Annotated in this window: 94 protein-coding genes and 1 tRNA gene (1 of these 95 cut by a window edge); 60 read left to right on the top strand and 35 right to left on the bottom strand. The window is 56.3% G+C overall.

Annotated elements, in window-relative coordinates:
• Positions 1-2: 2 nt before the first annotated feature.
• Positions 3-79: transfer RNA gene (locus JTA15_RS13120), tRNA-Met, on the bottom strand.
• A gap of 209 nt (positions 80-288) precedes the next feature.
• Between JTA15_RS13120 and mltA the strand changes: the two genes are divergently transcribed.
• Both mltA and tcdA read left to right on the top strand, forming a co-directional pair.
• Positions 289-1,386: a murein transglycosylase A gene (gene mltA, locus JTA15_RS13115; RefSeq protein ID WP_025203349.1), complete on the top strand. Its 1,098-nt coding sequence runs from the start codon at positions 289-291 to the stop codon at positions 1,384-1,386.
• 76 nt (positions 1,387-1,462) lie between these two features.
• Positions 1,463-2,269, top strand: coding sequence for a tRNA cyclic N6-threonylcarbamoyladenosine(37) synthase TcdA (gene tcdA / locus JTA15_RS13110; RefSeq protein ID WP_182268836.1), 807 nt, complete (start codon positions 1,463-1,465; stop codon positions 2,267-2,269).
• Here tcdA and csdE read toward each other — a convergent pair.
• Complete coding sequence (gene csdE / locus JTA15_RS13105) at positions 2,260-2,706, bottom strand: cysteine desulfurase sulfur acceptor subunit CsdE (RefSeq protein WP_014171435.1); 447 nt, start codon at positions 2,704-2,706, stop codon at positions 2,260-2,262. The two genes, tcdA and csdE, sit on opposite strands and share 10 nt — an antisense overlap.
• Positions 2,706-3,911 (bottom strand): cysteine desulfurase CsdA, encoded by a 1,206-nt coding sequence (gene csdA / locus JTA15_RS13100; protein ID WP_219372382.1) that lies wholly within the window; start codon positions 3,909-3,911, stop codon positions 2,706-2,708. Before csdA ends, csdE begins: the two co-directional genes overlap by 1 nt.
• Before the next feature lie 202 nt (positions 3,912-4,113).
• Here csdA and JTA15_RS13095 point away from each other — a divergent pair, with 202 nt between their 5' ends.
• The 4 genes from JTA15_RS13095 (at position 4,114) to rlmM (ending at position 7,136) form a co-directional block, all read left to right on the top strand.
• A complete protein-coding gene (locus tag JTA15_RS13095) occupies positions 4,114-4,341 on the top strand; it encodes a YgdI/YgdR family lipoprotein (protein ID WP_003862759.1) in 228 nt (75 codons plus the stop codon).
• A 349-nt stretch (positions 4,342-4,690) separates the two neighbouring features.
• Positions 4,691-5,608: a glycine cleavage system transcriptional regulator GcvA gene (gene gcvA / locus JTA15_RS13090; protein WP_014171433.1), complete on the top strand. Its 918-nt coding sequence runs from the start codon at positions 4,691-4,693 to the stop codon at positions 5,606-5,608.
• Between the two features lie 39 nt (positions 5,609-5,647).
• Positions 5,648-6,043, top strand: a complete 396-nt coding sequence (locus JTA15_RS13085) for a DUF423 domain-containing protein (protein ID WP_008499646.1) — start codon at positions 5,648-5,650, stop codon at positions 6,041-6,043.
• Positions 6,036-7,136, top strand: a complete 1,101-nt coding sequence (gene rlmM, locus JTA15_RS13080) for a 23S rRNA (cytidine(2498)-2'-O)-methyltransferase RlmM (protein ID WP_219372381.1) — start codon at positions 6,036-6,038, stop codon at positions 7,134-7,136. The genes JTA15_RS13085 and rlmM overlap by 8 nt, the downstream gene beginning before the upstream one ends.
• Before the next feature lie 57 nt (positions 7,137-7,193).
• On the opposite strand, the gene xni is transcribed toward rlmM, so the two are convergent.
• From xni to queF, 5 genes are all read right to left on the bottom strand, one after another.
• Positions 7,194-7,949 carry a flap endonuclease Xni gene (gene xni, locus JTA15_RS13075; RefSeq protein ID WP_219372380.1) on the bottom strand — a complete coding sequence of 252 codons (756 nt, stop codon included), beginning with the start codon at positions 7,947-7,949 and terminating at the stop codon, positions 7,194-7,196.
• A 112-nt stretch (positions 7,950-8,061) separates the two neighbouring features.
• Entirely contained in the window at positions 8,062-9,429 is a 1,368-nt protein-coding gene (locus JTA15_RS13070; protein ID WP_020883793.1) for an L-serine ammonia-lyase, read from the bottom strand.
• Positions 9,430-9,494: 65 nt separating this feature from the next.
• Entirely contained in the window at positions 9,495-10,790 is a 1,296-nt protein-coding gene (locus JTA15_RS13065; protein ID WP_025203352.1) for an HAAAP family serine/threonine permease, read from the bottom strand.
• Between the two features lie 514 nt (positions 10,791-11,304).
• Positions 11,305-12,669: a nucleotide 5'-monophosphate nucleosidase PpnN gene (gene ppnN / locus JTA15_RS13060; protein WP_014171428.1), complete on the bottom strand. Its 1,365-nt coding sequence runs from the start codon at positions 12,667-12,669 to the stop codon at positions 11,305-11,307.
• 116 nt (positions 12,670-12,785) lie between these two features.
• Positions 12,786-13,628, bottom strand: coding sequence for an NADPH-dependent 7-cyano-7-deazaguanine reductase QueF (gene queF, locus JTA15_RS13055; RefSeq protein WP_020883795.1), 843 nt, complete (start codon positions 13,626-13,628; stop codon positions 12,786-12,788).
• Positions 13,629-13,697: 69 nt separating this feature from the next.
• Here queF and syd point away from each other — a divergent pair, with 69 nt between their 5' ends.
• From syd to JTA15_RS13015, 8 genes are all read left to right on the top strand, one after another.
• Entirely contained in the window at positions 13,698-14,243 is a 546-nt protein-coding gene (gene syd / locus JTA15_RS13050) for a SecY-interacting protein (protein ID WP_032678878.1), read from the top strand.
• 630 nt (positions 14,244-14,873) lie between these two features.
• Complete coding sequence (locus tag JTA15_RS13045; protein WP_032678877.1) at positions 14,874-15,203, top strand: YqcC family protein; 330 nt, start codon at positions 14,874-14,876, stop codon at positions 15,201-15,203.
• Positions 15,200-15,985: a tRNA pseudouridine(65) synthase TruC gene (truC, locus tag JTA15_RS13040; protein ID WP_014171422.1), complete on the top strand. Its 786-nt coding sequence runs from the start codon at positions 15,200-15,202 to the stop codon at positions 15,983-15,985. Before JTA15_RS13045 ends, truC begins: the two co-directional genes overlap by 4 nt.
• Before the next feature lie 15 nt (positions 15,986-16,000).
• Positions 16,001-16,450: a flavodoxin gene (locus JTA15_RS13035; RefSeq protein WP_014171421.1), complete on the top strand. Its 450-nt coding sequence runs from the start codon at positions 16,001-16,003 to the stop codon at positions 16,448-16,450.
• 372 nt (positions 16,451-16,822) lie between these two features.
• On the top strand, positions 16,823-18,178 hold the full coding sequence (locus JTA15_RS13030; RefSeq protein WP_020883799.1) for an MFS transporter: 1,356 nt from the start codon (positions 16,823-16,825) through the stop codon (positions 18,176-18,178).
• Entirely contained in the window at positions 18,178-19,518 is a 1,341-nt protein-coding gene (locus tag JTA15_RS13025) for an enolase C-terminal domain-like protein (protein WP_025203355.1), read from the top strand. Before JTA15_RS13030 ends, JTA15_RS13025 begins: the two co-directional genes overlap by 1 nt.
• Before the next feature lie 15 nt (positions 19,519-19,533).
• Entirely contained in the window at positions 19,534-20,871 is a 1,338-nt protein-coding gene (gene gudD, locus JTA15_RS13020) for a glucarate dehydratase (RefSeq protein WP_020883801.1), read from the top strand.
• Positions 20,872-20,948: 77 nt separating this feature from the next.
• The gene (locus tag JTA15_RS13015; protein ID WP_219372379.1) at positions 20,949-22,094 is read left to right on the top strand and encodes a glycerate kinase; all 1,146 of its coding nucleotides are present in this window, start codon (positions 20,949-20,951) and stop codon (positions 22,092-22,094) included.
• 46 nt (positions 22,095-22,140) lie between these two features.
• Here the strand turns inward: JTA15_RS13015 and barA are convergent, their stop codons facing one another.
• Positions 22,141-24,900 (bottom strand): two-component sensor histidine kinase BarA, encoded by a 2,760-nt coding sequence (gene barA, locus JTA15_RS13010; RefSeq protein ID WP_032678874.1) that lies wholly within the window; start codon positions 24,898-24,900, stop codon positions 22,141-22,143.
• Between the two features lie 57 nt (positions 24,901-24,957).
• On the opposite strand from barA, the gene rlmD reads away from it, so the two are divergent.
• The 5 genes from rlmD (at position 24,958) to eno (ending at position 32,642) form a co-directional block, all read left to right on the top strand.
• The gene (gene rlmD, locus JTA15_RS13005) at positions 24,958-26,256 is read left to right on the top strand and encodes a 23S rRNA (uracil(1939)-C(5))-methyltransferase RlmD (RefSeq protein ID WP_134179504.1); all 1,299 of its coding nucleotides are present in this window, start codon (positions 24,958-24,960) and stop codon (positions 26,254-26,256) included.
• 51 nt (positions 26,257-26,307) lie between these two features.
• On the top strand, positions 26,308-28,539 hold the full coding sequence (gene relA, locus JTA15_RS13000; RefSeq protein WP_219372378.1) for a GTP diphosphokinase: 2,232 nt from the start codon (positions 26,308-26,310) through the stop codon (positions 28,537-28,539).
• Positions 28,540-28,608: 69 nt separating this feature from the next.
• Positions 28,609-29,400 carry a nucleoside triphosphate pyrophosphohydrolase gene (gene mazG / locus JTA15_RS12995; protein WP_078774219.1) on the top strand — a complete coding sequence of 264 codons (792 nt, stop codon included), beginning with the start codon at positions 28,609-28,611 and terminating at the stop codon, positions 29,398-29,400.
• A 223-nt stretch (positions 29,401-29,623) separates the two neighbouring features.
• On the top strand, positions 29,624-31,261 hold the full coding sequence (pyrG, locus tag JTA15_RS12990; protein ID WP_014171412.1) for a glutamine hydrolyzing CTP synthase: 1,638 nt from the start codon (positions 29,624-29,626) through the stop codon (positions 31,259-31,261).
• Between the two features lie 82 nt (positions 31,262-31,343).
• Positions 31,344-32,642 carry a phosphopyruvate hydratase gene (gene eno, locus JTA15_RS12985; RefSeq protein ID WP_014885045.1) on the top strand — a complete coding sequence of 433 codons (1,299 nt, stop codon included), beginning with the start codon at positions 31,344-31,346 and terminating at the stop codon, positions 32,640-32,642.
• Positions 32,643-32,694: 52 nt separating this feature from the next.
• Here the strand turns inward: eno and JTA15_RS12980 are convergent, their stop codons facing one another.
• Both JTA15_RS12980 and JTA15_RS12975 read right to left on the bottom strand, forming a co-directional pair.
• The gene (locus tag JTA15_RS12980; protein WP_219372377.1) at positions 32,695-33,804 is read right to left on the bottom strand and encodes an SDR family oxidoreductase; all 1,110 of its coding nucleotides are present in this window, start codon (positions 33,802-33,804) and stop codon (positions 32,695-32,697) included.
• A 359-nt stretch (positions 33,805-34,163) separates the two neighbouring features.
• The gene (locus JTA15_RS12975; protein ID WP_020883807.1) at positions 34,164-34,988 is read right to left on the bottom strand and encodes a MurR/RpiR family transcriptional regulator; all 825 of its coding nucleotides are present in this window, start codon (positions 34,986-34,988) and stop codon (positions 34,164-34,166) included.
• Between the two features lie 166 nt (positions 34,989-35,154).
• On the opposite strand from JTA15_RS12975, the gene JTA15_RS12970 reads away from it, so the two are divergent.
• From JTA15_RS12970 to queE, 3 genes are read left to right on the top strand one after another with little or no spacing between them, the layout of a single operon-like run.
• The gene (locus JTA15_RS12970; RefSeq protein ID WP_219372376.1) at positions 35,155-36,714 is read left to right on the top strand and encodes a maltose/glucose-specific PTS transporter subunit IIC; all 1,560 of its coding nucleotides are present in this window, start codon (positions 35,155-35,157) and stop codon (positions 36,712-36,714) included.
• Positions 36,714-37,421 carry an N-acetylmannosamine-6-phosphate 2-epimerase gene (locus JTA15_RS12965; RefSeq protein ID WP_073396485.1) on the top strand — a complete coding sequence of 236 codons (708 nt, stop codon included), beginning with the start codon at positions 36,714-36,716 and terminating at the stop codon, positions 37,419-37,421. Before JTA15_RS12970 ends, JTA15_RS12965 begins: the two co-directional genes overlap by 1 nt.
• 54 nt (positions 37,422-37,475) lie before the next feature.
• Positions 37,476-38,147, top strand: a complete 672-nt coding sequence (gene queE / locus JTA15_RS12960) for a 7-carboxy-7-deazaguanine synthase QueE (protein ID WP_020883810.1) — start codon at positions 37,476-37,478, stop codon at positions 38,145-38,147.
• 28 nt (positions 38,148-38,175) lie between these two features.
• Here the strand turns inward: queE and queD are convergent, their stop codons facing one another.
• Positions 38,176-38,538, bottom strand: a complete 363-nt coding sequence (gene queD / locus JTA15_RS12955; protein ID WP_014171404.1) for a 6-carboxytetrahydropterin synthase QueD — start codon at positions 38,536-38,538, stop codon at positions 38,176-38,178.
• A 306-nt stretch (positions 38,539-38,844) separates the two neighbouring features.
• On the opposite strand from queD, the gene cysJ reads away from it, so the two are divergent.
• Genes cysJ through cysH form a run of 3 tightly spaced genes read left to right on the top strand, consistent with a single transcriptional unit; the run spans position 38,845 to position 43,112 of the window.
• The gene (gene cysJ / locus JTA15_RS12950; RefSeq protein ID WP_219372375.1) at positions 38,845-40,650 is read left to right on the top strand and encodes an NADPH-dependent assimilatory sulfite reductase flavoprotein subunit; all 1,806 of its coding nucleotides are present in this window, start codon (positions 38,845-38,847) and stop codon (positions 40,648-40,650) included.
• Complete coding sequence (gene cysI, locus JTA15_RS12945; protein WP_014171402.1) at positions 40,650-42,362, top strand: assimilatory sulfite reductase (NADPH) hemoprotein subunit; 1,713 nt, start codon at positions 40,650-40,652, stop codon at positions 42,360-42,362. Before cysJ ends, cysI begins: the two co-directional genes overlap by 1 nt.
• Before the next feature lie 15 nt (positions 42,363-42,377).
• A complete protein-coding gene (cysH, locus tag JTA15_RS12940) occupies positions 42,378-43,112 on the top strand; it encodes a phosphoadenosine phosphosulfate reductase (RefSeq protein ID WP_014171401.1) in 735 nt (244 codons plus the stop codon).
• Positions 43,113-43,166: 54 nt separating this feature from the next.
• Here cysH and JTA15_RS12935 read toward each other — a convergent pair whose 3' ends face one another.
• Entirely contained in the window at positions 43,167-44,210 is a 1,044-nt protein-coding gene (locus JTA15_RS12935; RefSeq protein WP_020883813.1) for an aminopeptidase, read from the bottom strand.
• A gap of 246 nt (positions 44,211-44,456) precedes the next feature.
• Between JTA15_RS12935 and cysG the strand changes: the two genes are divergently transcribed.
• From cysG to rpoS, 13 genes are all read left to right on the top strand, one after another.
• Positions 44,457-45,806 (top strand): siroheme synthase CysG, encoded by a 1,350-nt coding sequence (gene cysG, locus JTA15_RS12930; protein ID WP_219373257.1) that lies wholly within the window; start codon positions 44,457-44,459, stop codon positions 45,804-45,806.
• 9 nt (positions 45,807-45,815) lie between these two features.
• Entirely contained in the window at positions 45,816-46,724 is a 909-nt protein-coding gene (gene cysD, locus JTA15_RS12925) for a sulfate adenylyltransferase subunit CysD (RefSeq protein WP_022649190.1), read from the top strand.
• A 9-nt stretch (positions 46,725-46,733) separates the two neighbouring features.
• On the top strand, positions 46,734-48,158 hold the full coding sequence (gene cysN / locus JTA15_RS12920; RefSeq protein WP_020883815.1) for a sulfate adenylyltransferase subunit CysN: 1,425 nt from the start codon (positions 46,734-46,736) through the stop codon (positions 48,156-48,158).
• Positions 48,158-48,763, top strand: coding sequence for an adenylyl-sulfate kinase (cysC, locus tag JTA15_RS12915; RefSeq protein WP_014171397.1), 606 nt, complete (start codon positions 48,158-48,160; stop codon positions 48,761-48,763). The genes cysN and cysC overlap by 1 nt, the downstream gene beginning before the upstream one ends.
• A 58-nt stretch (positions 48,764-48,821) precedes the next feature.
• The gene (locus JTA15_RS12910) at positions 48,822-49,148 is read left to right on the top strand and encodes a DUF3561 family protein (protein WP_014171396.1); all 327 of its coding nucleotides are present in this window, start codon (positions 48,822-48,824) and stop codon (positions 49,146-49,148) included.
• Between the two features lie 166 nt (positions 49,149-49,314).
• Positions 49,315-49,626 carry a cell division protein FtsB gene (ftsB, locus tag JTA15_RS12905; protein WP_008499609.1) on the top strand — a complete coding sequence of 104 codons (312 nt, stop codon included), beginning with the start codon at positions 49,315-49,317 and terminating at the stop codon, positions 49,624-49,626.
• A gap of 19 nt (positions 49,627-49,645) precedes the next feature.
• The gene (ispD, locus tag JTA15_RS12900; protein WP_219372374.1) at positions 49,646-50,356 is read left to right on the top strand and encodes a 2-C-methyl-D-erythritol 4-phosphate cytidylyltransferase; all 711 of its coding nucleotides are present in this window, start codon (positions 49,646-49,648) and stop codon (positions 50,354-50,356) included.
• Entirely contained in the window at positions 50,356-50,835 is a 480-nt protein-coding gene (gene ispF / locus JTA15_RS12895; protein ID WP_014171394.1) for a 2-C-methyl-D-erythritol 2,4-cyclodiphosphate synthase, read from the top strand. Before ispD ends, ispF begins: the two co-directional genes overlap by 1 nt.
• Positions 50,832-51,881 (top strand): tRNA pseudouridine(13) synthase TruD, encoded by a 1,050-nt coding sequence (truD, locus tag JTA15_RS12890; protein WP_014171393.1) that lies wholly within the window; start codon positions 50,832-50,834, stop codon positions 51,879-51,881. Before ispF ends, truD begins: the two co-directional genes overlap by 4 nt.
• Positions 51,862-52,623 (top strand): 5'/3'-nucleotidase SurE, encoded by a 762-nt coding sequence (gene surE, locus JTA15_RS12885; protein WP_020883819.1) that lies wholly within the window; start codon positions 51,862-51,864, stop codon positions 52,621-52,623. Before truD ends, surE begins: the two co-directional genes overlap by 20 nt.
• Positions 52,617-53,243, top strand: coding sequence for a protein-L-isoaspartate(D-aspartate) O-methyltransferase (locus JTA15_RS12880; RefSeq protein WP_020883820.1), 627 nt, complete (start codon positions 52,617-52,619; stop codon positions 53,241-53,243). The genes surE and JTA15_RS12880 overlap by 7 nt, the downstream gene beginning before the upstream one ends.
• Before the next feature lie 116 nt (positions 53,244-53,359).
• Positions 53,360-54,484, top strand: a complete 1,125-nt coding sequence (gene nlpD, locus JTA15_RS12875; protein WP_020883821.1) for a murein hydrolase activator NlpD — start codon at positions 53,360-53,362, stop codon at positions 54,482-54,484.
• 59 nt (positions 54,485-54,543) lie between these two features.
• Entirely contained in the window at positions 54,544-55,536 is a 993-nt protein-coding gene (rpoS, locus tag JTA15_RS12870) for an RNA polymerase sigma factor RpoS (protein WP_013098493.1), read from the top strand.
• A gap of 52 nt (positions 55,537-55,588) precedes the next feature.
• On the opposite strand, the gene JTA15_RS12865 is transcribed toward rpoS, so the two are convergent.
• Both JTA15_RS12865 and JTA15_RS12860 read right to left on the bottom strand, forming a co-directional pair.
• A complete protein-coding gene (locus JTA15_RS12865; RefSeq protein ID WP_047743518.1) occupies positions 55,589-55,966 on the bottom strand; it encodes a DUF4440 domain-containing protein in 378 nt (125 codons plus the stop codon).
• Positions 55,963-57,171 carry an MFS transporter gene (locus JTA15_RS12860; protein ID WP_219372373.1) on the bottom strand — a complete coding sequence of 403 codons (1,209 nt, stop codon included), beginning with the start codon at positions 57,169-57,171 and terminating at the stop codon, positions 55,963-55,965. Before JTA15_RS12860 ends, JTA15_RS12865 begins: the two co-directional genes overlap by 4 nt.
• 107 nt (positions 57,172-57,278) lie before the next feature.
• Here JTA15_RS12860 and JTA15_RS12855 point away from each other — a divergent pair, with 107 nt between their 5' ends.
• Positions 57,279-58,166, top strand: coding sequence for a LysR family transcriptional regulator (locus tag JTA15_RS12855; protein ID WP_219372372.1), 888 nt, complete (start codon positions 57,279-57,281; stop codon positions 58,164-58,166).
• Here the strand turns inward: JTA15_RS12855 and JTA15_RS12850 are convergent.
• Complete coding sequence (locus tag JTA15_RS12850) at positions 58,163-58,570, bottom strand: MarR family winged helix-turn-helix transcriptional regulator (protein WP_025203368.1); 408 nt, start codon at positions 58,568-58,570, stop codon at positions 58,163-58,165. The two genes, JTA15_RS12855 and JTA15_RS12850, sit on opposite strands and share 4 nt — an antisense overlap.
• Before the next feature lie 171 nt (positions 58,571-58,741).
• Between JTA15_RS12850 and JTA15_RS12845 the strand changes: the two genes are divergently transcribed.
• Genes JTA15_RS12845 through JTA15_RS12835 form a run of 3 tightly spaced genes read left to right on the top strand, consistent with a single transcriptional unit; the run spans position 58,742 to position 61,009 of the window.
• Complete coding sequence (locus JTA15_RS12845) at positions 58,742-59,344, top strand: non-oxidative hydroxyarylic acid decarboxylases subunit B (RefSeq protein ID WP_014171383.1); 603 nt, start codon at positions 58,742-58,744, stop codon at positions 59,342-59,344.
• Entirely contained in the window at positions 59,334-60,761 is a 1,428-nt protein-coding gene (locus tag JTA15_RS12840) for a non-oxidative hydroxyarylic acid decarboxylases subunit C (RefSeq protein WP_025203369.1), read from the top strand. Before JTA15_RS12845 ends, JTA15_RS12840 begins: the two co-directional genes overlap by 11 nt.
• 11 nt (positions 60,762-60,772) lie before the next feature.
• Positions 60,773-61,009, top strand: a complete 237-nt coding sequence (locus tag JTA15_RS12835; protein ID WP_014171381.1) for a non-oxidative hydroxyarylic acid decarboxylases subunit D — start codon at positions 60,773-60,775, stop codon at positions 61,007-61,009.
• Between the two features lie 98 nt (positions 61,010-61,107).
• Here JTA15_RS12835 and mutS read toward each other — a convergent pair whose 3' ends face one another.
• Together mutS and JTA15_RS12825 are read right to left on the bottom strand one after the other, a co-directional pair.
• Positions 61,108-63,669, bottom strand: a complete 2,562-nt coding sequence (gene mutS, locus JTA15_RS12830) for a DNA mismatch repair protein MutS (RefSeq protein ID WP_014171380.1) — start codon at positions 63,667-63,669, stop codon at positions 61,108-61,110.
• A gap of 113 nt (positions 63,670-63,782) precedes the next feature.
• Complete coding sequence (locus tag JTA15_RS12825; protein ID WP_032678858.1) at positions 63,783-64,013, bottom strand: SymE family type I addiction module toxin; 231 nt, start codon at positions 64,011-64,013, stop codon at positions 63,783-63,785.
• Positions 64,014-64,187: 174 nt separating this feature from the next.
• On the opposite strand from JTA15_RS12825, the gene JTA15_RS12820 reads away from it, so the two are divergent.
• The gene (locus JTA15_RS12820; protein ID WP_040018915.1) at positions 64,188-64,532 is read left to right on the top strand and encodes a nitrous oxide-stimulated promoter family protein; all 345 of its coding nucleotides are present in this window, start codon (positions 64,188-64,190) and stop codon (positions 64,530-64,532) included.
• A 66-nt stretch (positions 64,533-64,598) separates the two neighbouring features.
• Here JTA15_RS12820 and flhA read toward each other — a convergent pair whose 3' ends face one another.
• From flhA to hypA, 6 genes are all read right to left on the bottom strand, one after another.
• The gene (gene flhA / locus JTA15_RS12815) at positions 64,599-66,671 is read right to left on the bottom strand and encodes a formate hydrogenlyase transcriptional activator FlhA (RefSeq protein ID WP_020883827.1); all 2,073 of its coding nucleotides are present in this window, start codon (positions 66,669-66,671) and stop codon (positions 64,599-64,601) included.
• A gap of 63 nt (positions 66,672-66,734) precedes the next feature.
• Positions 66,735-67,745 carry a hydrogenase expression/formation protein HypE gene (gene hypE, locus JTA15_RS12810; RefSeq protein WP_219372371.1) on the bottom strand — a complete coding sequence of 337 codons (1,011 nt, stop codon included), beginning with the start codon at positions 67,743-67,745 and terminating at the stop codon, positions 66,735-66,737.
• Positions 67,742-68,863, bottom strand: coding sequence for a hydrogenase formation protein HypD (gene hypD / locus JTA15_RS12805; RefSeq protein ID WP_219372370.1), 1,122 nt, complete (start codon positions 68,861-68,863; stop codon positions 67,742-67,744). Before hypD ends, hypE begins: the two co-directional genes overlap by 4 nt.
• A 3-nt stretch (positions 68,864-68,866) precedes the next feature.
• Positions 68,867-69,139 (bottom strand): HypC/HybG/HupF family hydrogenase formation chaperone, encoded by a 273-nt coding sequence (locus JTA15_RS12800; RefSeq protein ID WP_014171373.1) that lies wholly within the window; start codon positions 69,137-69,139, stop codon positions 68,867-68,869.
• Positions 69,130-69,993, bottom strand: coding sequence for a hydrogenase nickel incorporation protein HypB (hypB, locus tag JTA15_RS12795; protein WP_032680402.1), 864 nt, complete (start codon positions 69,991-69,993; stop codon positions 69,130-69,132). Before hypB ends, JTA15_RS12800 begins: the two co-directional genes overlap by 10 nt.
• A 3-nt stretch (positions 69,994-69,996) precedes the next feature.
• Positions 69,997-70,347: a hydrogenase maturation nickel metallochaperone HypA gene (gene hypA, locus JTA15_RS12790; RefSeq protein WP_014171370.1), complete on the bottom strand. Its 351-nt coding sequence runs from the start codon at positions 70,345-70,347 to the stop codon at positions 69,997-69,999.
• A gap of 210 nt (positions 70,348-70,557) precedes the next feature.
• Between hypA and hycA the strand changes: the two genes are divergently transcribed.
• The 9 genes from hycA to hycI all read left to right on the top strand — a co-directional run bounded on the left by hycA (position 70,558) and on the right by hycI (position 78,421).
• Complete coding sequence (gene hycA, locus JTA15_RS12785; protein ID WP_020883831.1) at positions 70,558-71,022, top strand: formate hydrogenlyase regulator HycA; 465 nt, start codon at positions 70,558-70,560, stop codon at positions 71,020-71,022.
• Between the two features lie 70 nt (positions 71,023-71,092).
• Positions 71,093-71,701: a 4Fe-4S dicluster domain-containing protein gene (locus tag JTA15_RS12780; protein ID WP_014171368.1), complete on the top strand. Its 609-nt coding sequence runs from the start codon at positions 71,093-71,095 to the stop codon at positions 71,699-71,701.
• The gene (gene hycC / locus JTA15_RS12775; protein ID WP_032680404.1) at positions 71,698-73,512 is read left to right on the top strand and encodes a formate hydrogenlyase subunit 3; all 1,815 of its coding nucleotides are present in this window, start codon (positions 71,698-71,700) and stop codon (positions 73,510-73,512) included. The genes JTA15_RS12780 and hycC overlap by 4 nt, the downstream gene beginning before the upstream one ends.
• A gap of 1 nt (position 73,513) precedes the next feature.
• The gene (locus JTA15_RS12770) at positions 73,514-74,437 is read left to right on the top strand and encodes a respiratory chain complex I subunit 1 family protein (RefSeq protein ID WP_219372369.1); all 924 of its coding nucleotides are present in this window, start codon (positions 73,514-73,516) and stop codon (positions 74,435-74,437) included.
• Positions 74,438-74,452: 15 nt separating this feature from the next.
• A complete protein-coding gene (gene hycE / locus JTA15_RS12765; RefSeq protein ID WP_020883834.1) occupies positions 74,453-76,162 on the top strand; it encodes a formate hydrogenlyase subunit HycE in 1,710 nt (569 codons plus the stop codon).
• A gap of 94 nt (positions 76,163-76,256) precedes the next feature.
• Positions 76,257-76,799, top strand: coding sequence for a formate hydrogenlyase complex iron-sulfur subunit (locus JTA15_RS12760; RefSeq protein WP_014171363.1), 543 nt, complete (start codon positions 76,257-76,259; stop codon positions 76,797-76,799).
• On the top strand, positions 76,799-77,566 hold the full coding sequence (locus JTA15_RS12755) for an NADH-quinone oxidoreductase subunit B family protein (RefSeq protein ID WP_014171362.1): 768 nt from the start codon (positions 76,799-76,801) through the stop codon (positions 77,564-77,566). The genes JTA15_RS12760 and JTA15_RS12755 overlap by 1 nt, the downstream gene beginning before the upstream one ends.
• On the top strand, positions 77,563-77,973 hold the full coding sequence (locus JTA15_RS12750) for a formate hydrogenlyase maturation HycH family protein (RefSeq protein ID WP_063213982.1): 411 nt from the start codon (positions 77,563-77,565) through the stop codon (positions 77,971-77,973). The genes JTA15_RS12755 and JTA15_RS12750 overlap by 4 nt, the downstream gene beginning before the upstream one ends.
• Positions 77,966-78,421 (top strand): hydrogenase maturation peptidase HycI, encoded by a 456-nt coding sequence (gene hycI, locus JTA15_RS12745; RefSeq protein ID WP_014171360.1) that lies wholly within the window; start codon positions 77,966-77,968, stop codon positions 78,419-78,421. Before JTA15_RS12750 ends, hycI begins: the two co-directional genes overlap by 8 nt.
• Before the next feature lie 87 nt (positions 78,422-78,508).
• On the opposite strand, the gene JTA15_RS12740 is transcribed toward hycI, so the two are convergent.
• Positions 78,509-79,933, bottom strand: coding sequence for a 6-phospho-beta-glucosidase (locus tag JTA15_RS12740; protein ID WP_020883838.1), 1,425 nt, complete (start codon positions 79,931-79,933; stop codon positions 78,509-78,511).
• An 18-nt stretch (positions 79,934-79,951) separates the two neighbouring features.
• Complete coding sequence (gene ascF, locus JTA15_RS12735; protein ID WP_219372368.1) at positions 79,952-81,403, bottom strand: PTS cellobiose/arbutin/salicin transporter subunit IIBC; 1,452 nt, start codon at positions 81,401-81,403, stop codon at positions 79,952-79,954.
• A 214-nt stretch (positions 81,404-81,617) separates the two neighbouring features.
• Between ascF and JTA15_RS12730 the strand changes: the two genes are divergently transcribed.
• From JTA15_RS12730 to JTA15_RS12715, 4 genes are all read left to right on the top strand, one after another.
• Positions 81,618-82,631, top strand: coding sequence for a LacI family DNA-binding transcriptional regulator (locus tag JTA15_RS12730; RefSeq protein WP_020883840.1), 1,014 nt, complete (start codon positions 81,618-81,620; stop codon positions 82,629-82,631).
• 134 nt (positions 82,632-82,765) lie between these two features.
• Positions 82,766-83,311 (top strand): electron transport protein HydN, encoded by a 546-nt coding sequence (gene hydN / locus JTA15_RS12725; protein WP_047743814.1) that lies wholly within the window; start codon positions 82,766-82,768, stop codon positions 83,309-83,311.
• Positions 83,312-83,317: 6 nt separating this feature from the next.
• Positions 83,318-85,543 (top strand): carbamoyltransferase HypF, encoded by a 2,226-nt coding sequence (hypF, locus tag JTA15_RS12720; RefSeq protein ID WP_219372367.1) that lies wholly within the window; start codon positions 83,318-83,320, stop codon positions 85,541-85,543.
• A 1-nt stretch (position 85,544) separates the two neighbouring features.
• On the top strand, positions 85,545-86,567 hold the full coding sequence (locus tag JTA15_RS12715) for a HoxN/HupN/NixA family nickel/cobalt transporter (RefSeq protein ID WP_050737214.1): 1,023 nt from the start codon (positions 85,545-85,547) through the stop codon (positions 86,565-86,567).
• Positions 86,568-86,688: 121 nt separating this feature from the next.
• Here the strand turns inward: JTA15_RS12715 and norW are convergent, their stop codons facing one another.
• Together norW and norV are read right to left on the bottom strand one after the other, a co-directional pair.
• Entirely contained in the window at positions 86,689-87,822 is a 1,134-nt protein-coding gene (norW, locus tag JTA15_RS12710; protein WP_219372366.1) for an NADH:flavorubredoxin reductase NorW, read from the bottom strand.
• Positions 87,819-89,258 (bottom strand): anaerobic nitric oxide reductase flavorubredoxin, encoded by a 1,440-nt coding sequence (gene norV, locus JTA15_RS12705; protein WP_025203384.1) that lies wholly within the window; start codon positions 89,256-89,258, stop codon positions 87,819-87,821. Before norV ends, norW begins: the two co-directional genes overlap by 4 nt.
• Before the next feature lie 187 nt (positions 89,259-89,445).
• On the opposite strand from norV, the gene norR reads away from it, so the two are divergent.
• On the top strand, positions 89,446-90,960 hold the full coding sequence (norR, locus tag JTA15_RS12700) for a nitric oxide reductase transcriptional regulator NorR (RefSeq protein WP_219373256.1): 1,515 nt from the start codon (positions 89,446-89,448) through the stop codon (positions 90,958-90,960).
• On the opposite strand, the gene gutQ is transcribed toward norR, so the two are convergent.
• The 7 genes from gutQ to srlA form a co-directional block, all read right to left on the bottom strand.
• Positions 90,957-91,922, bottom strand: coding sequence for an arabinose-5-phosphate isomerase GutQ (gene gutQ / locus JTA15_RS12695; protein WP_014171349.1), 966 nt, complete (start codon positions 91,920-91,922; stop codon positions 90,957-90,959). The genes norR and gutQ overlap by 4 nt on opposite strands.
• Entirely contained in the window at positions 91,915-92,688 is a 774-nt protein-coding gene (locus JTA15_RS12690) for a DNA-binding transcriptional repressor (RefSeq protein ID WP_014171348.1), read from the bottom strand. Before JTA15_RS12690 ends, gutQ begins: the two co-directional genes overlap by 8 nt.
• A 63-nt stretch (positions 92,689-92,751) precedes the next feature.
• Positions 92,752-93,111: a transcriptional regulator GutM gene (gutM, locus tag JTA15_RS12685; RefSeq protein ID WP_014171347.1), complete on the bottom strand. Its 360-nt coding sequence runs from the start codon at positions 93,109-93,111 to the stop codon at positions 92,752-92,754.
• Positions 93,112-93,172: 61 nt separating this feature from the next.
• Positions 93,173-93,952 (bottom strand): sorbitol-6-phosphate dehydrogenase, encoded by a 780-nt coding sequence (gene srlD, locus JTA15_RS12680; RefSeq protein ID WP_014171346.1) that lies wholly within the window; start codon positions 93,950-93,952, stop codon positions 93,173-93,175.
• A 15-nt stretch (positions 93,953-93,967) separates the two neighbouring features.
• Positions 93,968-94,330 (bottom strand): PTS glucitol/sorbitol transporter subunit IIA, encoded by a 363-nt coding sequence (gene srlB, locus JTA15_RS12675; protein ID WP_032678837.1) that lies wholly within the window; start codon positions 94,328-94,330, stop codon positions 93,968-93,970.
• Between the two features lie 12 nt (positions 94,331-94,342).
• Positions 94,343-95,302 (bottom strand): PTS glucitol/sorbitol transporter subunit IIB, encoded by a 960-nt coding sequence (locus tag JTA15_RS12670; protein ID WP_014171344.1) that lies wholly within the window; start codon positions 95,300-95,302, stop codon positions 94,343-94,345.
• Positions 95,299-95,862, bottom strand: coding sequence for a PTS glucitol/sorbitol transporter subunit IIC (gene srlA, locus JTA15_RS12665; RefSeq protein WP_014171343.1), 564 nt, complete (start codon positions 95,860-95,862; stop codon positions 95,299-95,301). Before srlA ends, JTA15_RS12670 begins: the two co-directional genes overlap by 4 nt.
• 274 nt (positions 95,863-96,136) lie before the next feature.
• Here srlA and mltB point away from each other — a divergent pair, with 274 nt between their 5' ends.
• The 3 genes from mltB to JTA15_RS12650 form a co-directional block, all read left to right on the top strand.
• Complete coding sequence (gene mltB / locus JTA15_RS12660) at positions 96,137-97,237, top strand: lytic murein transglycosylase B (RefSeq protein WP_025203388.1); 1,101 nt, start codon at positions 96,137-96,139, stop codon at positions 97,235-97,237.
• 248 nt (positions 97,238-97,485) lie between these two features.
• Positions 97,486-98,139, top strand: a complete 654-nt coding sequence (locus tag JTA15_RS12655; RefSeq protein WP_032678836.1) for a metal ABC transporter ATP-binding protein — start codon at positions 97,486-97,488, stop codon at positions 98,137-98,139.
• Positions 98,136-98,866, top strand: partial view of a metal ABC transporter permease gene (locus JTA15_RS12650; protein WP_025203390.1) — the 5' portion only. 130 nt of this gene lie beyond the right edge of the window; only the first 731 of its 861 coding nucleotides appear in the window; the start codon lies at positions 98,136-98,138; the stop codon falls past the right edge of the window. The genes JTA15_RS12655 and JTA15_RS12650 overlap by 4 nt, the downstream gene beginning before the upstream one ends.

The raw sequence follows: 98,866 nt of genomic DNA, 5'->3' as shown, positions 1-98,866 counted from the left end.
ATTGGTTGCGGGGGCCGGATTTGAACCGACGACCTTCGGGTTATGAGCCCGACGAGCTACCAGGCTGCTCCACCCCGCGTCCGTGGAAGCGCACTATACTCGGTTAGGTTTGTGATGCAACCCCTTTTTCACATAAATCATTAACTTTGTATGTAAATTGAACGGCGTTGCGATATTTGGACTATTTTTTGCTCAGAATTTGCCAAAGGGCATGTGATTCCGTTTCTTTAGAACAGTGGGTTTGTTATCTTCATCACGCGGTAATGGGCAACTTAAAGACGAGATATAATGAAAGGACGTTGGGCGAAGTATCTAATGACAGGGGCAATGGTAGCCATTCTTGCGGCCTGCTCTTCTAAACCGACCGATCGCGGTCAACAGTATAAAGACGGGAAGCTATCCCAGCCTTTCTCTTTAGTTAATCAACCTGATGCCGTTGGCGCACCGATCAACGCCGGAGACTTTTCCGAGCAGGTTTACCAGATCCGCAACGCGTCGCCACGTCTGTATGGCTCACAGAGCAGCGTTTATAACGCGGTACAGGACTGGCTGCGCGCGGGCGGTGATACGCGCAATATGCGCCAGTTTGGTATCGACGCCTGGCAGATGGAAGGGGCGGACAACTATGGCAACGTCCAGTTTACCGGCTACTACACCCCGGTTATCCAGGCGCGACACACGCGTCAGGGCGAGTTCCAGTATCCCATTTACCGAATGCCGCCTAAACGCGGTCGTCTGCCGTCCCGCGCTGAGATCTACTCCGGTGCGCTGAGCGAAAACTACGTTCTGGCCTACAGCAACTCGCTGATGGACAACTTCATCATGGATGTTCAGGGCAGCGGCTATATCGACTTTGGCGATGGCTCCCCCCTGAACTTCTTCAGTTATTCCGGTAAAAACGGTCATGCCTATCGCAGCATTGGTAAAGTGCTGATCGACAGAGGCGAAGTGAAAAAAGAAGACATGTCGATGCAGGCGATCCGCGAGTGGGGTGAAAAACACAGCGAAGCCGAAGTGCGTGAGCTGCTGGAACAGAACCCGTCGTTTGTCTTCTTTAAACCGCAAAACTTTGCGCCAGTGAAAGGGGCGAGTGCCGTTCCACTGATTGGCCGCGCCTCGGTAGCTTCGGATCGTTCTATTATTCCTGCGGGCACCACGCTGCTGGCGGAAGTGCCTCTGCTGGATAACAACGGCAAATTTAACGGTCAGTACGAGCTACGTCTGATGGTCGCGCTGGATGTCGGCGGTGCGATTAAAGGTCAGCACTTCGATATTTATCAGGGCATTGGCCCGGATGCGGGGCACCGTGCAGGCTGGTATAACCACTATGGGCGCGTATGGGTGCTCAAGGCAGCCCCTGGTAGCGGTAACGTATTCAGCGGCTGATTGTGGTATTCTGAGTCGTACTGAATTAACAGAGAAGGGTGAGGAATAACCTCACCCTTTTGACATCTGAGGTTTTATGTCTGTAGTAATCAGCGATGCCTGGCGTCAGCGTTTTGGCGGCACGGCACGTCTATATGGTGAAAAAGCCCTGCAGCTGTTTGCGGATGCGCATGTCTGCGTCGTGGGGATTGGCGGTGTTGGCTCCTGGGCGGCGGAAGCGCTGGCGAGAACCGGCATTGGCGCGATCACGCTGATTGATATGGATGACGTTTGCGTCACCAACACCAACCGTCAAATCCATGCCCTGCGCGATAACGTCGGGCTGGCGAAATCTGAGGTGATGGCGGAGCGTATTTGCCTGATTAACCCGGAATGCCGCGTGACGGTGATCGATGACTTTGTGACGGCAGATAACGTCGCCGAATACATGAGTAAAGGCTACAGCTATGTCATCGACGCGATTGACAGCGTGCGTCCAAAAGCGGCGTTGATTGCCTACTGTCGGCGTTACAAGGTTCCTCTGGTTACCACCGGGGGGGCTGGCGGGCAAATCGATCCCACGCAGATTCAGGTGGCCGATTTGGCAAAGACGATTCAGGACCCGCTGGCGGCCAAGCTGCGCGAGCGCTTAAAAAGCGATTTTAACGTCGTGAAAAACAGCAAAGGCAAGCTGGGCGTTGACTGTGTCTTTTCGACTGAAGCCCTGGTCTACCCGCAGGCTGACGGTTCGGTGTGTGCGATGAAAAGCACGGCGGAAGGGCCAAAAAGGATGGATTGCGCCTCAGGCTTTGGTGCGGCCACCATGGTGACCGCCTCTTTCGGCTTTGTAGCCGTCTCTCACGCCCTGAAGAAAATGATGGCGAAGGCGGAACGTCAGGCCTGAGCCTGACGCGCGGCATCCTGTACCGCCTCACTGAGTGCGACCAGGCCCTGACCGCGCGAGGCGCTGAGCTGCGCCCGTAGCCCCAGTTCATCGAACAATGCCAGCGGCGAGTGCGTCAGCAGCTCCGCCGCGCTTTTCCCTTCCACGGCGGTTAACAGTACCGCCAGCAGCCCGCGAACGATACGCCCTTCGCTGTCGCCAAAGAAATGCAGTTTTTCACCGGATACCGTGCATCCCAGCCAGACGCGGTTCTCGCAGCCGGAAATCTCTTTCGCCTGCGCTTTGCGTTCGTCTGACAGCGCCGGCAACTGCTTGCCGAGCAGGATCAGCTGGCGATATTTATCTTCCCATTGCAACAGCGGGGCGAAAGTCTGTTTTAAGGTCTCTTCTGTGATAACCGTGCCAAACGGATGCTCGGCTAACGCTGAACTCGTCATTAATCCACCAGTATTTCAAGGGCGCGGTCAACGGCATCAACCAGCGCATCCACATCGCTTTGCGTATTATACGGCGCAAACGACGCACGCAGTGTACCGCTCACACCCAGCGCGGCCAGTAATGGCTGCGCGCAGTGCTGGCCGGCACGCAGGGCAATGCCATACCCGGCAAGCAGCGTAACCATATCGCTATGATGAACGCCGGCATAATCAAAGGCCAGCAGGCTTGAGTCCTGCACGCGGAACGATCGAAAACCCGGACGTTTCTGCAGCGCTTCTTCTGCAAGCGTCGCCAGACCCCGGCTCCAGCGTTCTGCCTGAGCGATATCCGTTTCAGCCAGCCATTCAAGCGCGGCACTCAGGCCGATGACGCCTGCGACGTTCGGCGTTCCAGCTTCCAGACGGTAAGGGACATCCTGAGTTTTAAAGCCCTCAAAGGTCACCTCGGTGATCATTTTGCCTCCCCCAAGCCACGGCGTCATTTGCGCCAGCAGGGTCGGTTTTCCGTACAGCACACCGATCCCGGTTGGGCCGTACAGCTTATGTCCTGAGAAGGCATAAAAATCAATATCCAGCTTTTGTACATCAGCGGGGAAATGCACCACGCCCTGGGCACCGTCGACCATCACCACCATGTCGTTAGCGTGGGCCACGTCGATGGCCAGAGCCAGATCCGGGCAACCCCCTGTGACGTTCGACATTTGTCCGAGAGCCAGAATGCGGCTGCGGGGGGTAATGAACTCAGATAAGCGCGCTACGTCTGGCAGAAGATCTGCACCCAGCGGCAGTTTCACAATGCGCGCGCCCGTTTGCTCAGCCACCATCAGCCACGGAACCAGGTTGGCGTGGTGTTCTGCCTCGCTGACAATAATTTCATCGCCGGGCTTTAGCCGCGGGCGCGCATAGCACTGGGCCACCATGTTAATGGCTTCAGTGGTGCCTCGCGTCCAGACGATGTTTTTCCCGCTTTCGGCGTTGATCAGGCGTGCGACCTGATCGCGCGCGGCTTCATAGCGCGCGGTTAATCGCTGTGCTTCGGCAAACTGGCTACGGTGCACGTTCCCGGCGCTCAGGCTGTAGAACTGCTGCGTCGCCTCAATGACTGCCTGAGGCTTAAGGGCGGTGGCAGCGCTATCAAGGTAAATACCGGCATCGGCCAGCGCCGGGAACTGTGCGCGAAACTGCGCGGGACTGAAAGCGTTCATGGAATTCCTCATCTCAATAGTGAGATCGTCGCGCAATTTCATCGGCAGGGCAAGGAGGTTGATATCTATCAGATTTGTCTGCTAATCCTTACTTATCCTGGCGACTCTGAAAAAGCAGGTTATGCTAAATAAGGTTAGGTGAATGTTTAAGCCTGTTATAAATCGATGTTTGAATAGCATTAATTGCTAAAGGAGAATAAGCATGAAAAAGACAGCCGCCATTATCTCTGCCTGTGCGTTGACCTTTGCCCTGAGCGCCTGTTCCGGTAACAACTACGTAATGCATACTAACGATGGCCGTTCTATCGTCTCTGAAGGGAAACCGACAACCGATAACGACACCGGTATGATTTCGTATAAAGATGCGAACGGGAACAAGCAGCAGATTAATCGCACTGACGTGAAGGAAATGAAAGAAATCGAGCATTAATCGATCGCAGGCGAAAAAAAAGCACCGCAAATTGGCGGTGCTACATTAATCACTATGGACAGACAGGGTAAATGTACAGGAAGTGAAAAATTGGTAGCGTTGCTACCGTGGTCTGAATCGCAGACCAATTGCAAACACAACAACACAACATCACAACCGTAAGCCAAAAGCCCTTCAGAACACGCATTCCGAAAAAAGCTCTTCGTTCCGGCTCAGGAAGTGCCGCCACTATAGGTATTTGCTGGTAGTTCCTCAACGGACAAATTATAATGGCTCAGATAAAAAAAACTAATAGGTTAAACATTGTTTCCTGTTTGTTAAATCTCGTTAACATCTAAGCCAGATAACCATGTCGAAGCGATTGCCACCCCTAAATGCATTACGTGTTTTTGATGCAGCAGCACGTCACCTGAGTTTCACGCGCGCAGCCGATGAGCTTTTTGTGACACAGGCCGCAGTAAGTCACCAAATCAAGTCTCTGGAGGATTTCCTGGGCCTTAAGCTGTTCCGTCGGCGCAACCGTTCATTACTGTTGACCGAAGAGGGGCAGAGCTATTTTCAGGATATTAAAGAGATTTTTTCCCAGCTCACGGAAGCCACGCGCAAGCTGCAGGCCCGCAGTGCAAAAGGCGCGCTGACGGTAAGTTTATTACCCAGTTTTGCCATTCAGTGGCTGGTGCCAAGACTCACAAGCTTTAACTCAGCTTATCCGGGAATCGACGTTCGAATCCAGGCGGTGGACCGTCAGGAAGACAAGCTGGCCGATGATGTTGACGTCGCCATTTTTTATGGCCGCGGTAACTGGCCAGGCTTGCGTGTCGAAAAATTATACGCAGAATATCTGCTGCCGGTCTGTTCACCGCTGCTCTTAACGGGCGAAAAGGCGCTGAAGACCCCCGCTGACCTGGCGCGACATACGCTTTTACATGATGCTTCTCGCCGTGACTGGCAAACTTATACCCGTCAATTAGGTCTTAATCATATAAACGTGCAGCAGGGCCCCATTTTTAGCCACAGCGCAATGGTGTTACAGGCTGCCATTCACGGGCAAGGCGTGGCGTTGGCGAATAACGTCATGGCGCAGTCCGAAATTGAGGCAGGCCGTCTGGTTTGTCCATTTAATGATGTGCTGGTCAGCAAGAACGCGTTTTATCTGGTTTGTCATGACAGTCAGGCAGAACTGGGTAAAATAGCCGCTTTCCGACAGTGGATTCTGGCGAAAGCGGCGAGTGAGCAAGAAAAATTCCGCTTCAGGTATGAACAGTAACTTTTGTGTGCCGGGCACGCATCACTTTAGGATTTAAACATGACCAGCCGATTCATGCTGATTTTTGCCGCGGTGAGTGGCTTTATTTTTGTTGCACTGGGCGCCTTTGGCGCACATGTATTAAGCAAGTCGTTGGGGGCGGTAGAAATGGGCTGGATCCAGACCGGCCTTGAATACCAGGCATTCCACACGCTGGCGATTTTTGGGCTGGCGGTGGCAATGCAGCGCCGCATCAGCATCTGGTTTTACTGGAGCAGCGTATTCCTGGCGTTAGGCACCGTGTTGTTCAGCGGTAGTCTGTACTGCCTGGCGCTTTCGCATTTACGCCTGTGGGCGTTTGTTACACCTGTCGGCGGCGTCAGCTTCCTGGCAGGTTGGGTATTAATGTTTATCGGAGCCATCCGTCTGAAACGCAAGGGCGTTGTTCATGAATAAGGTTGTTTTATATTGTCGCCCGGGGTTTGAGAAAGAGTGCGCCGCGGAAATTACTGATAAAGCGGCGAAGCGCGAAGTCTTTGGCTTTTCACGCGTTAAAGATAATGCCGGCTACGTCGTATTCGAGTGCTATCAGCCTGAGGATGCGGATAAACTCGCGCGTGAGCTGCCGTTCAGCTCACTGATTTTCGCTCGCCAGATGTTTGTTGCCGGTGAACTGCTAAAAGATCTTCCGCCGGAAGACCGCATCACGCCGGTTGTGGGTATGCTGCAGGGCGTCGTGGAAAAGGGTGGCGAGCTGCGTGTTGAAGTCGCGGACACCAACGAAAGCAAAGAGCTGATGAAGTTCTGCCGTAAATTCACCGTACCGCTGCGCGCTGCACTGCGTGACGCAGGCGTGCTGACAAACTACGAAACGCCAAAACGTCCGGTGGTGCATATATTCTTTATCGCCCCCGGCTGCTGCTATACGGGTTACTCCTACACCAATAACAACTCTCCCTTCTTCATGGGCATTCCGCGGCTGAAATTCCCTTCAGATGCGCCAAGCCGTTCGACCCTGAAGCTGGAAGAGGCGTTCCACGTGTTTATCCCGGCGGATGAGTGGGATGAGCGTCTGGCGAACGGCATGTACGCGGTCGATCTCGGCGCGTGTCCGGGCGGCTGGACCTATCAACTGGTGAAACGCAACATGTGGGTCTCTTCGGTTGATAACGGCCCGATGGCCCAAAGCCTGATGGATACCGGACAGGTCACCTGGCTGCGTGAAGATGGTTTCCGCTATCGTCCCACCCGCAACAACATCTCCTGGATGGTGTGCGATATGGTTGAGAAGCCGGCAAAAGTGGCCGCGCTGATGGCCTCCTGGCTGGTGAACGGCTGGTGCCGTGAGACTATCTTTAACCTCAAGCTGCCGATGAAAAAGCGCTATGAGGAAGTCTCGCAAAACCTGGCCTATATCCAGGCGCAAATGGATGAGCACGGCATTAACGTGGAGATTCAGGCGCGCCAGCTGTATCACGACCGCGAAGAAGTGACGGTGCACATTCGTCGCTGGTGGGCTGCTGTCGGCGGACGTCGCGACGAGCGATAATACGCGTTACATTGCCCGGTGGCGTTTTGCTTGCCGGGCGATTCATCTGAAAACGATTTAACGTTCTAAGCGCAACTGCTGCAAGTTCCCGTCCAGCTGTAAATCCGTCTGTAACGTCGCCACATCCCGGCAGATAAAGGCCATCTCTTTATGCGCCTCCAGCTTCTTGCGCCATTTTTCCGGGACCTCGTCCAGCCTGGCGTAAATCCCTTCCAGACTCTGAAAATCCGTCAGCAGTTGGGCGGCACTCTTCGGCCCGATGCCTGCCACTCCCGGAACCTTCGAGCTGCTTATTCCGGCCAGCCCCCAGTAGTCAGGAAGTTGTTCCGGCGAGACGCCAAACTCACTGGCGATAAAGGGGGCATCAAGCCAGCGCTTCTGGAAGTAATCGCGGATGCGGACGGTGGGCGAAAGCAGCTGGCAGTAGCCTTTATCGGTTGAGACGATGGTGGCCTGATGCCCGGCGTCCGCGACCTTGACGGCTAACGTGGCGGCCAGATCATCGGCTTCATTGCCATGGGCTCCCCAGCAGGGAACGCCGCGCTGTTCAAAGGCGGCGCGAATGGCCGGCATTTCGGCATGCAGATCGTCAGGCATTGGTGCGCGCCCGGCCTTATAGTCGGGAAGGCGCTGGTGTCGCCAGCCGCTGTTACGCGCTTCGTCATCAAAAACGGCAACCACATGGGTCGGTTCGCTATGGCGGATAAGTTGCTCCAGCGCGTGCAGACACGTGTCCTTACAGGGCGTACCTTGCACCGCATGGATCCGGCGAATGAGGTTGAGCGCATCGACGATAAGCAAATGAACAGCCACAGATAATCTCCCTTCTGTTTAATGGGGGAAGGGTAACATTGTCAGCGGTGGGAAACTATGTGCGGTGGGGAAAACAGGAAGAAGCCTCGCAAAACGAGGCTTCCTGAAAGGCTTAATCGCAGGTCACGATCTTCATCGCCAGGCCGCCGCGAGATGTTTCGCGGTATTTGGCGTTCATATCTTTACCTGTTTCGTACATGGTTTCGATAACTTTATCGAGGCAAACGCGCGGTTCACTGGTCCGACGCAGCGCCATACGTGCGGCGTTGACCGCCTTCACGGAGGCGATGGCGTTACGCTCGATGCAAGGCACCTGTACCTGTCCGGCAACCGGGTCGCAGGTCAGTCCCAGGTTATGTTCCATGCCGATTTCAGCCGCAATACAGACCTGTGTCGGGCTTGCGCCCAGCAGTTCTGCCAGACCCGCCGCAGCCATGGAGCAGGCGACCCCAACTTCACCCTGACAGCCTACTTCTGCACCGGAAATGGAGGCGTTCATCTTGTACAGTGAACCAATCGCACTGGCGACCAGCAGGTAGCGTGCCAGCGAGTTCGCGTTCACTTCGCGGATAAACTTGTCGTAGTACGCCAGTACCGCCGGAACGATACCGCAGGCGCCGTTAGTCGGTGCTGTCACCACGCGGCCACCCGCAGCGTTCTCTTCGTTTACCGCCAGCGCGAACATATTGATCCAGTCAACGACCGCCATAGGGTCCGTGGTCGTTTTGTCGGTGCTCACGAGCATCCGACGCAGCGCTGCCGCACGGCGTGGTACGCGAAGCTTACCGGGCAGAACGCCTTCGGTAGTGATCCCGCGTTCGATACCGCCGCGCATGACTTCCCAGACGCTGGTGAAGTGCTGCTCCAGTTCCGCTTTGCTGTGCAGGGCCAGCTCGTTTTTCATCATCAGGCCGGAAAGGGAGAGACCCGTTTCCTGGCAGTGACGCTGAAGATCCGCCGCGGTTTTGTACGGATAAGGCACGTCAACTGAAGATGTGCTGGTTTCACCAAAGTGGTCTTCGTCGACGATAAACCCGCCGCCGATAGAGTAGTAAGTCTGGCTGTATACCGCTTTGTCGCCTGCCAGTGCGGTAATACGCATTCCGTTTTCGTGCAGTGACAGGTTGTCTGCATGGAAATTCATGCAATGATCAACCGGGAATTCCACTTCATGTTCGCCATTTGCCAGCAGCAGGCGACCGTGGGTATTGACGTCCTGGATGAAACCAGGGATCGCATCAATATCAACGGTATCCGGCAGGTTTCCTGCCAGGCCCATGATAATGGCGATATCGGTATGGTGGCCCTTACCTGTCAGGGAGAGAGAGCCGTACACATCGACAACCACGCGGGTTACGTCGTGCAAAATGCCGCGCGCAATCAAGTCATCCGTGAACTGCTTACCGGCTTTCATTGGTCCGACGGTGTGAGAGCTGGAAGGACCAATACCGATTTTGAAAATATCGAATACGCTAATCATGATGCGTCCATTGCTTTCAGTCAGAGGGGGAGGAGTGCGCCGTCCTGAGACGGCGCGGGTGATAATCAGAACATGGTGTACAGGGAGTAGAAGATTGCGGAGATAGCGATAAGCCCCATGATAACCACGAAGATATTGCTCATCTGACCGCTGTACTTGCGCATGGCAGGTACTTTCTGAATCGCGTACATCGGCATCAGGAACAGAATCATCGCGATAACCGGGCCGCCCAGGGTTTCAATCATGCCCAGGATGCTTGGGTTCAGCGTGGCAACTGCCCAGGTGGTGACCAGCATGAACAGCGCGGTCATCTTGTTCAGTTTGTTGACTTCAATGCTCTTGCCTTTACCGCGCAGAGATTTAATCACCATACCGTTGAAGCCTTCACGTGCGCCCAGGTAGTGGCCGAGGAAGGATTTGGTAATGGCGATGATCGCGATGATAGGTGCCATCCACGCGATGACCGGTGCGTTAAAGTGGTTCGCCAGGTAAGACAGAATGGTGATGTTCTGCTCTTTCGCTGCCGCCAGATCCGCCGGGGAGAGGCTCAGTACACAGCTGAAGACGAAGAACATAACGGTCAGCACCATCATGATGTGCGCACGCGCCAGGATGCTGGAGCACTTCTTCTCTGCACCGTCGCCGTACTCTTCACGCTTCGCCACGGCGAAGGAGGAGATGATTGGTGAGTGGTTAAAGGAGAATACCATCACTGGGATCGCCAGCCACAGGGTCATCAGCAGGCCGTTACCGGTCGCAGATGCGCTGCTAAGGGAGAGCGTTTCCAGCGCGGCACCGTGCCACTGTGGAATCAGATACAGCGCCAGTACCATCAGTGCAGCCACAAACGGGAACACCAGGATGCTCATCGCTTTCACGATCATCTGCTCACCGAAACGGACAATGGTCATCATGCCCACAATCAGGATCAGAGACAGAATGGCACGCGGTGGTGGCGTCATGTGCAGCTGGTGCAGCATGAAGCTTTCAACGGTGTTAGTGATTGCAACGCTGTAAACCAGCAAAATAGGGTAAATCGCGAAGAAGTAGAGCAGGGTAATCAGTTTACCTGCGCCCACGCCGAAATGTTCTTCAACGACTTCAGTAATGTCTTCGCCAGGATTTTTACCGGACAGCACGAAGCGGGTCAGGCCGCGGTGCGCAAAGTAGGTCATCGGGAAGGCAATGATAGCCATGATGATCAGCGGAATCAGACCGCCGACGCCTGCGTTAATAGGAAGGAACAATACACCAGCGCCGATAGCTGTGCCGTAAAGGCCAAGCATCCACATGGTATCTGATTTGCGCCAACCACTTCGGGATTCAATCGAAGCAACGGTGCTGGTTTGAGTGGTTTCCATCTGTATCTCCTGGAGGAAGCAAATTGTCAGGTTTGTAGTCAAATCCGATGAAAAAGTGCCTGACGGTAATATGAAATTCGTTCAGTGACGGTTTTTTAATAATTTTCGCCCGTAACTATTGGCGGGCGGAAAGATACATTCTCGTTATGAATCTATCAGTGATCCCGATCCCAATTGCAATAATCCACTTTTGATGTGGGCATCTTTAGACCATTTATCTATTAAAAAAACATCGAAGAGGATTTACGGGCGCGAAGGCTACCATCAACAACATGTGAGCTAAAAGAGCACCCGCGAAGATAGGTGTCTTACGCTGTAAAGAAATGGGTTTTTAGGATTTTCTGGCAGGTAATTTAGTTTAAGGCTGATAATTTACGGTTTTAAAAACGAGGTAATCGTTTGCGTGGCATCAGAGTTTGTAAAAGGTATAAGCAATATCTATGAGTTGTTTCGGTAATAAAAAAGCCGGGCCCCACAGCATCGTGACCCGGCTTTTATCAGGAGAGTGAAAATGTTACGTGCAGATTTCGTAGCAAGGAATATACGCCGACCCGGGTAGCTTCATGCGGTGCTGGGCAACAAAGCCCTGCAGCATGTCATCCATGCGGCGCATCATTTCGCGATCGCCATGGATCTTATACGGACCATACTTCTCAATAGCACGGATACCCATCTCTTTCACGTTACCCGCCACGATGCCGGAGAAGGCGCGTCGCAGGTCGGCAGCCAGGACTTCTACCGGCTGGTCCGGGTACAGTTTCAGGTTGGCCATGTTTTCGTGCGAGGGTTCGAACGGGATCTGCAGGTCCGGCGCGATGCGGATTGACCAGTTAAAGCTGTAGGCATCTCCGGTATCGCGACGGTTCTCTTTTACCAGCGGCATCGCTTTTTTCATCTGACGCGCCACTTCTGCCGCATCGTCAATGATGATGCGATAGTGACGACGCGCGGTTTCCCCCAGCGTATGCACGATAAACTCGTCCAGTACGCGGAAGTAGTCAGCGCTCTCTTTCGGCCCGGTCAGGATCAACGGCAGAACCTGATCTTTGTTAGCCGGGTTCATCAGAATACCCAGCAGGTAGAGCAGCTCTTCTGCGGTTCCCACGCCGCCCGGGAAGATGATTATCCCGTGGGCAATACGGACAAACGCCTCAAGGCGTTTCTCGATATCCGGCATAATAATCAGTTCGTTAACCAGCGGGTTAGGTGGCTCAGCGGCGATGATCGACGGCTCGGTCATGCCGATAAAGCGCCCTTCTTTGTAACGCTGCTGAGCGTGTCCCACTGCCGCGCCTTTCATTGGCGCTTCCATCGCCCCGGGACCACAGCCGGTACAGATATTCAGCTCACGCAGGCCGAGTTGGTTACCCACCCGACGGGCATAGAGATATTCGGTTTCGTTAATCGAGTGACCACCCCAGCAGACGACCATATTAGGGGCTTCGCCCACGTGCAGGGCGCGGGCGTTACGTAAAATGGAGAACACCAGATTGGTGATATGTACCGAGCTTTCCAGGTCGAGATGCTGGAAGCGGCCTGCGTTGTGGATCTGCCCGTTAACAAACAGGATGTCACGCAGCACGGCAAACAGGTTGGCCTGAAGGGAGCGAATGATGCGCCCGTCCACAAAGGCCTCTTCCGGCGGGTTGATCACTTCAAGTTTCACGCCACGCTCGCGGCGCAGCACGTTGATATCAAAGCTTTCGAAGCGGGACAGCAGCTCTTTACTGTTGTCGGTCAGGCTTCCGGAGTTCAGTACGGCAAGTGAACAGTTACGAAACAATTGATAAAGATCGCTGCTGGCCGTGCGTTTAAGCATGTCCACTTCCAGCTGCGACAACATATCCATTGAGCCAAGAGGGCTAATATGTGTAATCAAGTGAGCTCCTTACGGGACGATTATCGTCTTTCCCTGTTGATTACAATAGCCCTGGCTTACGACGTTTCACAACCTAAAGCGCGGAATAGACCGCGCATATTGCGAAAATATTTAGGTTACTGGCGTACAAGACGGCCGGTGGCAGGCACAAAGTCCGTGTTGGTGCGCCATGGATTGATATCCAGACCACCGCGGCGGGTGTAGCGCGCATAAACGCTTAACGTTTCGGGATGACAGAAACGCTGAATATCATTAAAGATGCGCTCCACGCACTGCTCGTGGAATTCGTTGTGATGGCGGAACGACACCAGGTAGCGCAGCAGTTTTTCCCGGTCAATCTTCGGACCGCGATACTGGATCTGCACGGAGCCCCAGTCCGGCTGATGGGTGATCAGGCAGTTGGATTTCAGTAAATGACTTACCAGCGTCTCTTCAACGGTCTTTCCGCTTGCCGCATTTTCGAGGTAATCGGTACTGAATTCGTAATTATCCACTGCGATATCCTGATCGTCGATGCAGGTGCCGTTGAAGTGGGCAACCGGCTGCCCTTCCAGCTCATTCAGACGATAGAGTGACACGCTCACCTTGCCCTGTGCGCAGGCGCTTAAATCCCGCTCCAGGGTATGCTGAACCTCTTCCTGACTGTCGAATTTGGTCTGGTTAAAGCTGTTGAGATAGAGCTTAAAGCTTTTGGATTCCACCAGGTTCTGGCTGGCATAATCCAGTTCAACGTGGCCCACTGCGACCTGCGGCAGACCGCGGGCGTTGAGCCAGGAGAGCTCGTACAGCGTCCAGATATCACCGCCAACAAACGGCAGCGCGTCAGCGCGCAGGCCCAGAGGATCGCGATTCAGACTGCGCGGTACGCCCTGCAGCAGGCTTGCATCGTAGGTGTCGCGGTAATCGGTCGATTTACCCAGCGTTAAGCCCGTTAACGCCTGATGATTTTCGTAAGACATGTTTCATAGCCACTTTACAGGTACACTTATGGGCTGAGTTTATCCTGTCTTACAAGAAGAGAGAAATCGGTGGACATCGAAACTGCAAATGCCCTCACTGCCTTCACGACCCGCTATTGCGATGCATGGCATGAAACGCATGGCACATGGCCGCAAAGCACTGACTTATATGGTGTACCTTCGCCATGTATTATCTCTTCTCCGGATGATTACGTTATCTGGCAACCGCAACCCCCGACGGGTGAGCAAAATGTAAATGCGGTTGAACGGGCAATGGACATTGTGGTACAACCAGCGGTTCACGCGTTTTATACCACGCAATTTGCAGGGGATATGCCTGCGCGATTTGCTGGTATCACGCTGACGCTGTTGCAGACCTGGAGTGAAGACGATCTGCAGCGTGTTCAGGAAAACCTGATTGGTCATCTGGTCACGCAAAAACGCCTTAAGCTTTCTCCGACGCTCTTTATTGCCACGCTGGACAGTGAACTGGACGTTATCTCAGTCTGCAACCTGTCTGGTGAAGTGGTTAAAGAGACCATCGGTACCCGCAATCGCGAGACTCTCGCCCCCTCACTTGCGGAATTCCTCACCCGACTTGAGCCACTTCTGTAATCCACGATGCCATCGCGCGTGTGAGAGATCTCTTACAGAGTTGTGAGAGATCGCTGGATCATTCAGTATTGCCTTATTTAATTAAGATTAACATTACTCTATTTTTCAATACGTTAATGAGATATCGCCGCGTCCAGGGGGGCACGGGACGGCTTACAGCGCTGCCAGCATGGGTTGTAAGACGAAGCAGAATAGCGGATTCTAGTTGTGTCGAGAGGATGCCGACACGAGAAACGAACATCAGGATGATGGCGTTTCTCACCAGGAACACGTCAGGATGACGCTGCAGGAAGGCTTCAGGATGAAGCAAAAGGATCGCGCAGGATGCGTAAGGGACACCTCCAGGAAGGGAGAATGAGAGCCGGTCAGGATGGTCGGTGGGTCAGGATGGCCAGGACGTTTCAGGATGAAACAAACACATCAGGACGATGTGAGCAGGATGCACAAGGTGAAGGATGACCAGGCCTTCGGGCTTCAGGAAAAGTTGTCACGGATGAGCAGGGAGCACGAATTGTAGCTGGATTGCTGCGGAACGAACCGGGAGCACTGTTTTTACAGTGCTCCCTTTTTTTATTTCTGTCTCCTGCAATGCTATGCTGCGCGCCGTTCACTTTTTCAGTTGAGGTTACTATGACGCAACACGATAGCGTTCGTGCCCGGTTGCACGCCATCGAGGCATTATTGCGCCAACATCAGCTGTGGCAGGAGACCGCGCCGCAGCCAGAAGCCTTCGCAAGCACTCAGCCGTTCTGTCTGGATACGCTGGCACCGTTCGAATGGCTCCAGTGGGTATTAATTCCGCGTATGCACGCGCTGCTCGACGGTGGCCACCCGCTGCCGCAGGCGTTCGCTGTTGCGCCTTACTATGAAATGGCGCTGGACGCGACCCACCCTGCGCGCGATGTCATGCTGATTGAGCTGGAAAAGCTGGATGCCGTGTTTGCCGGTGAAGATGCATGACGCTTGAGATCCTCTATCAGGATGAGTGGCTGGTCGCGGTAAACAAACCGTCTGGCTGGCTGGTGCACCGAAGCTGGCTGGACCGCGATGAAAAAGTGGTGGTGATGCAAACCGTGCGCGACCAGATTGGTCAGCACGTCTTTACGGCTCATCGTCTCGACAGGCCAACCTCCGGTGTGTTGCTGATGGGGCTTTCCAGCGAAGCGGGCCGCCTGCTGTCGCAGCAGTTCGAACAGCACCAGATCCAGAAACGCTACCACGCGATCGTTCGTGGCTGGCTGACGGAGAGCGCTACGCTCGATTATCCGCTGGTGGAAGAGCTGGACAAAATTGCCGATAAATTTGCCCGCGATGACAAAGGCCCGCAGCCCGCCGTGACGGATTACCGCGGCATGGCGACCACGGAAATGCCGGTGGCAACCAGCAAGTTTCCGACCACCCGCTACAGTCTGGTTGAGCTGTTGCCCAAAACCGGGCGCAAACACCAGCTCCGCCGTCACCTGAAACATCTGCGTCATCCGATTATTGGTGACAGCAAGCACGGCGATTTGCGCCAGAACCGCAGTGCTGCCGAACATTTTGGCTGCGACCGCCTGATGCTGCATGCCAGTGAACTGAGCCTGACGCACCCGTTTACCGGCGAACCGCTGACTCTCCATGCGGGGCTGGACAACGTCTGGATGCAGGCGCTGTCACAGTTTGGCTGGCTGGGGCAACTCCCCGAAAATGAAAGGGTTGAGTTTGTATCGGGCAACGTTCAGGATGAACAGCAAGCGCAATAATCAAGGAAATACATCATGGCTGAAGTGGGCATTTTTGTCGGCACAATGTACGGCAACTCGCTGCTCGTAGCAGAAGAGGCTGAGGCGATACTCGCAGGTCAGGGCCATAAAGCCACGGTCTATGAAGACCCGGAGCTGGCAGACTGGGAAAAGTACAAAGATAAATACATTCTGGTGGTTACCTCCACTACCGGGCAGGGCGATCTGCCGGACAGCATCGTGCCGCTTTTCCAGGCAATCAAGGATCAGCTTGGCTATCAGCCGGATGTTCACTACGGCATCATTGCTCTGGGCGACAGTTCTTACGCCAATTTCTGCGGCGGTGGTAAGCAGTTCGATGCGCTTTTGCAGGAACAGAGCGCGCAACGCGTCGGTGAGATGTTGCTGATTGATGCAGGTGAACACCCTGAGCCAGAGAGTGAATCGAACCCGTGGGTTGAACACTGGGCAACGCTGCTTAAATAACCCTCTGGCCGGGCAGCCCTTCGCATACCCGGGCCCCCGTGCCCACGTGGCGCGAGCGCAAACACAAAACGGTAACGTCGGTTACCGTTTTGCTTTTCTCCCGCCTTCCGGCGAATTCCGTGAACTACCTTCCACTGCTTTGGGCTTATGCCCCAAACAACTTCTCATTGACCCCTCAATGTTGTGTTCATGCACGGTGAGGGACAGAGGCACTTCTCCCTATACTTTTCCGGTCAGTCATCAAAAAGGCAGTGCGCACTATAAAACGGCATCAAGCCGTACCAAAACTGCCAAATACTAACCCTCATTCTGGTTACCCTACCGGTGCTGTACAGAATGAACTGGCGAGAGCCTGGATTCAGGAGTGCAACAATGAGTACATTAAGCCACGCGGCGAGCAGCGCTGAGAAGCGCACAAATGCGCGCTACTGGATAGTGGTGATGCTGTTTATCGTCACATCCTTTAACTATGGTGACCGTGCCACGCTGTCGATTGCCGGTTCTGAAATGGCAAAAGACATCGGTCTTGATCCGGTTGGCATGGGCTACGTTTTCTCCGCATTTTCATGGGCCTACGTTATCGGCCAAATTCCTGGCGGCTGGCTGCTTGATCGTTTTGGCTCCAAACGCGTCTATTTCTGGTCCATCTTCATCTGGTCGGCATTTACCCTGTTGCAGGGCTTCGTCGATGTGTTCAACGGATTTGGCATCATCGTTGCGCTCTTCACCCTGCGCTTCCTGGTGGGCTTAGCCGAAGCACCTTCCTTCCCCGGTAACAGCCGTATTGTGGCGGCGTGGTTCCCGGCGCAGGAGAGGGGAACGGCGGTAGCAATTTTTAACTCTGCGCAATACTTTGCGACGGTGATCTTTGCCCCCATTATGGGCTGGCTGACGCATGAAGTGGGCTGGTCACATGTCTTCTTCTTTATGGGTGGGCTTGGGATCATCATTAGCTTCGTCTGGCTGAAAGTGATCCACGAACCGAACCAGCATCCCGGCGTGAATAAAAAAGAGCTGGAGTACATTGCTGAAGGCGGGGCGCTGATCAACATGGATCAGAAATCCGCAAAAGCAAAAGTGCCGTTCAGCCAGAAATGGGCGCAGATCAAGCAGCTCGTCGGCTCGCGCATGATGATCGGCATCTATCTGGGCCAGTATTGCATTAACGCCTTAACTTACTTCTTTATCACCTGGTTCCCGGTTTACCTGGTGCAGGCGCGTGGGATGTCGATCCTGAAAGCGGGCTTTGTGGCGTCAGTCCCGGCTATCTGCGGTTTTGTAGGGGGTGTGCTGGGGGGCGTGATTTCCGACTGGCTGATGCGCCGTACAGGCTCTTTGAATATCGCGCGTAAAACGCCGATTGTGCTCGGCATGCTGCTCTCCATGACCATGGTGTTCTGTAACTACGTCAGTGCTGAGTGGATGATTATTGGCTTTATGGCGATGGCCTTCTTCGGTAAAGGGATCGGTGCCCTCGGCTGGGCGGTCATGGCGGATACCGCACCGAAAGAGATCAGCGGCCTGAGCGGTGGACTGTTCAACATGTTTGGCAACATCTCCGGGATTGTGACCCCCATTGCCATCGGCTACATCGTGGGAACCACCGGCTCCTTCAACGGCGCGCTGATTTACGTTGGCGTACACGCGCTGGTGGCGGTCCTGAGCTACCTGGTTCTGGTGGGTGATATCAAGCGCGTGGAACTTAAACCTGTAGTGGAGCGCGGCTGATGACGACTCAATCAAGCCCGGTGATTACCGACATGAAGGTCATACCGGTGGCCGGACAGGACAGTATGCTGCTCAACATCGGTGGCGCACATAACGCCTGGTTTACCCGTAATATCGTGGTGCTGACGGATTCCGCGGGCCACACCGGCGTTGGGGAAGCGCCGGGTGGCGAGGTTATCCACCAGACGCTGGTAGACGCCATTCCGCTGGTCGTCGGGAAGGAGGTCGCTCGCCTCAATAACGTGGTGCAGCGGGTGCACAAGGGCAATCAGTCGGCAGACTTTGACACGTTCGGCAAAGGCGCCTGGACGTTCGAACTGCGCGTCAACGCCGTCGCCGCGCTGGAGGCTGCGCTGCTTGATTTACTGGGTAAGGCGCTGAAGGTCCCGGTCTGCGAACTGCTGGGGCCAGGAAAACAGCGCGACGCGGTGACGGTGCTCGGTTATCTGTTTTACGTTGGCGATCGCAATAAAACCGACCTGCCTTATCTGGCGCATTCTCCTGGCGACCACGAGTGGTATCACCTGCGTCACCAGGAGGCGCTTTCCGGTGAGGCGGTGGTTCGGCTGGCGGAAGCCGCGCAGGATCGCTACGGATTTAAAGATTTCAAGCTGAAAGGCGGCGTATTGCCCGGCGAGCAGGAGATTGAAACTGCCCGCGCGCTCAAAAAACGCTTCCCGGATGCGCGCATCACGGTGGATCCGAACGGTGCATGGCTGCTGGATGAGGCCATTGCCTTATGCAAAGGGCTGGACGACGTGTTGACCTACGCGGAGGACCCGTGCGGGGCCGAGCAGGGCTTCTCTGGCCGTGAAGTAATGGCGGAATTCCGGCGTGCCACCGGTCTACCGGTGGCCACCAATATGATCGCCACCAACTGGCGTGAAATGGGCCACGCGGTGATGCTGAACGCGGTCGATATTCCGCTGGCGGACCCGCATTTCTGGACACTCTCAGGTGCCGTTCGCGTCGCACAGCTCTGCGACGACTGGGGACTGACCTGGGGTTGTCACTCCAACAACCATTTCGACATTTCGCTGGCGATGTTTACGCACGTTGGCGCGGCGGCTCCGGGCAACCCGACCGCCATTGATACCCACTGGATTTGGCAGGAGGGAGAAGCCCGCCTGACGAAAGAACCGCTGGTAATCAAAAATGGCAAGATTGCCGTACCAGATGCACCGGGGCTGGGCGTTGAGCTTGACTGGGATCAGGTTCATCACGCGCATGAGGCGTATAAAAAACTGCCAGGCGGCGCGCGTAACGACGCGGGGCCGATGCAGTACCTGATCCCCGGCTGGACATTTGATCGTAAGCGCCCTGTTTTTGGACGTCACTGATAAAAGGATTGAACGATGAGTACTTTTACTACCCCTGTAGTCACTTCCATGCAGATCATTCCGGTCGCCGGCCATGACAGCATGTTGATGAACCTGAGCGGAGCGCATGCGCCGTTTTTCACCCGCAATATTGTCATTATCAACGATAACTCCGGGCATACCGGCGTGGGTGAAATCCCCGGTGGTGAGAAGATCCGCAAAACGCTGGAAGAGGCCGCTCCGCTGGTGGTGGGAAAAACGCTGGGCGAATATAAAAATATCCTCAATACCGTGCGAAGCACCTTCGCTGACCGTGATGCCGGCGGTCGTGGTCTGCAAACCTTTGACCTGCGAACCACCATTCACGTGGTCACCGGTATCGAAGCCGCGATGCTGGATCTGCTGGGCCAACACCTGGGCGTTAACGTTGCGTCGCTGCTGGGCGAAGGCCAGCAGCGCAGTGAAGTGGAAATGCTGGGCTATCTGTTCTTCGTTGGCGACCGCACGCTGACGCCGCTGCCGTACCAGAACCAGGCGGATGAAAAATGTGACTGGTACCGACTCCGCCACGAAGACGCGATGACCCCGGATGCGGTGGTGCGCCTGGCGGAAGCCGCGTACGAAAAATATGGCTTTAACGATTTCAAACTGAAGGGCGGCGTGCTTGCGGGTGAACAGGAGGCGGAAGCCATTACCGCACTGGCAAAACGTTTCCCGCAGGCGCGCGTCACGCTCGACCCGAACGGTGCCTGGTCTCTGGATGAAGCTATCCGCATTGGTAAACAACTGAAAGGCGTGCTGGCGTACGCGGAAGATCCGTGCGGGGCTGAGCAGGGCTTCTCGGGCCGTGAAGTGATGGCGGAATTCCGTCGCGCCACCGGTTTACCCACCGCGACCAATATGATTGCCACTGACTGGCGTCAGATGGGGCACACCCTGTCGTTACAGTCTGTCGATATTCCGCTGGCAGACCCCCACTTCTGGACGATGCAGGGGTCGGTGCGTGTGGCACAGATGTGTCATGAATTTGGCCTGACCTGGGGCTCGCACTCCAATAACCACTTTGATGTCTCGCTGGCGATGTTCACCCACGTGGCCGCTGCTGCACCGGGCACGATCACCGCTATCGATACCCACTGGATCTGGCAGGAAGGAAATCAGCGTCTGACCAGAGAGCCGTTTGAGATCAAAGGAGGCATGGTGCAGGTGCCAACCACGCCGGGTCTGGGCATTGAGCTGGATATGGATCAGGTGATGAAAGCCCACGAGCTGTATCAAAAACATGGTCTGGGGGCACGCGACGATGCGATGGCCATGCAATATTTGATACCTGACTGGAAATTCGACAATAAACGTCCGTGCATGGTACGATAAACGCATTGGGACCGCTCCCATGAGCGGTCGTTTACGTGGTGTATGCTTAACGTAATGACTATGCGTAAGGATGGCTTATGAAGATTGTTATCGCACCGGATTCGTATAAGGAAAGCCTGAGCGCCCTTGAGGTAGCCACCGCGATTGAGCAGGGTTTTCGCGAGATTTTCCCCGCGGCCGACTTTGTGAAATTGCCGGTCGCCGATGGTGGAGAAGGTACCGTAGAAGCTATGGTGGCGGCGACGCAGGGGCGCATTGTCCATGCCTCTGTCTCAGGCCCGCTGGGTGAGCCTGTGGACGGGTTCTATGGCATCTCCGGTGACGAACAGAGCGCGTTTATTGAAATGGCGGCGGCAAGCGGTCTGGAGCTGGTCGCGCCTTCGCAACGCAATCCCCTTCTTACCACCTCCTGGGGGACCGGCGAGCTTATCCGGCACGCGCTGGATGCGGGCGTTAAGCATATTATTATTGGCATTGGCGGCAGTGCCACCAATGACGGTGGTGCCGGCATGGTGCAGGCGCTGGGGGTAAAGCTGCTGGATACCAACGAGCAGCCCCTTGGACAGGGGGGCGGCGAGCTGGCAAAACTGGCCCGTATCGACCTGAGCGGGCTGGATAAACGTCTGGCGGAGTCCCGGATTGAGGTCGCCTGTGACGTCACTAATCCGCTCACCGGAGACGAAGGGGCATCCGCGGTCTTTGGCCCGCAAAAAGGCGCCACGCCGGAGATGATTGTGACCCTGGATAACGCCCTGGCGCATTACGCGCAGGTCATTGCCCGGGATCTGGATATCGACGTCATCAACCTTGCCGGCGGCGGTGCGGCGGGTGGGATGGGGGCGGCACTCTACGCTTTCTGCGGTGCGCAGCTTCGTCAGGGGATTGAGATTGTCACCGATGCGCTGCATCTGGCAGAGCAGGTGGCTAACGCCGATCTGGTGATTACGGGAGAAGGGCGCATTGACAGCCAGACGATCCACGGGAAAGTGCCGGTGGGCGTCGCGAAGGTGGCTAAACGCTTTAATAAACCGGTCATCGGTATTGCGGGTAGCCTGACGGCGGATGTCGGGGGGGTACATAATCACGGCATCGACGCGGTATTCAGCGTGATTTATACCATCTGTTCGCTGGAGGACGCGCTGGAAAATGCCAGCGACAATGTGCGGATGGCCGCACGTAATATCGCTGCAGTGCTGAAAGTGGGGCAGGCGTTCAGGCTCTGAACGGCGGGCAATCCTGTTTGCCCTCTCCCGGCGGGAGAGGGCAACGCTAGTTACCTAACACCTTCATGGCTTCCCGCGTCACATTATCCATCTCGTCCAGCAGCTCCAGAAATTCCGGTTCAAGATCTGTTTCCGGCGTGCCCGCGCGAAGCTGTTGCTCCAGCAGCTGGCAGAGATTCTTCAGCCGCGGCACACCGCTGTAGCCGCAGCTACCGTGCAGCTTATGAATGGCTTCCAGCAGATCTTCCGGGTTTTCACCCACCAGCTGCTCTTCGACCTTATTACGAATTTCCGGCAGAAACGCGACCAGCATTTGCAGCATATCGCGGGCCAAATCAGGCTTACCCGCCGCCTGGCGCAGCGCAAGCTGCCAGTCAAAGGTGGCGTTTTGATTGACGCTGATTTCCACCGGTTCGGACGATACCGTGTACGTTCCGCCGATATGCCCCGGCTTATAGCGTAACAGCAGGCTGTGCAGCTTCTCTTCGTCGATAGGTTTGGCCAGATAATCATTCATTCCGGCGCTCAGCAGCTTCTCTTTCTGACCGGCCATCGCGTGGGCGGTGACCGCAATCACCGGCGTTTGCTGCTGATGCGGGAGCTGACGGATCAGCTCGCAGGCACGAATGCCATCCATGCCGGGCATTTGAATATCCATCAGAATTAAATCGAACTGCATCTGTTTCGCATGCTCAACCGCCTGCGCACCGCTGGTACACAGCTCTACGTGCTGAACCTGATCTTCAAGCAACACGCCAATCAGCTTCAGGTTGGCCGGATTATCATCCACCGCCATTACGCTCATCGGCAATTTTTGTTCATCGTCAATCAGCGGCAGGGCGTGCTGGCTCAGACGACAGTATTCCGTCAGTGCTGGCAGCAGGCGGGTCGCGGTAAGTGGCTTAAGCAGGCAGGCGGCGGCCCCGTCATTTTTTAACTCTTCTGCATTGATCTGGGCATGACACGGCAGGGCCAGCAGCAGGTAGTCGGTCATCGATGCGGCTTTCGCCAGCCGTTCCTGTTGCATGGTGAGCTCGCCGGTAAAGGTGACCGGGACCCCCAACAGCAGGATGTCGTAATGCTCCACGGCAAGCGCTGAGAAGGTAGGGCTGTAGATCACCTCCAGCGGCGTGGTGCTTAAGATATCAAGCGTACACTGCGCCGCTGCGGCGTTCGGCTCAACGTAGGCAAGGCGCATTCCTTTCAGGCAATTGGTTACCGGACCGTCGGTCAACACGTTCGGGTTAAGGTCCAGATTGATATGGAACCAGAACGTGGAGCCCCGGTTTGGCTGGCTGTGGAAAGAGATATCTCCCCCCATCTCCTTAACCAGTTTCTGTGTGATAACCAGACCCAGCCCCGTGCCGCCATGACGTCTGGAAATACTTGCATCGGCCTGACGAAACGCCTGGAACAGACGGGACTGATCCCGCTCCGGAATACCGATGCCGGTATCGCGGATCTGAACTTCAATCTGAACCTTGTTATTACTGATGGAGCGCTTTTCCACCAGAATATCAATGTTGCCGCTTTCGGTGAATTTGATGGCGTTACCGACAAGGTTTGTAATCACCTGCTGCAGGCGCAGCGGGTCGCCAATGACGTTATCCGGCACGTCATTTTTAATGTTGAGCGTCAGCTCCAGGCCTTTATCGTGCGACGAGTGTGCGAGCAGCGTCACCACTTCATCGAGCGTGCTGCGCAGCGGGAATGGGATGCTCTCCAGGATCAGCTTACCGGCCTCCAGCTTGGAGAAGTCCAGCACGTCGTTAATGATCGCCAGCAGGTTGTTGGCCGAGCGCTCAATGGTGTGCAGATGATCGCGCTGGGTTGGGTTCAGCTCGCTTTTTAGCGTCAGACGGGTAAAGCCAATCACGCCATTGAGCGGCGTACGCAGCTCGTGGGACATATTCGCGAGGAACTCGGATTTGATACGTGCGGCTTCCTGCGCGCGTTTTTTCGCCAGATCCAGCTCAACGTTCTGAATCTCCATCTGCTCCAGGGTTTCGCGCAGGTCAGAGGTCGCCTGGTCGACGTTGTGCTGCATCTCTTCGTGATACGCTGCCAGCGACATCGCCATCGAGTTAATGCCGTTTTTGAGCATATCGAGCTCGCCCAGCATAAACCCTTCCACCCGGCTGTCGAGCTGGCCCCGGCGAATGCGGTCGACGGTGTTAACCATGTTGCGAATGGGCCCCGTCACGTCACGCATCAGGCGCCAGCCGAAGATAAGTGCAATCCCGATACAGAACAGCATCATAACGCCGGAGATGAAAATTTCTTTGTACTGCTGCAGACGCACCGACTTGAGATCCAGCTCCAGCGCCACATATCCGAGCATATTGTCGCTGGATTTGGCGTCAGACTGGGCGGATTCATCGGGTGAATAGCTTTCCGAAATAATCGGGGTGCGCAGGATCATGATATCGCCGCGTCGCAGCACGGTGAGGTGGCGCGGGAAGGGCGTACCGTCAGGAATTTTCAGGGCCGCTGGATCCAGATGAAAATTCGAGGTGACAAAGAGGCGGTTATGCTCGTCGTAAACGGAGATGGCACGCACGATATCCGAATGACGGCGGTGCAGCACGCTGATTAACTGACCTATCGATTCGCGGTTTTGCAGGTTCATCCCATACTCACTGGAGACGGCCAGCGGTTCGATAATGCTGGCACCGGCATCTTCCAGTTGCCGCTGCAAATCGTTATAGCGGTGCACCACAAAAAAGATACTCAGCAGCAAACCGATGAGAACGGTGGGGGCGAGGATCAAAATCATCATGCGCGCGCGCAGGCTGTAGTTGGTCATGGCGTTCCGTTATGGGACAATTAGGATAATTATGTTTATGTGAGAAAAATCTCGGCGATGGCGCAATTCTACTCTGCAAAGCGACGCGTGACGACGCGTCAGATCATAACTGTTGAAGCCACTGACCTCGATCCCTTTGGCCAGGGGGTTGCGCGTCATAATGGTAAGACACTGTTTATAACAGGTTTACTGCCAACAGAACGAGCAGAAATTACGCTGACGGAAGATAAACGCCAGTTTGCACGCGGGCAGGTTAAGCAGCGTCATAACGATAGCCCGGACCGCGTGAAGCCTCGCTGCCCGCATTTTGGCGTCTGCGGTGGCTGCCAGCAACAGCATGTCAGCACAGAATTACAGCAAAAAAGTAAAAGCAGCGCCCTGGCCCGCCTGCTTAAGCACGACGTCAACGAGATCATCGCCGACCAGCCCTGGGGCTATCGTCGTCGCGCGCGTTTGAGCCTGAACTATCAGCCAAAAACTGAGCGGCTGGAGATGGGGTTTCGCAAAGCCAGCTCCAGCGATATCGTCGATATCAGGCAGTGCCCCATTTTGGTGCCCCGTCTTGAAGCATTGCTTCCTGACGTGCACGCCTGCCTCTGCGGACTGGACGGCGTTCGTCACCTCGGGCACGTCGAACTGGTCATGGCCAACAATGGCCCGCTGATGGTGCTGCGCCACACCGCGCCGCTGTCGACAAAAGATCGCGAAAAACTGGAACGCTTTTCGCATTCCCACGAGCTGGCGCTTTTCCTTGCCCCCCAAAGCGAGATACTTGAGCAACTGACAGGTGAAGCGCCCTGGTATGCGTCAAACGGGCTACGCTTAACGTTCAGTCCGCGCGATTTCATTCAGGTAAATGATGGCGTCAATCAGCAAATGATTGAAAAAGCGCTGATGTGGCTCGATGTGCAGAAGAGCGATCGGGTACTTGACCTGTTCTGCGGAATGGGCAATTTCACGCTGCCTTTGGCCCGGCAGGCGGCAAGCGTTGTGGGTGTCGAAGGCGTTGAGGCGCTGGTAGCTAAAGGGCAGGAGAACGCACGACAGAACGGCTTGCAAAATGTGACATTCTTTCACCAAAATCTTGAGGAAGATGTGACACAGCAGCCGTGGGCGACGCAGGGGTTTGACAAAATTCTTCTCGACCCGGCGCGCTCAGGTGCACCGGGTGTAATGCAACATATAATTAAACTCGCGCCCAGGCGCGTGGTCTATGTTTCCTGTAACCCGGCAACGCTTGCCCGAGACAGTGAGGCATTAATCCGTGCGGGTTACCAGATTCAGCGTCTGGCAATGCTGGACATGTTCCCGCACACTGGGCATCTGGAATCGATGGTGTTGTTTGAGCACATCTAATTAGTTTGGCTTGTCGACTTCGACAGGCCCTGGTCCCTAAAGGAGAGGACAATGGTTGCGGTAAGAAGTGCACATCTTAATAAAGCTGGGGAGTTTGACCCACAAAAATGGATAGCAAGTCTGGGGATTTCCAGCCAGCAGTCGTGTGAACGCTTAACCGAAACCTGGGCCTACTGTCAGCGCACCACTCTGGGGCATCCTGACGCCGAACTGTTATTGTGGCGCGGCGTGGAGATGGTTGAAATCTTATCCATGCTCAACATGGATATCGAAACGCTGCAGGCCGCGCTTTTGTTCCCTCTTGCCGATGCGGATGTCGTCACTGAAGACGTGCTGCGCGACAGCGTCGGGCAATCCGTCGTGTCGTTGATCCACGGCGTACGGGATATGGCGGCAATCCGCCAGCTCAAAGCCGCACATACCGATTCCGTCTCCTCGGAGCAAGTTGATAACGTTCGCCGGATGCTGCTGGCCATGGTGGACGATTTCCGCTGCGTGGTCATCAAGCTCGCTGAACGCGTTGCCCACCTGCGCGAAGTAAAAGATGCGCCGGAAGACGAGCGCGTACTGGCCGCGAAAGAGTGTACGAACATCTATGCACCGCTGGCGAACCGCTTAGGGATTGGTCAACTGAAATGGGAGCTGGAGGATTACTGCTTCCGTTACCTGCATCCGGCAGAATATAAGCGGATTGCAAAACTCCTGCACGAGCGCCGCATTGACCGCGAGCACTATATTGAGGAGTTCGTCAGCGGATTGCGCCAGTCGATGAAAGAAGAGAATGTGCGGGCCGAAGTCTATGGTCGACCCAAGCACATCTACAGCATCTGGCGCAAAATGCAGAAGAAACATCTTGCCTTTGATGAGCTGTTTGACGTGCGCGCCGTGCGCATTGTTGCGGAGCGTCTGCAGGATTGCTACGCCGCGTTAGGGATAGTACATACTCACTTCCGCCATCTTCCGGATGAATTCGATGACTATGTCGCGAACCCGAAACCTAACGGCTATCAGTCTATTCATACCGTGGTGCTGGGGCCTGGCGGCAAAACGGTCGAGATTCAAATTCGTACCAAACAGATGCACGAGGACGCTGAGCTTGGCGTCGCGGCGCACTGGAAATACAAAGAGGGGACGTCAGGTGGCGTGCGCTCTGGTCATGAAGACCGCATTGCCTGGCTGCGTAAGCTGATTGCGTGGCAGGAAGAGATGGCGGATTCCGGCGAAATGCTGGATGAAGTGCGAAGCCAGGTCTTTGACGACCGGGTCTACGTCTTTACGCCGAAAGGTGACGTGGTCGACCTGCCAGCAGGCTCCACGCCGCTGGACTTTGCCTATCACATCCACAGTGATGTGGGGCACCGCTGTATTGGGGCGAAAATCGGCGGGCGTATCGTACCGTTTACCTATCAGCTGCAGATGGGCGACCAGATTGAAATCATCACGCAGAAGCAGCCTAACCCGAGCCGTGACTGGCTTAACCCGAACCTGGGTTATGTCACCACCAGCCGCGGGCGCTCAAAAATTCACGCCTGGTTCCGTAAGCAGGATCGTGACAAGAACATTCTTGCCGGTCGCCAGATCCTCGACGACGAGCTGGAACATATCGGCATAAGCCTGAAAGAGGCCGAGAAATTCCTGCTGCCGCGCTACAACTTCAACGAGCTGGATGAACTGCTGGCGGCGATTGGCGGCGGTGATATCCGTCTTAATCAGATGGTGAACTTCCTGCAGGCGCAGTTCAACAAGCCAAGCGCGGCGGAGCAGGATGCGGCGGCGCTGAAGCAGCTGCAGCAGAAAACCTATGCGCCACAGCAGCGCAGCAAAGACAATGGCCGCGTTGTGGTGGAAGGGGTGGGTAATCTGATGCACCACATTGCCCGCTGCTGCCAGCCAATCCCGGGTGATGATATCGTTGGCTTTATCACTCAGGGACGCGGGATTTCCATTCACCGTTCAGACTGCGACCAGCTTGCCGAGCTGCAGTCGCATGCACCGGAACGTATTGTGGAAGCGGTCTGGGGCGAGAGCTACTCGGCGGGGTACTCGCTGGTGGTTCGCGTCACCGCAAATGACCGCAGCGGCCTGCTGCGTGATATTACGACCATTCTCGCGAACGAGAAGGTCAACGTGCTGGGCGTGGCCAGCCGCAGCGATACGCGCGAGCAGCTTGCCACCATCGATATGACCATCGAAATCTACAACCTGCAGGTGCTGGGCCGTGTGCTTGGCAAACTGAACCAGGTCCCGGATGTGATTGACGCACGTCGTCTGCACGGCGGGTAAGCCCACCTTTCTGTAAGCCGGGTAAGGCGTAGCCTTTACCCGGCATTTATTTTTAATCAGGACAGAATTATGAACCAAATCGACCGCCTGCTTGGCATCATGAAACGCCTGCGCGATCCGGAAAACGGCTGCCCGTGGGACAAAGAGCAGACTTTCGCCACCATCGCCCCGTACACCCTCGAAGAGACCTATGAAGTGCTGGACGCCATTTCACGCGAGGATTTTGACGACCTGCGTGGCGAACTGGGTGACCTGCTGTTCCAGGTGGTGTTCTATGCGCAAATGGCGCAGGAAGAGGGGCGTTTTAACTTCGACGACATCTGCGCTGCCATCAGCGACAAACTGGAACGTCGCCATCCGCATATCTTTAGCGATGCCACCGCAGGCGATAGCGCGGAAGTGCTGGCGCGCTGGGAACAGATTAAAAGCGCCGAGCGCGCGGAGAAATCCCAGCACTCGGCACTGGATGACATCCCCCTGAACCTGCCTGCGCTGATGCGCGCGCATAAAATTCAGAAACGCTGCTCCGCGGTTGGCTTTGACTGGACGTCACTTGGCCCGGTGTTGGAAAAAGTGCATGAAGAGATCGACGAAGTGATGCACGAAGCGCAACAGGCCGTGGTAGATGAAGCAAAGCTTGAAGAAGAGATGGGCGATTTGCTGTTCGCGACCGTCAACCTTTCTCGCCATCTGGGTGTAAAAGCGGAAACCGCCCTGCAAAAAGCCAACATTAAGTTCGAACGACGCTTTCGCGAAGTTGAGCGGATTGTGGCCTCGCGCGGCCTGGAAATGAGCGGAATTGACCTCGATGCGATGGAAGAAGTCTGGCAAGAAGTAAAACGCCAGGAAACTGATCTCTAACGAAATTTTGCGATCAAGCGCAATTTGTGTGATTTTTTAAATGACAAGCGCTTGATTTGCGTCAAAAACATTTACCCAAAAGGGGCTATTTTCTCACTCCTTATGTTTGTCATTGGCTGGACAGGAGACGGAGAATGAAAGTTTGTGGCGCTCGCCGTGTTCGGGTATACTACTTTCCCGTCTTGGTTATTCCATCGTTTCACCCTAACTTCTCAGGTTCAGCATGACAACGAACTATATTTTTGTGACCGGCGGGGTCGTATCCTCTCTGGGTAAAGGCATTGCCGCAGCCTCCCTCGCAGCCATTCTTGAAGCCCGTGGCCTCAATGTGACCATGATGAAACTGGATCCGTACATCAACGTCGATCCGGGCACCATGAGTCCAATCCAACACGGGGAAGTGTTCGTTACTGAAGACGGCGCTGAAACCGATCTGGATCTTGGCCACTACGAGCGTTTCATCCGCACTAAAATGACCCGTCGTAACAACTTCACGACAGGCCGTATCTACTCCGACGTTCTGCGTAAAGAGCGCCGTGGTGATTATCTTGGTGCTACCGTTCAGGTTATCCCACACATCACTAACGCTATCAAAGAACGCATTATTGCGGGCGGCGAAGGCCACGACGTGGTGCTGGTTGAAATCGGCGGTACCGTGGGTGATATCGAATCCCTGCCATTCCTGGAAGCGATTCGTCAGCTGGCGGTTGATATTGGCCGTGAAAACGCGCTGTTCATGCACCTGACGCTGGTGCCTTACATGGCAGCCGCAGGTGAAGTGAAAACCAAACCTACTCAGCACTCCGTTAAAGAGTTGCTCTCCATCGGTATTCAGCCAGACATCCTGGTTTGCCGTTCCGATCGCGCGGTTCCGGCGAACGAACGCGCGAAAATTGCATTGTTCTGTAACGTGCCGGAAAAAGCCGTTATTTCAATGAAAGATGTCGATTCCATTTATAAAATCCCGGGCCTGTTGAAATCACAGGGCCTGGACGATTATATTTGTAAACGATTCAGCTTGAACTGTCCGGAAGCTAACCTGTCTGAATGGGAACAGGTTATTTACGAAGAAGCGAATCCGGCTGGCGAAGTGACTATCGGCATGGTTGGCAAGTACATTGAACTGCCAGATGCCTATAAGTCAGTTATCGAAGCGCTGAAACACGGTGGTCTGAAGAACCGCGTCTCCGTTAACATCAAGCTGATTGATTCGCAGGATGTTGAAACGCGTGGCGTTGAAATTCTGAAAGATCTGGATGCGATCCTCATCCCTGGCGGCTTCGGCTACCGTGGTGTAGAAGGCAAGATCGCCACCGCACGCTATGCGCGTGAAAACAATATTCCATACCTCGGTATCTGCCTGGGTATGCAGGTTGCGCTGATCGAATTTGCGCGCAACGTAGCGGGAATGGAAAACGCGAACTCTACGGAATTTGTGCCAGACTGTAAGTACCCTGTCGTGGCGCTTATCACTGAATGGCGCGACGAAGAAGGTAACGTCGAAGTCCGTACCGAGAAGAGCGACCTGGGTGGCACGATGCGTCTTGGCGCACAGGCCTGCCAGCTGTCCGACGATAGCGTCGTTCGCAAGCTGTATGGCGAGCCGGTTATCACCGAACGTCATCGTCACCGCTATGAAGTCAACAACATGTTGTTGAAACAAATTGAAGCTGCGGGTCTGCGTGTTGCGGGCCGCTCCGGGGATGATCAGTTAGTCGAGATCATCGAAGTGCCAAACCATCCGTGGTTTGTCGCCTGCCAGTTCCACCCGGAATTTACTTCAACGCCACGTGACGGGCATCCGCTGTTTGCAGGCTTTGTGAAAGCCGCCAGCGATTACCAGAAGCGTCAGGCGAAGTAAAAAAAGTTAGAACGGCAACGCGTACCCCTGGTACGCGTTGTTTGTCTGGAGTTTTAGTTTAACTTGTACTGAGGAAAATCTAATGTCCAAAATCGTTAAAGTCATCGGTCGTGAAATCATCGACTCCCGTGGTAACCCGACCGTTGAAGCCGAAGTTCACCTGGAAGGTGGTTTCGTCGGTATGGCAGCTGCTCCGTCAGGTGCTTCTACTGGTTCCCGCGAAGCGCTGGAACTGCGCGATGGCGACAAATCCCGTTTCATGGGCAAAGGCGTACTGAAAGCTGTTGGCGCCGTAAACGGCCCTATTGCTCAGGCAATCATTGGCAAAGACGCTAAAGACCAGGCTGGCATCGACAAGATCATGATCGATCTGGACGGTACTGAAAACAAATCTAACTTCGGTGCTAACGCAATCCTGGCCGTTTCCCTGGCGAACGCCAAAGCTGCAGCGGCTGCTAAAGGTATGCCACTGTTCGAACACATCGCTGAACTGAACGGCACTCCAGGCAAATACTCCATGCCTGTACCGATGATGAACATCATCAACGGTGGTGAGCACGCAGACAACAACGTTGATATTCAGGAATTTATGATTCAGCCAGTTGGCGCGAAATCCCTGAAAGAAGCAGTACGTATGGGTTCTGAAGTGTTCCACAACCTGGCTAAAGTTCTGAAAGCTAAAGGTATGAACACGGCTGTTGGTGACGAAGGTGGCTATGCGCCAAACCTGGGTTCTAACGCAGAAGCACTGGCTGTTATCGCTGAAGCGGTTAAAGCAGCAGGCTACGAGCTGGGCAAAGACATCACTCTGGCGATGGACTGTGCAGCGTCTGAATTCTACAAAGACGGTAAATACGTTCTGGCTGGCGAAGGCAACAAAGCGTTCACCTCTGAAGAGTTCACTCACTTCCTGGAAGACCTGACCAAACAGTACCCAATCGTTTCTATCGAAGACGGTCTGGACGAGTCTGACTGGGATGGCTTCGCATACCAGACTAAAGTACTGGGCGACAAAATCCAGCTGGTGGGTGACGACCTGTTCGTAACCAACACCAAGATCCTGAAAGAAGGCATCGAGAAAGGCATCGTTAACTCCATCCTGATCAAATTCAACCAGATCGGTTCTCTGACCGAAACGCTGGCTGCGATCAAAATGGCGAAAGACGCTGGCTACACCGCTGTTATCTCTCACCGTTCTGGCGAAACTGAAGACGCTACCATCGCTGACCTGGCTGTTGGTACCGCGGCTGGCCAGATCAAGACCGGTTCTATGAGCCGTTCTGACCGTGTTGCTAAATACAACCAGCTGATTCGTATCGAAGAAGCTCTGGGCGAAAAAGCACCATACAACGGTCGTAAAGAGATCAAAGGTCAGGCATAATCGCTAAGCCTTAAAAGGAAAATGCCAGTCGCAAGACTGGCATTTTTTTTGGCTATTTAAAATCGACCGCCATTTGTTCCGGAATGGTCAGCCCCTGAGTGGTTTGCACGCAGCGGGCAATATAGTCCGTAAAGCGGGGTGGCTTAGGCATGCCCATGCTAAGCAGCTTATCATTGCTGAAGCGCACGTTGAGTGTGGCAAAAGCACCGTATAAACGCATTGCTTTCAGCATCAGGCGCTCGTTGCACGGCCCAAAAATATCCTTCAGTTCGCGGCGCATTCTGACCAGCGTTTCGTAACTCACCTGAGCGTATCGATCTCCGACAGGGGCTTTCTCCAGCGCCTGCGCCATTGCCTTATCAATATCAGCAAAGCGAACGCTGTTCTCTTCCCCGGCAGAAATATGTACCACTTCCCCTGAACGTGCGTCACTGGTAAGCAGCATTAACAGCGCGTCGGCACAATAATCCACCGGAACGACATCGATTTTGTCTTCCATCGAACACATGAATTTTTGCAGCATTAACCCCATGCTAAAGACCCAGAAAATACTGCTTGAAGGTGTGCAGCCGTGACGGGTATGGCCGACGACGATGGACGGGCGGGCGATGAGCAGCGGCAGGCCAGGACAGTGCTGGCGCATCAGCTGTTCAATGGTGGATTTCGAATAGGTATATTCCACCAGATGCTCGGTGTTCTCTCTGAATTCTGCACTTTCGGCGACCAGCGAATCCTGCTCCGGCGTGCAGGACATCGCCGTGCCAACGTGCAGGAAGCGCTGTAGGGTCGACACCCGTTCCATGCGGCGCGCCAGCGCCAGGGTTCCCTCGACGTTCACCTTCCAGATAAGCGGATTGTTGCCAAATGACGCGACGGCCGCGCAGTTAACGACATGCGTCACCTGTTCAAGACGCGGATCGTTCAGGAAGGCTTCCGGCTGGCTGAGATCGCCAATGAGGATATTCTCCACGCTCAGCGAGGCCAGTGCATGCTCAGGCACGTTGAACTTACGCATATTCTCCTGCACTCGCGCCAGCCCACCTTGCGGGTCGCTGGCGCGCGCAAGCAGAAGTAAATTTACGGCGCTCTCGCCGGTCAGGATTTTTTCAAGTACTGCACCACCCAGAAATCCGGTCACGCCTGTAATCAGTAAGGTTTTCATTGATACCGTCTCATTATGATTGATGAGGCGGATTGTAGGCGGGCGAAAGTAAACGGCGTTTAAATAAAAAAATGGCCAGCCTTACCGTTTCTTAAGCTTATTTTAAGGTAAGGAATTCAGGGGGTGAGATTGGACATTGCAGGAGGGAAGAAAATTCAATTTATAAAGATATTTATTTTAAATTACTGATTTATATATTATTAATGTGCTTCCTGTGTCGTGATGATATTAAGTCAAAATGTAATTATAAAAATACTTTGTAACATCATTCATTGATGCGGTAAATAATTTAACGGATGCTTAAGAACACTCAAAATAACAAACTCGCAGGCTATTGATATATAGCCTGCGAAGGTTTTCTACAGCAACAGCGGAAGCGTTGCGCTGGCGGTTTGTTGGCTGACCTCGCCGTAATGACCGTCTATTGCAATAAGGGAGTGGGTAAGCAACTCGACCAGCAGCATAACACCCACTTTGGCATTGAGTGCGCCTGCGCTAAGCGGCCCCTCGGGTTTGGCTGCAACCAGTAGCATATCGCTAAGGGACGCCAGCGGGCTACGCGGCGTATTGCTGAGCGCCAGCACGGGGACGCCACGTTTGCGCGCAAGTTTTACGACGTGAAGTAAATCCCGTGTTGAGCCTGAACTGGAGATGGCTACCACCAGCGACGCTTTAGAGAGGGTGGTCGCATTCATGGCTGCACGGTGCATATCGCTGAAGAGCTGCACAGGTTTGCCCAGGCGCAACAGCTTATAATGCAGATACTCGCCGAGGATCGCACTGGCAGCGACCCCATAAATCTGGACTGACTGCGCCTGATGCAGTGCCTGCGCCGCCTTTTCCAGCAGCGCTCTGTCGAGCAGTCTGGCGGTATCCTGCAGAGCCTGTACAGACTCTTCCACCACACTATCAATTTCATCCCCGGCCTGACGCTCTGGCTGACCCTGCTGAATGTCCAGCGCAAGTGCCATTTTGAATTCCGTGTACCCCTTACAGCCCAGCGTGCGGCAAAGACGCGTCACGCTGGCTTCGCTGGTATGACTTTCGCGCGCCAGCTCAGTGATCGTCAGGTAAAGCACCCGGGCAGGATCGTTGAGGACAAACTCTCCCAGTTTTCGTTGCGTTGGGCTGTACCCGGAAGCCTCCTGGCGTAGCTTCAGCAGCAGGTTTTCATGGTCTGACATGCGAGATCCTTAATGCATTCTTCTGTCGACTAGTGTGGCGGAAAGCGGGGGAAAGATGCCAGTCATTTCGAAAAAGTATGATCGTCATCCTGGTTATTGATGATAATTTTCACTATCAATAATTAATGTGGTAAAAATTTTCATCTATACACGAGGGGATGAAAAAATGATGCAAATGTTCAGTGGGGCTTCTTCTGGCGGATGGTTTGAGAAAGCGCAGCGCTTTGGCAAATCATTTATGTTGCCCATCGCCGTCTTGCCCGCGGCGGGTTTGTTGCTGGGGATTGGAGGCGCGTTATCAAATCCCAATACCCTCACGGCCTACCCGTTTTTAGATGTTGCGTGGCTGCAGGCCATCTTTACCATTATGAGCAGTGCCGGTTCGATTGTGTTCGCCAACCTCTCGGTGCTGTTTGCTGTCGGGGTCGCCGTCGGGCTGGCAAAAAATGATAAAGGAACCGCAGGGCTGGCGGCATTGCTCGCTTTTCTGGTGATGAATGCCACCATCAATGCGCTGCTGATCCTGACCGGAAAACTGGCGCTTGAGAACCCGGGTGCCGTAGGGCAGGGAATGACGCTGGGGATCCAGACGCTGGAAACCGGCGTATTTGGTGGCGTCGTCATCGGGCTTGTGACCTGCGCGTTACATCATCGGTTCAATAAGATCGCGCTTCCGCAGTTCCTGGGTTTCTTTGGCGGTTCACGTTTTGTACCGATCGTCAGCTCGCTGGCGGCAATACTTGTCGGGGCATTAATGACCGTCATCTGGCCGCATTTCCAGAAGCTGATCTTCGGTCTGGGCGGGCTTGTGGATGCCACCGGTTATCTGGGAACGATGCTGTACGGTTTCATTTTGCGCATGCTCGGGCCGTTTGGTTTACACCACATCTTCTATCTTCCCTTCTGGACGACCGCGCTTGGCGGCAGCGAGATCGTTAACGGTCAGCTTGTCGAAGGTACGCAGCGGATCTTCTTCGCCCAGCTTGCTGACCCGACAACACGCCAGTTTTATGAAGGCACGTCGCGTTTCATGTCCGGACGCTTCATCACGATGATGTTTGGTCTGCTGGGGGCCTGCCTCGCGATGTACCACACGGCAAAACCGGAGAACAAAAAACGCGTCGCGGGGCTGTTACTTTCGGCGGCATTGACCTCGTTCCTGACGGGGATTACTGAACCTATTGAGTTCTCATTCCTTTTTGTTGCTCCTGTGCTGTACGTCATTCACGCCCTGTTTGACGGGCTGGCGTTTATGCTCGCCCATATTTTACATATCACTATCGGGCAAACCTTCTCAGGCGGTTTTATCGACTTCGTGCTGTTCGGCATTCTCCAGGGCGAGGCCAAAACCCACTGGATGTTCGTGCCGCTGGTAGGGGTGCCGTGGTTCTTCCTCTACTACTTTACGTTCCGCTATCTGATTAATCGCTTTGATTTTGCCACGCCGGGGAGTGAGAAAGAGGCGATGGCGGATGAAGTGACCTTTTCGCAGAGCGAGCGTGCCGTTGCGGTGATCGCCGGGTTAGGTGGCAAAGACAATCTCGAAGAGGTGGACTGCTGCGCGACGCGTCTTCGCGTCACGGTGAAGGATGGCAGCAAAGTGAATGAATCGGCGCTGAAAGCGACCGGCGCGCGCGGCGTTATCGTCCGCGGCAACGGTGTTCAGGTCATTTATGGGCCGCATGTCACGATTATTAAAAACGAAGTGGAAGAGATCTTATCGTAATGAAAACTGTACTGGATAACCTGAAGGGAAAACTGGTCGTCTCCTGCCAGGCGCTGGAGAATGAACCTCTGCATAGCGCGTTTATTATGTCACGAATGGCGCTGGCCGCCGCGCAGGGTGGTGCGGCAGCGATCCGTGCCAATAGCGTGGTGGATATCGAAGCCATCAAGCAGCAGGTGGCTCTGCCGGTTATCGGCATCATCAAACGCGATTATCCGGATAGTGAGGTGTTTATCACCGCCACGATGAAAGAGGTGGATGAGCTGATGACGGTTTCTCCGGAAATCATTGCCCTGGATGCGACTGCGCGACAGCGCCCTGGCGGCGAAGACCTGGCGACGCTGGTCGCGCATATCCGCACGCGGTACCCGTCGGTACGCCTGATGGCGGATATTTCCACAACAGAAGAGGCCGTGACGGCGCAGGCGCTGGGTTTTGATTGTGTGGGGACCACGCTTTACGGTTATACGGCAGAAACCGCAGGCCATGCGCTACCGGACAATGACTGCGCGTTTCTGAAAGAGGTGCTGTCTGCCGTCGACATTCCCGTGGTGGCCGAAGGCAACGTCGACATACCTGAGCGGGCGGCGAGGTGCCTGGAACTTGGTGCCTTTATGGTCGTTGTCGGCGGGGCCATCACCCGTCCACAGCAAATTACTGCGCGGTTTATGGCAGCGATTGGCGCTCAAAGCACCGATGGAGCATGACCATCTGACGGGGATCTGCGATACTTATCGTTTATCCCCTTAACTGAGATGACTATGCAGTACCCGATTAACGAGATGTTCCAGACCCTGCAAGGCGAGGGTTACTTTACCGGCGTTCCCGCCATCTTTATTCGATTACAGGGATGCCCGGTTGGCTGTGCCTGGTGTGATACCAAACATACGTGGGATAAACTCGCAGATCGGGAAGTGTCGCTGTTTAGCATTCTGGCTAAAACCAAAGAGAGCGATAAGTGGGGCGCGGGAAGTGCAGAAGATCTGCTGGCGATCATTGGCCGTCAGGGCTGGACGGCGCGCCACGTGGTGATTACCGGGGGTGAACCCTGCATCCACGATCTGACGCCGCTGACCGAGCTGCTCGAAAAGAACGGCTACAGCTGTCAGATTGAAACCAGCGGCACGCATGAAGTGCGCTGTTCTCACACCACCTGGGTGACGGTTTCGCCGAAAGTTAACATGCGCGGCGGCTACGATGTACTCTCTCAGGCGCTGGAGCGTGCTGATGAGATTAAACACCCGGTTGGCCGCGTGCGTGATATCGAAGCGTTGGATGAACTGCTCGCCACGCTGACGGATGAAAAGCAGCGGATCATCGCGCTGCAGCCTATCAGCCAGAAAGAGGATGCCACGCGCCTGTGTATTGAAACCTGTATTGCCCGCAACTGGCGGCTGTCGATGCAGACGCACAAGTACCTGAACATCGCCTAAAAAAAAGCCCGGATATTCCGGGCTTTTTTTACTCACCGCGATAGATACAGCCCGCGGTGCAGGTCTCTTTGATCATCACCGCGCTCAGCAGAGGCACCTGCGGTTTCATCTGATCCCAAATCCATTTAGCCAGCACTTCACTGGTCGGGTTTTCAAGGCCCGGGATATCATTCAGATAGTAGTGATCCAGACGATCGTAGGTCGGTTTGAATGCCGCCTTCAGCTCGGCAAAGTCCATGATCCAACCGGTATGCGGATCGACGTCACCGGTTATCTCAAGACGCACCATAAACGAGTGCCCGTGCAGACGGCCACATTTATGCCCTTCAGGAACATGCGGAAGGTGGTGGGCGGCTTCGAAGGTGAAATCTTTAAACAGTGTGGTGGACATTATTGCTCTCAGTAATGCGGAAAAAACCGCCGCATAGTACCGGAAAGCACAATTTTTATCATTAACTAAAACGGCTCTGTTGCCGCAACGTGGTGCATACGAGAAAGGACTACTGTTTTATGATTAAATTTCAATGGGTTAGTTAATCGTTTTTATCGCTAAGAACGATAACTAAAACAGGTTAGTCCATTTGGTTATTTATTATTTCCATCCCTTCTTTAATTGTTATTATCCTCGCCGTTAACCTTATCTTCAGTTTGGATTTATTCGCTTAAAGTCCGCTTGGCTACTGGAACATAACGACGCATGACAACACAGGCCCCACCTTCAAATTTGCTTCCCCTGAACCCGGAGCAACTGGCGCGCCTTCAGGCTGCCACCTCTGATTTTTCTCTCACCCAGCTTGCCTGGGTCTCCGGCTATTTCTGGGGAATGCTTAACCAGCAACCGGGCGCTGTGGCTGCTGCACCGGCAACTGCGGTAGAAATTCCGGCAATTACGCTGATTTCTGCTTCGCAGACGGGCAATGCTCGCCGTGTGGCCGAAGCGCTGCGCGACGACCTGCTGGCCGCCAAACTGAACGTGAACCTGGTGAACGCCGGGGACTATAAATTCAAACAGATCGCGTCCGAAAAACTGCTGGTGGTGGTGGCTTCAACCCAGGGTGAGGGTGAGCCGGCTGAAGAAGCGGTGGCCCTGCATAAGTTCCTGTTCTCGAAAAAAGCCCCAAAACTGAACGGGACGGCGTTCGCCGTGTTTGGCCTGGGCGACACCTCCTACGAATTTTTCTGCCAGTCCGGTAAAGATTTCGACAGCAAACTGGCGGAACTGGGCGCTGAGCGCCTGCTGGACCGCGTTGATGCGGATGTGGAATACCAGACCGCCGCCGCTGAATGGCGTGCGCGCATCGTTGACGTGCTGAAAGCGCGCGTGCCGAAAGAGACCCCAGCGCAGGCTGCCGTCACCGCGGCGGGTGCAGTCAATGATATTCACACCAGCCCGTATACCAAAGAGGCACCACTGGCAGCGAGCCTGGCGGTTAATCAGAAAATTACCGGTCGCGCCTCTGAGAAAGACGTGCGGCATATTGAAATCGATCTCGGTGATTCCGGTCTGCGTTACCAGCCGGGCGATGCACTTGGGATCTGGTACCAGAACGATCCGGCGCTGGTTAAAGAGCTGGTTGAACTGCTGTGGCTGAAAGGCGATGAGCCTGTCACCGTCGACGGTAAAACGCAGCCGCTCTCTGAGGCGCTGCAGTGGCATTTCGAGCTGACGGTCAACACGCCAAACATCGTTGAAAATTACGCCACCTTAACGCGCAGTGAATCGCTGCTGCCCCTGGTGGGGGATAAGGCGAAGCTGCAGCATTACGCCGCGACGACGCCGATTGTCGATATGGTGCGTTTCTCTCCGGCACAGCTGGATGCGGATGCGCTAATTGCCCTGCTGCGTCCGCTGACGCCGCGCCTCTACTCCATTGCCTCTTCGCAGGCAGAAGTGGAGAGCGAAGTGCATATCACCGTGGGCGTGGTGCGTTATGACATCGAAGGCCGTGCCCGTGCGGGCGGGGCATCAAGCTTCCTGGCCGATCGCGTGGAGGAAGACGGTGAAGTGCGCGTGTTTATCGAGCACAACGACAACTTCCGTCTGCCTGCGAACCCGGAAACACCGGTCATCATGATTGGGCCGGGGACCGGTATTGCACCATTCCGCGCCTTTATGCAGCAGCGCGCTGCAGATGAGGCGCCAGGTAAAAACTGGTTGTTCTTCGGCAACCCGCACTTTACGGAAGATTTCCTCTACCAGGTTGAGTGGCAGCGTTACGTCAAAGAAGGCGTCCTGACGCGCATCGACCTGGCCTGGTCCCGCGATCAGCAAGAAAAAGTATACGTACAAGACAAACTGCGCGAACAGGGCGCAGAGCTGTGGCGCTGGATCAATGACGGTGCCCACATTTATGTCTGCGGCGACGCCAATCGCATGGCGAAAGACGTTGAGCAGGCATTGCTGGAAGTGATTGCCGAATTCGGCGGTATGGATGCCGAAACGGCGGATGAATTTTTAAGTGAGCTGCGCGTTGAGCGCCGTTATCAGCGAGATGTCTACTAATGAGCGAAAAACATCCAGGGCCACTGGTGGTCGAAGGTAAACTGACAGACGCCGAGCGCATGAAGCTGGAAAGCAACTATCTGCGCGGCACCATTGCTGAAGATCTGAATGACGGTCTCACTGGCGGCTTTAAAGGCGACAACTTTCTGCTGATCCGTTTCCACGGTATGTATCAGCAGGACGACCGTGATATCCGCGCCGAACGTGCAGAACAGAAGCTGGAGCCGCGTCATGCGATGCTGCTGCGCTGCCGTCTTCCGGGCGGGGTGATCACCACGAAACAGTGGCAGGCGATCGATAAGTTTGCGGGTGAAAATACCCTTTATGGCAGCATCCGTCTGACCAACCGTCAGACCTTCCAGTTCCACGGCATTCTGAAGAAGAACGTGAAGCCGGTACACCAGATGCTGCACTCTGTCGGGCTGGACGCGCTGGCCACGGCCAACGACATGAACCGTAACGTGCTCTGCACCTCGAACCCGTATGAGTCCGAGCTGCACGCCGAAGCCTATGAGTGGGCGAAGAAGATCTCTGAGCACCTGCTGCCACGCACCCGCGCCTATGCGGAGATCTGGCTCGATCAGGAAAAAGTGGCCACCACCGACGAAGAACCGATCCTCGGCCAGACCTATCTGCCGCGTAAGTTCAAAACTACCGTGGTGATCCCGCCGCAGAACGATATCGATCTGCACGCCAACGACATGAACTTCGTGGCGATTGCCGAAAATGGCAAGCTGGTGGGCTTTAACCTGCTGGTGGGCGGCGGTCTCTCCATCGAACACGGTAACAAGAAAACCTACGCCCGCACCGCAAGCGAGTTTGGTTTCCTGCCGCTGGAGCACACGCTGGCCGTGGCTGAAGCGGTTGTCACCACGCAGCGCGACTGGGGTAACCGTACGGACCGTAAAAACGCGAAAACCAAATACACCCTGGAGCGCGTGGGCGTAGAGACGTTCAAAGCGGAAGTGGAGCGTCGCGCGGGGATTAAGTTTGAGCCGATCCGTCCGTATGAATTTACGGGACGTGGCGATCGTATTGGCTGGGTCAAAGGCATCGACAATAAATGGCATCTGACGCTGTTTATTGAAAACGGCCGTATTCTTGATTATCCGGGCCGCCCGCTGAAAACCGGTCTGCTGGAAATTGCGAAGATCCATAAAGGTGAATTCCGTATCACCGCTAACCAGAACCTGATCGTTGCCGGCGTGCCGGAAAGCCAGAAAGCGAAGATTGAGAAACTGGCGCGCGACCATGGGTTGATGGACGCGGTGAAGCCTCAGCGTGAAAACTCAATGGCCTGCGTGTCGTTCCCGACCTGCCCGCTGGCGATGGCGGAAGCAGAGCGTTTCCTGCCGTCATTCACCGATAAGGTGGAAGCGATTCTGGAAAAACACGGTATTCCGGACGAGCATATTGTTATGCGTGTCACCGGCTGCCCGAACGGCTGTGGCCGTGCGATGCTGGCCGAGCTGGGTCTGGTGGGTAAAGCGCCGGGTCGCTATAACCTGCACCTCGGCGGCAACCGTATCGGAACGCGTATTCCGCGCATGTTCCGTGAGAACATCACCGAGCCGGAAATTCTTGATTCTATCGACGAGCTCGTCGGGCGCTGGGCGAAAGAGCGCGAAGCGGGTGAAGGCTTCGGCGACTTTACGGTGCGTGCGGGCATTATTCGCCCGGTGCTCGATCCCGCAAGGGATTTCTGGGAGTAAACACGAGAGGTAATTATGTCCGTACTCGATCTAAACGCCCTAAACGAATTGCCAAAAGTCGATCGCATTCTGGCGCTGGCAGAAACCAATGCGCAGCTTGAAAAGCTCGACGCCGAAGGCCGCGTGGCATGGGCCCTGGAAAACCTGCCGGGTGATTATGTGCTCTCGTCGAGTTTTGGTATTCAGGCAGCGGTGAGTTTGCATCTGGTGAACCAGATTCGTCCGGACATTCCGGTGATCCTGACCGATACCGGCTACCTGTTCCCGGAAACCTACCAGTTTATCGATGAGCTGACGGACAAGCTCGGGCTGAACCTGAAGGTCTACCGCGCGGAGCAAAGCGCGGCCTGGCAGGAGGCGCGGTATGGCAAGCTGTGGGAACAGGGCGTTGAAGGCATTGAGAAATACAATGAGATCAACAAGGTCGAGCCGATGAACCGGGCGCTGAAAGAGCTTAACGCGCAGACCTGGTTTGCGGGGTTACGCCGCGAGCAGTCCGGAAGTCGCGCCACGCTCCCGGTGCTGGCGGTTCAGCGCGGGGTGTTTAAAGTGCTGCCGATCATCGACTGGGATAACCGTACGGTTTACCAGTACCTGCAAAAACACGGACTGAAATACCACCCGCTCTGGGACCAGGGTTATCTGTCAGTGGGCGATACCCATACCACGCGTAAATGGGAACCGGGCATGGCGGAAGAAGAGACGCGATTCTTTGGACTCAAGCGCGAGTGCGGATTGCACGAAGGGTAAATTATGTTCCCTTTTCCCTCACCCTCTTACAAAGGGTGAGGGACATGTTCTGTTCTACGCTTTCCCTGCTTTTGCCAGCTCTTTCACCAGCGGCAGCATCACTTTAACCACATCCCGACTGCGATGTTCAACTCGCTGCGGCAGTGCGCTATCAATATGCTGCTGATTATCCAGCAGCACGTTATGCCAGCTCGTCCCGTCCGGGAAAGCCTTCGATTTCACCCGCTGCTGATAACCGTCTTTCTTACCCAGCATCCAGTTAGTGGCTTCCACGTACAGAACAGGAATGCCCGCTTTATCGAACACTTCACCATCGTTACAGCAGCCGGTTCCGCGAGGATAATCGGGATTCCCGCCCGGGTTGCTGGTGGCATACACCCCATGGCTGCGGGCAATCGCCAGCGCGCGGTCGCGCGTCAGTTTACGCACGGTACCCGGCGTACTCTGTCCGCTGTTGAAATAGAGCTTATCGCCGACGATCAGGTTATCGAGGTTAATCACCAGCAGCGTATTTTTCCTCTCCTCGGCACTCATGCGTTTCAGGAGATTCTCCGCGCCAAGTTTTCCCTCTTCTTCACCGCTGGTAGCAACGAAACGGATCCCGTATTGGGTTGGAATGTCTTTCATTCGCTCTGCCAGTTCGAGCATCACGCCCAGACCCGCCGCGTTATCGTCCAGCCCCTGTAACGTCAGCCCGCCGAGATTATTGTCGGTATCGGCGTCGCTCATTGGCGCGTAGGTGTCCAGGTGCGCCATGATAATGATCTGTTCCGCCGCGCTACCTTCATGCGCCGCAATGACCGTACTGCCGGTCACGTTATGCCAGTTTTTTGTTTTATTGCGCGAGGTATAGACGTAGCGGCTGTGAAACGATCGGATATCGCTCTGGTATCCCATGTCAGCAAATTGCTGGCGAATATAATCGGCGGAAAGCATTTCCGCTGGCGTGCCGGTCATACGACCCGGAAAGACGGTCGCAATATGCCGCGCCTGCATATTCGCGATTTCACCATAGGGCTGATTTTTTGCCTGGGCCGGAAGGATAAAGCAAACGCCGAGCGCCAGGGCAGCGATACGGTGGCGCGTTGCGGAAAACATAGTGAGTCCTTAAAAACAGAGCAAAATTTTAACCCGCCTAGTATGAAACTGTGATCGACCATACACAATTTGAATTGCTCTTAAATGCCCGAAAATTCGCGTGTTAAGCACTTTTTGATCTTTGCTTTTCCACGGCGTTATTCCATTGAGTAACTACTCATTCCAATTCGTAATTTCATTCGATCTAAGCCGCCCCCTATAGTCCCACTATTCCTTGTTGTTAGTGAGTTGTAGCTTGTGGACTATCTGCCCCTTTTTGCCGCGATAAAAGACAGACCTGTGCTGGTAGTCGGCACCGGTGAGGTTGCCGATCGCAAAATCGCGTTTCTGCAGCGAGCGGGGGCGCAGGTACGGATAGTCGACGAGGCGGATTTCGACGAGTCGCAAATCGACACCGTGGTGCTGGTGATTGCGGCAACCGACAACCGCGAGCTCAACCGCCGTATTTCAGAGGCGGCTCAGGCCCGTCACCGTCTGGTGAACGTGGTGGACGATCGGCCGCTGTGTTCGTTTATCTTCCCGTCGATTGTTGACCGTTCGCCATTGCTGGTGGCCATCTCCTCCGGCGGGACCGCGCCGGTGCTGGCACGCGTGCTGCGGGAAAAAATCGAAGCGCTTTTGCCTACCAGCCTTGGGCGGATGGCGGAGAAAGCGAGCTTCTGGCGTAACCATCTGAAAACGCGCCTGACCAGCGTGACGGAACGCCGTCGCTTCTGGGAGCGCGTGTTCCGCGGCCGATTTGCCAGCCTGATGCATGCCGGAAATGAAACGGCGGCGCAGCAGATCCTCGAAGATGAGCTGGATAACCCTGGCAGTAGCGGCGGCGAGATCATTCTGGTCGGTGCGGGGCCGGGTGATGCCGGGCTGCTGACCCTGCGCGGCCTGCAGGTGCTTCAGGATGCCGATGTGGTGTTCTACGACCATCTGGTCACCGACGGGGTGCGCGAATTGATTCGCCGTGACGCAGAACAAATCTGCGTTGGCAAACGGGCGGGCGAGCACTCTGTACCGCAGCATGACACCAACCAGATGCTGGTGGCGGCGGCAAAAGCGGGCAAAACGGTGGTGCGGCTTAAAGGTGGCGACCCGTTTATCTTTGGTCGCGGCGGGGAAGAGCTGCAGGCGGCGGCTGAAGCGGGCGTGCCGTTCCAGGTCGTCCCGGGTATCACGGCGGCTTCCGCAGTGACGGCCTACGCCGGTATACCGCTTACTCACCGCGATTATGCCCAGAGCGTGACCTTTGTCACGGGCCATTACAAGGCGGACAGCACCCCGTTAGACTGGTCGCATCTGGCCCAGAGTCGTCAGACGCTGGCTATCTATATGGGCACGATGAAGGCGGCGGACATCAGTGAACAACTTATTCAACACGGTCGAGAGGCAACCACGCCGGTCGCCGTGATTTCTCGCGGCACGCGCGTCGATCAGCATGTGGCTATCGGTACGCTACAGGATCTTGCCACCCTGGCGAAAGAGGCCCCTATGCCCGCGCTTATCGTGGTAGGGGAAGTGGTGCACCTGCACAGCACACTCGCCTGGTTTCAACATACAACAGACTCAGAGGGGTTTGGCTCCTCTGTGGTGAATCTGGCTTAAGGAACGGTTATGGACCAAAAACGACTTACTCACCTGCGGCAGCTCGAAGCGGAAAGTATCCATATTATCCGCGAAGTGGCAGCCGAATTCTCTAACCCGGTGATGATGTATTCCATCGGTAAAGATTCCAGCGTGATGCTACACCTGGCGCGTAAAGCGTTTTACCCGGGTACGCTGCCGTTCCCGCTGCTGCACGTTGATACCGGCTGGAAATTCCGTGAAATGTATGAATTCCGCGACCGTACGGCAAAAGCCTACGGCTGCGAACTGCTGGTGCATAAAAACCCGGAAGGGGTGGCGATGGGCATTAACCCGTTCGTGCACGGTAGTGCCAAACACACGGACATCATGAAAACCGAAGGGCTGAAGCAGGCGCTGAACAAATACGGTTTTGACGCGGCCTTCGGCGGCGCACGTCGTGACGAAGAAAAATCCCGTGCGAAAGAGCGTATCTACTCTTTCCGCGACCGCTTCCACCGCTGGGATCCAAAAAACCAGCGTCCGGAGCTGTGGCATAACTACAACGGCCAGATCAACAAGGGCGAAAGCATTCGCGTGTTCCCGCTCTCCAACTGGACCGAGCTGGATATCTGGCAGTACATCTATCTGGAAAATATCGAGATCGTGCCGCTGTACCTGGCCGCTGAACGTCCGGTGCTGGAGCGTGACGGCATGCTGATGATGATCGATGACGATCGCATCAACCTGCAGCCAGGCGAAGTGATCAAAAAACAGATGGTGCGTTTCCGTACCCTCGGCTGCTGGCCATTGACCGGTGCCGTGGAGTCCAGTGCGCAGACGCTGCCGGAGATCATTGAAGAGATGCTGGTGTCGACCACCAGTGAGCGACAGGGCCGCGTGATTGACCGCGACCAGGCAGGCTCCATGGAGCTGAAGAAACGTCAGGGTTATTTCTAAGGAGCCGCCATGAACACGACCATTGCTCAACAAATTGCCAATGAAGGCGGCGTAGAAGCTTATCTGCACGCGCAACAACACAAAAGCCTGCTGCGCTTTCTGACCTGCGGCAGCGTCGATGACGGGAAAAGCACGCTGATCGGCCGTCTGCTGCACGATACGCGACAGATTTACGAAGATCAGCTCTCTTCCCTGCACAATGACAGTAAACGTCATGGTACCCAGGGCGAGAAACTCGACCTGGCGCTGCTGGTGGACGGCCTGCAGGCCGAGCGCGAGCAGGGCATCACCATTGATGTGGCGTATCGCTATTTCTCCACCGAGAAGCGCAAATTTATTATTGCCGACACCCCGGGGCACGAGCAGTACACCCGTAACATGGCGACCGGTGCGTCTACCTGTGAACTGGCGATCCTGCTGATTGACGCCCGTAAAGGGGTACTGGATCAGACTCGTCGCCACAGCTTTATCTCCACGTTGCTGGGGATCAAACACCTGGTGGTGGCGGTCAACAAAATGGATCTGGTGAACTTCAGCGAAGAGAAGTTTGATGAGATCCGCCAGAGTTACCTGACGTTTGCTGAACAGCTGCCGGGTAACCTGGATATTCGCTTTGTGCCGCTCTCTGCGCTGGAAGGCGACAACGTGGCTTCCCAGAGCGCGAACATGCCGTGGTATAGCGGCCCGACGCTGCTCGAAGTGCTGGAAACCGTGGAGATCCAGCGCGTGGTCGACACCCAGCCGATGCGCTTCCCGGTTCAGTACGTTAACCGTCCTAACCTTGATTTCCGCGGTTTCTCCGGCACTATCGCGTCGGGCACCGTGGCGGTCGGTCAGCGCGTTAAAGTTCTGCCGTCTGGTGTGGAATCCACCATCAGCCGTATCGTCACCTTTGATGGCGATCTGCCGCAAGCCGGTGCGGGTGAAGCGGTCACGCTGGTATTGAAAGATGAAATTGATATCAGCCGCGGCGATCTGCTGGTGGACGCTCAGGAGACGCTGGCAGCGGTGCAGGGGGCTTCCGTTGATGTGGTGTGGATGGCTGAACAACCGCTGAGCGCCGGTCAGAGCTACGACATTAAAATCGCGGGTAAGAAAACCCGTGCCCGCGTGGACGGTATCCAGTTCCAGGTGGACATCAATAACCTGACCCAGCGCGACGTCACCGAACTGCCGCTGAATGGCATTGGTCTGGTCGACGTGACCTTTGACGAGCCGCTGGTGCTGGATCCCTACCAGCAGAACCCGGTAACGGGTGGGCTGATCTTTATCGATCGCCTCTCCAACGTGACCGTGGGTGCCGGTATGGTGCGTGAGCCAAATGAACAGGCTACGGTGGCCTCTGAGTTCAGCGCTTTTGAGCTGGAGCTGAATGCGCTGGTGCGTAAGCACTTCCCGCACTGGGGTGCGCGCGATCTGCTGGGAGGCAAGTAATGGCCGCCCATGATGAGAACGTCGTCTGGCATCCTCATCCGGTCACCGTCGCGCAGCGCGAGAAACTTCACGGTCATCGTGGCGTGGTACTGTGGTTTACCGGGCTATCCGGCTCTGGTAAATCCACGGTAGCGGGCGCGCTGGAAGAGGCGCTACACCAGCAGGGGGTCAGTACCTACCTGCTGGATGGCGACAATGTGCGCCACGGCCTGTGCAGCGATTTGGGCTTCAGCGACGACGATCGTAAAGAGAATATTCGCAGGGTGGGGGAAGTGGCCAGCCTGATGGCGGATGCCGGGTTAGTGGTACTGACCGCGTTTATCTCACCGCATCGTGCCGAACGCCAGATGGTGCGCGAGCGCGTCGGGCAGGATCGCTTTATCGAAGTGTTTGTTGATACGCCGCTGGAAATTTGCGAAGCGCGCGATCCCAAAGGGCTATATAAGAAAGCGCGTGCGGGAGAGCTGCGAAACTTCACCGGCATTGACTCGGTGTACGAAGCGCCTGAATCGCCTGAAATTCACCTGGAAGGTCAACAATTGGTAACAAATTTAGTAAGCCAATTATTAGACCTGCTCAGACGGGACGATATTATCAGATCCTGAGACGGTATCGTTCGGGAGCTGTCTTCCCGAACGATGAGTCACGGTCACAGGATCAGCTATGCGCAACAGTGAGAACTACATTATTACCACCGGGTCGGAGCCGTTAGCGACCGACGACGAGACGACCTGGTCCTTTCCTGGGGCCATAGTCGGCTTCGTCTCGTGGTTGCTGGCCCTGGGCATCCCTTTTCTTATCTACGGCGGTAATACGCTGTTCTTCTTTCTCTATACCTGGCCTTTCTTCCTGGCGCTGATGCCTGTGGCGGTTGTCGTCGGTATTGCGCTGCACTCGCTGCTTAATGGCAAACTCCTTTACAGTACCGTGGTCACGATTGTGACGGTGGTTCTGATGTTTGGTCTGTTATTTTTGTGGCTCATGGGCTAACTTCAGCCATAATTCAAACCGTAAACAACTGTGTGACGATATTGAGCAAGGCGATTCTGCGGAAAAAATGTGGTACATTTGCCCGCGATGTTGCGGCATCTCTGTTACCCCGGCAAAAAGATCTGGGGGCGTTTTGGGATGATGATGCCGTTTTTCAGGGGGCAGGATGGGTAAACTAACGCTGCTGTTGCTGGCTTTGCTGATCTGGCTGCAATATTCGCTGTGGTTCGGTAAAAACGGACTGCACGACTATAGCCGGGTAAGCGATGACGTCGCGGCTCAGCAGGCAACAAACGCCAAACTTAAGGCGCGAAACGATCAACTCTTTGCTGAAATTGATGACCTCAATGGCGGGCAAGAGGCGATTGAGGAACGCGCACGCAATGAACTCAGTATGACTAAGCCGGGCGAAACTTTTTATCGTCTGGTTCCGGATGCGTCTAAACGCAATCAGGGCTCAGCACAAAACAATCGATAATCAGGCCCAGGATTACGACATGGCAGTAACTTTTTCGGACGTATGCGCCGTGGTGCCGGCTGCGGGTTTTGGCCGGCGCATGCAGACAGAATGTCCCAAGCAATACCTCTCTATTGGCGATAAAACGATCCTCGAACACTCTGTGGCGGCGCTGCTGGCGCATCCGCGGGTGACGCGCGTGATTATCGCTATCAGCCCGGGTGATGCGCGTTTCGCGCAGTTACCGCTGGCAAATCATCCGCAGATTACCATTGTTGACGGCGGCGCCGAGCGTGCCGATTCCGTGCTGGCGGGCATTCAGGCTGCCGGTGAGGCACCATGGGTTCTGGTCCATGACGCTGCCCGTCCGTGCCTGCATCAGGATGACCTTGCGCGCCTGCTGGCGCTTAGCGAAACCAGCCGGGTAGGCGGTATTCTTGCCGCCCCGGTACGCGACACGATGAAGCGCGCTGAGCCGGGCAAGCAGGCTATCGCACACACCGTTGAGCGCGTCGATTTATGGCACGCGCTGACCCCCCAATTTTTCCCCCGAGAATTACTCCACGACTGCTTAACGCGTGCGCTTAAAGAAGGTGCGACCATCACGGACGAAGCCTCGGCGCTGGAGTATTGCGGTTTCCATCCTGAGCTGGTTGAAGGACGCGCTGATAATATAAAAGTGACGCGTCCGGAAGATTTACAGCTCGCGGAATTTTATCTTACCCGTTCGACCCATCAGGAGAAGGCATAATGCGAATTGGACACGGTTTTGATGTACACGCCTTTGGCGGAGAAGGCCCAATTATCATTGGCGGCGTACGCATTCCTTATGAAAAAGGGCTGCTTGCGCATTCTGATGGCGACGTAGCATTACATGCCCTGACCGATGCATTGCTGGGTGCTGCGGCACTGGGCGATATCGGTAAGCTGTTCCCGGACACTGACCCGGCCTTCAAAGGTGCGGACAGCCGTGCGCTGCTGCGTGAAGCCTGGCGTCGTATTCAGGCGAAAGGCTACACCCTCGGCAACGTGGATGTGACGATCATCGCTCAGGCCCCCAAAATGCTGCCGCATATCCCGCAGATGCGCGTGTTCATTGCAGAAGATCTCGGTTGCCACATGGATGATGTTAACGTCAAAGCGACGACAACAGAGAAACTGGGCTTTACCGGTCGCGGTGAAGGGATTGCCTGTGAGGCCGTGGCGCTGCTGGTGAAGGCAAGCCAATGACGGACTTCGACAACCTGACCTGGCTGCACGGTAAACCGCAGGGGAACGGGCTGCTGAAAGCCAGCCCTGAAGATTTTGTTGTGGTGGAAGACCTGGGATTCGCGCCGGATGGCGAAGGCGAACATATCCTGGTACGCATTCTGAAAAATGGCTGCAATACCCGTTTTGTGGCCGATGCGCTGGCAAAATTCCTCAAAATTCATGCCCGCGAAGTGAGCTTTGCCGGGCAGAAAGATAAACACGCCGTCACCGAACAGTGGCTCTGCGCGCGCGTGCCGGGTAATACGATGCCTGATTTAAGCAAATTTGAGCTTGAGGGCTGTAAGGTACTGGAATACGCGCGCCATAAGCGCAAACTGCGTCTGGGCGCGTTGAAGGGCAACCATTTTACGCTGGTACTGCGTGAGATTTCGGACCGTGACGATGTGGAAAAACGCCTGAACGCTATCAATGCGTGCGGCGTACCAAACTATTTTGGCGCACAGCGCTTTGGTATCGGCGGCAGCAACCTGCTCGGCGCACTGCGCTGGGCGCAAAGCGATGCCCCGGTTCGCGACAGGAATAAACGCAGTTTTTGGTTGTCGGCGGCCCGCAGTGCGTTGTTTAATCAGATTGTGAGCGAACGGCTGAAAAAACCGGACGCGAATCAAGTTGTTGTCGGCGATGCGCTACAATTAGCGGGACGCGGGAGTTGGTTTGTGGCAACGGCTGAAGAAATGGCCGATGTGCAGTCGCGCGTGGATACTCAAACGCTGATGATTACTGCAGCCTTGCCCGGCACGGGCGACTGGGGTACGCAGGGCGATGCGCTGGCTGCTGAGCAGTCTGCCGTCGCTGATATGCAGGCATTACAAACATTGCTGGTGCGGGAAAAAGTCGAGGCGGCACGCCGTGCGATGCTGCTCTATCCGCAACAGTTGAGCTGGAACTGGTGGGACGACGTAACCGTCGAGTTACGCTTCTGGCTGCCGGCAGGTAGCTTTGCCACCAGTGTTGTCAGGGAACTTATCAACACGTCGGGTGATTATGCGAATATTGCTGAGTAACGATGACGGGATCCATGCGCCGGGTATACAGACCCTGGCGAAACACCTTCGCGAATTTGCGGAAGTGCAGGTCGTGGCACCCGATCGTAACCGCAGTGGAGCGTCTAACTCTCTGACGCTGGAGTCGTCGCTTCGCACCTTTACCTTTGAAAATGGTGATATCGCCGTCCAGATGGGCACGCCGACCGACTGCGTTTTTCTGGGCGTGAACGCGCTGATGCGCCCGCGCCCGGACATCGTCGTCTCCGGTATTAACGCCGGGCCCAATCTTGGCGACGATGTGATTTACTCCGGAACCGTGGCCGCCGCCATGGAAGGGCGCCATCTGGGGTTCCCTGCACTGGCCGTTTCGTTAAACGGCCACACGCACTACGACACGGCGGCAGCGGTGACCTGTTCTCTCCTGCGGGCGCTCAATCGCGAGCCGCTGCGTACCGGGCGCATCCTCAATATTAACGTGCCGGATCTGCCGTTGAGTGAAATCAAAGGCATTCGCGTAACGCGTTGCGGAAGCCGACACCCGGCTGACCAGGTGATCCCGCAGCAGGATCCGCGTGGCAATACGCTTTACTGGATTGGTCCTCCTGGCGACAAGTGTGACGCCGGACCGGATACCGACTTTGCCGCCGTTGATGAAGGATATGTCTCGGTTACGCCGCTGCATGTAGATTTAACCGCGTATAGTGCGCATGATGTGGTGTCGGGTTGGCTGGATCGCGCAGGAGTGAACGCGCAATGGTAAGCAAACGTGTACAAACTCTTCTGGAACAGCTACGCGCTCAGGGGATCCGCGACGAGCATGTGCTCGACGCGCTCGCCCAGGTGCCGCGTGAGAAATTTGTAGACGAGGCGTTTGAACACAAAGCGTGGGAAAACGTGGCGCTGCCTATCGGGCAGGGTCAGACGATTTCACAGCCTTACATGGTGGCGCGTATGACGGAGCTGCTGGAGCTCACGCCCCATTCGCGCGTGCTGGAAATTGGCACCGGGTCGGGGTACCAAACCGCGATCCTGGCGCATCTGGTGCACCATGTCTGCTCCGTTGAGCGTATTAAAGGTTTGCAGTGGCAGGCGCGTCGTCGCCTGAAACAACTTGATTTACATAACGTTTCGACACGACACGGTGATGGATGGCAGGGTTGGCAGGCACGCGCCCCGTTTGACGCGATCATCGTGACGGCTGCTCCACCTGAAATTCCCGCTGCTCTGTTATCGCAGCTGGATGAAGGCGGCATTCTTGTTCTGCCTGTCGGGGACGAGCAACAGCTCCTGAAGCGCGTTCGTCGGCGTGGCGGCGAGTTTATTATCGATACCGTGGAAGCCGTGCGCTTTGTTCCTCTGGTAAAGGGGGAGTTGGCCTGAGACTCAGAATTATCCAGGGTTATTAAGGCAAATTCAGCGTATGGTGTGGCGCGAAAGATTCGTGTCATCACGGTAAATTTTAAGTCACTGGTAGTTAACACATTCCTGGGGGATAAATGAGCGCGGGAAGCCCTAAATTCACCATCAGCCGTGTTGCGGCATTATCACTGGTTTCGCTCTGGCTGGCAGGCTGTACAAGTTCTAATAATGCACCTGCGCCCGTCAGTTCCGTGGGGGGATCCAGCAGCTCGGGTAACACGTCCAGCGGAATGTTGATCACGCCTCCGCCTAAAATGGGCACTGCTGCGGCACAACAAAATCCGCCCATTCAGCCAATGCAGCCTCCTGTTACGCAGCCAACACAGGTTCAGCCAGTGGAACACCCTGTGCAGACTCAAAATGGCCGCATAGTGTATAACCGCCAGTATGGGAACATTCCGAAAGGTAGCTATACCGGTGGGAGCACCTATACCGTAAAACGCGGCGACACGCTGTTCTATATTGCGTGGATCACCGGGAACGATTTCCGTGACCTGGCGCAGCGTAATAACGTCCAGGCCCCGTATGGTCTGGAAGTCGGCCAGACGCTCCAGGTGGGCAATGCGACGGGTACGCCGCTCACGCCTGGCAACACCGTTTCAGCGGCCGATGTCACTGCGCAAAATAACAGCGTTAAGCCTGCACAAAAATCCACCACGGTGGTTGCTTCACAACCGGTAATTACGTATTCTGAGGATTCAGGTGATCAGACTGCTAACAAAATGTTGCCGAATAATAAAGGGACTGCGACTGTTGTCACAGCACCGACTACGGCACCTGTGGTTAGCTCTACTGAACCGACTGCCAGCAGTATGACCTCCAGTTCGCCAATTTCTGCATGGCGCTGGCCAACTGACGGCAAGGTTATCGAAAACTTCTCTTCCTCCGAGGGAGGAAATAAAGGGATCGATATCGCAGGGAATAAGGGACAGGCTATTATCGCGACCGCAGACGGTCGTGTTGTATATGCCGGTAACGCTCTGCGCGGTTACGGTAATCTTATTATCATCAAACATAACGATGATTACCTGAGTGCCTACGCCCATAACGACACAATGCTGGTCCGGGAACAACAAGAAGTTAAGGCGGGGCAAAAAATCGCTACCATGGGTAGCACCGGCACCAGTTCTACACGCTTGCATTTTGAAATTCGTTACAAGGGGAAATCCGTAAACCCGCTGCAGTATTTGCCGCAGCGATAAGTTGACGGGGCATGCCAGCCAGGGTGTCTCGTTCAGGGATCACGGGTAGGAGCCACCTTATGAGTCAGAATACGCTGAAAGTTCATGATTTAAATGAAGATGCGGAATTTGATGAGAACGGAGCAGAGGCTTTTGATGAAAAAGCCTTAGTAGAAGAGGAACCCAGTGATAACGATTTGGCTGAAGAAGAGCTGTTATCGCAGGGTGCCACACAGCGTGTACTGGACGCGACTCAGCTTTACCTTGGGGAGATTGGTTACTCCCCACTGTTAACGGCCGAAGAAGAAGTCTATTTCGCACGTCGTGCTTTGCGTGGTGATGTTGCCTCGCGCCGTCGCATGATTGAAAGTAACTTGCGTCTGGTCGTGAAAATTGCCCGTCGTTACGGCAATCGAGGTCTGGCTCTGCTGGACCTGATTGAAGAGGGCAACTTAGGTCTCATCCGCGCAGTTGAGAAGTTTGACCCGGAACGCGGGTTCCGTTTCTCAACCTACGCGACCTGGTGGATTCGTCAGACCATCGAACGGGCGATTATGAACCAAACCCGTACGATTCGCCTGCCGATTCACATCGTCAAAGAGTTGAACGTCTATCTGCGTACTGCGCGCGAGTTGTCCCATAAACTGGACCACGAGCCAAGCGCGGAAGAGATCGCCGAACAACTTGATAAACCGGTTGATGACGTAAGCCGTATGCTGCGTCTCAACGAGCGCATTACCTCCGTTGACACCCCGTTGGGTGGCGACTCCGAAAAAGCGCTGCTGGACATCCTGGCCGATGAAAAAGACAACGGTCCGGAAGACACCACGCAGGACGATGACATGAAACAGAGCATCGTCAAATGGCTGTTCGAACTGAACGCCAAACAGCGTGAAGTGCTGGCACGTCGTTTCGGTTTACTGGGGTATGAAGCTGCAACACTGGAAGACGTCGGCCGCGAAATTGGCCTGACCCGTGAACGTGTTCGTCAGATTCAGGTTGAAGGTCTGCGTCGCCTGCGTGAAATCCTGCAGGGGCAAGGTCTGAATATCGAAGCGCTGTTCCGCGAATAAGCAATCTTTCATCAAAAAAGGCCCGTCGTGAGACGGGCCTTTTTCTTTTGCGTTACGGTTGTGCCGTTTCGTGCAGCAAACGCCACGTTATCTTGCCATCCTTCTGATTGAGCACGGCGGTTGACCAGCGCACATTGACGGGCTGATCCGGGCGAGTTTGCGTTTCCCGGTAGTGAAGCACTGCGCCGTTGGCCCACGTCTGTAGCGTCGTTATCTCATCAAGAACAATCTCCAGACCAGGACGGCTGCCGCGCTGAAGGTCCAGGAAACCGACAAGCGCGTTATAGTCAAAATGGACGCCACCTGGGGTGAGCATCATAAAATCCGGCTGAAAGTGGGCAAGCAGGGCGTCAACATCCCCTTCGCCCTTACCCAACCAGTTCTCCAGCTTAACGTGAACGTCGATAATGTCCTGTTCGAAATGGGTCATGGTTTCTCCTGTTGCACCTCTGAAAGCACCTGCGTGTTGTTAAGACGAAAGACGTACACGACGGGCAGTAATGTGATGGCCGCAGCAACACTAAACATCCAGTGCCATGCGGCGAGCGGCGTGAAAAACGCCAGTGTCAGGTTCAGCACCTGCGAGAGCAGGAATGCCCCGGCAAAAAAACTGATCTGACGATTAAGATTCCATAGCGCGCTGGCGTCAGGCATATCGTCGCGCGCCGTCGTTAAAAATGCGCTGCTTTGCGCCGTACTGCTGCAAAGACTGCCGCCCGCGCCCATTAACGTAAACGCGGCGCCAGGCAACAACACTGTGGTAGTGGGGCTGACGTTAAGCAGCAGTAAAACGCCCAGCGCCTGTAACAGGCAACCCACGACAATGAGAGGCCGGGGACCCACGCGGTTAAAATAACGTCCGGTCGCGGTGATCGCCATAAACGAGGCCAGAGACCATGGCAGCATCAGCATCCCCGTTGCGGCAGGTGTCATGTGCGCCTCGCTCTGAAGATAATACATCCCCGTGACGTTCACCCCAATAAACATGCCGGGTACGCACAAATAGACAAGCATGGAAAAACGCAGCAGCGGGTCGGCCAGCAGGGGCAGGTTTAACAGCCTGCTCGCTTTCACGGGGGCCCTCTCATTCTTAAGCCACACGCAGGCCAGGAAAAACGTCACGGCGGCGACAGGCGTTGTGGCAAAAAATATCCATCGCCAGCTGAGTGCCTGAACCAGCACTCCCCCCACGGCGGGTGAGCATGCAGGCGCAAGCAATGCAACCAGCATGACCGCTGAGGAGAGCCTGGCACGCTCATGGGGTTTAAATTGTTGCCAGGTCAGCGCCTGTCCGACCGGGATCAGTAAACCCCCTCCCATGCCCTGCAGCACTCGCCAGGCAATCAGGCTCTCAAGTGAGGACGACAAACCTGCCGCAACGGAGGCGGCGCTAAAGAGAAAAAGCGAAAGCAGAATGACATGCTTCGGCCCGAGCCTGCGCGTCAGCAGGGTGCTGAAGGGGATGACGAGTGTCAGACCGGCAATATAGCCGTTACTGACCCAGGCAAGCGATGAGGGCGTGGCGTTGAACGCCTGAGCCATTGCCGGAAAAGCGACGCTGGCGATAAACATATTAATTAAATCAAGAAAAAAGCCCAGCAGATAGACAACGGCGACTTTGCTGCGATACGACATGGCGGCACCTCCAGTGAGGGGCGTATCGTATCGGGCAGGGAGGAACGGATAAACGTTATAAAGCGCGATATACTGTCAAAAAATTTTTGACAGTAATAGGGCTGACCATGATTAATTTGCAGCGTACCGCGATGTTTGTCGCCGTCGCGGATAGCGGCAGTTTCACCGCCGCAGCAGAGGCAATGGGGCTGACAAAAGCGGTGGTCAGCTTCAATATCCGCCAGCTGGAAGATGAACTGGGTGTCACCCTGTTGCTGCGTTCCACCCGTCGACTGACGTTAACCGAGGCAGGGAGGCTTTTCCATCAACGGAGCGTCGCGCTTTTAAAGGATGCGGAACGCCTGAAGGACGACGTCCGTGCAAACCATGCAGGTCTCACGGGGGAGTTGCGGATCACCACCACACCGGAGTACGGCTCGCAGGTTGTGGTCCCGTTACTGGCTGAGTTTAGCCAGCAACACCCGGACCTTCGCGTGCGTCACGTTTCGTCTTCACTGCATGCCGATCTGATTTCAGAGCGCTTTGATGTCGCCATCCGGCTGGGAACCCTTGCCGATTCACGCTACCACGCGGCACTGATAACGCAGTTCACTATTTTCCCCGTAGCAACGCCCGGCTGGCTGCGTAACCATCCTGTAGAATCGCTTGAACAGCTGGCGAAAGCTGACTGGATTATTCATGAGCGCTTAGCCTCGCCGCTGCGCTGGCAGGTGAACGATGCCTGCGGTGAGCCCGCCACGCTGGAAATTAAAAAAGCACCGCGTTTGTTTGCGGACAGTGCTCAGGCGCTGATGGCCTTTGCGCTCGCGGGATGTGGCGTGGCGCTGTTGCCGGCGTGGCTGGTGCGCCATGCGCTTGATGACGGCACGCTGGTGTCGGTTTTACCGGAATATACCTTTGCGCGGCAGGGCATCTATGCGGTTTATCCCGATGCCCCGCATGTGCCTGCGAAAGTGCGCACCTTTATCGACTTTATGCGCACCCGGGTTAACTAGTCGCGCATCATTTTTTTGACGAGTGCGGAGAATTGCGCCCGCTCGTCGTTGCTCAGCCGCCCTAAAAACGCCTCGTCCACGTCATTGCCGATCGGTTTACAGCTGGCAAGCAGCGCTTCACCTTCCGGCGTCAGGAAGACGAAACGACGACGCTTGTCCGCCGGATCGTGCTCGCGTTTTACCAGTCCACGCGCCTCCATGCGGCTCAGCATCTCCGCGAGCGTCGCCTTTGTGCTGACCGCCACTTCTGTCAGAGCAACTTGCTCAATCCCCGGATTTTCGGCAATAGACCGCAATACCGCGTACTGCGGTTTGGTCAGTTCCGGCAATGCATGTTGCCAACGGGCAGTATGCTGTTGAAAAAGCTGGCGTAACAGGTGAAACGCCTCTTGTCTCAGTTCCATGAACACTCCGACGAAAAATTCTCTCCCTATGATAGCCGCTCTTGCCCAGGATTTTAACGCGGCAATTTTTAGCAATTAATGTGATCGTGTACGAACAATATTGTCAGAAACAGGATCCGGGAGTAACGTACTTAACATGTTCGTATGCGAACGAATTAATTGAGGTGCTGAATGAGATTGATAGTTGGAATGACGGGCGCAACGGGCGCGCCGCTGGGCGTAGCGTTGCTGCAGGCATTACGTGACATGCCGGAGGTGGAGACCCATCTGGTCATGTCGAAATGGGCAAAAACCACCATTGAGCTGGAGACGCCCTACACCGCACAGGATGTGGCTGCGCTGGCCGATGTTGTCCACAGCCCAGCCGATCAGGCTGCCACTATCTCATCCGGCTCGTTTCGCACCGACGGCATGATCGTCATTCCCTGCAGTATGAAAACCCTGGCAGGCATTCGCGCAGGCTACGCCGAAGGACTGGTGGGCCGTGCGGCAGATGTGGTGCTGAAAGAGGGGCGCAAACTGGTGCTGGTTCCTCGTGAAACCCCGCTCAGCACCATTCATCTCGAGAATATGCTCGCACTGTCCCGTATGGGCGTGGCAATGGTGCCGCCGATGCCCGCGTATTACAACCACCCGCAGACCGCCGACGATATCACCCATCACATTGTGACCCGCGTGCTCGACCAGTTTGGTCTGGAGCACAAAAAAGCGCGCCGCTGGAACGGGTTGCGGGAAGCAAAACATTTTTCACAGGAGAATAAAGATGGCATTTGATGATTTGAGAAGCTTCCTGCAGGCGCTCGATGAGCAAGGGCAACTGCTGAAAATTGAAGAAGAAGTGAATGCAGAACCGGACCTGGCCGCGGCAGCCAACGCCACAGGCCGTATTGGCGACGGCGCACCGGCGCTGTGGTTCGATAATATTCGCGGGTTTACCGATGCCCGGGTGGTAATGAACACCATTGGTTCCTGGCAGAATCACGCCATTTCTATGGGACTGCCCGCGAACACCCCCGTCAAAAAACAGATTGATGAGTTTATTCGCCGCTGGGATAAATTCCCCGTCACGCCAGAGCGCCGTGCAGATCCCGCCTGGGCTCAAAATACGGTGGAGGGTGAAGACATTAACCTTTTCGACATCCTGCCGCTGTTCCGTCTGAACGACGGTGACGGCGGTTTTTATCTCGACAAAGCGTGCGTCGTTTCGCGCGATCCGCTTGATGCGGATAACTTCGGCAAGCAGAACGTCGGTATCTATCGCATGGAAGTGAAGGGAAAACGCAAGCTGGGTCTTCAACCGGTTCCGATGCACGATATCGCCCTGCATCTGCATAAAGCGGAAGAGCGCGGTGAAGATCTGCCGGTCGCGATTACGCTTGGCAATGATCCGATTATTACACTTATGGGCGCGACGCCGCTGAAATACGATCAATCTGAGTATGAGATGGCCGGTGCGCTGCGCGAAAGCCCCTATCCCATTGCGACGGCACCGCTGACCGGCTTTGATGTACCGTGGGGATCTGAAGTCATTCTGGAAGGGGTGATTGAAGGCCGCAAGCGCGAAATCGAAGGACCCTTTGGTGAGTTTACCGGGCACTACTCTGGTGGCCGTAACATGACGGTGGTGCGTATTGATAAAGTGTCTTATCGCACAAAACCCATTTTTGAATCCCTCTACCTCGGCATGCCGTGGACCGAAATTGACTACCTGATGGGCCCGGCTACCTGTGTACCGCTCTACCAGCAGCTGAAAGCAGAATTTCCGGAAGTGCAGGCGGTCAATGCCATGTATACCCACGGTTTGCTGGCGATTATCTCCACCAAAAAACGCTACGGTGGCTTTGCCCGCGCAGTCGGCTTACGTGCTATGACCACGCCGCACGGCCTGGGCTACGTGAAGATGGTGATTATGGTGGATGAAGACGTTGACCCGTTCAACCTGCCGCAGGTGATGTGGGCGCTGTCCTCGAAGGTGAACCCGGCGGGCGATCTGGTGCAGTTGTCGAATATGTCGGTGCTTGAACTGGACCCGGGCTCCAGCCCGGCAGGCATTACCGACAAACTGATTATTGATGCCACCACGCCTGTTGCACCCGACAACCGGGGCCACTTCAGCCAGCCGGTACAGGATTTACCTGAAACCAAAGCCTGGGCCGAAAAACTGACTGCGATGCTGGCTGCACGCCAATAAGGAGGAAAAGGATGATATGTCCACGTTGTGCTGATGAGCATATTGAGGTGATGGCAACATCACCGGTGAAAGGGGTCTGGACTGTCTATCAGTGCCAGCATTGTCTGTATACCTGGCGTGACACGGAGCCGCTACGCCGGACCCACCGCGATCATTATCCGCAAGCGTTTCGCATGACGCAGAAGGATATCGATGACGCACCACAGGTGCCGACGATCCCGCCGTTACTGGCCGACGATAAGCGCTAAAAAAAAGCCGGGTGGCGGTTTCGCCTTACCCGGCCTGTTTGTTTCAGATACCGCTACTTCCCGGCAGGCCCGGTAAGCATTGCGCCACCGGGTGCAGACTACACCAGGCTTTTCAGGCGATAAATCCACTCCAGCGCCTGACGCGGCGTGAGCGAGTCCGGATCGAGATTTTCCAGTGCCTCAACGGCCGGTGACGTCTCTTCTGCCGGGGCTAGCAACGACATTTGCGTGCCATCAATCTGCGTGGCCGCGGCATTCGGTGACAGGCTCTCCAGCTCACGCAATTTCTGTCTCGCACGTTTGATCACCTCTTTAGGAACCCCCGCCAACGCGGCCACGGCCAGGCCATAGCTCTTGCTTGCGGCACCATCCTGTACGGTGTGCATAAAGGCGATGGTATCGCCGTGTTCCAGCGCATCGAGGTGGACGTTTGCCACGCCTTCCATCTTTTCTGGCAACTGTGTCAGCTCGAAATAGTGGGTTGCGAACAGCGTCATTGCCTTGATCTTATTGGCAAGGTTTTCAGCGCAGGCCCATGCCAGTGACAGACCATCATAGGTTGATGTGCCGCGCCCGACTTCATCCATCAATACCAGGCTGTATTCGGTCGCGTTATGCAGAATATTGGCGGTTTCGGTCATCTCCACCATAAAGGTTGAGCGGCCGCTGGCCAGATCGTCCGCTGCCCCGACACGGGTAAAGATACGGTCGATAGGGCCAATCTCCACTTTTTGCGCAGGAACGTAGCTGCCGATATAGGCGAGCAGAGCGATAAGCGCTGTCTGGCGCATATAGGTACTTTTACCGCCCATGTTTGGACCGGTAATGATCAGCATTCTTCTCTGCGGCGACAGGCTTAGCGGGTTAGCGATGAACGGCTCGTTCAGCACCCGTTCCACAACCGGATGACGGCCTTCGGTGATGCGAATACCGGGTTTATCGGTAAAGGTCGGGCAGGTGTAGTTCAGCGTTTCAGCGCGTTCTGCCAGGTTGACCAGCACGTCCAGCTCTGCCAGCGCACTGGCGCTTGACTGCAGGTCTGCAAGGTGCGGCATCAGCATGTCGAACAGCTCTTCATACAGCTGTTTCTCCAGCGCCAGCGCCTTGCCTTTCGAGGTGAGAACTTTGTCCTCATACTCTTTCAGTTCAGGGATAATGTAACGCTCAGCGTTTTTCAGCGTCTGGCGGCGCACGTAGTGGATGGGGGCCAGATGGCTTTGTCCACGGCTGATCTGAATGTAGTAACCGTGAACCGCGTTATAGCCCACTTTGAGGGTATCGAGCCCAAGGCGTTCGCGCTCGCGAATTTCCAGCTTATCCAGGTAGTCCGTGGCACCGTCGGCCAGCGCACGCCATTCATCCAGCTCTTCGTTGTAGCCCGGGGCAATTACGCCGCCGTCACGCACCAGAACCGGAGGTGCGTCAATAATGGCGCGTTCGAGCAGCTCGCGCAGCTCGCTAAATTCACCCATGGTTTCACGCAGTTTCTGCACCGGCGCGCTATCCACATCGGCGAGCAGGCTGCGCAATTCCGGCAACTGCTGGAAGGCATGACGCATGCGGGCGAGGTCGCGCGGACGTGCCGTACGCAGCGCCAGACGCGCAAGAATACGCTCCAGATCGCCGACCTGACGCAGCACGGGCTGCAGTTCACTGTAGCGATCCTGCAACGCGGCAATCGTCTGCTGACGACAGGTAAGCGTGTCGGTATCGCGAATGGGCATATGCAGCCAGCGTTTTAACATACGGCTGCCCATCGGCGTCACCGTGCTGTCGAGGACAGAAGCGAGGGTGTTTTCAACGCCTCCGGCCAGATTCTGGGTGATCTCCAGATTACGACGCGTCGCGGCATCCATAATGATGCTGTCCTGCTGCCGCTCCATCGTGATCGAGCGGATATGCGGCAGGGTGGTGCGCTGGGTATCTTTGACGTACTGCAGCAGGCAACCCGCGGCACACAGTCCGCGCGGGGCATTTTCCACACCAAAGCCAATCAGATCGCGGGTGCCAAACTGCAGATTCAACTGCTGGCGCGCGGTATCAATTTCGAACTCCCACAGCGGACGACGGCGCAGACCGCGGCGGCCTTCAATCAGCGCCATCTCGGCAAAATCTTCGGCATAGAGCAGTTCTGCCGGGTTCGTGCGCTGTAATTCAGCCGCCATCGTTTCACGATCTGCCGGTTCACTCAGACGAAAACGTCCGGAGCTGATATCCAGCGTCGCATAACCGAAACCTTTGCCGTCCTGCCACAGTGCCGCCAGCAGGTTATCCTGGCGCTCCTGCAGCAGGGCTTCGTCGCTGATCGTACCAGGCGTGACGATGCGCACGACTTTGCGCTCAACCGGCCCTTTTGAGGTTGCCGGATCGCCGATCTGTTCGCAGATGGCGACTGACTCACCCTGATTCACCAGTTTCGCAAGGTAGTTTTCTACCGCGTGATGCGGAATACCGGCCATGGGAATGGGCTCGCCTGCAGATGCGCCACGCCGGGTCAGCGAGATGTCGAGCAGCTGCGACGCACGTCTGGCATCGTCATAAAATAGCTCGTAAAAATCGCCCATACGGTAGAACAGCAAGATTTCCGGATGCTGTGCTTTCAGCTTCAGGTACTGCTGCATCATCGGCGTATGTGCGTCGAAATTGTCGATTGTGCTCATGGAGTTATGATGTCCATTTCTTTGAAAATAATACGCTTTGGGCGGCTCAGTGGCCGTTAGTTCCTTCTATTGTCGCATGAAAAAAAGGTACGGCGCAGAAAAATGTCGCGGCATTACGAGGTGCCTTCCTGCACTAACTCAATGACAATTTTTCCATGCTCAACCCCCACTCTGACCTGCGAATGGGTGGTAAACCCCGCTTTTTCAAGCCAGTCGCCCTTTAAGCTCAGCGCCGCATGCACGCTGTAGCGTTTGGGTATCTTGGTGTTACGGTCTTCATGACGCTTTCTGAAATACCCCACTTTCAAATGACGATAGGATTTGGTGATAGCGATCTTGTGCATACGGCCTCCGGACAACGTGGACAAGGGTCATTCCTGATGCTGTATAAAATACCAGTGATTTACTGCAGGTGTGGGCTTAATACTGGAATCAGCCTTCAGAAAACAGAATGCAACACCTGAAATCAGTAGCTGAAAGGCGTATTATAAATGCACTTTATTATCTGGTGAGCCGTTATGTCCGGAAAACGCATTACACGTGAGAAAGAGACGATCGCGAAAATGATCGCGCTGTATGAAACACAGTGTCCCCAGGCTTCGCAGGAAGAGGGGCATTATCAGGCGCTGAAAGCGTATGCCAATAAGCGCCTGGATAAATGCGTTTTTGGTGAGGAAAAACCCGCCTGTAAACAGTGCCCCGTTCACTGCTATCAGCCTGCCAGGCGCGAAGAGATGAAGCAGGTGATGCGCTGGGCTGGCCCACGTATGTTATGGCGTCATCCCATCCTAACGGTACGCCACCTGATGGATGACCGTCGCCCGGTACCGGAATTACCGGAAAAGTATCGCCCGAAAAAGTAACCGTTCAGGCGCTTCGCTGACGACCGTATCCCAACGCCTGCATGCGGGATCTCAGCCAGAATGACGCTACACCAGGCTCTCTTTATCAATCCCGAGACGTTTCATGCGCGAGAGCAGCGTGGTGCGTTTTAGCCCCAGTCGCTGGGCGGCACCTTTCGGTCCGGCCACGACACCGTTAGTCTCTTTCAGCACGCGCATGATCAGCTGATATTCGTCTTCACCTTCCTGCGCCACGTCGGTGGCTGTAACCGGGGTTTCGGGCAGGGAAACTTCGGGCAGGGAGAGTTGCAGTACGTTACCGCGCGTCAGCAATACCGCGCGCTCAATGACGTTTTCCAGTTCACGGACGTTACCCGGCCACTCCATCGAGGAGAGGGTACGTAGCGTCTCGGCGGGGATACTGTCGATGTTGCGGCCCATCCGGCGGGCTATTTTGGCGGTAAACGCTTTGACCAGCAGAGGGATATCTTCCGGCCGTTCACGCAGGGGCGGCAGGCAGATTGGGAAGACGTTCAGGCGATAATAGAGGTCGCTTCGAAACTCGCGGTCGGCGACCATTTTTTTCAGATCGCGGTTGGTGGCGGCAATGAGCCGCACGTCAGTCTGGATAAGTTTGTTACTGCCAAGACGTTCAAACTCCTGCTCCTGCAGGACGCGAAGCAGTTTGGGCTGCAGCTCCAGAGGCATGTCGCCCACTTCATCAAGGAACAACGAGCTTTTGTCCGCCAGCTCGAAACGGCCCAGACGCTGGCTGCTGGCACCGGTAAACGCGCCGCGTTCGTGGCCAAAGAGATCGCTTTCCAGCAGGCCTGCGGGCATAGCGGCGCAGTTCATCTTCACCATGCGGCGGCTGTTACGGTTGCTGAGGTTGTGGATCGCACGGGCAATCAGCTCTTTACCGGTGCCGGTTTCACCGAGGATCAGCACCGTACTGTCACTTTGCGCCACCATCTCCACCTGTTTCAGCACGCTGTACATGGCATCGCTGCGGCCAATGATTTCGCCAAACTCGCTGTCCACGTTATTGAGCTGTTCCGTCAGCGCCAGGTTTTCATCCACCAGCCGTTCTTTCAGACGGTGGATCTCCTGATAGGCCAGCGCGTTATCCAGTGCGATGGAGATACGCTCGGCAATCTGGCGCAACAGTTTCAGGTTGGCGGTGGTAAAGACGCCCTCTTCACACTGCGCCAGCTTCAGGACACCAAGCATAGTATTGCCGGACATCAGCGGCAGCAGGCACAGCGTCTGGATTTTATTCCCCCAGGTGTTAAACAGCATCCGCTCATAAGGCGCGAGCGCATCCTGCTCGTTGAGATTGAGCAGCAGGATCTCTTTGCTTTTAAATACCCGCTCAGAGAGCGTGCCCGCCTCATCCACTTCACTCTGTTCGTGGGCGGGGTTTGCCTCATCAAGATAGTGGGTGGAGTAGATGTTCAGCTTGCCTTTCCGGTGCCCCCGGAGCGCAATACTGATGGCGTCGATTTTGAAATAGTGGTGGATCTCTTTTGAGACTTCGCTGACCAGCTCATCCATATCGAGGCGCGAAAGCACCGCGTTGGTGATGGCCACCAGGATCCGGAAATTGTCACGTTCGCGGCTCAGCAGGTCATAATCCACATTATTGGTGACGCGGCTTTGAATTTGCTCCGCGACCACGGCCACAATCTGGGTAAAGGTGTGCAGACGCTCGTATTCCGCCTCGCTCCACGGCTGGTCGGTGTGACGAATAAACTCGCAGCCGCCGAAGATATGCCCTTCCACCGCCAGTGGCAGCAGGCTGTAGTGGCCGAAAGGCGGGTATAACTGACTCTGCGCCAGCATCGGCCACGCTTCGCGGAATTCCTCAAAATTGCAGTGCAGCGCCTCCGGGCGGGAAAGAATACGCCGGACAGGACCATGAGCGAGGTAGGTTTCATCCTCGTACTCAAACGCTTTGCCATTGTCGCGCGTTGAATAGTAGCTCGCGCGATGGCTTGCGCTATGCCAGAGCACAATTGCGGCGCTGTCTGCCAGCGCTGATTGCCTGACCAGCCGCGTCAGGGCATCGCTCAGCGCGCCAAGATCGGGCTGCTGTAAAAGTGTGCGCGTAATGTCAAACAGGCCCTGCTGTCCAAGATCGCTCATCGGTGTATACGGCATATTGCTTTCCAATAGAAACTGGCAAAAAAGAGAAAGTCAGTGCTGACCGCTTTTGGCGCGGTTCTAGCAAATGCGGGGTAAAGGTTCCGCGTGCGGCAGATCCAGCGTCCGCTTGACGCCATACAACCCGGTCAGGCGCACCCCTTTGCGCTCAACCACTTCACCAATCAGCGCGGCCTCTTTCCCGAAAGGATGTGCCCGCAGCTGTTCAAGTACGGATTCGGCCGCCGCGCGCTCCACGCCAATGACCAGCTTGCCTTCATTTGCAAAGTTTAGCGGGTCGAGCCCGAGGAGTTCGCACAAGCCGCGAACGGCAGGCTTAACGGGCAGCGCGCGTTCAGTGAGTTCGATACCCAGACCGCAGCGCGCCGCGAACTCATGTACCACGGCGTTAACCCCGCCGCGGGTCGCATCGCGCAGGGCTTTCACGCCTGGAAGGGAACGCAGGGTCTGGATAAGCGGAGTCAGTACCGCGCAATCACTGCGTAATTCTCCGTCCAGCCCCAGGCCTTCACGCAGGTTCAGGATCGTCGCCCCGTGGCAGCCCAGCGATCCGCTGACGATCAGCACGTCGCCGACGGCAAGCTGCTGCGCGCCCCAGTGAATGTCGGCAGGGATCGCCCCCATGCCGGCGGTATTGATGAACAGTTTGTCGGCTGCGCCACGCTGGACCACTTTGGTGTCGCCGGTGACGATGGCGATACCCGCCTCGCGTGCCGTGTGCGCCATGCTGCTGACGACCGCAGAGAGCGTCTCCATCGGCAGCCCCTCTTCAAGGATAAAGCCGCAGGAGAGAAAGCGCGGAACAGCACCGCTGACGGCCACGTCGTTTGCCGTACCGCAGACCGCGAGCTTGCCGATATCGCCGCCCGGGAAGAACAGCGGGTCAATCACGTAGCTGTCGGTGGAAAAGGCCAGCCTGTCGCCCTGCGCGGTCAGGGTGGAGAGGTCAATGCGGGCCTGATCCTCCTGCTCCGCCAGCCAGGGGTTATCAAACGCGTCCATAAACAGACGGTTAATCAGCAGCTGCATCGCCAGGCCGCCGCTGCCGTGTGCCATTTCAACCGTATTCATGCTTCAGACTCCTGATTGCGATACTGATACCACGCGGCACACGCCCCTTCGGAAGAGACCATCAGCGCGCCAAAAGCCGTTTGCGGGTTACAGGTGTTGCCAAATAACGGGCAGTGATGGGGTTTGCATTTGCCGGTGAGCACTTCGCCACAGCGGGCCCGCGGGTCGTCACACACCTGTTGCGGCTGCGGGCGGAAGTGGGCTTCGGCGTCGAACGACCGGTAGGCTGGCGTCAGGCGCACGCCGGACTCAGCAATCAGCCCCAGACCACGCCATTCGCTGTCGCCCTCGATGCTAAATACCTCGGCTATCGCCTGCTGGGCCACCACATTTCCACTGTCGGGGACGACACGGCGGTACTGATTTTCTACTGCACTCTGGGCTGCTATTTTCTGCTCAACCAGCATGGTCACGCCTTGCAGTAGATCAAGAGGTTCGAAACCAGCCACCACTAAAGGCCGTTCGAACTGTTCAGCGATAAAGCCGTAGGCCGACGTCCCGATAACCATGCTGACATGGCCCGGCGCCAGAAAAGCGTCAATTCCGTTGTCCGGCTCTTCAAGCAGGCTGCGTAACGTCGGGATGAGCGTAATGTGCTGGCAAAAAAAGAAAAAGTTATCAATGTTGCGGGCTTTGGCCTGCTGCAGCGTGATGGCCGTGGCGGGCATGGTGGTTTCAAAACCAAGGCCGAAAAAGACGACTTTGCGGTCGGGGTTATGGGTGGCCAGCGTCAGGGCATCCATCGGCGAGTACACGATCCTGATATCCGCGCCCCGGGCTTTTGCCTGCAGCAGCGAGCCGTTTTTGCCCGGCACGCGCATCGCATCGCCAAAGGTACAGAAAATCACGTCAGGCTGGTGGGCTATTTCAAGGCAGGCGTCGATGCGTCCCATCGGCAGGACGCACACCGGGCAGCCGGGGCCATGGATAAACTCGATGTTTTCCGGCAGAAGCTGGTCGAGGCCAAATTTAAAGATGGCATGCGTATGCCCGCCGCAGACTTCCATAATACGCAGCGGCTTTTCGGCGGTATAGCTCAGCCGTGCCGCCCGTGTTTTCAGATGTTCAATCAGCTGCATCACCTGCTCAGGCGCGCGATATTCATCAACGTAGCGCATGGTTTACCGCTCCTCGCCGTACAGCAATGCCCCGACGTCCGGCTCCACGTCGAACATATTCTGAAGGGCATCGAGCGTGTCGCGGGCCTCCGCTTCGTTGATGATGCTCATGGCAAACCCCACGTGCACCAGCACCCACTGACCGAGGCGTGAGGCGCCGGTTTCGTCGGTGCTGCCGACGAGCGTCAGGTCGACGTCGCGCAATATACCGCACACTTCAACGCGGGCCTGATTCCCGTCAATGGCGTGAATTTGTCCGGGGACGCCTATGCACATCGTTCGCTCTCCAGCCAGTTCAGCCAGGCGTCCATCCCGTCACCGCGGGTGGCGGACACCAGCATGATGTCAATCTCCGGGTTCACTTCACGGGCATAGGCCATGCATTTATCCACGTCGAAATTCAGGTACGGCAGCAGGTCAACTTTGTTCAGCAACATCAGCGAAGCGGCGGCAAACATATGCGGATATTTAAGCGGCTTGTCTTCACCTTCGGTCACCGAGAGCACCGCGACCTTATGTCGCTCACCGAGATCGAAGCTGGCCGGACAGACCAGATTGCCCACGTTCTCAATAAACAGGATGCCGTTGTCCGCCAGCGGCAAGCGCGGCGTGGCGTCGGCAATCATTTGTGCATCCAGATGGCAGCCTTTACCCGTATTAACCTGAATGGCGGGCGTGCCGGTTTCGCGTATACGCGCGGCGTCGTTCACCGTCTGCTGATCGCCTTCGATGACCGCGCAGGAGATGCGCCCGTTCAGGCGGTGGAGCGTTTGTGTCAGCAGCGTGGTTTTGCCGGAGCCGGGGCTGGAGACCAGGTTCAGGACCAGCTGTTTACGCGTGGCAAAGCGGGCGCGGTTGCGTGCTGCAATCTGGTTGTTTTTATCCAGAACGTTGATTTCCACCTCCAGCATCTGACGCTGGCTGAGCCCCGGCGCGTGGGTACCGGCGACGCCATGCCCGTAATGCAGGTCGCCCGCAGCGGAGTGTCGGGGGGCGAAGGTGATACCGGTTAATGCCGCTGCAGGACGAGGGGCAGGTGAAAAGGGTGCGGAGCGAAACGCGGCGTGAGGACGGTGTTCATCCCCTTCTATATACAGGTTGCCTTCAGCGCAACCGCAGGTACTACACATATTTTACTCCTTCTCGATTTCGAGACGTTGGATCTGCATGCCGTCATCCGCCACGATGCGAAGCTCGCTGCTCTGGCACTGCGGACAGCGCTGAACCTTCGATGAAAGCAGAGTGACGTATTGCTGACACTGCGCGCACCAGCACTCCGCCTGCTGTTCTTCAATATGCAGTTCACAGCCTTCCGCCAGCGTGCCGCGGCACACCAGCTCAAAGCAGAAGGTCAGGGCGCTGGTTTCAACGCAGGAAAAGGCCCCGACCTGTAGCCAGACGCCGGTGACGCGTTTTGCATTGTTTGCCCGCGCCTGCTGTTCAATTAACTCGACGGCCCGCTGGCAGAGGGTGATTTCGTGCATGACGCCTCCTCAATGAATTGCCCCGATAATGCAATAACGGTGCCAGCTTGATTTTTGTTAAGGCGTGACGATGTCAATGCTGTCGAAATGACACGTCGACACGGCGCGATTGACACGCTTCTTTTGATTAAAATAGTTAAAAATCAATTAGTTAAAAACTGGCATGGAATCTGCTTAACAGCCGCTATCTCCATTAACCGGATACCTTTTATGACTATTTGGGAAATTAGCGAAAAAGCGGATTACATTGCGCAGCGCCATCAGCAGTTACAGGAGCAGTGGCACCTTTACTGCAACTCTCTGGTTCAGGGCATCACCCTGTCAAAAGCCCGTCTTCACCACGCCATGAGCTGTGCAGCGCAGGGGGATATGCGCTTTGTGCTCTTCGGCCATTTCACGATAAACGTCACCCTGGCAGACACCTTCAACAGCCACACCATCGAGTACTACGTCGAAACAAAAGAAGGTGAAAAACAGTGTATTGCGAAGGCGCAGCTGATGGCCGACGGGATGGTCGATGGTCACGTCAGTAACCGCGATCGCCAGCAGGTGCTGGAGCACTATCTGGAAAAAATCGCGCCGGTTTATAACGGCCTGTACGCCGCTGTTGAACACGATCTCCCGGTCAACCTGAAACAGCTGATGGATGGAAATACCTCAGCGAACGTGGCCTGACCATTGCGTGTCGAGAAGTGTCGACAAGACAGTTTTTCGTCAAAAATGACTATCACCAGAGGATGACCCGGTGAACCGTTTTGTAATTGCTGACTCGACGGTCTGTATTGGCTGTCGAACCTGTGAGGCGGCCTGTTCGGAAACGCACCGTCAGCACGGGCTACAGTCCATGCCGCGCCTGCGCGTCATGCGTAATGAAAAAGAGTCTGCGCCGCAGCTCTGCCACCACTGTGAAGATGCCCCCTGCGCGGGAGTCTGTCCTGTTAATGCCATCACCCGTGTCGAGGGGGCGGTGCAGCTGAATGAAAGTCTGTGCGTGAGCTGCAAACTGTGCGGCATTGCCTGCCCGTTCGGCGCGATTGAATTTTCCGGCAGCCGTCCGCTGCATATCCCGGCGAATGCCAACTCCCCGAAAGCGCCGCCAGCGCCACCTGCGCCGGCGAAGGTGAGCACGCTGCTTGACTGGGTTCCCGGCGTGCGTGCCGTTGCGGTCAAATGCGACCTGTGCAGCTTTGATGAACAAGGGCCAGCCTGTGTGCGCACCTGCCCGACGAAGGCGCTGATTCTGGTCAATATTCGCGACATCGTTCGCACCAGTAAACGTAAGCGTGAGCTGACCATTAACAGTGATTTCGGCGATCTTTCTCTGCTTCAGGCGCTGAACGAGGGGGCGAAATGAACGCGGTGATGATGATTACCAGCGCGGTGGCCTATTTTGCCGCCGCCGCTGTGTTGGCCTTGATCTTCTCTTTCCATAAAACCCTGAGCGGCTGGATAGCCGGTATCGGCGGGGCGGTTGGCAGCGTGATGACGCTGGTGGCCGGTGGCCTCGTGTTAACAGGCGGACAATCTGTCGAAGCGGTGATGCCGCTGATACGGCACACCGTTGAAATTACGCCGCTGAATGCCATCTGGCTGGTGACCTTTGGTCTGTGCGGCGTGTTTATCAGCCTGTTTAATATTGACTGGCACCGCCATCAGCACACTCAGCCCAACGGTCTGCTGGTCAATCTGCTGATGGCTGCGGCGGTCTGTACCGTGACTGCCAGCAACCTCGGCGCGCTGGTGGTGATGGCCGAGATCATGGCGCTGTGCGGCGTATTCCTTACGGGCTGTAGCACCTCCGGCAAACTGTGGTTTGCGCTGGGGCGTCTTGGCACGTTGCTGCTGGCACTGGCCTGCTGGCTGGTGTGGCAGCGCTTCGGCACGCTGGACTTCTCCGCCCTTAACGGTCAGTCGCTCGGGAATGATGTCTGGCTCCTTGGCGTGATCGGCTTTGGCCTGCTGGCCGGGATTATCCCGCTGCACGGCTGGGTGCCACAGGCACATGCACATGCCTCCGCGCCTGCCGCAGCGCTCTTCTCGACGGTTGTCATGAAGGTTGGTCTGTTCGGCATTCTGACGATAACGCTCACCGGTGGGCAGCCACCGCTGTGGTGGGGCGTTGTGCTGCTGGTCGCCGGGATGATCACCGCCTTCGTCGGCGGCCTGTACGCCCTGATGGAGCACAATATCCAGCGTCTGCTGGCGTACCACACCCTTGAGAACATCGGCATTATTCTGCTGGGTATTGGCGCAGGGGTTACCGGGCTGGCGCTCAATCAACCGGCGCTGATTGCGGCCGGCTTTATCGGCGGCCTGTATCACCTGATCAACCACAGCCTGTTTAAAAGCACCCTGTTCCTCGGGGCAGGTAGCGTCTGGTTCCGCACCGGTCATCGCGATATCGAAAAACTCGGCGGCATCGGCAAAAAAATGCCCGTTATCTCTCTGTGCATGCTGGTGGGGCTGATGGCAATGGCTGCGCTGCCACCGCTGAACGGCTTTGCCGGCGAGTGGGTTATCTATCAGTCCTTCTTCGCACTCGGCCAGAGCGAGGTGTTTATCGCCCGGTTGCTCGGCCCGCTGCTGGCGGTTGGGCTGGCGATAACCGGTGCGCTGGCGGTGATGTGTATGGCTAAAGTCTACGGCGTGACCTTCCTGGGTGCACCGCGCACGCGTGAGGCCGAAAACGCCTGCTGTGCGCCGGCATTGATGGGGGCGAGCGTTGTCGCGCTGGCGCTGTGCTGCATCGCGGGCGGGGTGGCCGCCCCGTGGCTTCTGCCGCTGCTGGGTAACGCCATTCCTCTGCCGCTCACCACGGCGCATACCGCGGTGTCCCAGCCGATGATTGCGCTGCTGCTGATTGCCGCGCCGCTGCTGCCGTTCGTGCTGATGTTGTTCTTCAGACGCGACCGCCTCTCCTCTCGAGCACGCGGTACCGCCTGGGCTTGCGGTTACGCACACGAGCAATCCATGGTGATCACAGCGCACGGCTTTGCCATGCCGGTCAAAGAGAACTTTGCCGCGGTGCTGAAACTGCGGGACTGGCTTAACCCGGTGGGGTGGGTGCCGGGCTGGCAGAGCGCTGCCGTGCCCGTGCTGTTCCGCCGACTGGCGTTGATCGAGCTGGCGGTACTGGTTGTGATTGTGATTTCACGAGGAGCCTGACATGAGTCTGTTACTGGCAATACTTCAGGCGCTGGTGCTATTTGCCATGGCGCCGTTGCTCTCCGGGGTGAGCCGCGTGGCGCGTGCCCGGATGCATAACCGTCGCGGGCCTGGTGTACTCCAGGAGTACCGTGATTTATTCAAGCTGATGGGACGTCAGAGCGTTTCCCCGGACGCGGCAGGGTGGGTCTTTCGCCTGACACCGTTTGTGCTGGCTGGCGTCATGCTCACCATCGCCACGGCGTTACCGGTCGTCACCGTCGGGTCGCCGCTGCCGGTGCTGGGCGATCTCATTACGCTTATCTACCTCTTCGCCATCGCGCGTTTCTTCTTCGCGATTGCCGGCCTCGATACCGGCAGCCCGTTTACCGGGATTGGTGCCAGCCGCGAGGCCATGCTCGGCGTGCTGGTTGAGCCGATCCTGCTGCTCGGCCTGTGGGTCGCTGCGCAGGTCGCGGGGTCAACCCATATCAGCTTTATCACTCATACCGTGTATCACTGGCCCGTGGACCGTTCCCTTCCGTTGCTTTTGGCGCTCTGCGCCTGCGCATTCGCCACGTTTATCGAGATGGGCAAACTGCCATTCGACCTCGCGGAAGCGGAGCAGGAGCTGCAGGAAGGTCCGTTGACTGAGTACAGCGGTTACGGCTTTGCGGTGCTGAAGTGGGGCATCAGCCTCAAACAGCTGGTGGTGCTGCAGATGTTTGTCGGTGTCTTCTTCCCGTGGGGGCAGATGACGCACTTTTCCGCGGCCGGCCTGGTGCTGGCGGTGGTCGCTGCCGCGCTCAAGCTACTTGTCGGCGTGCTGGTGATTGCCCTGTTTGAGAACAGCATGGCGCGTCTGCGTTTTGTGGCGACGTCGCGCATCACCTGGGCCGGTTTTGGTTTTGCATTTTTAGCGTTCGTCTCCTTGCTGGTGGCGTGATTAAAGAGAGTTTTTATGTCTGAAGAAAAGAAAGGTCAGCAGTATCTCGCCGCGTTGCACCAGGCCTTCCCGGGCGTGGTGCTGGAGGAGTCCTGGCAAACCAAAGACCAGATAACGGTGACCGTGAAAGTGAACTACCTGCCGGAAGTGGTGGAGTTTCTTTACTACCAGCAGGGTGGCTGGCTGTCGGTATTGTTCGGCAACGACGAGCGTCAGCTGTGCGGAAACTATGCGGTTTACTACGTGATGTCGATGGAGCAGGGCGAGAAGTGCTGGCTCACCGTGCGTGTCGAAGTGGATCCCAACAAACCGGAATACCCGTCTGTCACCCCGCGCGTGCCCGCCGCCGTCTGGGGCGAGCGCGAAGTGCGCGATATGTATGGTCTGGTCCCGGTTGGGCTTCCGGATGAGCGCCGTCTGGTGCTGCCGGACGACTGGCCAGACGAACTCTATCCCCTGCGCAAAGACAGCATGGATTACCGTCAGCGTCCGGCCCCGACCACCGACAGCGAGACTTACGCGTTCATCAATGAACTCGGCAGCAAAAAGAACAACGTGGTGCCGATAGGCCCGCTGCACGTCACGTCTGACGAGCCGGGCCACTTCCGCCTGTTTGTCGACGGCGAGAATATTATTGATGCCGACTACCGCCTGTTCTACGTCCATCGCGGGATGGAAAAGCTGGCGGAAACCCGGATGGGATATAACGAAGTGACGTTCCTCTCTGACCGCGTGTGCGGCATCTGCGGGTTTGCCCACAGTACCGCCTACACCACCTCGGTGGAGAACGGCATGGGGATTGTGGTGCCGGAACGCGCGCAGATGATCCGCGCCATCCTGCTGGAAGTGGAGCGTCTGCACTCGCACCTGCTGAACCTCGGTCTGGCCTGTCACTTTGTCGGTTTTGACTCCGGCTTTATGCAGTTTTTCCGCGTACGTGAAGCCTCCATGAAGATGGCGGAGATCCTGACCGGGGCGCGTAAAACGTACGGTCTGAACCTGATCGGCGGGATTCGTCGCGATCTGCTGAAAGATGACATGATCCAGACCCGCCAGCTGGCGCAGCAGATGCGTCGCGACGTTCAGGAGCTGGTGGATATGCTGCTCAGCACGCCGAACATTGAGCAGCGTACCGTCGGTATTGGCCGACTGGATCCGCAAATCGCCCGCGATTTCAGTAACGTTGGCCCCATGGTTCGCGCCAGCGGCCACGCCCGCGATACCCGCGCCGATCATCCGTTCGTCGGCTACGGCCTGCTGCCTATGACCGTGCACAGCGAGCAGGGCTGCGACGTTATTTCGCGTCTGAAGGTGCGTATCAACGAGGTCTTCACCGCGCTGAACATGATCGACTTCGGTCTGGATAATCTGCCGGGCGGTCCGCTGATGGTCGAGGGCTTCACCTACATTCCAAACCGCTTCGCGCTGGGGTTTGCCGAAGCCCCGCGTGGAGACGATATCCACTGGAGCATGACCGGTGACAACCAGAAGCTCTACCGCTGGCGCTGCCGTGCGGCAACCTACGCCAACTGGCCAACCCTGCGCTACATGCTGCGCGGCAATACGGTATCCGATGCGCCGCTGATCATTGGCAGTCTCGATCCGTGCTACTCCTGCACCGACCGCATGACGGTGGTGGATGTGCGCAAGAAGAAAAGCCAGGTGGTGCCGTACAAAGAGCTGGAGCGCTACAGCATCGAGCGTAAGAACTCGCCGCTGAAATAGGGGATTTTGTGCAGGCTGATGCCCTCACCCTGACCCTCTTTTTGATGAGAGATCCGGGGTGCGGAGCACAGGCAGCACACAAGCAGGAGTCAACATGTTTACCTTCATCAAAAAAGTGATCAAAACCGGGACGGTGACCAGTCGCTATCCGCTGGAGCCGATGCCGGTCGATAAAAACTTTCGCGGCAAGCCGGAGCACAACCCGCAACAGTGCATCGGTTGTGCTGCCTGCGTTAACGCCTGCCCGTCAAATGCCCTGACGGTGGAAACCGATCTGAAAACGGGCGAGCTGGCCTGGCAGTTCAACCTCGGGCGCTGCATTTTCTGCGGCCGCTGCGAGGAAGTTTGCCCGACGGTGGCGATCCGTCTTTCGCAGGAGTACGAACTGGCGGTCTGGAAGAAAGAGGATTTTCTGCAGCAGTCGCGTTTCGCGCTGTGCAACTGCCGTGTCTGCAAACGCCCGTTTGCCGTACAAAAAGAGATCGACTACGCCATCGCGCTGTTGCAGCACAACGGTGATGCCCGCGCGGAGCATCATCGCGAAAGCTTTGAAACCTGCCCGGACTGCAAACGGCAGAAATGCCTGCTGCCGTCGGACCGCATCGATATTACCCGTCATATGAGAGAGGCCAGCTGATGGAAAACCTGATCGGCCCACGCGACGCTAACGGCATTCCGGTGCCGATGACGGTGGAGGAATCCATCGCCAGCATGAAGGCCTCGCTGCTGAAAAACATTAAACGTTCGGCCTATGTGTACCGCGTGGACTGCGGCGGCTGCAACGGCTGTGAGATTGAGATCTTTGCCACGCTGTCGCCCCTGTTCGACGCCGAACGCTTCGGTATTAAAGTGGTGCCTTCGCCGCGTCATGCGGATATTTTACTGTTTACCGGTGCCGTCACCCGCGCCATGAGATCGCCAGCATTGCGTGCCTGGCAGTCCGCACCGGATCCAAAAATCTGTATCTCTTACGGTGCCTGCGGCAACAGCGGCGGCATCTTCCATGACCTGTACTGCGTCTGGGGCGGCACCGATAAAATTGTTCCGGTGGATGTCTACATTCCCGGTTGTCCGCCAACGCCTGCGGCCACGCTGTACGGTTTTGCCATGGCGCTCGGGCTGCTGGAGCAGAAAATACATGCCCGTGAACCGGGTGAACGCGACAACCAGGCTGCTGCAATTCTGCACCCGGATATGGTGCAGCCGCTGCGCGTGAAGGTCGATCGCACAGCGCGCCGGCTCGCGGGGTATCGCTATGGTCGCCAGATTGCCGACGATTATCTGCGTCTGCTGAGCCAGGGCGATCATCAGGTCACGCGCTGGCTGGAGGCGGAAAACGATCCTCGTCTTAATGAGATCGTCGCGAACCTGAATCAGGTGGTGGAAGAGGCGCGTATCCGATGAGTGAAACGGTGGTGTTCAGTCAGCTGAGCCGTAAGTTTATTGATGAGAACGATGCCACGCCGGATGCGGCGCAGCAGGTGGTCTATTACAGCCTGGCCATTGGGCATCACCTCGGGGTGATAGATTGTCTCGAAACGGCATTAAGCTGCCCGTGGCCTGACTATCTGGCGTGGATCGCCACGCTGGAGGAGGGCAGTACGGCGCGCCGCAAAATGGAAGGCGTGCCGAAGTACGGTGAGATCGTTATCGACGCCAACCACATTGCGATGCTCGCCAGTGCTTTCGACGCCGCGCTGAGCGTGCAAACCCCGCAGCAGCAGACCTGGAGCAAAATTTTGCTCAGCATGCTGCATGATATTCATCAGGAGAGTGCCATCTACCTGATGGTGAGGAGATTACGTGACTGATGTTTTACTGTGTGTCGGCAACAGCATGATGGGCGACGACGGCGCGGGCCCGCTGCTTGCACAAATGTGTGCCGCGCATCCGCAGGGTGAATGGGTGGTTATTGACGGCGGCAGCGCACCGGAAAACGATGTGGTGGCGATCCGTGAGCTGCACCCGGACAGGCTGCTGATTGTGGATGCAACCGATATGGGACTTAATCCGGGGGAAACCCGCCTGATTGATCCGGATGACATCGCCGAGATGTTTATGATGACCACCCACAATATGCCGCTGAACTATCTGGTCGATCAGATTAAAGACGATGTGGGAGAGGTATTGTTTCTGGGCATTCAGCCGGACATCGTTGGGTTTTATTATCCGATGACGCCGCCGGTGAAAGAGGCCGTCGAAGAGGTTTACTCCCGGCTTGCCGGATGGCGTGGGGACGGCGGTTTTTCCCGACTGTGAGCAGTGCCGGGTGGTGGTAGCTTCCACCCGGCCTGGACACCTCCTCGCCCGCATCCTGTGGGAGAGGGCGGGGGAGAGAGCAACAGGCTACGCCAGATCCGCGCCGTTACTTGCAATGACCTTCTTATACCACCAGAACGATTTCTTACGCGTTCTGTCCAGCGTACCGTTGCCCGCGTCGTCGCGGTCAACATAGACAAACCCGTAGCGTTTGCTCATCTCGCCCGTGGATGCGGCCACCAGGTCAATGCAGCCCCAGGTGGTGTAGCCCATCAGCGGCACACCGTCTTCTATGGCATCGCCCATCGCACGAATATGTTCGCGCAGGTAGCTGATACGGTAGTCGTCATTAATCTCACCGTGTTCATCCATGACGTCTTTCGCGCCGAGGCCGTTTTCCACCAGGAACAGCGGCTTCTGATAGCGGTCGTACATCATGTTCATGGTGATGCGCAGCCCCAGTGGGTCGATACCCCAGCCCCATTCGCTGACCTGGATGTGCGGGTTGCGCAGGGATTTCACGATATTCGCCGCATTGGTATTACTGGCGTTCATGTCCGCCGACGCGCAGCGCGAGGCGTAATAGCTGAACGACACAAAATCGACGGTGTTTTTCAGCAGTTCATCGTCGCCAGGGTCTTTGACAATCACTACCCCTTTTTCGCGGAACACGCGGGCAGAATAGGCCGGGTAGCTGCCGCGCGCCTGCACGTCGATAAAGAACAGGTTTTCGCGGTCTTTCTCCAGCGCCATCCACACGTCTTCCGGTTTGCAGGAGTAGGGGTAGAAGTTGCCGCCGGCCAGCATGCAGCCGACCTGGTTTTCCGGGTTGACCTCATGGGCGATTTTGGTCGCCAGGGCGCTTGCCACCAGTTCGTGATGCGCGGCCTGATATTTCACCTGATCTTCGTTCTCACCCTCTTCAAACACCAGCCCCGCGCCGGAGAACGGGCTGTGCAGCATGATGTTGATTTCGTTGAAGGTGAGCCAGTATTTCACCAGACCGTTAAATTCTTCGAAACAGGTACGGGCATAGCGGGCGAAGAAATCGACCATCTTGCGGTTGCGCCAGGATCCATACTCCGTGACCAGATGCATCGGTACGTCGAAATGGCACAGGGTGACCAACGGTTCGATGTTGTATTTTTTGCACTCTTCGAACACTGCGCGGTAGAAGGCAATCCCCTCTTTATTGGGCAGTGGCTCATCGCCGTTCGGATAGAGGCGGCTCCAGGCAATCGAGGTACGAAATACCGTAAAGCCCATCTCCGCCATCAGGGCGATGTCTTCTTTGTAGCGATGGTAAAAATCAATCGCCTCGTGGCTCGGGTAAAACTCGTCGTCACGCAACGTAAAACGTTTTTCCTTACCGACCTTCACCGCCAGACGATTCGCGCCGTGGGGGATCATATCGACCGTCGTCAGTCCTTTGCCGCCTTCACGGTAAGCCCCTTCACTCTGGTTGGCGGCAAGCGCGCCGCCCCATAAAAATCCTTGTGGAAAAACAGACATCTTTACCTCGCTATAAATTTAGACTTGTGCTGCTTTGGCCTGAACCGGAGCGCTCTGCAGGGCGCGTGCTTTCTCAGCGTCGTCTTCGACCGGGATATCTTCAAAACCTAAAATCAGGGTCAGAACAAACGAGAGCACAACCGCCAGCGCCATGACCCCGAATACCCAGACGATGGTCATCGGGTTGGCCGGATCGAAGAACTGTACGCTGGTAAACAGCCCCGGCGCCGCCATTGAATGGCTGGCAAGACCGGCTATGCCAGCCACTGCCCCGCAGATGAAGCCGCTGATAAGGCTCGCAATCAGCGGGCGTTTCAGGCGTACCGCCACACCATAGAGGGCAGGTTCTGAAATGCCTGCCATGATGGCAGAAGCCGCTGCCGCCAGCGCCGTCTGGCGCAGTTCCGGGTTTTTCGTTTTCCATGCCACCGCCAGCGATGAACCGCCGAGCGACAGGTTGGCTCCGATTTCCGACGGCATAACCATTCCCTCTTTGCCCGTCTCGGCAATGGTCTGAATGATCGTCGGCGTAAATACGCGGTGCATCCCGGTCATCACCAGCAGCGGCCAGAGGGCGCCCATAATGGCCACGGAGAGCCAGCCCAGATAGCCGTGAATAGTGTAGACCAGCGCTGAAATCGCGCTCCCGATCCAGATCCCGAGCGGCCCTATCAGCACAATGGCGAGCGGGGCGGCAATCAGAACGATCAGCATCGGTTTAAGGAAGTTTTTCGTGACCGCCGGCGTAATACGATCAACCCAGCGCTCGATGTACGACAGGCACCAGGTCATCACCAGCGCCGGGATGACCGTGTAGGTGTATTTCACTGCCGTCACCGGAATAAAGGCGAATTCAACGTGCTCGCCCTGTGCGGCTTTCGCCATCAGTTCGATAAAGCCCGGGTGTACCAGCACGCCCGCGATGGCAATCGCCAGCGACATGTTGGTTTTGAATTTCACTGCGGCAGAGGCGGCGACCATCAGCGGCAGGAAGAAGAACGCGCCATCGCCAATCAGCGTCAGAAGGGTGAGCGTCGGTGCCCCTTTTTCCAGGGCGCCGGTCATCTCCAGGATCATTGCCAGCAGTTTGACCATTGAACCGCCGATGATCGCCGGGATCAGCGGTGACATGGTGCCGATCAGCGCATCGAGGATCCCGGCACCGATGCGGCGCAGGGTCATTTTCTGCGAGCCTTCCGGTACGGCAGGCTGCAGGTCGGTGGGCAGCAGGCTTACCACTTCGCGGTAGGCCTGAGACACGGTGTTGCCAATGATCACCTGGCACTGGTTGTCGTTGCGGACCACGCCGAGCACGCCGTTAATGCTTTTCAGGCGCGGGGCATCGGTGAGGCTTTCGTCTTTGAGGACGAAACGCAGTCGCGTCATGCAGTGGGTGACGGCGACGATGTTGTCTCTGCCGCCGAGCGCGCTGACAACGTCATTCGCCAGCGCAGCGTAATTTTTGGCCATCGGATGTAATCCTGTTATCGTTGTGAGAAATGTAGGAAACCGGTTCCACATAATCATCAATAGTTTCTTTGAATGAAACAAGATCACATTTTGTACATTTTTTCATTTCGTGATGATGATCACCTGGAGGGGTAAAAAGCGTGATATCGCCGCTGCGACAATTTTTCTGCAGTGCAGTACACTGCGCCCTGGTAGTTTCAAACGGAAGATTACGATGACCACGATGCTTGAAGTCGCGAAGCGGGCAGGCGTTTCGAAAGCGACGGTTTCCAGGGTATTGTCGGGCAATGGCTACGTCAGCCAGGAGACCAAAGACCGGGTGTTTCAGGCGATTGAAGAGAGCGGCTATCGCCCGAATTTGCTGGCACGAAATCTGGCGACCAAACGTACCCAGACGCTGGGTCTGGTGGTCACCAACACCCTTTATCACGGCGTCTATTTTAGCGAACTGCTCTTTCACGCCGCCCGCATGACGGAAGAGAAAGGGCGGCAGCTGATCCTGGCGGACGGTAAGCACAGTGCGGATGAAGAGCGCGAGGCCATTCAGTATTTGCTCGATATGCGCTGTGACGCGGTGATCATTTACCCGCGTTTCCTGAGCGTGGATGAGATGGACGATATCGTTGAGAAATGCGAACAGCCGATTATGGTCCTTAACCGCCGCTTACGAAAAAACAGCAGTCACAGCGTCTGGTCAGATCATAAAGCCTCCTGCCAGGACGCCGTGTCGCAGCTGATTCAGAAAGGGCACCGGGAGATTGCGTTTATCACCGGTTCGCTGGATTCCCCCACGGGCGTTGAGCGTCTCTCGGGCTACAAAGACGCCCTGGCACAACACCAGATCCCGCTGCGCCCGTCGCTGATTGCGCAGGGGAAATGGAACCCGGCCAGCGGTGCGGCAGCGGTGTCTGAGCTGCTTTCGCGCGGTGAAACCTTCTCGGCGCTGGTGGCGAGTAATGACGATATGGCGATTGGTGCCATGAAACAGCTGCATGAGCGCGGGATCGCCACCCCGGATGCCGTGTCGGTGATTGGCTTTGACGATGTGGCCATCGCCCCCTACATCGTCCCCTCGCTCTCCAGCGTGCGCATTCCGGTGACGGAGATGATCAAAGAGACCATTAGCCGCCTGATCTTCCTGCTGGATGGCGGTGAGTTTAAGTACCAGCAAACCTTCTCCGGCGAGCTTATCCTGCGTGACTCGGTTACTGACGGGCCTCACCGCTGATGTCGACAGCTGTCATCGTCAGAAGTGACGATGACAGCCCTGCTTTCATTTTATAAACTTCATAAAATCAACAGGTTAATAATTGGCACGGTTTATGTATATCTCCGCGCAGGACTGTAATGCTGGAGAAGCAGATGAACCGTTTTATTATGGCCGATGCCAGTAAATGCATTGGCTGCCGTACCTGTGAAGTGGCGTGTGTGGTTTCCCATCAGGCGGAGCAGGATTGCGCGTCGCTCACCCCTGATACCTTTTTACCGCGGATCCACGTCATTAAAGGCGTGAATATCTCCACTGCCGCTATCTGTCGCCAGTGTGAGGATGCGCCGTGCGCTAACGTCTGCCCAAACGGGGCCATCAAACGTGAGAAAGGATTCGTGCATGTGATGCAGGAGCGCTGCATCGGCTGCAAAACCTGTGTGGTTGCCTGCCCGTACGGTGCGATGGAAGTCGTGGTGCGTCCGGTTGTGCGCAACAGCGGCATGGGGCTGAACGTGCGCGCGGAAAAGGCGGAAGCCAATAAATGCGATCTCTGCTACCACCGTGACGCCGGCCCGGCCTGTATGGAAGCCTGCCCGACGCACGCCCTGGTCTGCGTGGATCGCGACAAGCTTGAGCAGATGAGCGCGGAAAAACGTCGTCGTGCCGCGTTCGACACGTCATCGTCACTGCTGTTTTAAGTCGCGATGGGCGATAACGGCGTACAGTTGCGGGTGCGCGGCAAGGTGCAGGGGGTAGGGTTTCGTCCCTTCGTCTGGCAACTGGCGCATCAGCTACAGCTGACGGGTGACGTTTGTAATGACGGAGAGGGCGTGCTGGTGCGTCTCGCGGGTAATGGGGGGGCCTTTACCGCGAGGCTGCATCAGGACTGCCCACCGCTGGCACGTATCGATGCTGTCGACAGCCAGCCGTTCACCTGGGCAACGGTGCCGCAGGCGTTCACCATTCGCCATAGCGCGGGCGGAGCGATGGACACTCAGATTGTGCCGGATGCCGCTACCTGCCCGGCGTGCCTGGCTGAAATGCGTGATCCCCGAGCGCGGCGTTATCGCTATCCGTTTATCAACTGTACCCATTGCGGTCCCCGTTTTACCATCATTCGCGCCATGCCCTATGACCGCCCGGCCACGTCAATGGCGGCATTTCCCCTCTGTGAGCCGTGTGAAACCGAGTACCGCAATCCCGCTGACCGCCGTTTTCACGCGCAGCCGGTAGCCTGTCCGGATTGCGGACCTGAGCTGGAATGGCGCGCGGGCGAGACCGTTGCCACCCGCGAGTCTGCGCTGAGTGCGGCGGTCCACATGCTCAAACATGGCGGGATTGTCGCCATCAAAGGGCTGGGCGGTTTTCACCTTGCCTGTGACGCATCCAACGCGCAGGCGGTGGCAACCCTGCGGGCGCGCAAACAGCGCCCGATGAAGCCACTGGCGGTCATGATCCCGCAGGCGGAGGGACTGCCGGAATCAGTGCAAACGCTGCTGCGCTCGCCTGCAGCGCCCATCGTGCTCACGCCAAAAGCATGGTGTCCTCCGCTTCCTGACGCGATCGCGCCAGGGCTGGACACCGTTGGACTGATGCTGCCCGCTAACCCGCTACAGCATGTGCTGATGATGGACTGTCAGCGCGCACTGGTGATGACCTCCGGCAACCTCAGCGGGCGTCCGCCGGCCATCACCTGCCAGCAGGCACTGGATGAACTGGGCGACATCGCTGACGGATTCCTGCTGCACAACCGCGACATCCTGCAGCGTATGGATGATTCCGTGGTGGATCAGGACGGTATGATGCTGCGCCGCGCGCGCGGTTTTGTGCCGGATGCCATCACGCTGCCCGCCGGTTTCAGCGCTGTCCCGGCGATGGTGTGCACCGGTGCTGATATGAAAAATACCTTCTGTCTGGTGCGCGGTAACCAGGCGGTACTGAGTCAGCACTTTGGCGATCTGAGTGACGACGGTGTCGAGGCCCAGTGGCGTTCGGCGCTGTCGATGATGCAGCAGATCTATGCGTTTCAGCCGCAGCGCGTGGTATGCGACGCCCATCCGGGCTATCACGCCCGACAGTGGGCGCAAGCCCAGGCTTTGCCGATCGACACCGTGCTTCACCACCACGCTCACGCGGCGGCATGCATGGCAGAAAACGGCTGGCCGCTTGAGGGCGGAGATGTCATTGCCCTGACGCTGGATGGGATCGGCATGGGCGAAAACGGCGCGCTGTGGGGCGGAGAGTGCCTGCGGGTAAACTATCTCGACTGCGAACGTCTGGGCGGTCTGCCTGCGGTTGCGCTGCCGGGCGGGGACAGGGCTGCCATGCAGCCGTGGCGCAATTTACTCGCCCACTGCCTGGCGTTTGTGCCGGACTGGCAGCAGTACCCGGAAACGCGTGACGTTCAGCGGCAAAACTGGCCGCTGCTGGCTACGGCCATTCAGCGCGGTTTAAACGCGCCGCTGGCCTCATCCTGCGGCCGTCTGTTCGACGCGGTGGCCTGCGCGCTCGGCATCATCACGTCAGAAACCCAGAGCTACGAAGGTGAGGCCGCCTGCCGGCTTGAAGCGCTGGCCGCGCAGTGCCACAACGTTCAACACCCGGTTACGCTTCAGGCCGAAAACCTTACGCGCTTCTGGCAACAGTGGCTGAACTGGCAGGCGGAACCCTGCGAGCGGGCATGGGCGTTTCACGATGCGCTGGCGAAAGGGCTGGCGGAGCTTGTCACCTCCCATGCCCGGCGACTGGGGCTTTCCACCGTATGCTTCAGCGGCGGCGTGTTACATAACCGTCTGCTGCGCGCGCGACTGCGCCATTACCTCTCAGACTTCACGCTGCTTTTTCCTCATCATCTGCCGTCAGGTGACGGCGCTATCTCCTTCGGGCAGGCGGTAGTTGCTGCCGCCCGGTCATGTTCACAAAGGATGTAAAATGTTACGACTCTTACGCAATGAACCCCGCGCGGCGTTTCTGCTGCTGGCTCTGGTAATGGCAAATCTTCTGGCATGGGGCTGGGCATGGCAAACCTTCAGCGGCAGTACGGCGCTGATGGCCGCCAGCCTGCTGGCCTGGTGTTATGGACTCCGTCATGCGGTGGATGCCGACCACATCGCGGCCATTGATACCGTCACGCGTAAGATGATGCAGCAGGGTAAACGCCCTTCCGGCGTGGGGGCGTGGTTCTCTCTGGGACACTCCACCATTGTGGTGCTGGCCTCCATTGCCATTGCGGCCACCGCCACGGCGTTTCAGAAGAATATGGCATGGTTTCATGAAACCGGCAGCCTGATTGGCACCGCCGTTTCTGCAACGTTTCTGCTGGCGATGGCGATGGTCAATCTGGTGATTTTGCGCGGCGTGTGGCGTAATTTTCAGGCGCTGAAGAACGGTCAGGTCACGCGTGACGACATCACGCTTCCGGCATCAGGCGGAGTCATGAACTGGCTGTTTGGCGCAACGTTCCGCCTGGTGAACAAGAGCTGGCAGATGTACCTAGTCGGTTTCCTGTTTGGTCTGGGGTTTGATACCGCGACGGAAATCGGTGTGCTTGGGATTTCAGCCGCCAGCGCGTCAAACGGGATGTCAGTCTGGTCCATCATGATCTTCCCGGCGCTGTTTGCCAGCGGTATGGCGCTGGTCGATACCCTCGACAATCTGCTGATGGTCGGTGCTTACGGCTGGGCGTTTAATAAGCCGCAGCGCAAGCTTTACTACAACATGACCATCACCGGTACCTCTGTGGTGGTGGCGCTGTTTATCGGCGGGCTGGAAGCTCTGGGTCTGTTGATGGATAAGTTTGCCCTCAGCGGAGGCCTCTGGGATCGCATTGGCGCAGTTAATGACAACCTCGGTAACGCCGGGTTCGTGGTGGTCGGGCTGTTCGTTGCCTGCTGGCTGATTTCCATGATCAACTATCGCTGGCGCGGCTACGATGCGCTTGTCGTACGTTCCTGACGCGGCGTCTGAACATCATTGTCGTTATCTGGATAAACGACGTTGAAAAAAAAGCCCCGGGACATCGGGGCTGTGGACCATAAAATCCAAAGGTTACGTTAGCGTGGCAGGCGAATCAGCGTTAAGCGGGTAATGATTTCAGCAGAGCGAAAGCCTCCTTCATCCGGTCTTCGCTCACCACAAAGGCGCGCATCTGTCCTTCGCTGTCGCACCCACGAGCCACCATTCCCTGAGGTTCAATGGTGAGTTGCCAGTGCAGGTCCGGACGCTCGGTTTCGCCTGCCAGGTGCAGCGGGAGTGCCGGCGTTTTTACTTTTACCAGCATGGCGGGTAATTTCAGTGGCGCACTGCCGCCAGACAGGTTTTTCGCCAGGTACATGGCGCTCAGTTGAATGGGCTGCAGGAAGGGCAGGACCTGTCCGTTAATTTCAGCGCAGTCACCCAGGGCGTAAATATCGGGCTGCGTGGTTTGCAGGTAGCTGTCTACCTTCACGCCACGGCCTGTTTCCGCGCCGGCGCGATGCGCCAGCGCCGTTTCCGGACGCAGGCCCGTGGCGGCAACCACCACATCCACCTCAACGCTGCGGCTGCGGTCGAGCGTTGCATGAATCCCACTCCCGGTTTTCTTCAGGCTTTGCAGCTGGGATTTCAGCAGCAGATGTACGCCCATATCGGTCAGACGATGCTGTAAGCGACTACTTACTTCTGCGGGCATCAGCGCCGACAAAATGCTTGCCGCATGGTCGACCAGGGTGACGGATTTACCCGCCCGGCTAAAATCCATCGCCAGCTCTGTGCCAATCAACCCTGCGCCGACAATCATCACCCGCTTCGCGTCACGCAGCAGGGTTTCACTGGCCTGATACGCCTGCTGGCTGTTGAGGGTGATCATCAGTTCCCGGCCTTCCACCGGCGGGACAAAAGCAGACGCCCCTGTCGCCAGCACCAGTTTGTCGTACTGCCAGGTTTTGTCTTTTGCTTTTACCACATGGGCGGCGGCGTCGATATCGGTTATCCAGGTGTGCGGAAATAACCGCAGACTAAACTGTTCCGCGAACGCCGCCGCGGTCTGGCGGGTGAGGTCTTCGGCTCGCTGATTCTGGCTGATAACGTGGCTTAAATCAGGCTTGTTGTACTCGTCCATGCTGTCGGCGGCAATGAGCGTCAACGGCACGCGGGCATCTTGCTTGCGAATGTTTTTCACCAGCTGGCGGGCGGCAAAGCCCGAGCCGATGATAACGATACCGTTGTTCATTGTGCCTCCGTCGCCAGTTCGTCAAAGACCTCTTTTCCCAGGGAACATTCCGGGCAGAGGAAATTGTCCGGCACGTCGCTCCAGGGGGTACCGGGGGCAACATCCTGCAGCGGCTCGCCCTGTGCCGGGTCGTAAATCCACTGGCAGACGCTGCACTGCATGCGAGGGCCACCGTCAGCGACGGCTGTGGCGCAGGCTTGCTGCGGCGCGGGGTTTTTAGCGTTCATGTCGGGGAGCGGCGCGAGCGCCCACTGACGCGCAATGTCACGGCCATGCTGGCGGCACAATTCAAGCGCGTCGATGTCCGGGCGCCATTTCGCCTTCAGGCTCATGGACATCTCAAAACCGGCATCCTGCAAACGCGTGGAGAGCCGGTCTACTGCGCCGCCGCTCCAGCCGTGGGAGCCAAATGCACTGGCCCGTTTATTACGAAAGCGCAGGCCGGTCATCTCTTCCACAAGGCCCGCAATTTTCGGCATCATCACGTTGTTCATCGTGGAGGTGCCCACCAGCACGCCCTTGGAGCGGAAGACGTTGGTCAGGATCTCGTTTTTATCGCTACGCGCCACGTTGAAGATTTTCACCGCCACGTTCGGATCGACTTCGTTAATACCCTGCGCAATGGCGTCCGCCATCATGCGGGTGTTATTAGACATGGTGTCGTAGAAAAGCGTGATACGGTCTTCCTGGTAATCCGCGGCCCATTTGAGGTACAGCTCCACGATCTGGGTGGGGTTTTCGCGCCACACCACGCCGTGAGAGGTGGCTATCATATCCACGGGCAGGTTAAAGCCGAGGATTTCGGTGATTTTTGGCGTCACTAGACGGCTGAACGGCGTCAGGATATTGGCGTAGTAGCGCTGACACTGTTCGAACAGCTCGGTTTGATCCACTTCATCGTTGAACAGGCGCTCGTCACAATAGTGCTGGCCGAAGGCATCGTTGCTGAACAGCACCGCATCGCCGGTCATGTAGGTCATCATACTGTCGGGCCAGTGCAGCATCGGGGTTTCAACGAAGATCAGCTGTTTGCCGTTGCCGATATCCAGCGTGTCGCCGGTTTTGACGGTGTGGAAATTCCACTCCGGGTGGTGGTGATGGCCATTAATCGAGTCGATGGCGTTGGTGGTGCAGTAAATCGGGGTGTCGGGAATGCAGGACATTAACTCGGTCAGCGCCCCGGCATGATCCTCTTCCGCATGGTTAATGATGATGTAGTCGATATCCGCAAGATCGATTTCACTGCGCAGATTTTGCACGAACTCCCGGCTGAATTTGTGATCGACGGTATCGATGAGCACGTTTTTGCCTTCACGGATGAGATAGCTGTTGTAGCTGCTGCCGCGCAGCGTTTTGTACTCCGTTCCGTGGAAGTCCCGCACTTCCCAGTCACGTTGGCCAACCCAATGAATGTTATTTTTAACCAGAATAGACATAGCAACCTCAATTAATACGGCGTTTTTCAAATAAGATGTCTAGCCTTTATCAAGTTGCGTGCCAGTTTTTCATATTGCTGTTTTTTATGGTTTTTTAATTTTATCATCCGTAATGGGTAGTCAATATGACTATCTGATTTATGGTCATTGTGACAATATGAATGGTCAAAATGACAGTGAGGCGCAGATGAGCTTTTCCGTGGACGTACTGGCAAAAATTGCCATTGAACTGCAAACCGGTATCGGTCATCAGGACCGTTTTCAGCGGCTGATTTCGACGCTGCGCCAGGTGCTGGCGTGCGATGCGTCGGCACTGCTGCGCTACGACGCCCGGCAGTTTATTCCGCTGGCTATCGACGGGCTGGCGCAGGACGTTCTTGGGCGACGCTTCTCCCTGGAAGGCCATCCGCGTCTGGAAACCATCGCGCGGGCCGGTGACGTGGTGCGCTTTCCGGCGGACAGTGATTTGCCCGACCCTTACGACGGGCTGATCCCGGGGCAGGAGAGCCTGAAAGTTCATGCCTGTATCGGCCTGCCGCTGTTTGCCGGACAAAACCTGATTGGGGCATTAACCCTCGACGGCCTGTCGCCGGATCAGTTTGACACCTTTAGCGATGAAGAGCTGCGGCTGATTGCCGCGCTGGCCGCCGGTGCGCTGAATAACGCGCTGCTGATCGAACAGCTGGAGAGCCAGAACATCCTTCCGGGCAGCCCGTCGGCGTTTGAACCGGTGGCACACACGGAGATGATTGGGCTGTCACCGGGGATGGTGCAGCTAAAAAAAGAGATCGATATCGTGGCGGCCTCGGATTTAAACGTGCTGATTTTCGGGGAAACCGGCACCGGTAAAGAGCTGGTGGCGAAGGGCATCCACGAAGCCTCGCCGCGCGCGGTCAACCCGCTGGTGTACCTCAATTGCGCCGCGCTGCCGGAAAGCGTGGCGGAAAGTGAGCTGTTTGGTCACGTCAAAGGGGCGTTTACCGGGGCGATCAGCAACCGCAGCGGCAAATTTGAAATGGCGGATAACGGCACGTTGTTCCTCGATGAAATTGGCGAACTGTCGCTGTCGCTTCAGGCCAAACTGCTGCGCGTCCTGCAGTACGGCGATATTCAGCGCGTCGGCGACGATCGCAGCCTGAGAGTCAACGTGCGTGTGCTGGCGGCAACCAACCGTGACCTGCGCGAAGAGGTGTTAGCCGGGAATTTCCGCTCTGACCTGTACCATCGTCTGAGCGTGTTTCCGCTTACCGTGCCGCCGCTACGCGAGCGCGGCGACGATGTGGTGCTGCTGGCGGGGTTTTTCTGCGAGCAATGCCGGTTACGAATGGGGCTTTCCCGCGTGGTATTAAGCCCCGGCGCGCGAGCCCATCTGATGCGCTACGGCTGGCCGGGTAACGTGCGCGAACTGGAACATGCGATTCACCGCGCCGTGGTGCTGGCGCGGGCGACACGTTCGGGAGATGAGGTGGTGATCCACGCGCGGCATTTCGCATTGCACGATGACACCGCTTCGTTCGTTACGCCTGCCGCGCCGGAAATGGCCCATGAGAACCTGCGGGAAGCAACAGAAGCGTTTCAGCGTCAGACGATCGCCCGCGCGCTGGAGCAGAATAACCGCAGCTGGGCGGCGTGCGCGCGGGCGCTGGAAATGGACGTCGCCAACCTGCACCGGCTGGCGAAACGTCTGGGACTCAAAGGTTAAATAATCCCGGCCTGGTAGAAATCCTGCAGGTTGATGGCGCCGCACAGCGTGCCGTGCTCATCCACCACCGGCGCGGCGGTGATTTTGCGTTTCATCAGCACCTCTTTGGCTTCGATGGCGCGGCTCTCGGCATTCAGGGTCAGCCCGCCCCGGGTCATCGCTTCCGAAACCTGGGATTCCAGCTTGCCGCCGCCCACCAGCCAGCGGCGCAGGTCGCCGTCGGTAAACACGCCTTTAACGCTACCGGTTTCATCGCACACCGCTACCAGACCCAGCCCGGTGCGGCTCAGTTCCAGCATCGCATCCATTACGCTGGTGTTGAGTTTGACCTGCGGAATGGCCTCGTCGGTCCGCATCAGATGATGAACTTTATTGAGCAGTCGTGCTCCGAGCGCACCCGCCGGGTGCGAGCGGGCAAAATCTTCTTCGTTAAAGCCGCGTGCCTGCATTACCGCCATTGCCAGCGCGTCGCCCATCATCAGCGTATTCACGGTGCTGGAGGTGGGGGCAAGGTGCATCGGGCAGGCTTCGCGCTCAACGGAGATATCAAGCGTGGCCTTGGCCGCCAGTGCCAGCGGTGAGCGGGATTTACCGGTCATCGCCAGCAGCGCGACCGATTTTTCCTGCAGACGCGGGATGATGAGATCCAGCTCTTTGGCCGAACCGGAGTAAGAGATAAATAGCATCACGTCGCGGCTTTCAATCATCCCCAGATCGCCGTGCAGCGCTTCGGCCGGATGCACGAAGAACGCCGGTGTGCCGGTGCTGGCAAGCGTAGCAGCAATCTTTTTGCCGATATGACCGGACTTGCCGATCCCGGAGACCACCACTTTACCTTCGCACTGGATAATGGTGTTTGCCGCGCGCACAAAATCCTCGCCCAGACGTTCCGGCAGGCGGCTGGCTTCCTGCAGCTCCAGCATCAGGGTCTGGCGGCCTGCGTTTAACAGAAAATCACTCATCTCTCTCTCCGGTTACAATCACGTCGATCCCTTTCTCTTCCAGCGCTTTTTTGAACGCCGGGTCGATACCTGCGTCGGTAATGAGCTTATCGACGCTTTCAAGGCTGCAGACAATGTTGGGACTTTTACGGCCAAACTTCGACGAGTCTGCCATCAAAATCACTTCGCGCGCGGCGTTGCACATCGCTTTGCTGACGCTGAACACCTCGTTAAAGGTCGTCACGCCGGCGTTCAAATCGATACCGTCCGTGCCCATAAAGAGTTTATCAAAGCTGAAGTGTTCAAAGGCGTTTTCCGCCAGTTGACCGTGAAACGACGCAGATTTTTTACGGAACGTCCCGCCGGGCATCAGAATGGTTTGCTCGCTGTCGAATTCCGACAGGGCGTTGACGATATGCAGACTGTTGGTCATCACCGTGATGTTGTTGAAGCGGCTGAGCATCGGGATCATCTGCAGCACGGTGCTGCCTGCATCAAGGATAATGGAGTCGCCATCATGGATAAATTTTACGGCGGCCTCGGCAATCAGCGCTTTCTGGTGAGTATTGATCAGCGTTTTGTGATCGATAGGCGGGTCGGCTTCATCTTTGTTGAGCATCACGCCGCCGTAGGTTCGGATGACTGCACCAGAGTTTTCGAGCAATACCAGATCCTTTCGTATTGTCGTGCCGGTGGTGTCAAAGTAGTGGGCCAGTTCTTCTACCGAGCATTTTCCCTGCTTTTGCAGATGCTCCAGAATGGCCGCCTGACGCTGACGTGGTTTCATAGACGCTCAATTCCTTAGGTTGCGAAATGATAATTTCGCAAGCTTATCGCGTTCACAACGAAATTATCCATGTTTCAGATTAAGCGCTAATGATAGAGCATTCTGACAGAGCGAATCATGGGGAAAGATCACATCGGGTTGTAATTCCTGCAGCGATATCCCGTTAATCGCCTGGATTTTCGCCGGGCGGGCAAAAACGGTCATCCCGCGCATGATGAGGGAATCGCAGACCCTATTGTGTTCGTCCAGCGCAATGGCAACCACCACGCGCGGTTTGAAACGCCCGCCGGAACGCCCGACACCCACGCGCCCTTTCTGACACAGGGCATCAAACGCGCGGTTAAACTGGCGGATTTGCCAGCCGCCAAAGATCAGCTGGCACATCCAGGCGATGGCGGCGACGGTAATGAATGCGGTAACCATACGAGCTCCTTGTTGTTCCCTCTCCCGAAGGAGAGGGGGATACGGGCATCAGCGTGTTCGATCAGAACATCACCTGCCCGCCGGTGACATTAATGGACTGCCCGGTGCAGTAAGAGGCTTTGGGGCTGGCATAAAACAGCAGCATGTTCAGCACGTCCTGATAATCGCAGCCGCGCTTCAGCGGCACTTTGTCGATGTAATACTGCTCCACTTCCTCCTCTTTCAGCCCGAGCTTGGTGGCATATTGCGGCAGCAGGGACTGGAACATCGGCGATTTCAGCAGGTTGCCCAGCATCAGCGAGTGAACGGTAATGCCATATTCAGCCAGATCGAGGGCCAGAGATTGCGTCAGCCCAACGCCGCCAAATTTCGCCGCGCTGTAACCGGAGTTGTGTTTACTGCCCACTTTGCCCGATTTCGAATTGATCTGGATGATGCGCCCCTGAATGCCATCGCGGATCATCAGACGGGAAAACTCGCGCGCGCAGAGGAAATAGCCCACGAGGTTAACCTGCAGGGAGCGGTCGAAATCCCCCAGTTCGAAATCGCTGATAAAGGCTGCTTTGGCTATTCCTGCGCTGTATACCAGCAGGTCGGTACGGCCAAAAATCTCGTCCACGCCGCGGGCCAGCGCCATTACGCTCTGCTCGCTGGTGGCATCAGCACCAAATCCGTAGGCCATGCCTTCACCCAATTCGGTGTTGATGGTGTCCGCCACACGTGCGGCTTTTTCACTCTGAATATCCACTACCGCCACGCGGTAACCCTCTGCAGCAAGCCCACGGCAGAGGAACTCGCCTAAGGTTTGTCCCCCACCAATGACAACGGCAACCTGACTCATATCTTTCTCCTTAAATTACGCAACAAACTTCAACGTGCAGCCTGGGGTGACAGCCTGCGGAACCGGGCCATCCACATGAACCGTACCGGGATATTCCGCCTGCGGCTGGCCATCAAAACGCAGGGTGATATGGCCGAGCTCCCGCAGGTTTTGTTCGGCCACGTCGCCGACGGCGGTCACGGCGTAGCGCGCGTCACCCAACTCCAGCTGGCTCCCGGCCTTCAGCTCGCCGTTCATCTCGCCGTGACAGTGGATAAAGCAAAACTCTTCGATATCCGCGGGCGCGCCTTCGCGGAAGGTAATCAGCATTTTGTCGCTGAGCGCATCGGCCGCGCTCTGGCCAATGCGGGTGATGGTGGTCTGGTAAATTACGGTCATCACAGGAACCTCTTATTGGTAAATAAAGCCGGAGACAAACCAGGCAATCAGCACCGTCGGTGCGCCGGTCAGGAAACGGCTGACCAGTACAGACGGCACGCCAACGCGCACGGTGTCCTGGCGCGCTTCTGCCAGCGACAGCCCGACAGGAATGAAATCACACGCCGCCTGGGCGTTAATGGCAAACAGGGCGGGCAGAGCCAGATGCGGGGGAATGTTGCCAAGGCCAATCTGCACGCCAATCAGCACGCCGATAACCTGCGCAATGACCGCGCCTGGGCCGAGAAACGGCGACAGCAGCGGGAAGGAACAGATCAGCGCCAGCGTCACCAGCCCGAGCGGGTGGCTCGCCAGCGGGGCGAGGCCGTGGGCAATCCAGTCGCCCAGGCCCGAGGCCATGATGATGCCGATCAGCGCCGAAACGAATGCCATAAACGGCAGAATGGTTTTCAGCACCGTGTCGATGGTGTCGCGCCCGGACTGGAACAGCACGGCCACGGCAGAGCCCATCCCCATTCCGACTTTTGCCAGCAGGCCGTCACTCTGTTCGGTGATTTTTTTACTCGTGTCGTAATCACGCGGGGCCGCTTTCTGAGGGGCAGCAGACCCTTGTGCCAGGTGAATGTTTTCCTCCTTCACGCCGGAGACGTAAATGTCCTCCAGGATGTACTGCGCCAGCGGACCTGATTTACCGGTGGAATGGATATTCACGGTAGGAATACGCCGCTTGGGGTAGATGCCGCAGCGCAGCGTGCCGCCGCAGTCAATCACCGCCACGCCAATTTCTGCTTCAGGCGGTTCGCCCTCTTTGAAGCCGTCGACCGCTTCCCAGCCGGTCAGCTCACGCAGTTTGTCGACAATGGCCGGACGTGTGCCTGCGGTGATATAGACGATTTTTTTGCCTTCAGTGGCGTCGAATTCCAGCGGGCCGCCCCAGCCGCCCGTTCCTTTTTCAATGCGAATACGGCTCATGCTGCGGCTCCTGAAAGATGGACTTTCTGTTCAAGCTGGATACCCATTTTCTTCTCGAAAATAGCGGTGGTGAGGTCCGTGACCCAGCCGCGGAAAAAGTTGGTGACCAGACCGACCAGCAGATAACTCACCGCCAGCGGACCGAGCGGCAGGCCAAGCGTGGTCAGGCCGCTGGCAATGCCCAGATAGACAAACAGCTCGCCGGGGTTGATATGCGGGAACAGGCCATTCATGGAGTGGCAGCTGTAGGAGGCTGCGGCGTAATAGCTTGGCTTGTACTTTTCAGGCATAAAGCGGCCGAGGCTCAGCGTCATCGGGTTGCAAAAAACAAACGTACCGATGAAGGGCAGAACCAGGTAACGGGACAGCGGATTGCCGGCGCAGCGCTGGGCAAAGCGTTCAATGCGTTGCTGGCCAATAAAGTTAATCAGCGCGTTCATGATGACCAGCAGGCTAATCAGCAGGGGCAGGATCCCGGTCACCATGCCGGTGAACACTTCTCCGCCTTTCTGAAACAGCCCGATGAACCACTCGGCGCCGTGGGTGATGGTTTCTATCATTCTTCTCTCCTGTGGGGCTTTTTTGTTTTTGTATAACCGAGGCTAATAATAATCACTTTGAAAGGTTTTAAAGTGTTAATTAGATCTCACAATGAAAGAAAAATGGATTGTTTTGAAAGTTAATTGCCGGTGGGAGTCTTGTGTGGATGAAAATTGCACAGATTTGCGATGGGGAGCGTAAAGATTTGGTGGGGGAGGTGCGTACCACTTCCTTGAGGTGTTGCGGATGCTTTACCATACTGGGTTCTTATCGAACCCGTTAAATGGATGTCACATGTTCAAGCGTCGTTATGCAGCGTTGTTACCTGCGCTTATTCTGCTGTCTGCCTGTAGTAGCAAACCCAAGACCGAAGCCGTGCAGCAAACGGCTGGCGCGCCTTCCGGAGGATTCCTGCTGGAGCCGCAGCATAATATGATGCAGATGGGCGGCGACTTTGCGAATAACCCGGCGGCCGAGCAGTTCATCGATAAAATGGTGAGCAAACACGGTTTTGACCGCCAGCAACTGCATGAAATTCTGTCGCAGGCGAAGCGACTGGATTATGTTCTGCGTTTGATGGATCGCCAGGCACCGACGGCTCAGGTACCGACCGGGCCAAATGGCGCATGGCTGCGTTATCGCAAACAGTTCATTACGCCGGATAACGTGCAAAATGGCGTGGTCTTCTGGAACCAATACGAAGATGCGCTGAACCGTGCGTGGCAGGTGTATGGCGTACCGCCTGAAATCATCGTCGGGATTATCGGCGTGGAAACCCGCTGGGGCCGCGTGATGGGCAAAACCCGTATCCTCGATGCGCTGGCGACGCTCTCCTTCAACTACCCGCGTCGCGCTGAATATTTCTCGTCTGAACTGGAAACCTTCCTGCTGATGGCGCGCAATGAACAAGATGACCCGTTAGATCTCAAAGGTTCGTTTGCCGGTGCGATGGGCTACGGCCAGTTTATGCCGTCCTCCTATAAGCAATATGCCGTCGACTTTAACGGAGATGGTCATATCAACCTGTGGGATCCGGTGGATGCCATCGGCAGCGTGGCGAACTACTTTAAAGCGCACGGCTGGGTGCCGGGCGGTCAGGTGGCGGTGCAGGCTAACGGCCAGGCACCAGGGCTTGAGAACGGCTTTAAAACCAACTACAGCGTTTCGCAGCTGGCCGCTGCAGGCTTAACGCCAACGCAGCCGCTGGGAAATACGCAACAGGCGAGCCTGCTGCGTCTGGATGTCGGTACGGGTTATCAGTACTGGTACGGGCTGCCTAACTTCTACACCATCACCCGCTATAACCACAGCACCCACTATGCGATGGCCGTATGGCAGCTGGGGCTGGCGGTATCACAGGCGCGCGTGCCTGCCGCGTCGCCGTTCAGTCAGTAACGCTTGATGTTCGACCCTCTTCCGCCGGGAGAGGGTTGGGCTGATATCCAGAAACATTTCGCCACACTCCCGTTAATCTCCGCTCATTTACATCCGCATTATCTTTCATTATTGTTATGTTATAACATTTGATGTGGTGATGAGATGTCTACTTCCTTTTTTTCTCTGTCTGCGCCGGTCCGGCTTCTGATGGCGCTGGCGCTGATTGTCTTTATCGGGCTGGCCGTGTGCTGGGCGGTGGCATTGCCATGATTGTGATGAATCAACTCACGGCGGGTTACGACCGCGAGCCGGTCACGCGTCCTCTGTCCGGGGTGATTGAATGCGGGAGCATGACCGCCATCCTCGGGGCCAACGGCTGCGGTAAATCAACGCTTCTGAAAACCCTCGCCGGGTTTATCCCGCCGGTAAGTGGCAGTTTTCACTGGCAGAAAAAACGCCCGGTAATGGGCTGGCTGGCACAGCGTCATGCCCTGGAGGCGCAATTTCCGCTAACCGTGCAGGATGTGGTCAGCATGGGCTGTTGGCCTGAAGCGTCGCTTTTTTCTGGCCTTCGCCGTGAAATGCGGCTGCGCATTGCCGGCGCGCTTGAGCGGGTGGGGCTTGGAACAATGGCGCTAACGACCATTGATGAGCTCTCCGGCGGTCAGTTTCAGCGCATGCTGTTCGCGCGGGTATTAGTGCAGCAGGCACCGCTGGTCATGCTCGATGAGCCCTTTACCGGCGTTGATGAAGCCACCTGCAATGTGCTGATGGACCTGATGCTGGAAATGTATATGCAGGGGCAAACGGTGCTTGCGGTGCTGCACGACAGCGAGCGTGTATCGCGCCACTTCCCGCAGACGTTACGGCTGGACGCTGACATTCCCCAGTGGAAAACCGAGCGGGTGAGGGTGGCATGATCTGGCATATCTTTTTTCAGCCTTTTATTGAGTATGGCTTTATGCGCCGCGCGCTGGTGGTTTGCCTGGCGTTGTCCGTCAGTACCACTGCTCTGGGCGTTTTCCTTCAGCTGCGCCGGATGAGTCTGATGGGCGATGCCCTCTCTCACGCCATTTTACCCGGCGTCGCGGTGGGGTATTTGCTCAGCGGTATGTCGCTGCTGGCCATGAGCGTGGGAGGCTTTATTGCCGGTATTACCGTGGCGCTGGTGGCCGGGCTGGTCAGCCGTCGAACGCCGCTTAAAGAGGACGCCAGTTTTGCCGGGTTCTATCTTGGTTCGCTGGCGCTGGGCGTCACGCTGGTATCACTGCGCGGTTCGAACGTCGATCTTCTGCACCTGTTGTTTGGCTCCATCCTGGCGGTGGATAACGATGCCGCGCTGTTTGTGGCAGGCGTTTGCATGTTCACCCTTATCACGCTGGCGATTTTCTACCGTGGGCTGGTGACCGAGGCCTTTGACACCGCCTGGCTGCAGGTAAACGCCCGCCATGTTCCCGGCTTATTACACGGCCTGTTTCTGGCGCTGCTGGTGCTTAACCTCGTTGCCGGTTTTCAGGTGCTTGGCACGTTGATGGCGGTCGGGCTGATGATGCTCCCTGCGGTAGCGGCACGCTGCTGGGCACGCACCTTACCCGGACTGCTATTGATGGCGGGTATCAGCGGTATTTTCTGCGCGTGGCTCGGACT

The organism is Enterobacter sp. BIDMC 29, from assembly GCF_019378755.1.
Taxonomy (GTDB): domain Bacteria; phylum Pseudomonadota; class Gammaproteobacteria; order Enterobacterales; family Enterobacteriaceae; genus Enterobacter; species Enterobacter ludwigii.
This window is presented reverse-complemented; position numbering and strand designations above follow the sequence as displayed.

Bases quoted from the DNA above. Each gene is read 5' to 3' on its own strand.
- mltA (WP_025203349.1), top strand. From the start codon at position 289: ATGAAAGGACGTTGGGCGAAGTATCTAATGACAGGGGCAATGGTAGCC.
- tcdA (WP_182268836.1), top strand. From the start codon at position 1,463: ATGTCTGTAGTAATCAGCGATGCCTGGCGTCAGCGTTTTGGCGGCACG.
- csdE (WP_014171435.1), bottom strand. From the start codon at position 2,706: ATGACGAGTTCAGCGTTAGCCGAGCATCCGTTTGGCACGGTTATCACA.
- csdA (WP_219372382.1), bottom strand. From the start codon at position 3,911: ATGAACGCTTTCAGTCCCGCGCAGTTTCGCGCACAGTTCCCGGCGCTG.
- JTA15_RS13095 (WP_003862759.1), top strand. From the start codon at position 4,114: ATGAAAAAGACAGCCGCCATTATCTCTGCCTGTGCGTTGACCTTTGCC.
- gcvA (WP_014171433.1), top strand. From the start codon at position 4,691: ATGTCGAAGCGATTGCCACCCCTAAATGCATTACGTGTTTTTGATGCA.
- JTA15_RS13085 (WP_008499646.1), top strand. From the start codon at position 5,648: ATGACCAGCCGATTCATGCTGATTTTTGCCGCGGTGAGTGGCTTTATT.
- rlmM (WP_219372381.1), top strand. From the start codon at position 6,036: ATGAATAAGGTTGTTTTATATTGTCGCCCGGGGTTTGAGAAAGAGTGC.
- JTA15_RS13070 (WP_020883793.1), bottom strand. From the start codon at position 9,429: ATGATTAGCGTATTCGATATTTTCAAAATCGGTATTGGTCCTTCCAGC.
- JTA15_RS13065 (WP_025203352.1), bottom strand. From the start codon at position 10,790: ATGGAAACCACTCAAACCAGCACCGTTGCTTCGATTGAATCCCGAAGT.
- queF (WP_020883795.1), bottom strand. From the start codon at position 13,628: ATGTCTTACGAAAATCATCAGGCGTTAACGGGCTTAACGCTGGGTAAA.
- JTA15_RS13045 (WP_032678877.1), top strand. From the start codon at position 14,874: ATGACGCAACACGATAGCGTTCGTGCCCGGTTGCACGCCATCGAGGCA.
- truC (WP_014171422.1), top strand. From the start codon at position 15,200: ATGACGCTTGAGATCCTCTATCAGGATGAGTGGCTGGTCGCGGTAAAC.
- JTA15_RS13035 (WP_014171421.1), top strand. From the start codon at position 16,001: ATGGCTGAAGTGGGCATTTTTGTCGGCACAATGTACGGCAACTCGCTG.
- JTA15_RS13030 (WP_020883799.1), top strand. From the start codon at position 16,823: ATGAGTACATTAAGCCACGCGGCGAGCAGCGCTGAGAAGCGCACAAAT.
- JTA15_RS13025 (WP_025203355.1), top strand. From the start codon at position 18,178: ATGACGACTCAATCAAGCCCGGTGATTACCGACATGAAGGTCATACCG.
- gudD (WP_020883801.1), top strand. From the start codon at position 19,534: ATGAGTACTTTTACTACCCCTGTAGTCACTTCCATGCAGATCATTCCG.
- JTA15_RS13015 (WP_219372379.1), top strand. From the start codon at position 20,949: ATGAAGATTGTTATCGCACCGGATTCGTATAAGGAAAGCCTGAGCGCC.
- barA (WP_032678874.1), bottom strand. From the start codon at position 24,900: ATGACCAACTACAGCCTGCGCGCGCGCATGATGATTTTGATCCTCGCC.
- rlmD (WP_134179504.1), top strand. From the start codon at position 24,958: ATGGCGCAATTCTACTCTGCAAAGCGACGCGTGACGACGCGTCAGATC.
- relA (WP_219372378.1), top strand. From the start codon at position 26,308: ATGGTTGCGGTAAGAAGTGCACATCTTAATAAAGCTGGGGAGTTTGAC.
- mazG (WP_078774219.1), top strand. From the start codon at position 28,609: ATGAACCAAATCGACCGCCTGCTTGGCATCATGAAACGCCTGCGCGAT.
- pyrG (WP_014171412.1), top strand. From the start codon at position 29,624: ATGACAACGAACTATATTTTTGTGACCGGCGGGGTCGTATCCTCTCTG.
- eno (WP_014885045.1), top strand. From the start codon at position 31,344: ATGTCCAAAATCGTTAAAGTCATCGGTCGTGAAATCATCGACTCCCGT.
- JTA15_RS12980 (WP_219372377.1), bottom strand. From the start codon at position 33,804: ATGAAAACCTTACTGATTACAGGCGTGACCGGATTTCTGGGTGGTGCA.
- JTA15_RS12975 (WP_020883807.1), bottom strand. From the start codon at position 34,988: ATGTCAGACCATGAAAACCTGCTGCTGAAGCTACGCCAGGAGGCTTCC.
- JTA15_RS12970 (WP_219372376.1), top strand. From the start codon at position 35,155: ATGATGCAAATGTTCAGTGGGGCTTCTTCTGGCGGATGGTTTGAGAAA.
- JTA15_RS12965 (WP_073396485.1), top strand. From the start codon at position 36,714: ATGAAAACTGTACTGGATAACCTGAAGGGAAAACTGGTCGTCTCCTGC.
- queE (WP_020883810.1), top strand. From the start codon at position 37,476: ATGCAGTACCCGATTAACGAGATGTTCCAGACCCTGCAAGGCGAGGGT.
- queD (WP_014171404.1), bottom strand. From the start codon at position 38,538: ATGTCCACCACACTGTTTAAAGATTTCACCTTCGAAGCCGCCCACCAC.
- cysJ (WP_219372375.1), top strand. From the start codon at position 38,845: ATGACAACACAGGCCCCACCTTCAAATTTGCTTCCCCTGAACCCGGAG.
- cysI (WP_014171402.1), top strand. From the start codon at position 40,650: ATGAGCGAAAAACATCCAGGGCCACTGGTGGTCGAAGGTAAACTGACA.
- cysH (WP_014171401.1), top strand. From the start codon at position 42,378: ATGTCCGTACTCGATCTAAACGCCCTAAACGAATTGCCAAAAGTCGAT.
- JTA15_RS12935 (WP_020883813.1), bottom strand. From the start codon at position 44,210: ATGTTTTCCGCAACGCGCCACCGTATCGCTGCCCTGGCGCTCGGCGTT.
- cysD (WP_022649190.1), top strand. From the start codon at position 45,816: ATGGACCAAAAACGACTTACTCACCTGCGGCAGCTCGAAGCGGAAAGT.
- cysN (WP_020883815.1), top strand. From the start codon at position 46,734: ATGAACACGACCATTGCTCAACAAATTGCCAATGAAGGCGGCGTAGAA.
- cysC (WP_014171397.1), top strand. From the start codon at position 48,158: ATGGCCGCCCATGATGAGAACGTCGTCTGGCATCCTCATCCGGTCACC.
- JTA15_RS12910 (WP_014171396.1), top strand. From the start codon at position 48,822: ATGCGCAACAGTGAGAACTACATTATTACCACCGGGTCGGAGCCGTTA.
- ftsB (WP_008499609.1), top strand. From the start codon at position 49,315: ATGGGTAAACTAACGCTGCTGTTGCTGGCTTTGCTGATCTGGCTGCAA.
- ispD (WP_219372374.1), top strand. From the start codon at position 49,646: ATGGCAGTAACTTTTTCGGACGTATGCGCCGTGGTGCCGGCTGCGGGT.
- ispF (WP_014171394.1), top strand. From the start codon at position 50,356: ATGCGAATTGGACACGGTTTTGATGTACACGCCTTTGGCGGAGAAGGC.
- truD (WP_014171393.1), top strand. From the start codon at position 50,832: ATGACGGACTTCGACAACCTGACCTGGCTGCACGGTAAACCGCAGGGG.
- surE (WP_020883819.1), top strand. From the start codon at position 51,862: ATGCGAATATTGCTGAGTAACGATGACGGGATCCATGCGCCGGGTATA.
- JTA15_RS12880 (WP_020883820.1), top strand. From the start codon at position 52,617: ATGGTAAGCAAACGTGTACAAACTCTTCTGGAACAGCTACGCGCTCAG.
- nlpD (WP_020883821.1), top strand. From the start codon at position 53,360: ATGAGCGCGGGAAGCCCTAAATTCACCATCAGCCGTGTTGCGGCATTA.
- rpoS (WP_013098493.1), top strand. From the start codon at position 54,544: ATGAGTCAGAATACGCTGAAAGTTCATGATTTAAATGAAGATGCGGAA.
- JTA15_RS12865 (WP_047743518.1), bottom strand. From the start codon at position 55,966: ATGACCCATTTCGAACAGGACATTATCGACGTTCACGTTAAGCTGGAG.
- JTA15_RS12860 (WP_219372373.1), bottom strand. From the start codon at position 57,171: ATGTCGTATCGCAGCAAAGTCGCCGTTGTCTATCTGCTGGGCTTTTTT.
- JTA15_RS12855 (WP_219372372.1), top strand. From the start codon at position 57,279: ATGATTAATTTGCAGCGTACCGCGATGTTTGTCGCCGTCGCGGATAGC.
- JTA15_RS12850 (WP_025203368.1), bottom strand. From the start codon at position 58,570: ATGGAACTGAGACAAGAGGCGTTTCACCTGTTACGCCAGCTTTTTCAA.
- JTA15_RS12845 (WP_014171383.1), top strand. From the start codon at position 58,742: ATGAGATTGATAGTTGGAATGACGGGCGCAACGGGCGCGCCGCTGGGC.
- JTA15_RS12840 (WP_025203369.1), top strand. From the start codon at position 59,334: ATGGCATTTGATGATTTGAGAAGCTTCCTGCAGGCGCTCGATGAGCAA.
- JTA15_RS12835 (WP_014171381.1), top strand. From the start codon at position 60,773: ATGATATGTCCACGTTGTGCTGATGAGCATATTGAGGTGATGGCAACA.
- mutS (WP_014171380.1), bottom strand. From the start codon at position 63,669: ATGAGCACAATCGACAATTTCGACGCACATACGCCGATGATGCAGCAG.
- JTA15_RS12825 (WP_032678858.1), bottom strand. From the start codon at position 64,013: ATGCACAAGATCGCTATCACCAAATCCTATCGTCATTTGAAAGTGGGG.
- JTA15_RS12820 (WP_040018915.1), top strand. From the start codon at position 64,188: ATGTCCGGAAAACGCATTACACGTGAGAAAGAGACGATCGCGAAAATG.
- flhA (WP_020883827.1), bottom strand. From the start codon at position 66,671: ATGCCGTATACACCGATGAGCGATCTTGGACAGCAGGGCCTGTTTGAC.
- hypE (WP_219372371.1), bottom strand. From the start codon at position 67,745: ATGAATACGGTTGAAATGGCACACGGCAGCGGCGGCCTGGCGATGCAG.
- hypD (WP_219372370.1), bottom strand. From the start codon at position 68,863: ATGCGCTACGTTGATGAATATCGCGCGCCTGAGCAGGTGATGCAGCTG.
- JTA15_RS12800 (WP_014171373.1), bottom strand. From the start codon at position 69,139: ATGTGCATAGGCGTCCCCGGACAAATTCACGCCATTGACGGGAATCAG.
- hypB (WP_032680402.1), bottom strand. From the start codon at position 69,993: ATGTGTAGTACCTGCGGTTGCGCTGAAGGCAACCTGTATATAGAAGGG.
- hypA (WP_014171370.1), bottom strand. From the start codon at position 70,347: ATGCACGAAATCACCCTCTGCCAGCGGGCCGTCGAGTTAATTGAACAG.
- hycA (WP_020883831.1), top strand. From the start codon at position 70,558: ATGACTATTTGGGAAATTAGCGAAAAAGCGGATTACATTGCGCAGCGC.
- hycC (WP_032680404.1), top strand. From the start codon at position 71,698: ATGAACGCGGTGATGATGATTACCAGCGCGGTGGCCTATTTTGCCGCC.
- JTA15_RS12770 (WP_219372369.1), top strand. From the start codon at position 73,514: ATGAGTCTGTTACTGGCAATACTTCAGGCGCTGGTGCTATTTGCCATG.
- hycE (WP_020883834.1), top strand. From the start codon at position 74,453: ATGTCTGAAGAAAAGAAAGGTCAGCAGTATCTCGCCGCGTTGCACCAG.
- JTA15_RS12760 (WP_014171363.1), top strand. From the start codon at position 76,257: ATGTTTACCTTCATCAAAAAAGTGATCAAAACCGGGACGGTGACCAGT.
- JTA15_RS12755 (WP_014171362.1), top strand. From the start codon at position 76,799: ATGGAAAACCTGATCGGCCCACGCGACGCTAACGGCATTCCGGTGCCG.
- JTA15_RS12750 (WP_063213982.1), top strand. From the start codon at position 77,563: ATGAGTGAAACGGTGGTGTTCAGTCAGCTGAGCCGTAAGTTTATTGAT.
- JTA15_RS12740 (WP_020883838.1), bottom strand. From the start codon at position 79,933: ATGTCTGTTTTTCCACAAGGATTTTTATGGGGCGGCGCGCTTGCCGCC.
- ascF (WP_219372368.1), bottom strand. From the start codon at position 81,403: ATGGCCAAAAATTACGCTGCGCTGGCGAATGACGTTGTCAGCGCGCTC.
- JTA15_RS12730 (WP_020883840.1), top strand. From the start codon at position 81,618: ATGACCACGATGCTTGAAGTCGCGAAGCGGGCAGGCGTTTCGAAAGCG.
- hydN (WP_047743814.1), top strand. From the start codon at position 82,766: ATGAACCGTTTTATTATGGCCGATGCCAGTAAATGCATTGGCTGCCGT.
- hypF (WP_219372367.1), top strand. From the start codon at position 83,318: ATGGGCGATAACGGCGTACAGTTGCGGGTGCGCGGCAAGGTGCAGGGG.
- JTA15_RS12715 (WP_050737214.1), top strand. From the start codon at position 85,545: ATGTTACGACTCTTACGCAATGAACCCCGCGCGGCGTTTCTGCTGCTG.
- norW (WP_219372366.1), bottom strand. From the start codon at position 87,822: ATGAACAACGGTATCGTTATCATCGGCTCGGGCTTTGCCGCCCGCCAG.
- norV (WP_025203384.1), bottom strand. From the start codon at position 89,258: ATGTCTATTCTGGTTAAAAATAACATTCATTGGGTTGGCCAACGTGAC.
- norR (WP_219373256.1), top strand. From the start codon at position 89,446: ATGAGCTTTTCCGTGGACGTACTGGCAAAAATTGCCATTGAACTGCAA.
- gutQ (WP_014171349.1), bottom strand. From the start codon at position 91,922: ATGAGTGATTTTCTGTTAAACGCAGGCCGCCAGACCCTGATGCTGGAG.
- JTA15_RS12690 (WP_014171348.1), bottom strand. From the start codon at position 92,688: ATGAAACCACGTCAGCGTCAGGCGGCCATTCTGGAGCATCTGCAAAAG.
- gutM (WP_014171347.1), bottom strand. From the start codon at position 93,111: ATGGTTACCGCATTCATTACCGTCGCCGCCATCGCCTGGATGTGCCAG.
- srlD (WP_014171346.1), bottom strand. From the start codon at position 93,952: ATGAGTCAGGTTGCCGTTGTCATTGGTGGGGGACAAACCTTAGGCGAG.
- srlB (WP_032678837.1), bottom strand. From the start codon at position 94,330: ATGACCGTAATTTACCAGACCACCATCACCCGCATTGGCCAGAGCGCG.
- JTA15_RS12670 (WP_014171344.1), bottom strand. From the start codon at position 95,302: ATGAGCCGTATTCGCATTGAAAAAGGAACGGGCGGCTGGGGCGGCCCG.
- srlA (WP_014171343.1), bottom strand. From the start codon at position 95,862: ATGATAGAAACCATCACCCACGGCGCCGAGTGGTTCATCGGGCTGTTT.
- mltB (WP_025203388.1), top strand. From the start codon at position 96,137: ATGTTCAAGCGTCGTTATGCAGCGTTGTTACCTGCGCTTATTCTGCTG.
- JTA15_RS12655 (WP_032678836.1), top strand. From the start codon at position 97,486: ATGATTGTGATGAATCAACTCACGGCGGGTTACGACCGCGAGCCGGTC.